We start from the raw sequence: 115,343 nt of genomic DNA, 5'->3' as shown, positions 1-115,343 counted from the left end.
GTTATCGCCACCGCTCTGCAGTTAGTTAATAACATGTTATCTCTTTTCGTTTTTCAGCGAAGCGCAATAGATTCACCATAATTATAACTTAATGATATTAAAACCCTTTACGTACAGAGCATTCTCAGTAACGCGCGTCACTCATTTGAAACAATTATATTTATTTGTTTCTGCAACTGTTTTCTTCAGTCCAAAATTAGACAATTAGTCGGGTCGTAAAAGCCAAAACCAGCACAATTAGCTAAAGTAATTATCCTGCTGATTACGCCCGTCGGGCCCGTTTTTATCATCAGGGGTTGACATCAACTGGCGTATCCAGTACCACTAAAAGCATATTGAATTTAACGGAGCACGATTCATGATTCGCACCATTCGTTTCACCGGTCTACTACTACTAAACGCATCCACTGTGCGCGGTAGACTGGCGGGCGAAATTCAGCGTTGAATCGTCACCAGTAAGACTAAAAACCCGCGCCACTGCGCGGGTTTTTTTATGCTCGTAGCAAGGCGCCCTAAGACTGACAAGGACCTAACCCATGAGCCAGCAAGTCATTATTTTCGATACTACTTTACGTGACGGTGAACAGGCATTACAGGCAAGCCTGAGTGTAAAAGAGAAACTGCAGATCGCGCTGGCTCTCGAACGTATGGGTGTCGACGTGATGGAGGTGGGTTTCCCGGTCTCGTCTCCGGGTGATTTCGAATCCGTCCAGACTATCGCCCGCACCATTAAAAACAGCCGCGTGTGCGGTCTGGCACGCTGTGTTGAAAAAGATATCGACGTCGCGGCTGAGTCGCTGAAAGTGGCCGAAGCGTTCCGTATCCACACCTTTATTGCCACCTCACCTATGCACATCGCCACCAAGCTGCGCAGTACGCTGGATGAGGTGATTGAGCGCGCGGTATATATGGTGAAACGCGCACGCAACTACACCGATGACGTTGAATTCTCCTGTGAAGATGCGGGCCGCACGCCAATTGAAGATCTGGCCCGTGTGGTGGAAGCCGCCATCAATGCCGGTGCCAAAACCATCAACATCCCTGATACCGTCGGCTACACCATGCCGTTTGAGTTCGCCAATATCATCACCGGCCTGTATGACCGCGTACCGAACATTGATAAAGCGATTATCTCCGTCCACACCCACGATGATTTGGGTCTGGCCGTGGGCAATGCCATCGCAGCCGTCCACGCCGGCGCGCGTCAGGTAGAAGGCGCGATGAACGGTATCGGTGAACGCGCGGGCAACTGCTCGCTGGAAGAAGTGATCATGGCGATCAAAGTGCGCAAAGACATCATGGACGTGCACACCCGCATCAATCACAACGAGATCTGGCGCACCAGCCAGACCGTCAGCCAGATTTGCAACATGCCGATTCCGGCCAACAAAGCGATCGTCGGCACGGGCGCCTTCGCGCACTCCTCCGGTATTCACCAGGATGGCGTGCTGAAGAACCGTGAAAACTACGAAATTATGACCCCGGAATCCATTGGCCTGAATCAGGTCCAGTTGAACCTGACCTCCCGTTCCGGCCGTGCGGCGGTGAAGCACCGCATGGAAGAGATGGGTTATAAGGACAGCGATTACAACATGGATCAGCTGTACGACGCTTTCCTGAAGCTGGCCGATAAAAAAGGTCAGGTGTTCGACTACGACCTGGAAGCGCTGGCCTTTATTAACAAGCAGCAGGAAGAGCCAGAGCACTTCCGTCTGGATTACTTCAACGTGCAGTCCGGCTCCAGCGACATCGCCACTGCCTCGGTCAAGCTGGCCTGCGGTGATGAAATTAAGGCCGAAGCGGCGAACGGAAACGGCCCTGTGGATGCCATTTATCAGGCGATCAACCGCGTCACCGAGTACGACGTTGAGCTGGTGAAATATGACCTGACGGCCAAGGGCCACGGCAAAGATGCGCTGGGCCAGGTCGACATTGTTGTGAACCACAATGGCCGTCGTTTCCATGGCGTGGGCCTGGCGACCGATATCGTTGAATCCTCCGCGAAAGCGATGGTGCATGTGCTGAACAACATCTGGCGCGCCGCCGAAGTCGAAAAAGAGTTGCAACGCAAAGCTCAGAATAAAGAGAACAACAAGGAAACCGTGTAATGTCGAAGAATTACCATATTGCTGTGTTACCGGGCGACGGTATTGGCCCGGAAGTGATGGCACAGGCGCTGAAAGTACTGGAAGCCGTTCGCGCGCGTTTTGCGATGAAAATCACTACCAGCCACTACGATGTGGGCGGTATTGCGATTGATAACCACGGTACGCCACTGCCGAAAGCGACCGTGGAAGGCTGTGAAAATGCCGATGCCGTGCTGTTTGGTTCCGTCGGTGGCCCGAAGTGGGAACACCTGCCGCCTGCAGAGCAGCCAGAGCGCGGCGCGCTGCTGCCGCTGCGTAAACATTTCAAGCTGTTCAGCAACCTGCGTCCGGCGAAGCTGTATCAGGGCCTGGAAGAGTTCTGCCCGCTGCGCGCGGATATCGCCGCCAACGGCTTCGACATTCTGTGCGTGCGTGAACTGACCGGCGGGATCTATTTCGGTCAGCCAAAAGGGCGTGAAGGCAGCGGCCAGCATGAGAAGGCGTTCGACACTGAAGTGTATCACCGCTTCGAAATTGAACGTATCGCCCATATCGCCTTTGAGTCAGCGCGCAAGCGCCGCCATAAAGTGACCTCCATTGATAAAGCGAACGTGCTGCAGTCTTCCATCTTGTGGCGCGAGATCGTCAGCGAAGTCGCGAAGCAGTACCCGGACGTTGAGCTGTCGCACATGTACATCGACAACGCGACCATGCAGCTGATTAAAGATCCGTCCCAGTTTGACGTGCTGCTGTGCTCCAACCTGTTCGGCGACATTTTGTCAGACGAGTGCGCGATGATCACCGGCTCTATGGGCATGCTGCCATCCGCCAGCCTGAATGAAGAAGGTTTTGGCCTGTACGAGCCGGCAGGCGGTTCCGCGCCGGATATTGCGGGCAAAAACATCGCTAACCCGATTGCGCAGATCCTCTCTCTGGCCCTGCTGCTGCGCTACAGCCTGGATGCAGGCGATGCAGCAACCGCAATTGAAAATGCCATTAACCGGGCGTTAGAAGAAGGCGTTCGTACCGGTGATTTATCACGCGGCGCGGCGGCAGTCAGTACCGATGAAATGGGCGACATTATTGCCCGCTATGTCGCTGAAGGGGTGTAATCATGGCCAAAACGTTATACGAAAAATTGTTTGATGCGCACGTTGTCTACGAGGCACCAAACGAAACCCCACTGCTGTACATTGACCGTCATCTGGTACACGAAGTGACCTCTCCTCAGGCATTTGACGGCCTGCGCGCGCACAAGCGCCCGGTACGTCAGCCGGGTAAAACCTTCGCGACGATGGATCACAACGTTTCCACACAGACCAAAGACATTAATGCCTCGGGTGAGATGGCGCGTATCCAGATGCAGGAGCTGATCAAGAACTGCAACGAATTTGGCGTTGAGCTGTACGATCTGAACCACCCCTATCAGGGCATCGTTCACGTGATGGGGCCAGAGCAGGGAATTACCCTGCCGGGCATGACCATCGTCTGCGGCGACTCCCATACCGCAACCCACGGCGCGTTTGGCGCCCTGGCGTTCGGCATTGGCACGTCTGAAGTTGAACACGTGCTGGCGACGCAGACCCTGAAGCAGGGCCGCGCCAAAACGATGAAGATTGAAGTGAAGGGCAAAGCGGCACCTGGCATTACCGCGAAAGACATCGTGCTGGCGATCATCGGTAAAACCGGCAGCGCAGGCGGTACCGGCCACGTCGTTGAATTCTGCGGCGACGCGATTCAGGCGCTGAGCATGGAGGGTCGCATGACCCTGTGCAATATGGCCATTGAGATGGGTGCCAAAGCCGGTCTGGTCGCGCCAGATGAAACGACCTTCAACTATGTGAAGGGCCGTCTGCACGCGCCGAAGGGCCAGGATTTTGACGACGCGGTAGCGTACTGGAAAACCCTGAAAACCGACGACGGGGCAACGTTTGATACCGTTGTCACGCTGCAGGCAGAAGAGATTGCCCCTCAGGTGACCTGGGGAACCAACCCGGGCCAGGTAATTTCCGTCAACGACGCCATTCCCGATCCGGCCTCCTTCGCCGATCCGGTCGAGCGCGCCAGTGCGGAAAAAGCGCTGGCCTATATGGGGCTGAAACCCGGCGTACCGTTGACCGACGTGACCATTGATAAGGTATTTATCGGCTCCTGCACCAACTCCCGTATCGAAGATTTGCGTGCGGCGGCAGAGATTGCCAAAGGCCGTAAAGTCGCACCGGGCGTGCAGGCGCTGGTGGTTCCAGGCTCCGGTCCGGTGAAAGCCCAGGCGGAAGCCGAAGGTCTGGATAAGATCTTTATCGAAGCAGGATTCGAGTGGCGCCTGCCTGGCTGCTCCATGTGCCTGGCCATGAACAACGATCGCCTGAATCCGGGTGAGCGCTGTGCCTCCACCAGCAACCGTAACTTTGAAGGCCGTCAGGGCCGCGGTGGGCGTACCCATCTGGTCAGCCCGGCAATGGCCGCCGCTGCGGCAGTCACCGGCCATTTCGCCGACATTCGCAGCCTGAAATAAGGAGACAATCATGGCAGAGAAATTTACCCAACATACGGGCCGTGTTGTCCCGCTGGACGCCGCTAACGTTGATACGGACGCGATCATTCCTAAGCAGTTTTTGCAGAAGGTGACCCGCACCGGCTTTGGCGCGCACCTGTTCAACGACTGGCGTTTCCTGGACGATAAAGGCGAGGTGCCTAATCCGGAATTCGTTCTGAACTTCCCGGAGTACAAAGGCGCATCCATCCTGCTGGCGCGGGAAAACTTTGGCTGCGGCTCGTCGCGTGAACACGCCCCCTGGGCGTTGACAGACTACGGCTTTAAGGTGGTCATTGCCCCCAGCTTCGCGGATATCTTTTACGGCAACAGCTTCAACAACCAGTTGCTGCCGGTGACGCTGAGCGACGAACAGGTCGATGAATTGTTCGCGCTGGTTAAGGCAAATCCGGGCATGTCGTTTGAAGTGGATCTGGAAGCGGAAGTGGTGAAAGCCGGGGATAAAACCTACAGCTTCAGCATTGATGCCTTCCGCCGCCACTGCATGCTGAACGGTCTGGACAGCATTGGTTTGACGCTCCAGCACGAAGACGCCATCTCCGCGTACGAGAAAAAACAGCCTGCGTTTATGGGCTAAAGGCAATGGCCCGCAAAAAGCGGGCCATTGATTTGTTTTGTGAAGCCGCCTTCCAGAATCAGACATCCTTAACCCGGCAAGTCAGCCCAAGCGTAACCACCGAAATCGCGGCAATCATCCAGTAAACTGAGCCATGCCCGTAACTTTGCGCCAGCGCCCCCTGAATCACCCCCGCCAGGATCACTCCGGTCGAAATGCTGTTGGTAAAAAGCGTGGTCGCCGACCCGGCGCGGCCCGGCATTAAATCCTGGAACCAGAGCATGCCGATCCCGGCAACGATGCCAATAAACACAGCATTAAACAGCTGCAGCGCAAGCAGCGCTTCACGCGAATGGAAAAGGATCAGTCCCGCGTAAAACAGCACCCCGGCCGCCACGGCGACGATCATCATCCGACGCTTCCCAAAGCGCTTAACGTAGTAACCCGCCAGAATCATCGCCGGAATTTCCAGCCCGGCAGCGGTGCCCATTAAGATCCCCGCGAGCTTGTCCGGTAAGCCCAGATCGCTGCTGATCCACAGCGGCATGTCGATGATGTACATGGTGTTGCAGGTCCACATCAGCGTGGAGGCAATAAACAGCATGCGGACGTTTTTGTCCTGCCAGCCGCTCACCTGGGTGAGCGGTTTATCCGTTGTCTGTTCGACGCGCGCCACGGACGGCAGCGCAAAGGCTATCAGCGCCAGGCTGATGACAAAAATCCCGGCGGCGATGGAGAACATCGCGGTAAAGCCGTAGTTCAACGCCAGCATGAAGGCCAGCGGCGGGCCAATGACCCACGCCAGCGAGAGCTGGGCACGCATCACCGAGCTGAACATCACCACTTCCCGCGCCGAGCTATCCGCATATTCCCGGGCCAGCGCGAACAGCTGCGGCATGGCGGTGTTCGCCAGCGACGCCAGCAGCACGCCGCAGGTAATGAGCGTCAGGTAATGACGATTGAAAGCAAAGAGCAGCGCGTTGCCCACGGCCATGGCGCAGCAAAAGAGGATCAGCCTGCGGCGATCGCCCTGGCTGTCCGATCGCTTCGCCAGCGCGAGGCTGACCAGGATCCCGGCTATCGCGTTGACGGTATAAAACAGCCCCACCCAGAACGGCTGTGCCCCCACCTCGCGGCTGAGAAACAGGCTCAGCGTCGGCGCCTGCAGCGCTCCCGCCACGCCCATCATAAAGGCCACCAGCATAAAAGCGGCATACACGCCGTTCAGGCGTCGCCCCATCGTCATCAACCACAGCATGCGCAAGTCCTTGTGAAAGCGAATCGAAATTGGGTGAAAGAATAAACGAAAAAAGCCAGCAAAAACATTTTGCTGGCGGGTGATTAGCACCAATACTCAGTCACACATGATCGAGGCGAGTCAGCGAGAAGAGGCCGGTTTCGTAACGTCCCACTGCATCAGTTCTTCTAACATTTTCAGCCGTTGCTCTGCACACGGGCGGGCCAGCCAGGACGATCCTTTTGTCGCTGAAAAGTACTGCTGATAAAACTGACGTGCGGTAGACCTCTTCATCATTTACCTCCTCGCTTCATCGGGAAGCATTATTGGCCTAATATAGGGATTAATAAATTGCTGGTTTTTTGTCAGGAGTTCCTCTTTTATGCCTTCCGGTCGTCTGCAGCAACAATTTATCCGCCTCTGGCAGTGCTGCGAGGGGCAATCGCAGGAAACCACGCTCAACGAGCTGGCTGACCTGCTTAGCTGTTCCCGCCGCCATATGCGCACGCTGCTCAATACCATGCAGCAGCAGGGGTGGTTAAGCTGGGAAGCGGAGGCGGGACGCGGAAAACGCTCGCGGCTGACCTTTCTCTACACCGGGCTGGCATTGCAGCAGCAGCGTGCAGAAGACCTGCTCGAGCAGGACCGTATCGATCAGCTGGTCCAGCTGGTGGGCGACAAGGCCGCCGTGCGCCAGATGCTGGTCTCCCATCTCGGACGCAGTTTTCGTCAGGGCCGACACATTCTGCGGGTGCTCTACTACCGTCCGATGAAAAATCTGTTGCCCGGCACGGCGTTACGGCGTTCTGAAACCCACATGGCCCGACAAATCTTCAGCGGCCTGACGCGGATAAATGAGGAAAACGGGGAACTGGAGGCGGATATCGCGCACCACTGGCAACAGCTTTCCCCGCGCCACTGGCGCTTCTTCTTACGCCCGGGCATCCACTTTCACCACGGTCGCGAACTGGAGATGCACGACGTCATCGCCTCTCTGGAACGCGCCCGCAGGCTGCCGCTCTACTCGCATATTTCGCGCATCCACTCCCCCACGGCCTGGACGCTGGATATTGAGCTGTCGCAGCAGGACAAGTGGCTTCCCTGGCTGCTGGGCTATGTGCCCTCAATGATTTTGCCCGCCGAGTGGGAATCATTGAACAATTTTGCCAGCCAGCCGATTGGCACCGGGCCCTACTCCGTCTCCCGCAATAACAGCAACCAGCTGAAAATCCGCGCGTTCGATGACTACTTTGGCTATCGGGCGCTGATCGACGAAGTGAACGTGTGGGTATTGCCGGATCTCAATGAAGACCTGAGCTGCGGGCTGACGCTTGAAGGCCCCACCACCGGAGAAAAGGCCGTGGAGAGCCGCCTGGAGGAGGGCTGCTACTATCTCCTCTTTGACCGCCGCACCCACCGTGGGGCAAACCCGGCTGTCCGCAAGTGGATCAGCCACGTGCTGTCTCCTTCCAATCTTATCTACCATGCGGAAGAGCAATACCAGACATACTGGTTCCCGGCGTACGGCCTGCTTCCGCGCTGGCACCATGCCCGACCAACGCGCTGCGACAAACCCGCAGGGCTGGAGTCCATCACCCTGACCTACTACCGCGATCATGTTGAGCATCGTTTTATCGCGAGGATCATGACCCGCCTGCTGGCAGCGGAGGGAGTCAGGCTGGACATCAGGGAAGTGGACTATGACGAATGGCATCAGGGGGAAATCGCCAGCGATATCTGGCTGAACAGCGCCAACTTCACCCTGCCGCTCGATTTTTCCCTCTTCTCGCATTTGTATGAAGTCCCGCTGATCCAGCACTGCATCGACCGGGACTGGCAGCAGGATGCCGCTCTGTGGCGTGCGGGCGAGATGAATCTTGCCGTATGGTGCCAGCAGCTGCTGGCCGAGCAGGCGATCGTCCCGCTGATCCACCACTGGCTGATGATCCAGGGCCAGCGCAGCATGCGCGGCCTGCGGATGAACACCCTGGGCTGGTTTGATTTTAAATCCGCCTGGTTTGCGCCCCCGGAGCCATAACGCTTTCGTAATATTCACCAAATCATTACAATAGCGCCGTTCTCAACGGGGTGCTGCATCACAGATGTGCGCTGAGATAATACCCGTCGAACCTGATCCGGATAACGCCGGCGAAGGGATTTGAGGCTGTCGCTCAAAATCCTTTGCCACTCAACCCTGAGGTGCAAAGTGTTAAAAAAAGTTCTCCCCCTGCTGGCGCTGTTCGCGCTGCCCGCTTTAGCCAAGCCCGTTCTGACGGTCTACACCTACGACTCCTTCTCCGCCGACTGGGGCCCTGGCCCGGTCGTCAAAAAAGCCTTTGAAGCCGACTGCAACTGCGAGCTGAAGTTCGTGGCGCTGGAAGATGGCGTTTCGCTGCTCAACCGCCTGCGCATGGAAGGCAAAAACAGCAAGGCCGACGTGGTGCTCGGGCTGGATAACAACCTGCTGGAAGCCGCCTCGCAAACCAAACTCTTTGCCAAAAGCGGCGTCGCGGCAGAGGCCGTTAACGTGCCGGGCGGCTGGAACAACGACACCTTTGTGCCGTTCGACTACGGCTACTTTGCTTTCGTCTACGATAAAAACAAGCTGAAAAACCCGCCGAAGAGCCTGAAAGAGCTGGTGGAAAGCGACCAGAAGTGGCGCGTGATTTATGAAGATCCGCGGACCAGCACGCCGGGCCTGGGCCTGCTGCTGTGGATGCAGAAAGTCTACGGCGATAAGGCGCCGGAAGCGTGGCAGAAGCTGGCCGCCAAAACCGTCACCGTGACCAAAGGCTGGAGCGAAGCCTATGGCCTGTTCCTGAAAGGTGAAAGCGATCTGGTGCTGAGCTACACCACCTCCCCGGCCTACCACATTATCGCCGAGAAGAAAGACAACTATGCTGCGGCTGATTTTGCGGAAGGGCACTATCTGCAGGTGGAAGTGGCCGCGCGTACCGCCGCCAGCAAACAGCCGGAACTGGCCGAGAAGTTCCTGAAATTTATGGTTTCACCGGCATTCCAGAACGCCATTCCAGCGGGCAACTGGATGTATCCGGTCACCAGCGTTACGCTACCCGCAGGTTTTGAGCAGCTGACCAAGCCGAAAACCTCGCTGGAGTTTACGCCGCAGCAGGTCGCCGCGCAGCGTGCCGCATGGGTAAGTGAATGGCAACGCGCCGTCAGCCGTTAATTCCCGGCTGGTTACTCCCCGGATTGCTCGCCGCCGTCGTGATGGTGGCGGTCAGTCTGGGAGCCTTTCTTGCGCTGTGGTTTAACGCACCGGAGAGCGACCTGCTCGCCCTCTGGCACGACAGCTACCTCTGGCACGTTATCCGGTTCTCCTTCTGGCAGGCGGCTCTTTCTGCCCTGCTGTCGGCGATCCCGGCTATTTTTCTTGCACGCGCGCTCTATCGGCGGCGTTTCCCCGGCAGGCAGGCCCTGCTGCGCCTGTGCGCCATGACGCTGATCCTGCCCGTGCTGGTAGCGGTATTTGGTATTCTGAGCGTTTACGGCCGCCAGGGCTGGCTGGCCTCGCTGTTCGGCCAGCTTGGTATTGAGTGGTCATTCTCGCCTTACGGACTGCAGGGCATTCTGCTGGCGCACGTATTTTTCAATATGCCGATGGCAACGCGCCTCTTTTTGCAGGCGCTGGAGAACATTCCCGGCGAGCAGCGGCAGATTGCCGCCCAGCTCGGCATGCGCGGCTGGTCGTTCTTTCGTTTTGTCGAATGGCCGTGGCTGCGCCGCCAGCTCCCGCCCGTGGCGGCGTTAATCTTTATGCTCTGCTTTGCCAGCTTTGCCACCGTGCTGTCACTCGGCGGCGGGCCGCAGGCCACCACCATTGAGCTGGCGATTTACCAGGCGCTGAGTTACGACTACGATCCCGGTCGCGCCGCACTGCTGGCGATAGTCCAGATGGCGTGCTGTCTGGTGCTGGTGCTGTTGAGCCAGCGGCTGAGTAAAGCCATTCCCGCAGGTAGTCATCAAATAACCGGCTGGCGCGATCCGCAGGACAGCCTGCACAGCCGCATCAGCGATGTTATCCTGATCGCGCTGGCGCTGCTGCTGTTGCTGCCGCCGCTGCTGGCCGTTATCGTTGACGGCCTGAACCTCAATCTTATATCCGTCCTGCAACAGCCCGTTCTCTGGCAGGCGACCTGGACCTCGGTACGCATAGCGCTGGCTGCCGGACTGCTGTGCGTTATGCTGACCATGATGCTGCTGTGGAGCAGCCGTGAGCTCTACGCCCGCCAGGCGCAAAAAGCCGGACAAATGCTGGAACTGACGGGCATGCTGATACTGGCGATGCCGGGCATCGTGCTGGCAACGGGCTTCTTTTTACTGTTCAACAGCACCCTCGGCCTGCCGGAAAGGGCCGATGGCATTGTGATTTTCACTAACGCCTTAATGGCCATCCCCTACGCGCTTAAGGTGCTGGAAAACCCGATGCGCGACGTCAACAGCCGCTACGGTTTGCTGTGTCAGTCGCTGGGCATGCAGGGCTGGCAGCGGCTGAAGGTTGTGGAACTGCGCGCGCTAAAACGCCCGCTGGCGCAGGCGCTGGCGTTTGCCTGCGTGCTCTCCATTGGAGACTTTGGGGTCGTGGCGCTGTTCGGCAATGACGATTTCCGCACGCTGCCGTACTGGCTTTATCAGCAAATCGGCTCTTATCGCAGTCAGGACGGCGCGGTCACCGCGCTGTTACTGCTGCTGCTCTGCTTTGCCTTATTTACCGTTATCGAAAAACTTCCGGGGCGCGATGTTAAAACTGACTGATGTAACCTGGCTCTATCAGCATCTGCCGATGCGCTTTACGCTCTCCGTTCAGCAGGGCGAGCGGATTGCGGTGCTTGGCCCAAGCGGTGCCGGGAAAAGCACCTTGCTCAATTTGATCGCCGGTTTTCTGCAACCTGCCAGCGGGTCGATAGCCATCGATAATCGTGATTTCACCAACGCCCCTCCGGCTAAACGCCCTGTGTCGATGCTGTTTCAGGAAAACAACCTGTTTACCCATCTGACGGTGCGGCAAAACATCGCGTTGGGAATGCATCCGGGGCTCAGGCTGAACGATGCCCAACGCGAAAAACTTGAAGTGATTGCCGCACAGATGGGGATCGCTGAATTCATCGACAGGCTCCCGGGCGAGCTCTCCGGCGGCCAGCGTCAGCGCGTGGCGCTGGCGCGTTGTCTGGTGCGCGAGCAGCCGCTGCTGCTGCTGGATGAGCCGTTCTCGGCGCTCGATCCCGCGCTGCGCCAGGAGATGCTCGCCCTGGTGCAGGAGGTCTGCCAGCGCCAGCAGCTTACGATGCTGATGGTTTCGCACAGTATCGAAGATGCCGCACGGATTGCGCCGCGATCGGTGGTGATCGCGGAGGGACGCATTTTGTGGGATGGAGCAACAGAAGCATTAATGAGCGGAAAAGAAAGCGCTTCTGGATTATTGGGTATAAAACCGTAGGCCGGGCAAACGCAGTGCCGCCCGGCGCTTAACGGCTCACAACTTTCAACAGGATCTCACCGTACACCGGCATCAGAGGGTGGCGAATCAGCGCCACAAGCGCCACCACGGCCACACCCAGCGTCAGCGGGGCCAGCCACAAAAGACGAGAGCGCGGAAGATAGCGCGTCAGGCGATCGACGCTCGCTTTCGCGCTGCGCCACAGGCGCCAGCAGAGCCAGACCGCCAGCCACAGCAGCACCGCCGTGCCCAGCAGCAGCCACTTAAACTCACCGCTTTGCATACCGTCAGGAATATCAATCGCCGCACCGGCCAGAATACCCGGCAGGAAGTAGAACGGCGGCCAGAAGACGCAGCCGATAATGTTCGGCACCACAAATTTCGCGACGGGCAGATCCAGCATCCCGGCCACCATCGGCACCAGCGGACGCGTTGGCCCAACAAAGCGGCCCACGAGGATGGTAAACATGCTGTGCTGGTGCAGCGCATGCTCGGTTTTATCGAGCAACGCTTTGTTCTTTTTCATGAACGACCAGCGGTGCAACGGCTTCTTAAAGCGCCAGCCCAGCCAGAAGGAGATCCAGTCCCCCAGCAGACAGCCGATAATCCCGGCCAGCCATGCCTGCCAGAAATTGACCTCACCGCTGCCGATCAGCGCCCCAAGCCCCGCCATCATCACGGTGCCGGGCAGGATTAACCCGACAAGCGCCAGCGATTCCAGAAACGCCACCAGCGCCACGGCGATGAGCGAGTACATAACGGACTGGGTAATAAAGTGTTCCAGCAATGCCTGCATAACTATTCCGGTCAGAAAACGAATCAGCGATTCTGCTTAGCGCCCCGCACCGCGTCAAGGCAACAATTGTCTGAATAGTTTACAGGTTGCTTCCCGCATTCACCTGTTTGTTTATCTTTTTTTACCGTTTATTCACATCCCGCGCGGAATTCACTGGGGCTGGCACCGGTGCATTTTTTAAATACGCGGGAGAAATAGAGCTGATCCTCAAAGCCCACGTTGCGCCCCACGGTGGCGATGGGCATCCGGGTGGTGCTGAGCAGCAGCTTCGCCTGGCTGATGCGCTGATCCTCGCGCCAGCTCAACACGCTGACGCCAAGCTGCTGGCGGAACAGGTGCGACAGCCGCGACGGCGACAGGCAGACGTGCTGGGCGACGCTGGCAATATCAAACTGGCTATCCGCCAGATGGTCGCTGATGTACTGGCAGGCGTCGCGCACGCGGTTATCCAGCGGCGGATTCAGCGACGCGTTAATCGCCTCCATCCGCCGCAGCAGCAGCTGTTCAAGGAGGTTTATCGCCAGCAGTTCGGCATAGCGTCCACCAGCCTGCCCCGCCTCGATTATCTGGGCAAAAAGCTCGCGAAACTGCGCCAGATGCACCTCATCCGGGCGATAAAACCCGGTGTGTGCAAAAATAGCCGGCCAGGAAAGCCATTCCTGCCAGTAGGCGCGCGGACGGAAGTAGACCCACTGGTGATACCACTCTTTGGCATCCGGATGACGGCCATAGTGGTGGATCTCCCCCGGCGGGAACAACAGGATATCCCCCGGGCGGCAGACGAACTGCTGGTCACCGTTCTTGATGATCCCTTCCCCCCGCACGGTCAGGTTGAGGATATACCCTTTCATCCCGAGCGGTCGGTCGACGTAAAAGTCGAGATATCCCTCAGCCTCGATAGGGGTCAGCCCCGCCACAAGGTGCGCGTTAAACGAGTATCCCGGCAGCAGGGGATCGTTCTGCGTTTCGGCCATAGATTCAGTTCTCCCAAGGGTCCTGAAGGAAACCAATTGTCCATATCACTAAATGCAGGTTAAAAATGGCCCGCGAAAAGATCCAAAAAGCATCACGCCGCTTTTACGTCCGCCATGTTTCAGCCTTTCTCCCTGATTTCTCCGCCAGAGCAGGCAGATAACCAGTAACAAAAGTGTCTATAAGTGCGGCAGAAATGTCCACATTGAATATTTGCACGGCGTCACACTTTCCGTTGTAACAGCAATTTAGTCCATAAGATTAGCGGATCCTGCCTGACGACTTTTGTCCCCAGTCTCTAATGTTCTTCCATACCTGTTTTTTCGATGGAGCAACACCATGGCAATTGCGATTGGCCTCGATTTTGGCAGCGATTCAGTTCGCGCGCTGGCAGTGGACTGTACGTCCGGCCAGGAGATAGCAACCAGCGTTGAGTGGTATCCGCGCTGGCAAGAGGGGCGCTACTGCGATGCGCCAAACAACCAGTTCCGTCACCACCCGCGGGACTACATCGAGTCGATGGAAGCGGCGATCAAAACCGTTCTGGCGGACCTGACCGACGCCCAGCGGGCCGATGTTGTGGGGATTGGCGTCGACAGCACCGGCTCTACGCCTGCCCCTGTGGATGCCGAAGGCCGCGTGCTGGCGCTGCGTCCTGAGTTTGCCGACAACCCGAACGCCATGTTCGTGCTGTGGAAAGACCATACCGCCGTGGAAGAGGCCGAAGCCATCACCCGCTTATGCCATCAGCCGGGCAAAACGGACTACTCACGTTATATCGGCGGGATTTACTCCAGCGAGTGGTTCTGGGCCAAGATCCTGCACGTCACCCGCGCGGACGCGTCTGTCGCACAGGCAGCGGCGTCATGGATTGAGCTGTGCGACTGGGTTCCCGCCCTGCTCTCCGGCACCACGCGCCCGCAGGATATCCGCCGCGGCCGCTGCAGCGCCGGGCATAAATCCCTGTGGCATGAAAGCTGGGGCGGCCTGCCTCCGGCCGCGTTCTTTGATGAGCTCGACCCAATCATCAACAAGAGCCTGTCATACCCGCTGTTTACCGACACCTTCACCGCCGATATTCCCGTCGGCACCCTCTGCGAAGAGTGGGCGACGCGTCTCGGCCTGCCGCAGAACGTAGCTATCTCCGGCGGCGCGTTTGACTGCCATATGGGCGCCGTGGGCGCGGGCGCACAGCCAAACACGCTGGTAAAAGTGATCGGCACCTCCACCTGCGACATCCTGACGGCAGATAAAGCCACCGTCGGCGACCGCGCGGTAAAAGGCATCTGCGGCCAGGTTGACGGCAGCGTGGTGCCAGACTTTATCGGCCTCGAAGCCGGTCAGTCCGCGTTTGGCGATATCTACGCCTGGTTTGGCCGCGTGCTCGGCTGGCCGCTGGATCGGCTGGCGGCGTCACATCCTGAACTGAAAACCCAGATCGCCGAGAGCAAAAAGCAGCTCCTGCCGCAGCTTACCGACGCCTGGGCTAAAAATCCGTCTCTCGACCACCTCCCGGTGGTGCTGGACTGGTTTAACGGCCGCCGCACGCCGTTTGCCAACCAGCGCCTGAAAGGGGTGATTACCGACCTCAACCTGGCGACCGACGCGCCTGCGCTGTTCGGCGGTCTGATTGCCGCCACCGCCTTCGGCGCCCGCGCGATTATGGAGTGCTTCACCGAGCAGGGCATCGACGTGAACAACGTGATGGCGCTGGGCGGCATCGCCCGTAAAAACCCGGTGATCATGCAGGCCTGCTGCGACGTGCTGAACCGTCCGCTCCAGATTGTGGCCTCCGATCAGTGCTGCGCGCTGGGGGCGGCAATTTTCGCCGCCGTAGCCGCTGGCGTCCATGCGGATATCCCCACCGCGCAGCAGCATATGGCGAGTGCCGTCGAAAACACCCTTCAGCCGCGTGCCCAGCAGGCACAACGCTTTGAACAGCTTTATCAGCGCTACCAGCAATGGGCAAAAAGCGCCGAACTTCACTATCTCCCTGTCGCCGCCCCGGCCAAAAGCACCGCGGACACTACGGCAACCCTGACCCATTAAGGACACGATGATGACCATTTTTAATAACTATGAAGTGTGGTTTGTGATTGGCAGCCAGCATCTTTACGGACCGGAAGCGCTGCAGCAGGTAACGAAACACGCGGAGCACGTCGTTAACGCGCTGAACGCGGAAGCCAAACTGCCGTGCAAACTGGTGCTGAAACCGCTGGGCACGACGCCGGACGAAATCACCCACATCTGCCGCGACGCCAACTACGACGATAAATGCGCCGGTCTGGTGGTGTGGCTGCACACCTTCTCACCGGCAAAAATGTGGATCAACGGCCTGTCTATCCTCAACAAACCGCTGCTGCAGTTCCATACCCAGTTCAACGCCTCCCTGCCGTGGGACAGCATCGACATGGACTTTATGAACCTGAACCAGACCGCACACGGCGGCCGCGAGTTCGGCTTCATCGGCGCGCGTATGCGTCAGCAGCACGCGGTGGTCACCGGCCACTGGCAGGATGGCAAGGCGCAACAGCGTATCGGCGCCTGGATGCGTCAGGCGGTCTCTAAGCAGGATACCCGCCACCTGAAAGTGGTGCGTTTCGGCGACAACATGCGTGAAGTGGCGGTCACCGATGGCGACAAAGTGGCCGCGCAGATCAAGTTCGGCTTCTCCGTGAATACCTGGGCGGTGGGCGATCTGGTGCAGGTGGTGAATGACATCAGCGATGGCGACGTGAGCGCGCTGGTGGACGAGTACGAAAGCAGCTACCGCCTGACGCCTGCGGCACAAATCAACGGCGACAAGCGCCAGAACGTACTGGACGCGGCGCGCATTGAGCTGGGCATGAAGCGCTTCCTGGAACAGGGCGGTTTCCACGCCTTTACCACCACCTTTGAAGATCTCCACGGTCTGAAACAGCTGCCGGGTCTGGCAGTACAACGCCTGATGCAGCAGGGCTACGGCTTTGCGGGCGAAGGCGACTGGAAAACTGCCGCTCTGCTTCGCATCATGAAGGTGATGTCGACCGGTCTGCAGGGCGGCACCTCCTTTATGGAGGACTACACCTACCACTTCGAAAACGGCAATGACCTGGTGCTCGGCTCGCACATGCTGGAAGTGTGTCCTTCCATCGCGGTAGAGGAAAAACCGATCCTTGACGTGCAGTACCTCGGCATCGGCGGTAAAGCCGATCCGGCGCGTCTGATCTTCAACACCCGCACGGGCCCGGCCATCAACGCCAGCCTGATCGATCTGGGCGATCGTTTCCGCCTGCTGGTGAACTGCGTCGATGCGGTTGAAACGCCACACTCCCTGCCGAAACTGCCGGTCGCCAACGCCCTGTGGAAAGCACAGCCGGATCTGCCGACCGCGTCAGAAGCCTGGATCCTGGCCGGCGGCGCGCACCATACCGTCTTCAGCCACGCGCTGGATCTGAACGACATGCGTCAGTTCGCCGAGCTGCATGATATCGAGCTGACCGTGATTGATAACGATACCCGCCTGCCCGCCTTCAAAGACGCGCTGCGCTGGAACGAAGTCTATTACGGTTCAAAACGCTAAGCCCTGAATGCCCGGTGGCACCGCGTTTACCGGGCCTACGGTTCTGTAGGCCGGATAAGCGAAGCGCCATCCGGCACTGGAGACAACAATGTTAGAAGAGCTCAAACGCCAGGTGCTCGAAGCCAACCTGGCGCTGCCGAAACATAATCTGGTCACCCTGACCTGGGGCAACGTCAGCGCCGTTGACCGCGATAAAGGCGTGTTTGTGATCAAGCCTTCCGGCGTCGATTACGCGGTGATGACGGCGGACGATATGGTGGTGATCAGCATCGAAACGGGTGAAGTGGTGGAAGGGAACAAAAAGCCCTCCTCCGATACGCCAACCCACCGGTTGCTGTACCGCTCATTCCCAACCATCGGCGGTATCGTGCATACCCATTCACGCCATGCCACCATCTGGGCGCAGGCGGGCCAGTCCATCCCGGCGACCGGCACCACCCACGCGGACTACTTTTACGGCACCATTCCCTGTACGCGTCTGATGACCGATGCGGAGATTAACGGTGAGTACGAATGGGAAACCGGGAACGTGATCGTCGAAACCTTTGAAAAACAGGGTATCGACGCGGCGCAAATGCCCGGCGTGCTGGTGCACTCCCACGGCCCGTTTGCCTGGGGTAAAAACGCGGAAGATGCGGTGCATAACGCCATCGTGCTGGAGGAAGTCGCCTACATGGGGATCTTCTGCCGCCAGCTGGCGCCGCAGCTGCCGGACATGCAGCAGACCCTGCTCGATAAGCATTATCTGCGCAAGCACGGCGCGAAGGCCTACTACGGGCAGTAAACTGTATATAAACCCAGCATTAAAATCTTAACCAGGCTATAATCAGGCCTGGTTTTGTTTTATGGGATAACGGCGTGGCGCAGGCGCAAGAAGGCTTTTTACTGACCCGACACTGGCGGGATACGCCTCAGGGCACCGAGGTTGAATTCTGGCTGGCAACGGACAACGGCCCGCTGCAGGTGACGCTGCCGCCGCAGGAGTCCGTGGCGTTTATTCCTGAAGCGCACGTCGAAAAAGTGAAGCAGCTGCTGCGCGGTGAAAACGGCTGGCGCATTACCCCGCTTGAACTGAAAGATTTCCACCGTCAGCCGGTTCACGGCCTCTACTGTCGCGCCCATCGTCAGCTGATGCGCTATGAAAAACTGCTCCGTGAAGCAGGCGTGACGCTCTACGAAGCGGATATCCGCCCACCGGAACGCTTTCTGATGGAGCGGTTTATTACCGCGCCCGTCTGGGTCGATGGTTCTCCGCAAAATGGCGGTCTCATCAACGCGCGGCTAAAGCCGAACCCGCATTACCGCCCGCCGCTGAAGTGGGTCTCCCTGGATATCGAAACCACCCGTCACGGCGAACTGTACTGTATAGGACTTGAAGGCTGCGGCGATCGGGTTGTCTATATGCTTGGGCCACCGAATGGTGATGACTCCGCGCTGGATTTCCGGCTTGAGTATGTTACCAGCCGGCCGCAGCTGCTGGAGAAGCTCAACCAGTGGTTTGCCGACTTCGATCCCGACGTTCTGATCGGCTGGAATGTGGTGCAGTTCGACCTGCGCGTGCTGCAAAAACACGCCGAGCGTTACCGCATCCCGCTGATGCTCGGGCGCGGCAACAGCGAGCTCGAGTGGCGCGAACACGGTTTTAAGAACGGCGTTTTCTTCGCACAGGCGAACGGCCGCCTGATTATCGACGGCATCGAGGCGCTCAAGTCCGCCTTCTGGAACTTCTCGTCATTCGCCCTCGAAGCGGTGGCGCAGGAGCTGCTTGGCGAAGGCAAATCCATCGACAACCCCTGGGACAGAATGGACGAGATCGACCGGCGCTTTAACGAAGACAAGCCCGCGCTCGCCACCTATAACCTGAAAGACTGTGAGCTGGTCACGCGGATTTTCCACAAAACCGAGATCATGCCCTTCCTGCTGGAGCGCGCGACGGTGAACGGACTCGCGGCGGACAGGCACGGCGGCTCCGTGGCGGCCTTTAGCCACCTCTATTTTCCCCGAATGCACCGGGCAGGATACGTTGCCCCCAACCTCGGGGACGTGCCGCCGCAGGCCAGCCCCGGCGGGTACGTCATGGATTCCCGACCAGGACTGTATGACTCCGTTCTGGTCCTGGACTACAAAAGCCTCTACCCGTCGATAATTCGCACCTTCCTGATCGATCCCGTCGGGCTGGTTGAGGGGCTGGCCCAGCCGGATGATGAACACAGCACCGAAGGCTTCCTCGGCGCACGCTTCTCGCGGGAAAAACACTGCCTGCCCGACATCGTAGGCAACATCTGGCACGGCCGCGACGAGGCCAAGCGCCACGGCAACAAGCCCCTCTCACAGGCGCTGAAAATCATCATGAACGCCTTCTACGGGGTGCTGGGCACCAGCGCCTGTCGCTTCTTCGACCCGCGGCTGGCGTCGTCGATCACCATGCGTGGGCACGAGATCATGCGTCAGACTAAAGCGCTGATTGAATCCCGGGGCTATGACGTCATCTACGGCGACACGGACTCCACCTTTGTATGGCTTAAGGGCGCGCATTCCGAAGACGATGCCACGCAAATCGGCAAAGCGCTGGTTGCCTTCGTGAACGACTGGTGGCAGGAACATCTGCAGAAAGCGCGGTTAACCAGCGCGCTGGAGCTGGAATTTGAAACCCATTTTGCCCGCTTCTTAATGCCCACCATCCGCGGTACCGATCAGGGCAGCAAGAAGCGCTATGCCGGGCTGATTCAGGAAGGCGACGCGCAGCGGATGGTCTTTAAAGGGCTCGAGACAGTGCGTACCGACTGGACGCCGCTGGCGCAGCAGTTCCAGCAAACGCTCTATCTGCGGGTATTCCGCAATGAGCCGTATCAGGACTACGTGCGCGAGACGATCGCCAGCCTGATGGCAGGCGAACTTGACGCGCAGCTGGTGTATCGCAAACGCCTGCGCCGCCCGCTCGCGGAGTACCAGCGTAACGTTCCTCCGCACGTTCGCGCCGCGCGCCTCGCGGACGAAGAAAACGTCCGCCGTGGCCGCGCGCCGCAGTATCAGAATCGGGGAACCATCAAATACGTCTGGACGATAAACGGTCCGGAACCGGTGGATTATCAGCACTCGCCTCTGGATTATGAACACTATCTGACGCGTCAGCTTCAGCCGGTTGCCGACGGAATTTTGCCCTTCATCGACGATGATTTTGCTACACTAGTGACAGGGCAACTTGGCCTATTTTGACGCGTGACGAAATGGCTGCCATCCAGTACCATAGCGCCCTTTCCATTCCCGGACCCATTTTTCGATGACCGTCTTTTTTGACGGTGGTCGAACTATTGCCTGCAATTAAAGATTAGAGCCGAACAACTATGCCTTTTACACTTGGTCAACGCTGGATCAGCGATACAGAAAGCGAACTTGGATTAGGAACCGTCGTTGCCGTTGATGCGCGCATGGTTACCCTCCTCTTCCCTGCCACCGGTGAAAACCGCCTGTACGCCCGCAATGACTCCCCTGTAACCCGCGTGATGTTTAATCCGGGTGACACCGTGACCAGCCACGACGGCTGGCAGCTCAAGATTGAAGACGTAAAAGAAGAGAATGGACTGCTCGCCTACATCGGCACTCGCCTGGACACCGACGAGGCCAATGTCATCCTGCGCGAAGTGCTGCTCGACAGCAAGCTGGTGTTCAGCAAGCCGCAGGACCGCCTGTTTGCCGGGCAAATCGACCGTATGGATCGCTTCTCCCTGCGCTATCGCGCGCGTAAGTTCCAGAGTGAACAGTACCGCATGCCCTGGAGCGGCCTGCGCGGCCAGCGCACCAGCCTGATCCCCCACCAGCTGAACATCGCCCATGACGTGGGCCGTCGCCATGCGCCGCGCGTGCTGCTGGCAGATGAAGTGGGCCTGGGTAAAACCATCGAGGCGGGCATGATCCTGCACCAACAGCTGCTTTCCGGCGCTGCCGAGCGCGTGCTGATTGTGGTGCCAGAAACCTTACAGCACCAGTGGCTGGTTGAGATGCTGCGCCGCTTTAACCTGCGCTTCTCTCTGTTCGATGACGAACGCTACGCCGAAGCCCAGCACGATGCGGACAACCCGTTTGAAACCGAACAGCTGGTGATTTGTTCTCTCGACTTCGTGCGCCGCAGCAAGCAGCGTCTTGAGCATCTGTGCGATGCCGAGTGGGACCTGATGGTCGTCGACGAAGCGCACCACCTGGTCTGGAGCGAAGACGCGCCGAGCCGCGAATATATGGCTATCGAGCAGCTTGCCGAGCGCGTGCCTGGCGTCCTGCTGTTGACCGCTACGCCGGAACAGCTGGGTCTGGAAAGCCACTTCGCCCGTCTGCGCCTGCTCGATCCAAACCGTTTCCACGACTTCGGGCAGTTTGTGGAAGAACAGAATAACTACCGTCCGGTTGCGGATGCCGTCGCGCTGCTGCTGGCGGGCAAGCGTCTTTCTGATGACGAACTCAACACCCTGAGCGATCTGATTGGCGAGCAGGATATCGAGCCGCTGCTGCAGGCCGCTAACAGCGACAGCGACAACGCGGAATCCGCGCGTAAAGAGCTGATCGACATGCTGATGGATCGCCACGGCACCAGTCGCGTCCTGTTCCGTAACACCCGTAACGGTGTGAAAGGGTTCCCGAAACGCGAACTGCATACCATTAAGCTGCCGCTGCCGACGCAGTATCAGACGGCAATTAAAGTTTCCGGCATCATGGGCGCGCGCAAAACGCAGGAAGAGCGCGCCCGCGACATGCTCTACCCGGAACAAATCTACCAGGAATTTGAAGGCGATACCGGCACCTGGTGGAACTTCGATCCGCGCGTAGAGTGGCTGATGGGCTACCTGACCGCGCACCGCTCCCAGAAGGTGCTGGTGATCTGCGCCAAGGCGGCCACCGCGCTGCAGCTGGAGCAGGTCCTGCGCGAGCGCGAAGGCATTCGCGCCGCCGTGTTCCACGAAGGCATGTCCATCGTTGAACGCGACCGCGCTGCGGCGTGGTTTGCCGAAGAGGACAGCGGCGCTCAGGTTATGCTGTGTTCTGAAATCGGTTCTGAAGGCCGTAACTTCCAGTTCGCCAGCAACCTGGTGATGTTCGATCTGCCGTTCAACCCGGATCTGCTGGAGCAGCGTATCGGTCGTCTGGATCGTATCGGTCAGGCGCACGATATTCAGATCCACGTGCCGTATCTGGAAAAAACGGCCCAGTCCGTGCTGGTGCGCTGGTTCCACGAAGGTCTGGATGCGTTTGAACATACCTGCCCGACGGGCCGCACCATTTACGATCAGGTGCACGGCGATCTGATCGGCTATCTGGCCGCGCCGGAAAACACCGACGGCTTTGACGATCTGATTAAGTCCTGTCGTGAGAAGCATGACGCGCTGAAAGCGCAGCTTGAACAAGGCCGCGACCGCCTGCTGGAGATCCACTCCAACGGCGGGGAAAAAGCGCAGGCGCTGGCTGAGAGCATTGAAGAGCAGGATGATGACACCAGTCTCATCAGCTTCTCCATGAACCTGTTCGACATCGTTGGCATTAACCAGGACGACCGCGGCGAGAACCTGATTGTCCTGACCCCGTCCGATCACATGCTGGTGCCGGATTTCCCGGGCCTGCCGGAAGATGGCTGCACCATCACCTTCGAGCGTGATGTGGCGCTGTCCCGCGAAGATGCTCAGTTCATCACCTGGGAACACCCGCTGATCCGTAACGGGCTGGATCTGATCCTCTCTGGCGATACCGGCAGCAGCACCATCTCGCTGTTGAAAAATAAGGCGCTGCCAGTAGGCACGCTGCTGCTGGAGCTGATCTACGTTGTGGAAGCGCAGGCGCCGAAACAGCTGCAGCTCAACCGCTTCCTGCCACCAACGCCGGTGCGTCTGCTGCTGGATAAAAACGGCACGAACCTCGCAGGACAGGTTGAATTTGAGAGCTTCAACCGCCAGCTGAGCGCGGTGAACCGCCATACCGGCAGCAAGCTGGTCAATGCGGTGCAGCAGGACGTGCATGCCATTCTCCAGCAGGGTGAAACCCAGATTGAAAAAGCGGCCAGAGCGCTGATTGACGCCGCGCGCAGTGAAGCCGACGAGAAACTGTCTGCAGAGCTGTCGCGTCTGGAGGCGTTGAAGGCCGTGAACCCGAACATCCGTGACGACGAGCTGGCGGCGATTGAAAGCAACCGTCAGCAGGTGCTGGAAAGCCTGAATCAGGCAAGCTGGCGTCTGGATGCCCTGCGTCTTATCGTTGTGACGCATCAGTAAACGGAGCGCAAGATGGTGATGGAGCCGTACAATCCGCCGCAGGATCCCTGGCTGGTCATTCTGTATCAGGATGAACACATTATGGTGGTCAACAAGCCCAGCGGGCTGTTGTCCGTGCCGGGTCGTCTGGATGAGCACAAAGACAGCGTGATGACGCGCATTCAGCGCGATTATCCTCAGGCGGAGTCGGTCCATCGCCTGGACATGGCGACCAGCGGCGTGATTGTGGTGGCGCTGAACAAAGCGGCAGAACGCGAGCTGAAGCGCCAGTTCCGCGAGCGCGAGCCGAAGAAGCAGTATGTCGCCCGCGTCTGGGGTCACCCGGCGCAGGCGGAAGGGCTGGTGGATTTACCGCTGATCTGCGACTGGCCGAATCGGCCAAAGCAGAAGGTGTGTTATGAAACCGGCAAGGCCGCGCAAACCGAGTATGAAGTGCTTGAGTACGCGCCGGATAATACCGCGCGCGTCCTGCTTAAGCCGATTACCGGACGTTCACACCAGCTGCGCGTGCATATGCTTGCGCTGGGTCATCCGATTCTGGGCGACCGCTTTTACGCGCCGCCTGAAGCGCTGGCCTTAGCGCCACGTCTGCAGCTGCACGCGCAGACGCTTACCATCACCCATCCGGCCTTCGCTAACGCGATGACGTTTAAAGCCCCGGTCGATTTTTAAATTCCTGATGTGAATATTTACTGTCAGCTCACTGTCGACGGTAAATATTCACACAGCATATATATCTCCCCTGCTCATCTGAAAACCCGCCCAAGTTCATTCACGATAATTATCTCTTCCTTAAATAACACTCAGTATTTTTAGAAAGACTAAGGTTTGGATTAAAAAATATTAAATTGAACACGATGCAATTTATTACTGATAATCCAGCTCATTTTAAGGAAATACTAACTCTACCCTATCCAAACGGAGTTATTTTTCTACTCAACAGCCACACTTAGTTTACTCATTGATTCACAAGGAAGTGTATGAACCGTTCGTATAACATCGTCTGGAATTGCGCCAGAAATATGTACATCGTTGCCTCGGAGTTTTCAAAAGGAGACAGCAAAGTCAAATCCTGCGTACGCGCCGGAAGCGCGATCGCAACGTTTATCTTGTCAGGTGTTGTGAGTACCGCACACGCCAGTGACACGACGTTTGTTGCAGTCCCGGGTAGTAATACCATCAGTGGTGAATATTCAACGACGAGCCCTAATACCTCGGCGGTATCCGCCTCTGGCTCTGATGTCATCATCACCGATAACGGCGCCTTAACGATATCCACAACCGGGGATGCAGGCATGGGGCTATCCGTGTCGAATGGAGCGAAAATCACGCTCGATGATTCGGGATCCACAATCCGCACTTCCGGGGAAGGCAGTCATGCGATAACCATTGTCGGTGATAACTCAGAAGCCATGTTGAACAACCTTACCGTTTCGACGGAAGGCGAGATCGCCTCTGCCGTATTGTTTAGCTCTAATGCAAAAGGCACCATTGACGGGGGGAGCTATACGGCGACGGGAGAGGGTTCTTATGGTGTTGAGATATTGAATGGCGCAGACCTGACGATAAAAAACGCGACCATTACGACTTCCGGGTATGGCATGGCTCGGGCTATTGTTAACCGATATGCCACCCTTTCATTAGACAATGTGAATATAAACACCACGGGAGATTTTGGTAATGCAGGTATATATAACGACGGTGAATTGACCGGCTCAAACGTCACGATTACCACTACCGGAAGTCAGAGCTTTGGTATTCAAAACTATACCAACACATTTAATTTAGCGGCATCCCACGTTGAAACTTACGGTGAGCAGTCAGTTGGCATAATGAATACCGGACGCGCAGAACTCACTGATACTCATATCGTCACTCATGGGAAAAATGCTGACGCAATATCCTCTGACGGGGCAAAGAGCACATTCGTACTGAATAACGGTTCAGCGATCGCGTCCGGAGAAAATTCGCGGGCAGTGGCGATGACTCACGGTGGAGCCCTTGAGGCGAACAACACAGATATCACCAGCGAACAATCTGCTGCCATTGCCTTAGAAAGCGCGAGCAGCGCGACCGTCACCCACAGCAACGTTTCCGGTAGCAATGTCGCCTTCTCGTTCAGCGGTGGAAAAAATGTCGCTACGATTGACGGAGGGAGCATTACGGCAACCGCGTCAGGAGGAAGTGCTTTTGCGGTGGATTCCGGATCTGCCGATATTAACGTGAAGAATGTGCAAACGATGAACGCAGACAATCTGCTCACCGTGGCCAATACCACTGATGCAGTCACCCTTCGCGCTGAAAACAGCAAGCTGTCCGGCGCCGTTAAGGCCAGCGGTGATAACGTCAGCATGACGCTGGATGCGAACAGCCAATGGCTGCTGACGGCCGATTCCAGCGTCGGTAATCTTACCAGCAGCGGACGCATCACACTCGGCGATGAAAACGGCAGTACTGGTACACTCAATGTCGGTAATCTCACCCTTCGGGCTAACAGCCAAACTGATGTCTATCTTGACGCAAACGCGACCGATGCGCCGATTGTCGCTCAGAATGCGACGCTTGATGGCACACTAAATATTACAGGTTACGGTAGTGCCAGCACGCTTTCCGCGGATAGCGCCTTCACGGTGATTGACGCTGAAAATGCAATCAGTGGCAATTTTACCAACCTCACCGTCGCGGGCATGGCATCTGGCTCCGTTGACTTCATCACCTTTAGCGGCACCATTGATCCCGCCGACGTGACCAATTACGTCCTGACACCGTCATTAACCTGGTATGCCAGCCAGAACCCAGCGGCAACAGCGGCTCACGGCACATTCACTCTGAACAATCCTGACGGCAGCTTTACGCTGAGCACGGCGCTTGTCGATCAAAATGCCGAAGCCACGACCGGATGGGACGGAAAATCGCTGACCAAAGAGGGGCAAGGTACGCTGATCCTTAATGCCGTAAACAGTTACAGCGGCACAACGGATGTCAACCAGGGCACGCTCTGGCTGGACGAGGCCGGCGTTATCGGCGTACAAAACAGCGAGCAGGCCGTGAATGTCGCGGCAGGCGCCACGTTTGGCGGTTCCAGCGGTGTGGTGAACGGCAATGTTAATAACAAGGGCACCGTTCAGTTCAACGACACGCTAACGATCAATGGCGATCTGAGCAACGCAGGCAGCATTGTCAGCGGCAATATTGAAGGAACCAATGGTGCGACGACCGGCAACACGCTGATCGTAAACGGCGATTACACCAGCAACCAGGGTTCTGTGACGCTAAATACGCAGTTAGGCGACGACACGTCTCCAACCGATATGCTTAACATTACGGGGAATACGTCCGGGAACACCACCCTGTACATTAACAACGTTGGTGGTCAGGGCGCACTGACCCAAAACGGTATTGAAGTGATTCAGGTCGGCGGTGCATCAAACGGTACCTTTGTTCAGGGTAATCAGGTCCAGATTAACGCCTACGAATACCGCCTGTATCAGGACTCAGGGGACTGGTATCTTCGTTCCCAGGCCACGAGTGATAATGGCGACGTAACGCCTCAGTATCGTGCCGATATCGGTTCATACCTCAGCAACCAGTGGCTGGCTCGCGATCTGCAAATGCAGACCCTGTCAGACCGAGAAGGCAGTCAGTTCAAATCGGAAAACGGCACGACATGGGCGCGTTTCAAAGCAGGTAAGAACCAGTCTACTGCAGCAGAGAGCAATATTGATATCGACAGCAACTACTCCCAGTTCCAGATTGGGGGCGATGTTGCCGCCTGGAACAACGGCGAACAAAGCCTGGTGGTCGGGGTTATGGGTAGCTATATCAACGCCAGCAGCGACAGCACTGGCAATAAAGGTGCTGACGGCAGCCGCTTTAGCGCTGACGGTAAAGTCGATGGCTATAACCTCGGAGTCTATGCAACGTGGTTTGCCGATGCCCGACAGCATCAGGGTTTTTATGTCGACAGTTGGTATCAGTATGGGATGTACCACAACAGCGTAGATAACGGTGACGTTGGCTCAACGGATTACGATTCAAACGCCAACGCCGTTTCGCTGGAAACAGGCTACCGCTACGATATCGCACTCGGCGACAACACGCTGAGCCTCACGCCGCAGGCACAGGTCGTCTGGCAGGATTACAGTGCGGATGACATCAAAGACAGCAGCGGCACGACGATTGATGGGCAAAACGGCGAAAGCTGGACCACCCGTTTAGGCCTGCGCATTGACAGCAAGATGAATAAGTCGAACGACGCGGTTATCCAGCCGTTTGCGGAGGCCAACTGGCTGCATACCTCTGAAGACACGGCAGTCAACTTTGGTGACACACAGATCAAACAGGACCTTCCTGCCGATCGTGCGGAGCTGAAAGCGGGTATTCAGGCAAATGTGAGCAAGCAATGGAGCGTTATTGCCCAGGTCTCCGGACAGAAAGGTGATAATGATTACAGCGATGTAAACGGTAGCCTGAACGTGCGCTACAGCTGGTAACGCTGTATAAAGGGCCTGGCAGCTCATGCTGTCAGGCCCTTCATCATTCTAAAAAGGGGCTTATTTGAAGCCTTTCTTCTCTTTAATCAGCTCGTACGCTTTCTGAATTTCCTGCGCTTTTTGCTTCGCCATCTCCATCATTTCAGGCGGTAAGCCTTTTGCAACGAGCTTGTCTGGATGGTGCTCGCTCATGAGCTTACGATAGGCACGTTTGATGGTGGTCTGATCGTCAGAGGGTTTTACGCCAAGCACGTTGCAGGCATCTTCCAGCGTCGGACCACGCTGCGCCTGCTGCCAGGCACCGCCAGAAGACTGCTGGTGATACCCGCCGCCAAACTGCGCGCCACCCTGCATCATGCGCAGGAACTGATCGAACTGCATACGGGAGATACCCAGCTCTTCCGCAATCACGTATAAAACATCGCGTTCGTTAGGGTGAAGCGAGCCGTCGGCGAAGGCCGCCTGAATCTGAATTTCCAGAAACATCCGAATTAAATCAAAACGGCCGAAGCAGATGCTGCGGAACTGGCGCATTTTTTCGCGAAGCGGGTAGTTATCGGATTTCCCGATGCGAAACGCATTTTGCGCCTCCAGGCGGGAGTCACCGTGCAGATTCATGCGATCCATAAAGACGCTGGCAATCTGAATATCGGCTTCCGTGACGCGCCCTTTGGATTTGGTTAAATGCCCCATCACCTCAAAAGTGGTGGAGAAAAAGAGTGACTGGCGCTCGCGCTGGTTGGCAAACCAGGCCATTTTACGGCTGCGCGCCTTATCAAACATATGGCCAATAATAAGCCCCAGCACTATTCCCCAGAACCCGGCACCCATGATGATGGCGAACGCAACGCCGATTATTTTACCCCAATACTGCATATACTCCCCGGATAGTCATATTCCTGGCCGACGCAACGTCATCATCACTGTGTTCAAGTCACGGTCAATTGAAGGACATCGCCTATAATTTGCTTTATCATACTCGTCATTCGATAGCGAGCCTAACACTCTGGCACGCAAACGGGCAGGATTAACGCTGGTACTGCGCAGATGAGTAAGATAGTCTCTGAGCGTTTGTAAGCCGTAGCCACTGATGACGGAACAATAAAATACAACGTATGAAAAAACGTATCCCCACCCTCCTGGCCACAATGATTGGCACCGCCCTGTACAGTCAACAGGGGCTGGCGGCCGATCTCGCCTCGCAGTGCATGCTTGGCGTCCCAAGTTATAATCGCCCACTGGTGAGTGGCGATACCAATAGCTTGCCGGTAACCATTACTGCCGACAGTTCAAAAGGGACTTACCCTGACAATGCCACCTTTACAGGCAATGTCGATATTAACCAGGGCAATAGCCGCCTGCAGGCAGATGAAGTGCAGTTGCACCAGAAGCAGCCGGAAGGTGCGGCCGAGCCGGTACGAACGGTGGATGCGCTGGGTAATGTGCACTATGACGACAATCAGGTCATCCTGAAAGGTCCGAAAGCCTGGTCAAACCTGAATACCAAAGACACTAACGTCTGGAAAGGTGATTACCAGATGGTGGGTCGCCAGGGGCGCGGTGACGCGGACCTGATGAAACAGCGCGGTGAAAACCGCTATACGATCCTGGAAAATGGCACGTTCACGTCGTGTCTGCCGGGTTCAAATACCTGGAGCGTGGTCGGGAGCGAAGTTATCCATGACCGCGAAGAGCAGGTCGCAGAGATCTGGAACGCCCGCTTCAAGGTGGGTCCGGTCCCCATATTCTACAGCCCTTATCTGCAGCTTCCGGTGGGTGACAAACGTCGCTCCGGTTTCCTGATCCCGAATGCCAAATACAGCACCACGAACTACTTTGAGTTCTACCTGCCGTATTACTGGAACATCGCGCCTAACATGGATGCGACGATCACGCCGCACTATATCCACAAGCGCGGTAACGTCATGTGGGAGAACGAGTTCCGCTATCTGACTCAGGCAGGTGCGGGTCTGATGGAGCTGGATTATCTGCCGTCGGATAACGTTTACAAGGACGACGCCAGAAACGTTTCTGGTGATAACCGTCACCGCTGGCTGTACTACTGGCAGCATTCCGGGGTGATGGATCAGGTGTGGCGCTTTAATGTTGATTACACCAAAGTCAGCGATTCGGCTTATTTTAATGACTTTTCGTCCAAATACGGCTCGAGTACTGATGGCTATGCCACGCAGAAATTCAGCGTAGGCTATGCGGTGCAGAATTTTGATGCAACCGTCTCGACCAAGAAATTCCAGGTGTTTTCTGACCAGTCCACGCCTACCTATGGTGCTGAGCCACAGCTGGACGTCAACTGGTACCAGAATGACGTAGGTCCATTCGACACCCGGATTTACGCTCAGGCAGTGCATTTCGTTAACACGGATTCGGACATGCCTGAAGCCACGCGTGTTCACCTTGAGCCGACGATCAATCTGCCGTGGTCTAACGACTGGGCAAGCCTGAATACCGAAGCCAAGCTGATGGCGACTCACTATCAGCAAAAAAATCTTGATAATTACAACTCAACTAACAGTGCGCATCTGGAAGAGTCGGTCAACCGAACGCTCCCTCAGTTTAAAATGGACGGCAAGCTGATTTTCGAGCGTGATATGGCCCTGCTGGCGGATGGTTATACCCAGACGCTTGAACCGCGGATGCAGTATTTGTACGTGCCATACCGCGACCAGAGCAATATTCAGAACTACGACTCCTCTTTACTGCAGTCTGACTATAGTGGTCTGTTCCGTGACCGTACTTACGGTGGTCTGGACCGTATCGCCTCAGCGAACCAGTTAACGACCGGCGTCACAACACGTGTTTATGATGATGCAGCCGTTGAACGTTTTAACGTTTCTGTGGGTCAAATCTACTACTTCACAGAGTCTCGCACGGGCGATGACAATATTCAGTGGGAGAAAGACAACAAAACGGGATCGATAGTTTGGGCGGGAGATACCTACTGGCGTATGACTGACCGTTGGGGCCTGCGTGGCGGCGTGCAATATGACACGCGTCTCGACAACGTTGCTAACAGTAGTGCCGCCATAGAGTATCGTCGTGATGAAGATCGCATGATTCAGGTAAGCTATCGCTACGCTAGCCCGGAATACATTCAGGCAACGCTACCGAAAAGCAATGACCAGAACAGCATCAACTACTGGAAATCACCGCAATATTCGGATGGTATTTCTCAGGTCGGTGCGGCAGCGAGTTGGCCTATCGCCGACCGTTGGTCAATCGTAGGCGCTTACTACTTTGACACTAACACCAATAAAGCTGCTGACCAGATGTTGGGGCTGCAATATAACTCCTGCTGCTACGCGCTGCGTGTCGGTTACGAACGTAAGCTTAACGGCTGGGAAAACAATCAGAGCAAATACGATAACGTGATTGGCTTTAACTTCGAGTTACGCGGCCTGAGTTCCAACTACGGTCTGGGTACGCAGAAAATGCTGCGCTCGAACATTCTGCCTTACCGCAGTTCCTTGTAATGTGCTTGATTTGCAACGTAATCCGCTTTGCGGTTAATTGAAATGGAAAAAGTATGAAGAACTGGAAAACGCTGCTGCTCGGTGTCGCTATGGTTGCGAATACCAGCTTCGCGGCCCCCCAGGTTGTTGATAAAGTCGCTGCTGTGGTTAACAACGGCGTCGTGCTTGAAAGTGACGTTGACGGTCTGATGAAATCGGTGAAGCTCAATTCGGGCGAAGCGGGTCAGCAGCTTCCGGATGACGCTACGCTGCGCCACCAGATCCTGGAACGCCTGATCATGGATCAGATCGTTCTTCAGATGGGGCAGAAAATGGGTGTGAAGGTTACTGACGAGCAGCTCGATCAGGCGATCGCTAACATCGCAAAGCAGAACAATATGTCTTTAGACCAGATGCGCAGCCGTCTGGCCTATGACGGCATCAGCTACGCTACCTACCGTAACCAGATCCGTAAAGAGATGCTGATTTCGGAAGTGCGTAACAACGAAGTGCGTCGCCGCGTTACTATCCTGCCTCAGGAAGTGGACGCGCTGGCAAAACAGGTGGGTAACCAGAACGATGCAAGCACAGAGCTGAACCTGAGCCACATTCTGATCCCACTGCCAGAGAACCCTACGTCCGATCAGGCTGCGGAAGCAGAAAGCCAGGCACGTTCAATTGTCGAACAGGCGCGTAACGGCGGTGACTTTGGCAAGCTGGCCATCACCTACTCCGCAGACCAACAGGCGCTGAAAGGCGGCCTGATGGGCTGGGGACGTATTCAGGAGCTGCCATCCCTCTTTGCTCAGGCACTGAGCACGGCTAAGAAAGGCGATATCGTCGGTCCAATCCGTTCAGGCGTGGGCTTCCACATTCTGAAAGTGAACGATCTGCGCGGCCAGAGCCAAAATATCTCCGTTACCGAAGTTCACGCTCGCCACATTCTGCTGAAGCCGTCACCAATCATGACTGACGATCAGGCGCGTGCGAAGCTGGAACAGATTGCGGCAGATATTAAGAGCGGTAAAACCTCGTTTGCGAAAGCAGCAAAAGAGTTCTCTCAGGATCCTGGCTCTGCTAACCAGGGTGGCGATCTGGGCTGGGCAGCGGCGGATATTTACGATCCTGCCTTCCGTGACGCGTTGATGAAGCTGAACAAAGGCCAGATCAGCGCGCCGGTCCACTCTTCGTTTGGCTGGCATCTGATCGAGTTGATGGACACTCGTAACGTTGATAAAACGGATGCAGCACAAAAAGACAGAGCCTACCGCATGCTGTTTAACCGTAAGTTCTCTGAAGAAGCAGCCACCTGGATGCAGGAACAACGCGCCAGTGCTTACGTGAAAGTGCTGAGCAACTAATGAAACAGCATCGTGTTGTTATCACGCCCGGCGAACCCGCCGGGATTGGGCCTGACCTCGTTGTCCAGCTTGCCCAGCGCAGCTGGCCAGTAGAACTGGTTGTCTGCGCCGATGCAACACTGTTACAAGACCGGGCAGCGCTGCTCGGTCTGCCTTTAACGCTCATCCCTTACGTTGAAGGTCAACAGCCTGCACCGCAGCAAGCCGGTACCCTCACCCTTCTTTCTGTTCCCCTTCGTACGCCGGTCATTCCCGGCCAGCTCAGCACGGAAAACGGCCACTATGTCGTTGAAACCCTTGCGCGCGCCTGCGACGGTTGCCTGAAGGGCGAATTTGCCGCCCTGATTACCGGCCCCGTCCACAAAGGCGTGATCAACGAAGCGGGCATACCGTTTACCGGGCATACGGAGTTCTTTGAAGAGCGCTCGCACAGTCCGAAAGTGGTGATGATGCTGGCGACGGAAGAAATGCGCGTTGCGCTGGTGACCACCCATCTGCCGATCAAAGCGATTCCTGATGCGATCACGCCTGAACTCCTGCGCGAGATCATCGGGATTTTGCATCACGATCTGCAGACAAAATTTGGGATCCCGCAGCCGCATGTGCTGGTCTGCGGCCTGAATCCGCACGCCGGCGAAGGCGGGCACATGGGTACCGAAGAGATCGACACCATCATTCCGGTACTCAACGAAATGCGGGCGAAGGGGATGAATCTCAGCGGTCCGCTGCCTGCTGATACCCTTTTCCAGCCGAAATACCTGGATAATGCCGACGCCGTGCTCGCGATGTACCACGATCAGGGCCTGCCCGTGCTAAAATACCAGGGCTTTGGCCGCGGCGTGAATATCACCCTCGGTTTACCCTTTATTCGAACGTCCGTTGACCACGGTACTGCGCTGGATCTGGCAGGCCAGGGGAAGGCGGATGTCGGCAGTTTTATTACGGCGCTTAATCTCGCCATCAAAATGATTGTTAATACTCAATGACTAATCGAGTCCATCAGGGCCACTTAGCCCGTAAACGTTTCGGGCAAAACTTCCTTAACGATCAGTTCGTGATCGAAAGCATTGTCTCGGCTATTAATCCACAAAAAGGCCAGGCGATGGTCGAAATCGGCCCGGGCCTTGCCGCACTGACCGAGCCGGTAGGCGAACGCCTCGACGAACTGACCGTCATCGAACTGGACCGCGATCTGGCCGCACGCCTGCAAACGCACCCGTTCCTCGGGCCGAAGCTGACCATCTATCAGCAGGACGCCATGACCATGAACTTCGGCGAACTGTCAGAAAAAATGGGTCAGCCGCTGCGCGTATTCGGCAACCTGCCGTATAACATCTCCACGCCGCTCATGTTCCACCTCTTTAGCTATACTGATGCCATTGCCGACATGCACTTCATGTTGCAAAAAGAGGTGGTTAACCGCCTGGTTGCAGGCCCGAACAGTAAAGCGTATGGTCGTTTAAGCGTGATGGCGCAATATTACTGCAACGTGATCCCGGTACTCGAAGTACCGCCGTCAGCGTTCACACCACCACCGAAAGTGGATTCAGCGGTTGTGCGCCTTGTGCCGCACAAAACGAAACCGTACCCGGTAAAAGATCTGCGTGTACTGAGCCGCATCACCACTGAAGCCTTTAACCAGCGTCGTAAAACGATCCGTAACAGCCTCAGCAATTCCTTCACCGTTGAGGTGTTAGCTGAGCTTGGGATCGACCCGGCAATGCGTGCGGAGAACATCTCCGTAGAGCAATACTGCAAGCTGGCTAATTACATCAGCGAAAATGCGCCGCCGAAGGAGAGTTAAGCCATGATTGATTCGCCCCGCGTATGTGTCCATGTACAAAGCGTTTATGTTGAATCACAGTCCTCACCGGATGAAGAACGTTTTGTCTTTGCTTACACCGTGACCATTCGCAATCTGGGGCGGACGCCCGTGCAGCTGCGCGGTCGCTACTGGCTTATCACCAACGGCAATGGCCGCGAAATCGAAGTCCAGGGGGAAGGTGTGGTCGGTGAACAGCCTCATATCGCCCCTGGCGAAGAGTACCAGTACACCAGCGGCGCGGTGATTGAAACGCCGATGGGTACCATGCAAGGCCATTATGAAATGGTCGACGTCGATGGCAATGATTTCCGCGTTGCCATTCCGGTGTTCCGTCTCGCCGTAACCACACTCATTCATTAATCTAATGTCTACATATCTGATTGGCGACGTTCACGGTTGCTACGATGAACTGATCGCATTATTAAAACAGGTCGACTTTACGCCAGGACAGGACACACTCTGGCTGACGGGCGATTTAGTCGCGCGTGGCCCCGGCTCCCTTGAAGTATTACGTTTCGTCAAATCGCTAGGCGACAGCGTGCGCATGGTGCTGGGCAATCACGATCTGCATCTGCTGGCGGTGTTCGCCGGGATCAGCCGCAACAAACCTAAAGATCGCCTCACCCCGCTGCTGGATGCGCCAGATGCCGACGATCTGATTAACTGGCTGCGCCGTCAGCCGCTGCTGCAGGTCGACGAAGAGAAAAAGCTGGTCATGGCGCATGCCGGGATCACGCCACAATGGGATCTTGAGACGGCGAAAACCTGTGCGCGCGACGTTGAGGCGGTGCTGGCGAGCGACTCCTATCCTTTCTTCCTCGATGCCATGTACGGCGATATGCCGAACCACTGGAGCGAGGATCTCAGCGGTCTGGCGCGTCTGCGCTTTATTACCAACGCCTTCACCCGCATGCGTTTCTGCTTCCCGAACGGACAGCTGGACATGTATTCCAAAGAGACGCCGGAGAGCGCGCCCGCTCCGCTAAAACCGTGGTTTGCCATTCCGGGGCCGGTGACAAGTGAGTACAACGTGGTATTTGGTCACTGGGCTGCACTGGAAGGAAAAGGAACACCGGAAGGGATCTACGGTCTGGATACCGGATGCTGCTGGGGCGGAGAGTTAACCTGCTTACGCTGGGAAGATAAAACTTACTTTGTTCAGCCGTCCAACCGACAGCTGGACTTAGGGGAAGACGAGGCGGTTGCCTCCTGATATGCACTTCCCTCTCCCGGCCGGGAGAGGGAAAAAATCACTTAACGACGTTCCAGAATCTCGAAGCAGTAGCTGTGGGAGTTCTGTGCATCCGCGTCGTGGAATTCACTGAATACCGATTCCCACTCGTCCGGATCGTAGTCAGGGAAATGGGTATCCCCTTCCACTTCCGCATCAATGTGGGTCAGATACAGCTTCTGCGCTTTTGGCAGGAACTGCTCGTACACGCGCCCGCCGCCAATCACCATGATCTCTTCGGCATTGCCGCATGCAGCAATCGCCTCGTCGACTGATTTTACCCATTCGACGCGATCGTCAGTGCCCGGCTGGCTGCTGATAATGATATTTTTACGACCCGGCAATGGACGACCAATCGACTCCCAGGTCAGGCGGCCCATCACTACCGGCTTGTTTAACGTAGTACGTTTAAACCATGCGAGATCGGCAGGCAGGTTCCACGGCATGGCATTTTCCATACCGATAACGCGGTCCACCGCCAGCGCTGCAATCAGACTGATCATTGAAAATTTCCCGGATGCAAAAAATTGCCGCCACTATACGGAAAGCTTAATCTTTCGTCGACTGGCGGCAGGGTAAAGATAAAGAAATTTTTTATTATTGCTGGCAACTCCACTTCACGCGGAAGGTTTACTCTCCGGCTCGTCAGCCGGATCCCCGGTATGCTTGCCCTCTTCCGTTCCCTGCCAGCCGTGACGCTGGATCAGCGACAGGTGATTACGGTCCTCGTTAATGATTTCCGTCAGCATCGCGCTGGTGCGTTTAAACACCGCCGCACGCTCAGTGGCCGTACTCCCGGCCATGGCCGCCATCTCTTCGACCATCTCGGTGTTAAAGCGGCGGAACAGGTCCGCACGCTCGCGCGCTTCGTACGCGCCGAGCCCCAGATTTTCCAGCGCCATGCGGCCAGACTTCAGCGCGCCCTCAAAGGTTTCACGCTCCGGTGCTTCTACCCCCGCCTGCCGCAGCCGGATATAGTGATCCACATCGCGGGCGCGGGAAATGATGGTCAGATTCGGGAAATGTTCTTTCGCCATTTCCACCATCTGCAGGCTGGTCTCCGGATCGTCAATGGCGTTAATCAATACCTCCGCTTTTGCCGCCCCGGCAGATTCCAGCAGATCGACGCGGGTCGCATCGCCGTAAAACACCTTCATATCAAATTTTCGCAGGGTATCGACATGGTCGGGGTCGTGATCGAGGATAACCATTTTCACCCCGCTGGACAGCAGCAGACGGCCAACGATCTGCCCGTAGCGGCCAAATCCGGCAATAATGACGCGCGGCTGCTCTTCGTCAATTTCATCGGCTTCGCGCTCCTGCTCGCTACCCGATTTTTCCAGACGCGTCAGCACCACCAGCAGAATAGGCGTCGCGGCCATCGACAGCGCGACCGCGAGCGTCAGCGCTTTCGCCCACTCTGGGTCGAGGACGTTTGCCATCTGTGCTGCGCCAAAGACCACAAACGCAAATTCACTCCCCTGCCCCAGCAGAACCGCAAACCAGCTGCGCTGCTTATTCGGCACCTTGAGCGGACGCGCAATCAGCCACAGCATCGCCATTTTAATGATCAGGAAGCCAACCAGCAGGATGACGATCCGCAGCGGGTGCGTCACCAGCGTGCCGAAGTCGACGGACATCCCCACGCCGATGAAAAACAGCCCAAGCAGCAAGCCTTTAAACGGCTCAATATCGCTTTCCAGCGCGTGACGGTATTCGGAACTCGCCAGCAGAACGCCTGCGAGGAACGCCCCCATCGCCATCGACAGCCCGGCTTCCTCCAGCAGCAAACCAAAGCCAAACACCAGGAAGAGCGCCACGGCGCTGAACACTTCGCGAAGGCCCGAGCGGGCAACGAACCGCAGCAGCGGACGGGTGACGTAGCGACCAAGCAGCACCACCAGCGCCAGCGCCCCCACCACTTTTAATGCCGACAGCGCAAACGCCCCCAGCGTCGTGGCGGAACCGCTGGCCGCCAGCAGTGGGATCATCGCCACCAGCGGGATAGCGGCAATGTCCTGGAACAGCAGCACCGAGAACGCGCTGCGTCCCATCTGGGAGACCGTCAGATTGCGCTCGTTCATGGCCTGCATGGCAATGGCGGTCGAGGAGAGCGCCAGCGTCATGCCGATAAGCTCTGCCACTTTCCAGTCCATGCCCAGCAGGATGCAGAACCCACCCAGCAGCAGGCCGCAGGCCACCATCTGCAGCGCCCCGCCGCCAAACACCGAGACGCGAAGCTTCCACAGGCGCTGCGGATCGAGTTCCAGACCAATCACAAAGAGCATCAGCACAACGCCGATTTCAGCGAAATGGAGGATTGCCTCTGCATCCGTCACCAGTCGAAAGCCCCACGGCCCAATGACGCAGCCCGCAATCAGATAGCCGAGAACAGAGCCCAGTCCCAGGCGAACCGCCACGGGCACAATCAGCGCCGCCGCGCCGAGGTATATCAGCGCCTGTATCAGCGTATGGCTATCCATGGTGCGCCTCCTGCCACTCAAGTAAGCGTTGTTTATAATGGCGCGCCTGCGCCTGCAGCGTTTCATCGTCGCAGACAAAAGTGCAGTGCATCGCAAAAGGCGGGAGCCAGTTCAGCCCGCAATAAAGTGCGGTCGCCTGCAGCGGCTGTGCCAGAACCTCAAACCCCGGGAAGGAACCAATATCAAAGTGGCTTTCCCCTCCACCCGTGGTGACCGCCCACATCAGGCTTTTCCCTTTTAGCGCATGGCCATTGTGGCCATACGCCCAGCCGTGGGAGAAGACTTTATCAATCCACAATTTCAGGAGTGGGGGCGTGCTGTACCACTGCATGGGATGCTGCCAGACGATCAGATCGGCACGGGAGAGCGCCTCCTGTTCGGCGGCAATATCGATGTTGAAATCGGGATAGAGTTGATAGAGGGAACGTATCTCGACGTTTTCAAGCGTCCTTACCTGCTCAAGCATCCGCTTATTCGCATGCGAGTGCTGCGGATAGGGGTGCGCGTAAATTATCAGAATCATGAATATGCCTGTCTTTTACTTTTGTTGTAGTAATGAGTGTAAACAGTTAACACCCCGACTGAAAGGGGCTATCTAACGCTTCAAAGTAAAATGCAAGCATTGACAACCGCCCCCGCTTTAGCTGCAACAGTGGCGCAAAACAAGAAGAACCATGCGCGCGATAAATTCACCCCACAAAATAGTTATGCCTATTCATATTATCAGCAGATATTTTTAGAGAGGCTTAAGTCATTATTTAACAAATCAACCTGTACATAAACCATTGAAAATATAATAATTTTATGCTTTTTATTTTGAGCTTACGCATTAAGACGGCCAATATACGTTTTCGCACGTTATCTGATGTTCCTTCTCTCTCAAATGGATGTGTACATGAGCAATAAATTCTTCAAATTAAATAATACAACCAAAACTCTGGGGAAGATATTTCCTGCCTTGTTGATATTCACCCCTACGGTTGCGTTTTCTGCAACGATTGAGCAATCAACTTCTGTTCCTCAAGATTTCTCAGTCGATGCTGAATATATTATTAATAAAGACGTGACAATCTCCTCCGCCGATAGTGAAGCTGCGGTATCTATCTCTGGGTTTACCATCACAAATGCCACTAATAATGGGAATATTTCTGGCACGGGAAATGGCCTGGATATTAATACTAGTGTACAGCGCATTGTAATTAATAACGGCATCGGTGCAAATATTTCCTCCACCACCGCGAATGCAGTTAACATTCAGTCAATACTCGGGGACTTTAATAACAGTGGAAACATTATCGGTGCGGAAAATGGCATCTTTGTCAGCGAAAACTCATCCGCAGTAAACATTATCAACACCAGCACTGGAATGATAAAAGGAAAAACAGGTTTAAGTACTCAGGTTGGTATTGGCATTAATAACAGTGGCAAAGTTATCGGTACAAACGGTGATGCTATTATGGCAACTAATGGCAACACCAAGGTGTTTAACAGTGCCACTGTACAGGGAACCCAGAACGGTATCAATGTAAAAGATACTGCAAAATTAGATATAAAGAATAGCGGAACGATTAGTGGTGAAAAAAATGCCATTATGTTTGCCAGCGATAAAAATAACGCGTTACTTCTCGACACTGGCTCCAATCTCATCGGTGACGTAATTTCCACAAATTCCAAAGGAAATACCCTGGAATTGCTCGGCATGGGTTCGGAAGACAGTAACTTTACTGGTCTGAATGAAGGCGATGGTTTTGCCAGTGTCACAATGAACGGCGAAAGCTGGGCACTGTCAGGCAAGCTTGACATAATTGGCTCAGGCGACTCCTTGCTGATAAACACGGGCGCATTAACCCTGTCTGGCGCGGTATCGAATACCGGTATTACACGGGTGGCCAAAGACGCCTTGCTGCAACTTGGTGATGGCGAAAAAACAGCGACGCTCAGCGGTGGACTCACCAACAACGGTACCGTCACTTTTAATCAGGGAAGCAATTTCACTTTCGCCACCAATATGACCGGTAGCGGTAACGTCGAAAAAGTTGATTCCAACACGCTGACCCTGACGGGCAAAAATAGCTATACAGGGGATACGGTTCTTCACGGCGGCACTACGCTGGTATCTTCAGGAGCAACACTCGGTGTCAAGGGCAGTAACGCCACCGTGACCATTGATAACGGCGCGACCTTTGCAACCGCAGGTGAAGTTAACAATAACATTGCCATTCTTAACGGCGGTACGCTGGCGGCATGGAATGCAGTCCAGGGTAACGCCACGCTCAGCGCTGCCGGCGTTGATACTATCAACGGCAACGTGACTAATGGCGGCACGCTGTTACTCAGCGCCGCCAATAACAGCGTTGGCAACAATTTCACCATTAACGGCGACTATACCGGCTCCGCGGGCAGCCAGATCGTGTTAAACAGTACGCTCGGTGAGGATAATGCACCAACCGACCATCTCACCATCACCGGGAGCAGCTTTGGCCAATCCGGGGTCAGCGTCAGCAACATGGGGGGGCTGGGCGCGCAAACCGTAAACGGTATGGAAATTGTCAGAGTTGGCGGCAGTTCAGAAGCTCAGCTCACCCTGGCAAAACCGGTTGTTGCGGGTGCGTATGAGTATAATCTTTATCAGCACGGCGACGGAAACTGGTATCTGGAATCGAAGGCAACGCCATCAGACATTCCGGCAGACGATACCGATACCGACAACGGCAATAATACCGACAACGGTGGTAATACCGACAACGGCAGTAACACCGACAATGGCGGTAATACCGACAACGGCAGTAACACCGACAACGGCAGTAACACTGACAACGGTGGTAACACCGACAACGGCAGCAATAGCGGTCCCGAAGTCATGGCTCCTGAGGTCGGCGCTTACTTAGGTAACTACCTTGCCGCGCAGAGCATGTTCCTGCACAAGCGTGACGATCGCGATCAGATCACCTTCCGTAACGAGGAAGATCTCAACACCTGGATGTACGTCAAAGGCCGCTACCATGAAAACAATGCGGGCGGTGACAAAGTCAGCTATGACACCACCATCACTGTCCTTCAGGTAGGCAGCGACTTCATGAGTAAGCCAATGGACAACGGCATCCTGCGTGCGGGTGGCATGTTCGGGGCAGGTCAGGCGAAGACCCACTCTGATGCAAAACACAACGTACGTGATGCGCAGGGCAAAGTGGATGGCTTTAACGTCGGCCTGTATGCAACCTGGCAGGAAGATCAGAAGCTGCGTCTGGGCAGCTACGTTGATACCTGGGCCGCCTATAGCTGGTACAACAATAAAGTGACCAGCAACCGTAATGATGAAGATTACGACAGTGAAGGCTTCGCGGCATCCGTCGAAGTGGGCCATGCATGGGTGATTGATTCAGAAAATGAGCGCACCTGGAAAATCGAACCTCAGGCGCAGGTTATCTACAGCTATCTGGATCAGGAAAACCATACCGATCGCGACGGCGTGCGGATTACCACGCTGGACAACGACGGTCTGTTTGGTCGTCTGGGCGTCAAATCAAGCTACTTCGAACAGAAAGACGTGAAAGCCTGGCAGCCGTACGTTGCCGTGAACTGGCTGAAAGGCGCAGGTCAGAACGATCTGGCGTTTAACGGCGAGACCGTCAGCAACGATACGCCGGAAGATCGTGGTCAGTTAGAGCTGGGCGTCACCGGCAACCTGAACGAAACCACGACGCTCTCCCTGCGCGCCAGCGGCGAGTGGGGTGAGAACAGCTATGCTGCTTATGGCGGTCATATCCTGCTGAACCACCGCTGGTAATCGTTCCTGAAAGACTAAAAGCCGTGGCAAACGCCACGGCTTTTTTTATTAGTTATCCAGCTCGCCCATTGATTTCACCTGATCGCGGTTGATCTGCTCGGTCTGACCCGTTTCCGCATTTTTATACGACACCAGACCGGTATCGTCATCGACCTGTGGTTTTCCGTCGGTGACAATGGTTTTGCCATCGGTGGTTTTCACTGCCTGGTTAGAGGAACAGCCCGCGACGGTAAACGTTGCAGTAGCGGCAAGAAGGGTGGCGATCAGTAATTTATTTTGCATGGTGTTTTCCCCTGCTCTCAGTTGAATTTCGTTATCGACCTAACAATTTTAGGCTAACTGACTGAAAGAGGATGAAAAACCAGAAGGTTCTGAAGATGGGGTGAATGCCCGGCAACCGAACGGCACCGGGCATTTTTACTTACTTGCTAATCTGCGCGTGCATTTCCTGAACCGAAATCACCTTCTCGGTAGCATCCGCATTCAGCGCCATGGCCGTTGCGAAACCGCCGTTCAGGGTGGTGTCGTAGTGCACTTTGTACTGCAGCGCGCTGCGGCGAATCAGCTTGGAGTCTTCAATCGCCTGGCGGCCTGCGGTGGTGTTGATGATGTAGGTGTATTCGCCATTCTTGATACGATCCTGAATGTGCGGACGACCTTCATGCACCTTGTTCACCAGACGCGGGTTGATACCCGCTTCGCCCAGCACAATTGCCGTACCGTGGGTCGCGTCCAGCTCAAAGCCCTGCTTCAGCAGCTTGGCCGCAAGGTCAACCACGCGCTCTTTATCGCCTTCGCGAACAGAGAGCAGCGCACGGCCCGATTTTCTCATGGTCGAGCTGCTGCCCAGCTGCGCCTTGGCAAACGCTTCTGCGAAGGTACGGCCCACGCCCATCACTTCCCCGGTTGAGCGCATTTCTGGCCCTAACAGCGGGTCAACGCCCGGGAATTTGTTGAACGGCAGCACCACTTCTTTCACCGAGTAGTACGGTGGAATGATCTCTTTGGTCACGCCCTGCTGTGCCAGCGTCTGGCCTGCCATCACGCGCGCCGCCACTTTCGCCAGCGGAATACCGGTGGCTTTAGAGACGAACGGTACGGTACGTGCCGCACGCGGGTTGACTTCAATCAGGTAGACTTCGTTGTCTTTCACCGCGAACTGGACGTTCATCAGGCCGCGAACCTGCAGCTCGAAGGCCAGCTTCTGCACCTGCTGGCGCATCACGTCCTGAATTTCCTGGCTCAGGGTGTACGCTGGCAGAGAACAGGCGGAGTCGCCGGAGTGTACGCCCGCCTGCTCGATATGCTCCATGATGCCGCCAATCAGCACCATTTCGCCGTCGCAGATGGCGTCAACGTCCACTTCTACCGCATCGTCGAGGAAGCGGTCAAGCAGCACTGGTGCATCGTTGGAGACGCTCACCGCCGTCTGGAAGTAGCGACGCAGGTCGGCTTCGTCGTAGACGATTTCCATCGCGCGGCCGCCCAGCACATAAGAAGGACGCACCACCAGCGGGTAGCCAATCTCTTTCGCCTTCTCTACGGCCTGTTCGATGGCCGTCACCGTGGCGTTCGCCGGCTGTTTCAGCTTCAGACGGTCAACCGCCTGCTGGAAACGCTCGCGGTCTTCCGCGCGGTCAATCGCATCCGGGCTGGTCCCGATAACCGGTACGCCTGCCGCTTCCAGCGCGCGCGCCAGCTTCAGCGGCGTCTGGCCACCGTACTGCACGATAACGCCTTTTGGCTTCTCGATGCGCACGATTTCCAGCACGTCTTCCAGGGTAACCGGCTCGAAGTAGAGGCGGTCAGAGGTGTCGTAGTCGGTGGAGACGGTTTCTGGGTTACAGTTGACCATGATGGTCTCGTAACCGTCTTCACGCAGCGCCAGCGAGGCGTGTACGCAGCAGTAGTCGAACTCGATGCCCTGGCCGATACGGTTTGGACCGCCGCCCAGCACCATAATCTTGTCGCGGTCAACTGACGGATTTGCTTCGCACTCGTCTTCATAGGTGGAGTACATGTACGCGGTGTCGGTAGAAAACTCTGCCGCACAGGTGTCGACGCGCTTGTAAACCGGGTGCAGGTCGTACTGGTCGCGCAGCTTGCGGATCTCCGCTTCGCGCACGCCCGCCAGCTTAGCCAGACGCGCGTCGGCGAATCCTTTACGCTTCAGCATGCGCAGGAAGTCTGCGTCCAGGCCGTTGATGCCCAGCTCTGCCACTTTCTCTTCCAGACGCACCAGCTCTTCAATCTGTACCAGGAACCAGCGGTCGATGTTGGTCAGGTTGAACACGCCGTCGACGGACAGGCCGGCACGGAAGGCATCGGCGATGTACCAGATACGTTCTGCGCCTGCGTCTTTCAGCTCGCGACGGATTTTGGTCAGCGCTTCCGGGTCGTCCAGGCTCACTTTTGGGTCAAAGCCGGTCGCGCCCACTTCGAGGCCGCGCAGCGCTTTCTGCAGGGATTCCTGCTGCGTGCGGCCAATCGCCATCACTTCACCGACGGATTTCATCTGGGTGGTCAGACGGTCGTTGGCGCCGGCAAATTTCTCGAAGTTGAAGCGTGGAATTTTGGTGACAACGTAGTCGATGGACGGCTCGAAGGACGCAGGGGTGCGGCCACCGGTGATGTCGTTCATCAGCTCATCGAGGGTATAACCCACCGCCAGTTTCGCCGCCACTTTCGCAATCGGGAAGCCGGTCGCTTTAGAGGCCAGCGCGGAGGAACGGGACACGCGCGGGTTCATTTCGATAACAATCAGACGGCCGGTTTTCGGGTTTACGGAGAACTGTACGTTAGAACCGCCGGTTTCCACGCCGATTTCACGCAGTACCGCCATCGAGGCGTTACGCATGATTTGATACTCTTTGTCGGTCAGCGTCTGGGCTGGCGCAACGGTGATGGAGTCGCCGGTGTGGATACCCATCGCATCGAAGTTTTCGATGGAGCAGACGATGATGCAGTTGTCGTTTTTATCACGCACCACTTCCATCTCGTACTCTTTCCAGCCAATCAGCGATTCATCAATCAGCAGCTCTTTGGTTGGGGAAAGATCCAGACCGCGTTCGCAAATTTCTTCGAACTCTTCGCGGTTGTAGGCAATACCGCCGCCGGTGCCGCCCATGGTGAACGATGGACGGATGATGCACGGATAGCCCACGTCAGCCGCAACGGCCAGCGCTTCTTCCATGTTGTGTGCGATACCGGAGCGCGCGGTGTCGAGGCCGATTTTCTTCATCGCCACGTCGAAGCGGCGACGGTCTTCGGCTTTATCAATCGCGTCGGCGGTCGCGCCAATCATGGTCACGCCGAACTCGGCCAGCACGCCCTGACGCTCCAGCTCCAGCGCGCAGTTCAGCGCCGTCTGGCCGCCCATGGTCGGCAGCACCGCGTCCGGGCGCTCTTTTTCGATGATTTTACGCACCACTTCCCAGTGAATCGGCTCAATGTAGGTTGCATCAGCCATTTCCGGGTCGGTCATGATGGTCGCCGGGTTAGAATTCACCAGGATAACGCGGTAACCCTCTTCACGCAGGGCTTTACACGCCTGCGCGCCGGAGTAGTCGAATTCGCAGGCCTGGCCGATAACGATCGGGCCAGCGCCAAGGATCAGGATGCTTTTTATGTCTGTACGTTTTGGCATTGTCTTCTCGGCTCCTGATTATTTAGCGGTCTTACGGTATTGCTCGATAAGTTCGATGAAGTGATCGAACAGCGGCGCGGCGTCGTGCGGGCCCGGGCTCGCTTCCGGGTGGCCCTGGAAGCTGAATGCTGGCTTATCGGTACGATGAATCCCCTGCAGGGTGCCATCGAACAGCGACTTATGGGTCACGCGCAGGTTAGCCGGCATTGAGGCTTCATCGACGGCAAAGCCGTGGTTCTGCGCGGTGATCATCACCGTGTTGTTATCGATGTCTTTCACCGGGTGGTTACCACCGTGGTGGCCGAACTTCATCTTGACGGTGTTCGCACCGCTCGCCAGCGCCAGCAGCTGATGGCCGAGGCAGATGCCGAATACCGGGATATCGGTTTCCAGGAAGGACTTAATGGCGGCGATGGCGTAATCGCACGGCGCCGGGTCGCCAGGACCGTTGGACAGGAAAATACCGTCCGGATTCATCTTCAACACGTCTTCGGCAGACGTTTGTGCAGGCACCACCGTCAGGCGGCAGCCGCGGTCAACCAGCATGCGCAGGATGTTGCGCTTGGCGCCAAAATCGTAGGCCACCACGTGGAACGGCAGCTCGCTCTCTTTTTTCGCTTCCGGCAGGTCGCCTTCCAGCGTCCAGCTACCCTGAGTCCAGCTGTAGGCTTCAGCGGTAGTCACTTCTTTCGCCAGGTCCATGCCGTTCAGGCCCGGGAAAGCTTTCGCTTTTTCCAGCGCCAGCGTCGCATCGAGGTTATCACCTGCGATGATGCAGCCGTTCTGTGCACCCTTCTCGCGCAGCAGACGCGTTAACTTACGGGTATCGATATCGGCAATCGCCACGATGTTATGGCGCTTCAGGTAAGAAGAGAGATCTTCAGTGTTGCGGAAGTTGCTGGCAATCAGCGGCAGGTCACGAATGACAAGGCCTTGCGCATGTACCTGAGAGGATTCTTCGTCAGCCGCATTGGTGCCGACATTGCCGATATGAGGATAAGTAAGAGTAACGATTTGGCGAGAATAGGAAGGATCAGTGAGGATTTCTTGATAACCGGTCATTGAAGTATTGAAAACGACTTCCCCAACCGCCGAACCCGTTGCCCCTATGGCCCGACCGATAAACTGGGTTCCGTCTTCCAGAACCAATAGCGCTGACTTAATCAAAACACCCTCCAGAGAATATTCACTCACTTTATTTGCATATTAATTCATAACCATGTCATGGATCAATGCAAATGTGTTGCCAGCGGATTTTTGGCAAACGGCGGCATTCTGGAGATTTGGTGGGTAAAAGTCAACTTAAAACCGACATTTTGTTTAGTCTTTTGCGTATCTGACGAGGTGAGTGAAGCTTAAGCGACAAAAAGATCAGGTAAATCACTGCGGAAAACGCTTGCGCGCCGGGTTTAATGAAAAATGAGTCGACGCAGCATCAAAAAGTGGACCAAATGGTCAAAATTTACATTTCAGTAACGAGAATCAAGAGGAACAGCTATACTTTCAAGGCTAAATGAACAAAATAATCACGAAACAGATAAAATAAAAGGGCAATAAATTATTGCCCTATGCAATCAAATAATTACGACTGCAATAACCACATCACGATGGGTAATAATGCTTACAAATTGTTGAGATCCAGCACATCTCTCATATCAAAAAGGCCATTTCTCTTCTCTTTCAGCCACAAAGCGGATCGAACGGCACCATTGGCAAACGTCATTCGGCTGGACGCTTTATGCGTAATTTCGACGCGCTCGCCAATATCGGCGAACATCGCGGTATGTTCGCCGACGATGTCACCCGCCCGGACGGTTGCGAAACCAATGGTGCCCGGCACGCGTTCCCCGGTGTGGCCTTCGCGGGCATAGACCGCACAGTCTTTTAAATCTTTATCAAGTGCATGAGCAATCGCTTCGCCCATCGCCAGCGCCGTGCCGGATGGCGCATCAACCTTATAGCGGTGGTGAGCTTCAACAATCTCAATATCGGTGTAGTTGCCCATCACCTTCGCGGCCTTCTCCAGCAGCTTCAGCATGACATTAACCCCCACGCTAAAGTTTGCGGCGAAGACAATCGCAATCTCTTTGGATGCATCCTGGATAGCCTGCTTGCCCGCATCGTCAAAACCGGTGGTGCCGATCACCATCCCCTTGCCGTGCTGGCGGCAAAATGCCAGATGCGTGAGCGTCCCTTCCGGGCGGGTAAAATCGATGAAGACATCGAAGTCCTCTTTAACCGCATCCAGGCTGCTTTGTACGGTGACGCCGGTCTTTCCCGCGCCCGCCAGCTCACCAGCATCGGTCCCCAGAAGTGATGAACCGTCACGCTCCAGCGCCGCGCCAAGTGCTACGCCATCCATCTGAAGTGCCGCCTGAATCAGCTGACGGCCCATACGTCCACCCGCGCCCGCAATGGCGACACGGATCTGTGCATCATGCATAGTTATTCTCTTACGTTAAAATGATGTAAACCGTTTTCAGATTAACCAGCCTTTCTGAGCACTGCCAACTGAAAACACCAATAATTAGAATTTAACGTGAAACCGACTTAAATATCAGTAAAAGACATGATTTTGTCGTCACGATAAAGTAACGGGTAAAAAAAAGGCCAGCACAGGAGGTGCTGGCCTTTCATCAGAAAAGGGACTATTCGACTTCGCGGGCGTCGATTCTCAGTTCTTTCGGTACTTCGAAAACAATGTTCTCTTCACGTCCTTCCAGCGGCACCGCTTCGCCGCCGCCCAGCTCCTGCAGGCGGGAAATGACGTTTTGTACCAGAATATCCGGCGCGGACGCCCCGGCCGTCACGCCAACGCAGGCCGCGTCTTTAACCCACGCTTCCTGAATATCCGTGGCATCGTCGATCAGGAACGCCGCCTTCCCCATTCGCTGTGCCAGTTCAGCCAGACGGTTAGAGTTGGAGGAGTTCTTAGAGCCGACCACCAGCACCACGTCCGCCTGTTCAGCCAGCGCGCGCACCGCTTCCTGACGATTGGTGGTGGCGTAGCAAATGTCATCCTTGCGCGGCCCGACGATTTTCGGGAAGCGCTGACGCAGGGCGTCAATCACGTCTGAGGTATCGTCGACGGAGAGCGTCGTCTGGGTCATAAACGACAGGCGCGCTTCGTTTTTCACGTTCAGCGTCAGGACATCTTCCGGCGACTCCACCAGGTACATTCCCCCTTCCGGGTTGCTGTACTGGCCCATGGTGCCTTCAACTTCCGGGTGGCCGGCATGGCCAATCAGGATCGACTCTTCACCACGGCGGCTGGCGCGCGCCACTTCCATATGCACTTTTGTCACTAATGGACAGGTGGCATCGAAGACGGTCAGATCGCGACTTTTCGCTTCGTTACGGACCGCCTGAGAGACGCCGTGCGCGGAGAAAATCAGGATCGCACCGTCAGGCACTTCGCTGATCTGCTCGATAAAGATGGCACCGCGATCGCGCAGGCTGTCGACCACGTAGCGGTTATGCACCACTTCGTGACGCACATAAATCGGCGCGCCGTAAATTTCCAGCGCGTTTTCAACAATGCTGATAGCGCGGTCTACACCGGCGCAAAAGCCGCGCGGGTTAGCCAACAGGATCTGCATCTCAGGCCTCCAGTGCCGGATCGATTTCCAGCACTTCAATATCAAAATGAACGGTACGCCCGGCAAGCGGATGGTTGAAGTCAACGGTAATCGAGTCGCCGTTGATTTCGCGGATCACGCCAGGCATTTCGCTGCCGTCCATAGCGGTAAAGAGCATAATTGCCCCGATCTCCGGTTCACCCGCGTCCATAAACTCACGACGGGAGAAATACTGGATCAGATCCGGGCTTGGCACGCCAAACGCGGCATCCGGCTCCAGCGAAAAGGCTTTTTTCTCACCCTCTTTCAGACCGAGAAGCTGCTGCTCAAGACCTTCAGACAGGGAGGTATCGCCAAGACGAAACAGGGCCGGTTTGCCGTTGTTGCGGGTGGATTCGGCCGTGGAGCCGTCATCCAGCTTCAGCGTAAAGTGAACGAGAACCGCGCTGTTGCTCTGTACGGATTTAGACATGCAAATTGCTCGCTTGTTTTGGGTCACCTGTTGCCCGGTGGCGCTACGCTTACCGGGCCTACGGGAAGCCACAAATTCGGTAGGCCGGGTAAGCGTAGCGCCACCCGGCATTGATGCTTACGCCTGCTCTTTCGCGGCCGGTTTCGGCAAGAAGCCTTCCAGCACGATTAACGCCGCACCGATGCAAATGGCGCTATCAGCGAGGTTAAAGGTCGCGAAGTGCCAGTCGCCGACGTAGAAGTCGATCATATCGACCACAAAGCCGTGCCACAGGCGATCAAACAGGTTGCCCAGCGCGCCGCCAATGATCAGCGCGTAGGCGATGTTATTCAGCTTTTGCGTTGCCTTCGAGCGGTACATCAGCACCGCCAGGATCACGCAGATACCGAGAGCGATACCCGCAAAGAACCAGCGCTGCCAGCCACCGCTGTCGGCAAGGAAACTGAACGCCGCACCGTAGTTGCGCGCGTAGTGCAGGTTAAGCGACGGGAACAGCGGCACCGTCTCCCCCAGAGCGAAATTCTGGAGGATCAGGAACTTGCTGCCCAGATCGATAATCAGCACCACCACAACCAGCCACAGCCAGCGCAGTCCTGTTGAACAGAGAGTTTTACTCATCAGGCAAACTTACGTTTTTCGCCGTCACCGGCGACGTTGCTTACACAGCGTCCGCAGATGTCTGCGTGTTCCGCCACCTGACCGACATCGGTGGTGTAATGCCAGCAACGCGGGCATTTCTCACCGTCGGCTTTGCTCAGCGCGACTTTCAGTCCTTTGAGCAGTTCGCTCTGCTGAGCATCAGCAGACGCGTCAGCATAATCCGCAACTTTCGCACCGGAGGTCAACAGGACAAATCGTAATTCATCGCCCAGCGCCGTCAGCTTCGCCGCCAGCTCTGGCTCCGCGTACAGGGTCACTGCCGCTTCCAGAGAGCCGCCGACTTTCTTGTCAGCACGCGCCTGCTCGATAACCTTGTTCACTTCGCCACGCACTTTCAGCAGCTCGTCCCAGAAGGCATCGTTCATCGCTTCGGTGCTGGAGAGATCGAACAGACCTTCGTACCATTCGCCGGTGAAGACATACTTCTCACGATCGCCCGGCAGGTAACCCCAGATTTCATCCGCGGTGAAGGACATGATCGGCGCCATCCAGCGTACCAGCGCTTCTGCGATATGGAACAGCGCGGTCTGGCAGCTACGACGCGCCACGCTGTCCGCTTTCGCGGTGTACTGGCGGTCTTTGATGATGTCGAGGTAGAACGAGCCCATCTCGATGGAGCAGAAGCGCATCAGGCGCTGCACCACTTCGTGGAAGTCATAAGACTCATAGGCCTTCAGGATATCTTCCTGCGCCGCTTTCGCGCAGCCTACCGCCCAGCGGTCCAGCACCACCATCTCTTCCGGTTTCACCATGTCTTTTGCCGGATCAAACCCGTTCAGGTTCGCCAGCAGGAAGCGCGCGGTGTTACGGATACGACGATAGCTGTCGGCAGCGCGTTTAAGGATCTCGTCAGACACCGCCATTTCGCCGGTGTAGTCGGTCGACGCCACCCACAGACGCAGAATGTCTGCGCCCAGCTTGTTCATCACATCCTGCGGAGAAACGGTATTACCGATAGATTTAGACATCTTACGGCCCTGACCATCCACGGTGAAGCCGTGAGTCAGTACCTGACGGTAAGGCGCTTTACCCTTCATGGCGGTGGAGATCATCAGAGATGACATGAACCAGCCGCGGTGTTGGTCAGACCCTTCCAGATACATATCGGCAGCGTGACCGGCAAATTCCGGACGCACGTCAACCACGGAGGAGTGGGTAGACCCGGAATCGAACCATACGTCCAGGGTATCCGGCACTTTCTCGTAGTTGTCAGCATCAGCGCCCAGGATGTCACGGGCGTCGAGATCCCACCACGCCTGAATGCCGTCAACTTCGACGCGCTTCGCCACTTCTTCCATCAGTTCGAGGGTGTTCGGGTGCAGCTCATGCGTCTCTTTATGCACGAACAGCGACATCGGCACGCCCCAGGTACGCTGACGGGAGATACACCAGTCAGGACGGTTAGCCACCATGGATTCGATACGCGCCTGACCCCAGTCCGGGATCCACTGCACGCCTTTGATCTCTTTCAGAGACTGCTCGCGCAGGCCCTTCTGATCCATGCTGACGAACCACTGCGGGGTCGCACGGAAGATGATTGGCGTCTTGTGACGCCAGCAGCACGGATAGCTGTGCTGCATTTTTTCAACGTGCAGCAGCGCACCGCTGGTGCGCAGCATGTCGACAATAATGTCGTTCGCTTTGAAGACGTTGATGCCGTCCAGCGCCGGGTAGGTGCCAGGCAGGTAGGAACCGTCCGGCCCCACCGGGTTAGCGATTTCCAGACCGTACTTCAGGCTGATGTTGTAGTCGTCAGGACCGTGGCCACCGGCGGTATGTACCGCACCGGTACCCGCGTCCAGCGTTACGTGGTCGCCCAGGATCGCCGGAACGTCGAAGTCCAGGAACGGGTGTTTGAAGCGCATCAGCTCCAGCGCGTCGCCTTTAACTGTGCCCAGCACGGTGTAATCGGCGATGTTCGCGCGCTTCAGCACGCTTTCAACCAGATCTTTCGCCAGGATAACCGCCTGGCCGTCAATCTGCACCAGCGCGTATTCGAACTCGCCGGACAGGGAGATCGCGCGGTTGGCTGGCAGGGTCCACGGGGTGGTGGTCCAGATCACCAGCGAGATCGGGCCGTTAACGGACGACACGCCAAATTTGGCTTTCACCGCATCCTGATCGACGGCATGGAAGGCTACGTCGATAGACGGAGAGGTTTTGTCGTAATACTCCACTTCCGCTTCTGCCAGCGCAGAACGGCAGTCCACGCACCAGTGCACCGGCTTCGCGCCTTTGTGCAGGTGGCCGTTACCGATGATTTTGCCCAGCGCACGGATGATGTTGGCTTCGGTTTTGAAGTCCATGGTCAGGTACGGATGCGACCAGTCGCCCAGTACGCCCAGACGGATGAAGTCAGCGCGCTGACCGTCAACCTGGGTGGCTGCGTATTCGCGGCACTTCGCACGGAACTCAGCGGCGGTGAATTTCTCACCAGGCTTGCCAAATTCCTGCTCAACTTTCAGCTCGATTGGCAGGCCGTGGCAGTCCCAGCCCGGAACGTAAGGCGAGTCATATCCCGCGAGTCCTTTGGACTTCACGATAATGTCTTTCAGAATCTTGTTTACAGAGTGACCAATATGAATGCTGCCATTCGCATAGGGAGGGCCATCATGCAGAATGAAGGTTTTTTTGCCTTTTTTGGCTGCACGAATGATGCCGTACAGGTCATCATCGGTCCAACGCGCCAGCATTCCCGGTTCACGCTTGGCGAGATCGCCGCGCATCGGGAACCCTGTTTCCGGCAAATTCAGGGTTGATTTATAGTCACTCATCAGATTCTCGGTTCCGTATTTATCACGTAGGCAGTTAAGCCGGGTTCAAAGCCCAAAAAACTCGCGGGCTGTTAATTCATCTCGCGCAATTTGCGCTTTGAGTTCATCCAGCGAACCAAATCGCTGCTCGTTGCGTATTTTTTTACGCAGTATCACATCTATATGGCGACCATACAGGTCCATTACAACGTCCAGCAGGTGCACTTCTAGCTGTTGACGCACACCGGCAACGGTCGGACGCGTGCCAATATTGGCGACGCCGTAGAACGGCTTATCGCCCAGTCCTGCCACTTCTACCGCATAGACCCCTTTAACCGGGGAAACCTGACGACGCAGCGGTATATTCGCCGTCGGGAAACCTATCGTGCGGCCCAGCGCATCGCCATGGACCACGCGACCAGAGATGGTGAACGGATGTCCCAGCAGGTTTTCTGCCGTATCCAGTTCATCGTTGGCCAGCGCCTGCCGCACTGCCGTGCTGCTGACGCGCACGCCGCCTTCACAGAAGGTCATCGCGCTGGTGACGTCAAAACCGTACTCCAGACCAGCCTTCTGTAATAGCAAGAAATCACCCTGACGACCAGCGCCAAAGCGGAAATCATCGCCCACGGCAAGAAACTGCACGCCAAGACGCTTCACCAGCAGGTCGCTGACGAAATTTTGTGCTGTCAGCGCGGCAAAGCGGCGATCGAAACGTACGCACAATACATAGTCCACGCCGGACTGAGCCAGATAGCGCAACTTCTCGCGCAGGCGTGTAAGACGGGCGGGAGATTTGTCGCCCGCGAACAGCTCCAGCGGCTGCGGTTCGAAAATCATCACTACAACGGGCAGGCCGCGAGCCTCCCCTTCTTTACGCAATCCCTGCAACAGCGCCTGATGACCACGATGCACGCCGTCGAAATTACCAATGGTCAGCACGCACCCGTGCGGGGCTCTGCTGAGATTATGTATGCCGCGTATCAGCTTCATGTCTGGCTCAAAACAGTGAAAATCGCCAAAGTATACCTTGTACAGCGGTTAAGGTTAACCGGCGATTGTTCGTGCAAAACAGAAAGCCGTAATGATTTCATCAGGCTGACCTTTCGCAGCGAAAAAATCTGCTCGCGAACTGCGATTTTTATGCCGAAAAGCTGTATTCACGGACAACAAGCTGGTAGAATCCTGCGCCATCACTACGTAACGTAGCGTCGCCACATTAACGGCGCTTATTTGCACAAATCCATTGACAAAAGAAGGTATAGAGGGCATATTCCTCGGCCTTTGAATTGTCCACATAGATCATATTTGGGAGTTGGACCTTGGCTAATATCAAATCAGCTAAGAAACGTGCTATTCAGTCTGAAAAGGCTCGTAAGCACAATGCAAGCCGTCGCTCTATGATGCGTACTTTCATCAAGAAAGTATACGCAGCTATCGAAGCTGGCGACAAAGCTGCTGCGCAGAACGCATTTAACGAAATGCAACCAATCGTGGATCGTCAGGCTGCTAAAGGTCTGATCCACAAAAACAAAGCAGCGCGTCATAAAGCAAACCTGACCGCGCAGATCAACAAACTGGCTTAATCGCCGCTTGTTGTGGCTTGTTTTAAAAGAACCCGCTTAACGCGGGTTTTTTTATATCTTCAGATTGCCGGTGGCGTAAACAGCGCCGAGTAGTCACGGTTACAGATTCGCTGTACCGCCGGATGCTGAATCATCCTTTCAGCAAAGATGGCGTGATACTCCTCCATCACGTTATCCACTCTGCCTATTTCCGTAATCTTGTCGTCCGAATAGAGATCGTGCGCGTAGAGCGTCGGCGCAACGAAGATGGCGTTGTGGGCTTCACCAAAGGCTTTCATCAGCGCCGCATCGTCAAATTCGCCGAGGATTTCCACGTTTAACCCCTGCGAGTTAAACCAGTTCAGGAGCTTGCGCCCCAGCATGGAACGTCTTCCCGGCACCAGCAGTCGACGCTCTTCCAGGCAGGCCGGGAAGGGTTTCTCCGGCGGCGGATTAATGCACCAGAAGCTCACGCCGCATTCCCCAATTTTCACCGAGAACAGCCCTTCCTGCTGCGTCGAGTCGATCGGACAATCCGAGATAATCATGTCCAGCTTGTGCTGGCTCAGCTGTTCCAGCAGCATCTCGTGGGTGGATTCAAAGCAGCGAAGATGAATTTGTTCATCTTCGACCACCGCCGCATCCAGCACGCCGCTCACCAGCCGTTTGGACAGCGCATCCGCCACGCCAACATCAAAGAGCAGGTTCGACTCTTTGCGGTAGTTGACGATATCCAGCATCTCCTGGCTAAGGGTAAACATTTTGTCCGCGTAGCGGAAAACCAACTCACCCAGCTCGCTGGGTTCAATCCCGCGCCCCTTACGCTTGAACAGCTTGCCCTGCAAACGTTCTTCCAGCGCCTTGATTTGCCCGGTGATGGTTTGCGGCGTCAGGTAGAGCGCCTCTGCAGCCCCGACCACCGAGCCCTGTCTATAGACGTGCCAGAAGTAGTAAAGATGGTTGTAATTCAAATGAGACATCGCGTCTTCGCTCCTTGAGTGTGTTTCGGGAGAAGGATCGCCTCCTCCCGGTGTTCCGTTATGCCTGGACGGCCTGTCCGGACAATTTCACCTTCAACAAGGTATAACCAATTACGGCGGCCAGTAATGACCCGATGAGAATGCCGAGTTTCGCCCAGACGATCAGCTCAGGCGCATGCGCGCCAAACGCCAGCGTCGAGATAAAGATCGACATCGTAAACCCTATTCCACACAGCACGCCGACGGCCATAATCTGCTTAAACGTGGTGCCGTGCGGCAATGACGCCAGCTTCAGTTTCGTCGCCAGCCAGCAAAAGAGGCTAATACCCAGCGGCTTACCGATAAACAGACCGGCAATAATGCCCAGCGGCAGCACGGACGTCAGCCCGTCCAGCGTCACGCCGCCCAGCGAAACCCCGGCATTGGCAAACGCAAACAGGGGCAGGATCATAAAGGCGACCCACGGGTGCAGCACATGCTCCAGCTGTTTGGCCGGCGACTTGCCGTCCTGCGGCTTAAGCGGCACGAAGAAGCCGACGATCACCCCAGCCAGCGTGGCGTGCACGCCGGATTTCAGCACCGCCGTCCACAGCACCATCCCCACGAGGATGTAGATACCAATGCGGCGCACGTTAAAGATGTTCAGCAGCGCCAGCACCGCAATCGCTCCGGCAGCCACGCTCAGAGACAGGATCGACAGATCGCTGGTATAGAACAGCGCGATAATCACAATGGCGCCAAGATCATCGATGATCGCCAGCGCCATCAGGAAGATTTTCAGCGCAACCGGCACGCGGCTTCCCAGCAAGGCCAGCACCCCGAGCGCAAAAGCGATATCCGTCGCGGCCGGGATCGCCCAGCCGTGACGTGCAACCGAATCCTGCCAGGTGAACGCCAGGAAGAGCAGCGCCGGCACCACCATCCCACCGAGCGCGGCAATGACCGGGAACGCCGCGCGCTGGCGGCTGGCAAGCGAGCCCAGAACCAGCTCACGCTTAACTTCAAGCCCCACCAGCAGGAAGAACACCGCCATCAGCGCATCGTTGATCCACAGCAGCATGTTCTTGTTAATTTCCAGCGCCCCGACCTTCAGCTCAACGGGCGTTTCCAGAAATGCATGATAGAGATCCCGCGTGATGCCAAGATTAGCCAGCACCATCGCGGCCGCTGCGGCAATAATCAGGAGCACGCCACCGGACGCCTCACTGCTAAAGAAACGGTGTAGTAATTTCATTTAAGTTCTCTCTTTTACAACAATACCTCGATAAAACCATAATACCAAGCCAAATAGCTCGGCAAAAACAGATTAATATTGAGTATAGATTCACTTTTACCGAGCAATAACCGTAAATAAAAAAAGCCCGGAATCGCTTCCGGGCTTTTTGAAGATAAAAACCAGCTAACGGATTAGCGGGTCAAATCATCGAAGAATTTTTTGACGCCATCGAAGAAGCTTTTGGAACGCGGGCTGTTTTTCTCACCCGTCGGACCACCAAAGCTTTCCTGCAACTCTTTCAGCAGCTGTTTCTGCTTATCGTTCAGGCCAACCGGCGTTTCCACGACGACGCGGCACAGCAGGTCGCCCTGCGCACCACCGCGAACGGATTTAACGCCTTTCCCGCGCATGCGGAACAGCTTACCGGTCTGGGTCTCGCCCGGGATCTTCAGATTGACGCGACCATCCAGCGTCGGCACTTCGATTTCGCCGCCGAGAGCCGCCATCGCGAAGTTGATCGGCACTTCACAGTACAGGTTGTTCCCTTCGCGCTCGAAGATAGCGTGCTGTTTCACCTGCACCTGAACGTACAGATCGCCTGCCGGTGCGCCGTGTTCGCCAGCTTCACCCTCACCCGCCAGACGGATGCGGTCGCCCGTATCCACGCCAGCCGGGATTTTAACGGACAGGGTCTTGGTTTTCTCAACGCGACCGTGGCCGTGGCATTTGGTGCACGGATCTTTAATCAGCGTACCGCGACCGTGACAGTGCGGACAGGCCTGCTGTACCGCGAAGAAGCCCTGACGCATCTGGACCTGGCCGGAGCCGTGACAGGTTGGACAGGTCTGAGGCTGGGTACCCGCTTTCGCGCCGCTGCCGTGGCAGACGTCACACTCTTCCAGCGTCGGAATACGGATCTCTTTGGTAACACCGCGAACGGCCTCTTCCAGCGTCAGATCCATGTTGTAGCGCAGGTCCGCGCCGCGCGCCGCGCGCTGACGACCACGCCCACCGCCGAAGATGTCGCCGAAGACATCGCCAAAGATATCGCTGAAGTCGGCACCGCCGCCAAAGCCGCCGCCACCGAATCCACCGCCGCCCATGCCGCCCTGTTCAAAGGCTGCGTGACCGTACTGGTCATAGGCCGCACGTTTTTGTGCATCGGTCAGGACTTCGTAGGCTTCTTTGATCTCTTTAAATTTGGCTTCAGCCTCTTTGTCACCCTGATTACGGTCCGGGTGGAATTTCATGGCCAGGCGCTTATACGCCTTTTTGATTTCACGCTCTTCCGCAGTTTTCGGAACGCCTAAAATCTCGTAATAGTCTTGCTTTGCCATTGGTTTTTTTAAGCCCCTTAACATGCGAGCACGGGCGTGGAGAGTTCTCCTACGCCCGTGCCGATTAATTACCCTGCATCAGGGCGATTATTTTTTATCTTTAACTTCTTCGAACTCAGCGTCGACAACGTCGTCGTCTTTCGCATTGTTCGCCGAAGCGTCAGCGCCCGCCTGCTGTTGAGCGTGCTGCTGCTGAGCGATTTCCATCAGCTTCTGAGAAGCCTGTGCCAGTTCCTGCATCTTCGCTTCGATGTCCGCTTTATCTTCACCTTTCAGTGAGGATTCCAGCGCACTTAGTGCAGCTTCGATAGCAGTCTTGTCTTCCGCTGGCAGTTTATCGCCTGCTTCTTCAACCTGCTTACGGGTGCTGTGCAGCAGATGGTCACCCTGGTTGCGGGTCTGAACCAGCTCTTCGAACTTACGGTCGGATTCCGCGTTAGCTTCGGCATCGCGAACCATTTTTTCGATTTCCGCCTCGTTCAGACCAGAAGATGCCTTGATGGTGATCTTCTGCTCTTTACCGCTGTTTTTGTCTTTCGCAGACACGTGCAGGATACCGTCAGCATCGATGTCGAAGGTGACTTCGATCTGTGGCATGCCGCGCGGTGCCGGGTTAATACCGTCCAGGTTGAACTGACCCAGAGATTTGTTATCTGCCGCACGCTTACGCTCACCCTGCAGCACATGGATGGTTACCGCAGACTGGTTGTCTTCAGCGGTAGAGAACACCTGGCTGTGCTTGGTTGGGATGGTGGTGTTTTTGTTGATGAGCGCAGTCATCACACCGCCCATGGTTTCGATACCCAGAGACAGCGGGGTAACGTCCAGCAGCAGTACGTCTTTCACTTCACCGGTCAGTACGCCACCCTGAACCGCAGCACCGATAGCCACTGCTTCGTCCGGGTTAACGTCTTTACGTGGCTCTTTACCAAAGAACTCAGCCACTTTCTTCTGCACCATTGGCATACGGGTCTGGCCACCAACGAGGATAACGTCGTTGATATCAGACACGGACAGGCCAGCGTCCTGCAGAGCAACTTTCAGCGGCTCGATAGAACGGTTCACCAGGTCTTCTACCAGGCTTTCCAGTTTCGCACGGGTCACTTTGATGTTCATGTGTTTAGGACCGGTCGCGTCTGCAGTGATGTACGGCAGGTTCACGTCGGTCTGCTGAGCGGAAGACAGTTCGATCTTCGCTTTCTCAGCGGCTTCTTTCAGGCGCTGCATAGCCAGCGGATCGTTACGCAGGTCAATGCCCTGATCTTTCTTGAACTCGTCAACGAGGTAGTTGATCAGACGGGTATCGAAGTCTTCACCACCCAGGTGGGTATCACCGTTGGTTGCCAGAACTTCGAAGGTTTTTTCGCCGTCAACTTCGTCGATTTCGATAATAGAGATATCGAAGGTACCACCACCCAGGTCGTAAACCGCGATAGTACGGTTGCCGACTTCTTTATCCAGACCGTAAGCCAGAGCAGCCGCGGTTGGTTCGTTGATGATACGTTTTACTTCCAGACCTGCGATACGGCCAGCATCTTTGGTTGCCTGACGCTGAGCATCGTTGAAGTAGGCAGGAACGGTGATAACAGCTTCAGTTACCGGCTCACCCAGGTAATCTTCTGCGGTTTTCTTCATTTTTTTCAGCACTTCAGCAGAAATCTGCGGTGGTGCTGTTTTGGTGCCTTTCACATCAAGCCATGCATCGCCGTTATCTGCCGCGATGATTTTGTAAGGCATGATGGAAACGTCACGCTGAACTTCTTCGTCCTGGAAGCGGCGACCGATCAGGCGTTTAATCGCAAACAGAGTGTTTTGCGGGTTTGTCACTGCCTGACGTTTAGCCGGCTGACCAACCAGAGTTTCACCGTCCTGGGTATAAGCAATGATAGAAGGCGTGGTGCGATCGCCCTCGGCGTTCTCCAGCACGCGTGCAGTAGTGCCATCCATAATCGCTACACAAGAGTTGGTAGTACCCAGGTCGATACCAATAATTTTACCCATCTAAACGTCTCCACTAAAAATTCAGTCAACATGTGGTTGTGTACCTGTAATAAGGGCAGAACGTGCTTTTTCAACTGCCCAGATTTGATTTTTTTCAGGTCCACACACTGCGGTTGACTACAAGATGGGGTCGCGACGGCATCCATCAAGGGGCAAGCATAAAAAAAATTTTAATTTCACCCTGATGAGATCATAGACGCCATCGATTGCGCCCATTATGATGCCGCGCCCCGTCAGGGAGAACTGACGCGGGTTTAACCATTTCACCATATTAATGATGATTTTTTTGAGGACTTATGGGCAACACTAAGTTGGCTAATCCGGCTCCGCTGGGCCTGATGGGTTTTGGCATGACCACTATTCTGCTGAACCTGCACAATATCGGGATGTTCCCGATGGATGGCATCATCCTGGCGATGGGCATTTTTTATGGCGGTATCGCGCAAATCTTTGCGGGCCTGCTGGAATATAAGAAAGGCAATACCTTCGGCTTAACCGCCTTCACCTCTTACGGTTCTTTCTGGCTGACCCTGGTCGCCATTCTGCTGCTGCCTAAAATGGGCATGGCAGACGCGGCAAACGCCCACTTCCTGGGCGTCTACCTGGGCCTGTGGGGCGTCTTCACCCTGTTCATGTTCTTCGGTACCCTGAAAGGCAACCGCATGCTGCAGTTCGTCTTCCTGAGCCTGACCGTGCTGTTTGCCCTGCTGGCAATCGGTCACCTGGTGGATAACGAAGGCATCGTTCACGTTGCCGGCTGGATTGGTCTGGTTTGCGGCGCAAGCGCTATCTACCTGGCAATGGGTGAAGTGCTGAACGAGCAGTTTGACCGCACCGTTCTACCGATTGGTGAAAAACACTGATCCCTCTGTCGTGCCCGCCTCGCGGGCACGACATCCCCCCGCCTGACGAAGCCAAAATCCCAATACCAGCCCCATCACCGACAGCGCCAGCACGTACCAGGCCGGAGCCATGGGAGAGACGCTCATCAGGACCGTCACCGCAATCGGCGTCAGCCCACCGAAAATGGCATACGACACGTTGTAGGAAAATGAGATCCCGGTGAAGCGAACCTCCGGCGGGAACGCGCGCACCATGACGTAAGGCACCGCGCCGACAACGCCCACGCACAACCCTACCACGCCGTACAGCAGGAACAACTGTTCAGGATGGCTGCCAGCCAGATGGTAAAACGCCCAGCTTGAAGCGGCCAGTAACAGGCTGCCGACAATAAAGGTAACGCTGGCCCCGAAACGATCTGCCGCCAGCCCGGCGGCCAGACAGCCAAAGCAGAGCATGATTGTCGCAATACTGTTTGCCTGTAGCGTCACGGCTGGGGCGAAACCGTATTGCTTTTGCAGCCACACCGGAGACATCAATATCACCACCACAATCCCGGCCGAGAGTAGCCAGGTGAGCAGCATCGACACCACCACCGCCTTTTTATGACGTACCACAACCGCCTTCACCGGCAGCTCCTGCGCCAGCGCTTTACGCTGCTGCATCTCCAGGAAAATCGGTGTCTCCTGCAGCCAGCGGCGCAGGTACATCGCCACCAGGCCAAACGCCCCACCCAGCAGGAACGGAATACGCCAGCCCCAGTCGTGTACGGCCTGCTGCGTCATGCTGGTATTCACAATGGTGGCGACCACCGAGCCGAGCAGGATCCCGATGGTCAGCCCCGCGGTTAAGGTTCCGCAGGCGATACCAATGCGGCGCGCCGGAACATGCTCTGCGACAAACACCCACGCGCCCGGCACTTCACCGCCAATCGCCGCGCCCTGAAGCACGCGCATCAGCAACAGCAGCAACGGCGCGAGAATGCCCATCGAGGCATAGGTGGGCAGCAGACCAATGGCCAGCGTGGGTACCGCCATCAGCAGGATGCTGAGGGTAAACATCTTTTTACGCCCGACCAGATCGCCAAAGTGGGCCATGATAATGCCGCCCAGCGGACGCGCCAGATACCCGGCAGCAAAAATGCCGAAGGTTTGCACCTGACGCAGCCACTCCGGTATATCTGCCGGGAAGAAGAGCTCCCCCACTACGGCAGCGAAGAAGACGAAGATAATGAAATCGTAAAACTCCAGCGCACCGCCTAAGGCCGCGAGCGTGAGGGTTTTATAGTCCTGTCGATTCAGAGGTCGGGTGTTATGTGACATAGCGAACCATTATGCGTGTATTGTGGATTTATTTTTACAGCAATCGTAAAGAAAAAATTACTATACCGTAAAACCGTTACCACGCTATCGCCGCTTCAGCTTATGTCACATATTGATTAATTTCAGGAGATTGTTTCGCGACGCGCGTTTTTAGGACGAAAAGCTGCTACCACTTTCTCATCAGTTTCGACATACGGGCCGTCAAGCAGCTGTATACAATACGGTACACTTGCAAAGATGCCGTGAACGATGACGCTGCCGTCTTCCGCTTTTAGCCCTTCCAGCGTCTCTTTGATCGACTTCGGCTGCCCCGGGAGGTTCAGAATCAACGCCTGCTTGCGGATCACCCCTACCTGGCGGGAAAGAATGGCCGTCGGGACAAAGTGTAGACTGATCTGGCGCATCTGTTCGCCGAAGCCCGGCATTTCACGATCGGCAATCGCCAACGTCGCGTCCGGCGTCACATCACGGCGCGCGGGCCCGGTTCCGCCGGTGGTTAACACCAGGTGACAGCTCATCTCATCCACCAGCTCACACAGGGTCTGCTCGATAATCGGCTGTTCGTCGGGAATAAGGCGAGTCTGGATCTCAAACGGGGTAGTCAGTGCACTGGCCAGCCACGCTTCCAGAGCGGGGATGCCTTTATCCTGGTAAACACCGCTGGAGGCGCGGTCAGAAATCGACACTAAGCCGATGCGTAAGGTATTCATATCCATTCCATTCAAAGAGTACTGATTAAAGGGAATGATACACGCAGAGAGGAAATTCAGACAGGGTACGAAAGCAGTCGCGTGACCGGGAGCCCGGTCACGCGGAATGATTACAGCAGGTCGCCGATCATTTTTTCCAGTTTTTCCTGGTCAACAGCAAACTTACGGATACCGTCCGCCAGCTTGTCTACCGCCATTGGATCCTGGTTGTGCTGCCACAGGAACTCGGATTCAGTGATGCGCTCTGGGCGTGCTTTCACTTCACCGGTGTAGGACAGTTTACGCTCCAGGGTGCCTTCGCTTTCTGCCAGCTCTTTCAGCAGCGCTGGCGCGATGGTCAGGCGGTCACAGCCAGCCAGCTCGATGATTTCACCGACGTTACGGAAGCTTGCGCCCATAACCACAGTCTCATAGCCATGCTGTTTGTAGTATTCGTAGATTTCAGTCACAGAAATCACGCCTGGATCTTCAGCCGGTGCGTACTCTTTCTTATCGGTGTTGGCTTTGTACCAGTCCAGAATACGGCCCACGAACGGAGAAATCAGGTATACGCCAGCTTCTGCACATGCACGCGCCTGCGCGAAGGAGAACAGCAGGGTCAGGTTACAGTTGATACCCTCTTTTTCCAGCTGCTCTGCCGCGCGGATACCCTGCCAGGTAGAAGCCAGTTTGATCAGGATACGATCGTTGCTGATGCCCGCATCGTTGTACAGTTTGATCAGACGTTTTGCTTTCGCGATAGACGCTTCGGTGTCGTAGGAGAGACGCGCGTCCACTTCGGTAGAGATACGGCCCGGAACCAGTTTCAGGATCTCGAGACCGATGTTCACGGCCAGTTTATCAGTAGCGTCCACAACCTGCTGCGCGCGGTCGTTGCTCTGCGCTTTCGCCCAGGTCACAGCCTCGTCAATCAGTTTGCGATACTCAGGGATCTGTGCGGCGTTAAGGATCAGAGAAGGGTTAGTTGTGGCATCCTGCGGCTGGTACAGCTTCATTGCCGCGATATCTCCGGTGTCAGCTACGACAGTGGTGAACTGACGAAGGGAGGTCAATTTATCCGTCATGATAGTGTTTCTCTTTTAACGTGCCCTGGATAATTCACGCTACCGACAGCATGCCTGCAGCGGAAAAATGACAGGTTTACTTGTTAGGGGGATGTAACCGGTCTGCCCTGATGATAACACGACGGAGGGGTAGCGCAACCGCAGACAGTGCGCTTAGGCAGAGTATGATAAACTCAGAATATTAACAGGCTGCTAAGCAACAGCATGCCCAATCAGTGGTAGCGCTTACATATTCACGTTGGCATCAACAAGAGGGACGTTAATGCCTGATTTCTTTTTCTTTATTAACGAAGTCCTCTGGGGTTCGATAATGATTTACCTGCTTCTGGGAGCAGGTATTTGGTTTACGCTACGCAGTGGGTTTATCCAGTTTCGCTATATTCGCAAGTTTGGCAGAAGTCTGAAAAACAGCGTCACGCCCCAGCCGGGCGGATTAACGTCGTTTCAGGCGCTCTGTACCAGCCTTGCGGCACGCCTGGGCAGCGGGAATCTGGCGGGGGTAGCACTGGCCATCAGCGCCGGTGGGCCAGGCGCGGTCTTCTGGATGTGGATGACGGCACTTCTCGGTATGGCCACCTCCTTTGCCGAAAGTTCGCTTGCGCAACTCTATAAAGAGAAAGATAAGCGCGGCCAGTTTCGCGGTGGTCCAGCCTGGTACATGGCGCGTGGCCTGGGGATGCGCTGGATGGGCGTCCTGTTCTCGCTTTTTTTACTGCTCGCGTACGGTCTTATTTTTAATACCGTCCAGGCGAACTCGGTCGCCCATGCCATGCGCTATGCCTTCTCCTGCCCCGAGTGGCTCGCGGGTCTCGCTTTAGCTTCGATCGTTCTGCTTACCATTTCATTCGGTCTCAAGGGTATCGCTCGCCTGATGCAGTGGCTGGTGCCCATTATGGCGCTGCTCTGGGTTGCCGCGAGCCTGTTCGTCGCCGTATTGCATCTCGACCAGGTGCCGGGCGTGCTTGCCACCATCGTCAAAAGCGCCTTCGGCTGGCGCGAAGTGGCATCCGGCGCGCTGGGCTACACCTTCAGCCAGGCGCTGATGGCGGGTTTTCAGCGGGGCATGTTCTCCAATGAAGCCGGTATGGGGTCAACCCCCAACGCGGCAGCCGCCGCCTCTTCCTGGCCGCCACACCCGGCCGCACAAGGTATTGTGCAAATGATTGGCGTCTTTACCGATACCATTATTATCTGTTCCGCCAGCGCCATGATTTTGCTGCTGGCAGGCCCCGTACCCCACGCGTCGGGAACCGTCGGGATACAGCTTCTCCAGCAGGCGCTGGTGAACCTGACCGGAGGCTGGGGAGCCGGATTTGTCTCGCTCATCCTGATCTTGTTTGCCTTCAGCTCGATTGTGGTGAATTACCTCTACGCCGAAAATAACCTTATTTTCCTGAAACTCGACTCCCGCGCCGCGATCGGAACCCTGCGTCTTGGGGTTATCCTGATGGTGGTAGCAGGCTCCCTGCTCAGTATGCCGCTGGTCTGGCAGCTGGCCGATATCATTATGGCGCTGATGGCAATCACTAACCTCACGGCGATCCTGCTGCTCTCGCCCGTGGTTACCCTGATTGCCAGAGACTATCTGCGCCAGCGCAAACTCGGCGTTCCGCCGGTCTTTGATCCCGCCCGCTATCCCGATATCAAGGCGCAGCTTGCCCCCGGCACGTGGGATGATTTGCCACGGCAATAACAGCTATCGATCAATTCAGGGCGATTTTTTGCTAAAGTCGCTCTAAATTTCCTGCAAGGACTGGATATGCTGATTCTGATTTCACCTGCAAAAACGCTCGACTACCAGAGCCCGCTCGCCACCGAGCGCTATACCCAGCCTGAACTGCTGGACTACTCGCAACAGCTGATCCGCGAAGCGCGTAAGCTCTCAGCACCGCAAATCGCCTCGCTGATGAGCATCAGCGACAAGCTGGCCGATTTGAACGCGACCCGCTTTCACGAGTGGCACCCGGATTTCACCCCGGCTAACGCTCGTCAGGCGATTCTGGCATTTAAAGGCGACGTGTACACCGGCCTGCAGGCGGAAGATTTTAGCGAAGCCGATTTTGATTTTGCCCAGCAGCATCTGCGCATGCTGTCGGGCCTGTACGGCGTACTGCGCCCGCTGGATCTGATGCAGCCGTACCGTCTGGAGATGGGGATTCGTCTGGAGAATGCCAAAGGCAAAGACCTGTACCATTTCTGGGGCGATATCATCACCGATAAGCTGAATGCGGCGCTGCGCGCGCAGGGCGATAACGTAGTGATTAACCTGGCGTCCGATGAATACTACAAGTCGGTGAAGCCGAAAAAGCTGGATGCCGACATCATCAAGCCGGTGTTCCTCGACGAGAAAAACGGCAAGTTCAAAGTGATCAGCTTCTACGCCAAGAAAGCGCGCGGTCTGATGAGCCGCTACATCATTCAGAACCGCCTGACGAAGCCGGAGCAGCTAACCGCCTTCAACAGCGAAGGCTATTTCTTTGACGAAGAAGCGTCGGGGAAAGGCGAACTGGTGTTTAAGCGCCACGAGCAGTAAAAACAAACCCCGCCGGCTGGCGGGGTTTTGCATTAGTGGTGTTTCCAGTCCGGACCTGGACGATGATCGTCATGATGATGGTCATGCTCGCGATGCTCATCGTGAGGACGCCAGCGGTTATCGCGCCAGTCATAATGCGCCTTCCACCAGTCATGGTCGCGCCAGCGGCCACCGTCCCAGTAGTGCCCGTTATTATCCCGGTCGCCAATCTGCAGTTTGACCGCAGGTACGAGGGTAATTTCAGATGCCTGAACCGCCATGGGAGCGACCAGCATCAGTGAAAGCGCAATCAGCGCAGGTTTCAGTTTTGACATCGGTGACTCCTTATTATCGTTGCCCAACGTGGGCCGTTGTAAGGAGAGTACGCGAGGGGAACGGGGGATGTTATTCTCTGCAATCCTAAACGCTAAGTGACCGCATTTATTGAGAATTTCTGCTTTTTCCCTGCTATTTTTCTCCTTAATTTCTTCACAAAAAAAGCCGGGTGGCGCTTCGCTTACCCGGCCTACGGTTTGTTCGTCTTTGTTGGCCCGGTAAGGCGAAGCCGCCACCGGGCAATACAATCACGCACGCGTCATCATCAGTTGTAGGTCGGGTAAGGCGTAGCCGCACCCGACAAAAATCACGCGCGGGTCATCATCAGCTTACGCAGCGCCGCAAAGTCCGCCGGCAGCTCATGGGACAGCAGCGGCAGGTCGGCACGCTCGGCCAGTTCTTTCGGCAGCGGCAGCGTTTCGCCCAGGATCGCCTCCACGCTCTCTTTGAACTTCGCCGGATGTGCGGTTCCCAGGAACAGGCCGTATTCACCCGGATTAAGCTGATCGCGCAGCGCGCGGTAAGCAATCGCCGCGTGCGGTTCAGAGGTATACCCCACCGCCTTCAGCTCGCGCATGGTGGATTTGGTGGTTTCATCCGTCACCGCAGCATAGCCCAGGTCGCCCAGACGCCAGATCTTACGGCGGAACAGCTCTTCCACGCGCGGCCAGTTGTTCGGCTGAGACACATCCATCGCATTGGAGAGGGTCGCCTGCGTGGCGTTCGGCGCCCACTTCCCGTCTTTCAGGAAGCGCGGCACGGTGTCATTGGCGTTGGTGGCGGCGATAAAGCGTTTCACCGGCAGCCCCAGGGATTTCGCCAGCAGGCCTGCCGTCAGGTCACCGAAGTTACCGCTCGGCACGGAGATCACCAGCTGGTTACGCGCGTCCTGCGGCAGCTGCGCCACCGCTTCGAAGTAGTAGCAGATCTGCGCCAGCAGACGGCTGATGTTGATGGAGTTGGCGGAGTTCAGACCCAGCGCCACCTTCAGCTCTTCGTCGTCGAAGGCCTGCTTGACCAGCGCCTGGCAGGCATCGAAATCACCGTCAATTGCCACGGTTTCAATGTTGCCGCCGAGGGTGCAGAACAGTTTCTCCTGCAGCGGGCTGATTTTGCCTTTCGGATAGAGGATCACCACGCGGACGTTTTTCAGGCCGTAAAACGCGTGGGCTACCGCCGCGCCGGTATCCCCGGAGGTCGCGGTCAGGATGGTCACCGGCTTGTCGCCACTGATGTGGGTCAGCATCTGCGCCATAAAGCGGCCGCCGAAGTCTTTGAACGCCAGCGTCGGACCGTGGAACAGCTCCAGGCAGCCAACATCAGGCTCAACCTGCTGAACCGGCGCCGGGAAGGCGAATGCCGCGCGTACGCGCTCTTCCAGCAGCTCCTGCGGAATTTCATCGCCGATAAACGCGGACAGAATTTTGGTGCTGCGGGTGACAAAATCCTGCTTCAGCAGGTCATCAATCTCGGTCAGCTGGAATTCCGGCAGGTCATGCGGGAAAAACAGCCCCTGATTTTTGCCCAGTCCCTGAGTCACCGCCTGCGCGAAGCTGACCTGCTCGTTATGATCTTTAAGGTTGTAGAGTTTCATTAATTATCCCAGTACTCGTGCGCCAGCCGTGTCCAGACGGCAAATATGAACAAAGCCTTCCTGATTTTGCAGGTAGTGTTTAGAGAGCCAGTCCGCCACGCGCTGCGCAGTGTCAGGCTTGTCGCACAGGGCGAACAGCGTCGGGCCGGAGCCGGAGATGCCGCACGCCTGCGCGCCGATATCCATGGACGCCTGTCGCGCCTCGTTAAAGCCGGGCAGCAGCTTCGTGCGGTACGGCTCGGCAATGACGTCCTTCATCAGTTTGGCCGCCAGCTGCGGCTGACGGGTGTAGCAGGCGTGGATAAAGCCCGCCAGATGACGCCCGTGGGCGATACAGTCCTGACGGCGATACTGCGCGGGCAGGATCGCACGCGCTTCCGCGGTTGATACCTTGATACCCGGATAGGCCAGCACCCACAGCCACTCATCAAACCCTGGCACCTGCTGGCTGATGATGCCATTTTCTTCGATCATCAGCTGCATGCCGCCGAGGAAGCATGGCGCGACGTTGTCATAATGAATGCTGCCGGAGATACGCCCTTCCAGCTCGCCCATTAAGGCAAGCAGGCGGTTGTTGTTCAGCGGCTTGCCGCAGTGCTCGTTCATCGCCACCAGCGCGGCGACCACCGAGCAGGCGCTGGAACCCAGCCCGGAGCCAATCGGCATACTTTTTTCCAGCGTCATGGCGACCGGCACGTTTTTACCGATCTCCTGACAGAAACGCTCCCAGCACTGATAGACGATATTCTCGCGTGGCTCAGACGGCAGTTTGCTGGCGAAGCGGCCCACGTTATTCAGGCTGAAGCTGTCTGCCGCTTCCACCGTCACCGTATCGCCCAGCAGCGAACCGTCTACCGGCGTCACCGCCGCACCCAGCACGTCAAATCCGACGCTCATATTCGCGCTGGAAGCCGGGGCATAAACTTTGACCATGTTAAACTCCTAACTTCCATGACAGGGTACGCAGCAGATCGGCAAAGACACCCGCCGCCGTAACGTCGTTCCCTGCGCCATAGCCGCGAAGCACCAGCGGCAGTGGCTGATAATAGTGGCTGTAAAACGCGAGGGCGTTTTCGCCGTTTTTGACTTTGTACAGCGGGTCGTTGCCATCCACTTCGGCAATCTTCACCCGGCACACGCCATCTTCTTCAATGTTGCCAACATAGCGCAATACCTTACCTTCATCACGGGCTTTCGCCACGCGGGCGGCAAACGCGTCGTCAAGCTGCGGCAGCCTGGCCATAAAGGCGCTGACGTCACCGCTGCTGTCAAATTCTGCCGGCAGGACCGGCTCAATCACAATGTCGGAAAGCTCAAGCTCACGGCCCGTTTCGCGCGCGAGGATCAGCAGCTTGCGCGCCACGTCCATGCCGGAAAGATCGTCACGCGGATCCGGCTCGGTATAGCCCAGCTCGCGCGCGGCGCGGGTGGCCTCCGAAAGGCTCATCCCCTCATCCAGCTTGCCGAAGATAAACGACAGCGAGCCGGAGAGAATGCCGGAGAAACGCTGCAGCTCATCGCCCGCGTTAAGCAGGTTCTGCAGGTTCTCGATAACCGGCAGGCCTGCCCCCACGTTGGTGTCGTAGAGGAACTTGCGGCGCGACTTGCTCGCCGCCAGACGCAGCTGGTGATAGTAATCCATCGACGAGGTGTTGGCCTTTTTGTTCGGCGTCACCACGTGGAAACCTTCGCGCAGGAAGTCCGCGTACTGGTCGGCCACCGCCTGGTTCGAGGTACAGTCGACGATGACCGGGTTAAGCAGATGATACTCTTTTACCAGACGGATCAGGCGCCCCAGGTTGAACGGCTCTTTTGCCTCATTCATCTCGGCCTGCCAGTTTTCCAGGTTCAGGCCGTGGACGTTGGTCAGCAGCGCTCTGGAATTCGCGATCCCGCAGACGCGCAGATCGATGTGTTTCTTCTTAAGCCATTCCTGCTGACGCTTCACCTGCTCCAGCAGCGCGCCGCCGACGCCGCCCACGCCAATCAGGAACAGCTCGATAACCTGATCGGTGTTGAACAGCATCTGGTGAACCACACGAACGCCGGTGGTGGCATCGTCGTTATCCACAACAACAGAAATTGAACGCTCTGACGAGCCCTGGGCAATCGCCACGATATTGATATTGGCGCGCGCCAGCGCGGCAAAGAACTTAGCGGAAATACCGCGCAGGGTGCGCATACCGTCGCCCACCACGGAGATGATCGCCAGACGCTCCTGAATCGCGAGCGGCTCCAGCAATTCTTCTTTCAGCTCCAGATAGAACTCTTCCTCCAGCGCGCGGCGGGCGCGAAGGCAGTCAGCCTGCGGCACGCAGAAGCTGATGCTGTACTCGGAGGATGACTGGGTGATCAGCACCACCGAAATACCGTTGCGGGACATGGCCGCAAACACGCGTGCCGCCATGCCGACCATCCCTTTCATCCCCGGACCCGAGACGCTGAACATCGCCATGTTGTTCAGGTTGGAGATGCCTTTCACCGGCAGTCCGTCCTCATCGGTACTCGCGCCAATCAGCGTACCCGGCGCCTGCGGGTTACCGGTGTTTTTAATCAGGCAAGGGATCTGGAACTGGGCAATCGGGGAGATGGTACGCGGGTGAAGCACTTTGGCGCCGAAGTAGGAAAGCTCCATCGCTTCCTGGTACGACATCGACTTCAGCAGCCTGGCGTCCGGTACCTGGCGCGGATCGCAGGTATACACGCCGTCAACATCAGTCCAGATCTCACAACAGTCCGCGCGTAAACAGGCGGCCAGCACGGCGGCGGAGTAGTCGGAACCGTTACGGCCCAGCACCACCAGCTCGCCCTTCTCGTTACCGGCGGTGAAGCCTGCCATCAGGATCATGTGGTCAGCGGGAATTTTGCTGGCGGCGATACGGCGGGTTGATTCGGCAATATCAACGGTGGATTCGAGGTAGTGGCCCACCGCCAGCAGTTTTTCAACGGGATCGATCACGGTCACGCTATGGCCGCGCGCTTCCAGCACGCCGGCCATGATGTCGATAGAGAGTTTTTCACCGCGACAAATCAGCGCTGCATTGATGCTGTCCGGGCACTGACCGAGAAGGCTGATGCCGTGCAGGACATGTTTAATTTGCGCGAATTCTTGTTCAACAAAAGACTTCAGCTGCGCATGCGGGAAGCCAGGCAGCGCTTCTGCCAGGCCTTGCAGTAAGTCAGCGAAGATACGCTCTGCGTCGCTGATGTTCGGAAGTGCATCCTGGCCACCGATGGTTTTTTCAATCATCGCCACCAGATGGTTCGTGATTTTTGCCGGGGCAGAGAGCACGGTCGCAACCTGCCCCTGCCTGGCGTTGCTTTCCAGGATATCGGCAACACGCAGAAAACGTTCTGCATTTGCCACTGATGTACCGCCGAACTTCAACACTCGCATGGTTCTACCTCGTTTCCTTTAGCCGAAAAAAAAGCCCGCACTGTTCAGGTGCGGGCTTTTTTCTGTTTTTCCTGTACGCGTCAGCCCGCATCGTTACCTGTGGTAATGATGATGGTTGTGGTAATGGTGGTGATGCTGATGCGTTTCATGGATGTTGTGTACTCTGTCATTATTATCTGTCTGTGCTGTATTCTTTTAGGGTTAAAGGATCGGGCCCCTTAAGTCAATGGATTTTTAATTTGATCACATTTCGGAAGACTCTCACGTCCCGCTGCGTACCGCTTTATTTTCATCCAATTCCCCCAAACGCAACCCGTTCAGGCAGACTTATTCGCCATAATAAAAACTTATGGCAGTATTTTACTCGGTCAATTTTTTTTCAATATCGTGCAGCAAACGGTGCAACATGGCGGTGTCCCGTTGCTCAAGACGACCAAGACGCTGCTGCAGCCAGTCGGCCATTTTCTGATCGTCCGCGACGCCAAGGCTCGATAACAGCCCCTGCACGCGAGTTCGCAGCGCGGCCAGCTGATTTTCATTTGCCGCTTCTGGCTGAGGTTGAGGGATTTGCATTAGGGAGGCTAATTGATAGCAATAGACCATGACCGCCTGGCCCAAATTCAGGGAAGGATAATCGGCCACCATCGGCGCACCGGTAAGAACGTCCGCCAATTCCAGCTCTTCGTTGGTTAATCCGGAATCTTCACGTCCAAATACCAGCGCGGCTTTCTCCAGCCACTGGCTTTTCTCTTCGAGCATGGGTACCAGTTCAGCAGGCGTGGCGTAATAGTGGAACTTCGCCCGGCTGCGCGCGGTGGTTGCAACGGTAAACGAAATGTCATGCAGCGCGTCGGCAAGCGTAGCGTAAGTGGTTAGATTATCGAGAATATCTCCCGAACCGTGCGCCACCCACCGGGCGGCTGGCTCCAGATGGGCCGTGCTGTCCACAATACGTAAATCGGTAAAACCCATGGTCTTCATCGCACGCGCCGCTGCGCCTATATTTTCTGCTCTGGCTGGTGCAACCAGTACAATCGACAGATGCATTTATGCTCTCTTTTTAATCAGTTAGCCGGTAAAAATGTGATGCACTTCAACATATTACGCAGCGCGAATTTACAAAATTGCAACACAAATCACCGAAATAGCGTTTCATAACAAATTAAAAACGCTAAACTATTCTGTGTCTGAACAATCAGTTAGAATGTTAACAGAACACTATTATCCCTATGTTTTATAATGATAATAGTAACATGAATACTCTATTCTGATTGGATTCGCTTCGTTTATAAATCAATGTCCGCAACTAGTTGGTTTATTGAAAAATTGTGACAAAGGCTAGCATTCGGCTACGATGATTTCATCAAACTGTTAACGTGCTACAATTGAACTTGATATATGTCAACGAAGCGTAGTTTTATTGGGTGTCTGGTGTCACTTAGCCTGTTATGTTGCTGTTAAAATGGTTAGGATGACAGCCGTTTTTGACACTGTCGGGTCCAAAGGGAAAGTACCCAAGACCAAGCTAATGATGTTGTTGACGTTGATGGAAAGTGCATCAAGAACGCAATTACGTACTTTAGTCACGTTAAGCCGATCATGTTAATTTGCGACATGCATCAGGCAGGTCAGGGACTTTTGTACTTCCTGTTTCGATTTAGTTGGCAATTTAGGTAGCAAACATGCAGACCCCGCACATTCTTATCGTTGAAGACGAGTTGGTAACACGCAACACGTTAAAGAGCATTTTCGAAGCAGAAGGCTACGATGTCTTTGAAGCGACCGATGGCGCAGAGATGCATCAGATCCTTTCTGAAAATGATATCAACCTGGTGATCATGGATATTAACCTGCCGGGCAAAAACGGTCTTCTTCTGGCGCGCGAACTGCGCGAGCAGGCGAACGTCGCGTTAATGTTCCTGACGGGCCGTGACAACGAAGTTGATAAAATTCTTGGCCTGGAAATCGGTGCGGATGATTACATCACCAAGCCGTTCAACCCTCGCGAGTTAACCATTCGTGCACGCAACCTGCTGTCCCGCACCATGAACCTGGGCACGGTCAGCGAAGAGCGTCGTAGCGTCGATAGCTACAAATTCAACGGCTGGGAACTTGATATCAATAGCCGTTCGCTGATTAGCCCGAACGGCGAGCAGTATAAACTGCCGCGCAGTGAATTCCGCGCGATGCTGCACTTCTGCGAAAACCCGGGCAAGATCCAGTCCCGTGCAGAGCTGCTGAAGAAAATGACCGGCCGTGAGCTGAAGCCGCACGACCGTACCGTAGACGTCACCATCCGTCGTATTCGTAAGCACTTCGAATCTACACCAGATACGCCGGAAATCATCGCCACGATCCACGGCGAAGGGTACCGTTTCTGCGGTGACCTGCAGGAGTAATCCCGCAGTTAACGCAATAAAAAACGGCGCATTTGCGCCGTTTTTTTTTATTTCCAGATCCGCATCGTATCGTCATCCGGCGATGCAGGTGGCTCAGGCCGCTTCGGCTGTGAAAGTGAATACCAGTCGAGATGTCGGGTCAGGTACATCACGGCGAACAGTGCCAGCGCCAGCACCGCTGACCCCAACAGCAGCGCGCTATCCTCCGAGCGCAGCAAGAACCACATCACCACGTCCAGCCCCAGCAGGGCCAGCACGAACAGCCCGCTACGCTTCCAGCTTTTCAGCACAGCCCGCAGGTACATCCCGTTCATCGCCGCGCCAACCAGACTTGCAACAACCCAGGCTGGCGTAAAGCCGACGTGTTCTGACAGCGCCAACAGCACCAGATAGAACAGCACCAGCGACAGCCCCACCAGCAGATACTGCATCGGGTGTAGGCGCAGCCCGGTCAGAGTTTCGAAAACAAAGAAGGCCATAAACGTCAGCGCAATCAGTAAAATAGCGTACTTTATCGCCCGGTCAGTCAGTTGATACTGATCGGCGGGCGTGGCCACCGTGACGCTGAAAGCGGGGATCGACTCCCACGCCGGAGATTCACTGCCGTTGAACCAGCTCTCAAGGTTGTTCGCAAACCAGCTGCTCTGCCAGTTCGCCTGGAAACCGGAATCACCAATTTTGTGCTTCACCGGCAGATAGTTACCCATAAAGCCTGGATGTGGCCAGTTGCTGTTCAGCGCCATTTCACTGTTACGTCCCACAGGCACCACGGCAAAACTTCCCGTGCCTGCCAGATTCAGCGACATCTCCATGACAAACGTTTTTGGCTCCAGCGCTTTGTCCGTCAGCGGGATATGAATCCCGGAAAGCCCCCCATACACGCCTGAACCCGGCTCTACGCCCAGCGTCTCACCGTTGATACTGGAGACGTTCACCGTGCCAATACCGCGAGCGTCGCCCACGCCAACAACGATAAACGGCTGCCCCAGGGTCATCGCCTCCCCTTTCAGCTGCGTGATTTTTTCGGTGTTGAACCGCGCTTTTATGTTGAGTTTAGTGTTCCAGATCTGCCCGTCATAAATACCGATATTTCGGGACTCAACGTGCTGGTTACCCTCAACCAGCAGAGACTCAGGCAGGATAAAGCGCATATAGCTTTTCTTGTATTCGACGTTCTTCTCATCCTCTAACTTGTAGAAGATCTCCGTCACCGGGATAGCAATCAGCGGGCCGACCAGTTTTTGCGGTCCACTGGTACTCTGGCGAAGCGTATTTTCGACATCGTTACGGTAGCTTTCACGCTCTGAAATGAGGTTACTCACCATAAACAGCGGAACTAACAGCAGCAGAATGCACCCCAGCAGGGTGCTGACTTTCCAGAACAGGGGGGATTTCATCATTACGTCTCCTTTGTGATGAGGAGAGCGTAACCAGGCTGTGTGGGGTCAGTTTGAAGTTATGTGAAGGGACGGTGAAGTCTCAGCGTGGCCATCACGCCACCTTCATCACGATTACGCAATGTAACCTCTCCCTGATGCAGACGCGCCACCTCCTGGACAAACGCCAACCCGAGCCCGCTGCTCTTCAACCCGTTCTCGCGCGGCAGGGAATAAAAACGCTCAAAAATTCGCTCCAGCGCATAATCCGGGATCCCGTTTCCGCTGTCGGTGACGAGAAGCTGTATCTGCCCGTGCACCTCCCGGGCCGCCAGTTCAATAGCACCGCCCTGCGGGGTAAAATCGATAGCGTTATCCAGCAAATTGCCGAGCGCCTGTTCGAGCAGATCGGGATCGCCTTCAACATGAAGCGAAGCGGGCTGGAGGGTCAGCGCAATCTCTTTTGCCGCCAACACCGCCGAGCGCGCATCGGCAAGCCGCGTAAACAGCAGATCGACGCGGACGGTCTGAGGCGTAATCTCGACCCGATTTTCAAGCCGCGCCTGAGTGAGCAGCTTTTCAACCAGCGACTGCATGCGCGCATTTTGCACCAGAATATTATCGATAAACCGCGCGGCAACCTGCGGCGGTGGCTGCTCGGAGAGAATTTCTGCCGCGCCGCGTATAGCGGCGATGGGGCTTTTCAGCTCATGGGTCAGCGCATGGACATAGCGTTCAATGTAGTTTTTCCCTTCAAGGCGAATGCGCATATTCTCCAGCGCCTGGGCCAGCTTGTGCAGTTCGCTGCTGCCAGGATTAGGCAGCGGGAGAGGTGTATCCGTGGTCACCGAGTCGGCATAGCGCGATAACGTACCGATAGATCGATTGATCCACCATGCCACAACGAGGCCAATCAGCAGGGCAATGCCGAGCAGCGCCCCGCCTGCCCACAGTATCCGTCGCTCGCTGCGGTGAATCACCGGCGCCATCGCGCTGTTCGGTTTCCCCACGGACAGCACGCCGATAATCTTGCCCTGATCCACAACCGGCGCGGCAACATACATCACCGTGCTCTCCGGATCGTCGGGATGGCTCTGGGTACTGCGCGCGCCGTATTCGCCGCGAAGCGTCAGCCAGACATCGTTCCAGCGCGAGTAATCTTGCCCCACGGCCAGACCGGCGGAATCAAACACGACGCGGCCCTGCGCATCGGTCATGTAGACGTGATACTCGTTACGCACTTTATGGATCCCGCCGATATTGGCGCGGAAAGGGCGCTGATGAAGCTGGGAAAAGGCCTGTGCCAGCTTGCCCTGCTGCGCATGACCCGAAAGCAAATCATCACGTCCGATTTCGGCCAACAGGGTCGCGGTATCGATTAACGTGCCCTCGGTTGCCCTGCGCACGCCGGGCTTCACTTCCTGAACAAAGATCGACAGCACAAACCACGCGGCAATGGCCACGATGAGGAAATATCCCAGCAACAACCGCATCCCAATGCGCATCAGTAAAGGCCCAGACTGTAGCCCATACCGCGATGGGTGCTGATGGGGGACAGTTCCTCGTTCACCGCCCGCAGCTTGGCGCGCAGGGTTTTGATGTGGGTGTCCACGGTACGATCGAAGCTGTCGCCGTCTTCACCCCATACCTTGTCCATGAGCTGCTGACGCGAAAAGACCCGCCCGGGTGCCTGTAACAAGGTTTTGAGCAGCAAGAATTCGTAGCGGGTCAGGGGCAGTGCTTCCCCGCACCAGCTGATTCGCGCGGCAGGTTCGTTCAGTTCAAACTGCCCGATACGCAACGTTTCTGACGGTACAGCGGATTTTTGCATGCGCCTCAAAATCGTCCGCACCCGGGCGCAGACTTCACGAGGGGAGAAAGGTTTCGCAACGTAGTCATCAGCGCCCATTTCCAGGCCAAGCAGCTTATCGACTTCATCACTGCGCGCCGTCAGAAACAGCACAGGCAGCGAGGGATGCTGCGCCAGCAGCCGACGGCAAAGCTCAAACCCGCTGATGTCGGGCAGTCCGACATCCAGAATGGCGAGCGCCGGAACCTGCCGCCGCGCCTCCTCCAACACGGGTAAGCCGCGTTCAAACGCCTTTACCGCGAATCCTTCCTGCTGAAGCATGTAGATCAGCGTATCGGCGATACTGGTTTCGTCTTCAACCAGCCAGACCACAGGTTGTTGCATGATTCATCCCTGAATTACTGCCACGGCATAATCGGCACCGCGCTGATCGCGTTTTTCGGTGAACCTTCTACCACTTTATCGGAATAGGCCAGGTAAGCCAGCGTATTGCGTTTGGCATCATAGAAACGCACAACCTGCAGCTTTTTGAACACCAGAGAGGTTCGTTTCTGGAATACCACGTCGCCCTGCGCTTTGCCGTTTTTAATTTTATCGCTCAATTCAACCGGGCCCACCTGCTGACAAGAGATCGCCGCATCGGAGGTGTCTTCCGCCAGCCCCAGACCGCCCTTGATACCGCCCGTTTTCGCACGGCTGACATAGCAGGTGACGTTTTTCACGTCCGGATCGTCAAACGCCTCGACCACGATTTTGTGGTCCGGGCCAAACATTTTGAACACGGTGTCGACAGAACCTATCTGTTCCGCCTGTGCCACGCGCCCGGCCATCAACATCAGCGCGGTGAAGAGCAAAGTCTTGTATTTCATATTGTTACCATTCTTTAAAATTACACTGAGCGATTATTCAACACTTTAGACAAAAATGTAGCAAGATCACAGGATTAGAATATATTTACCCATAATGCCCTACAAAAAGCATGAAAGCGCAAAAAAAACACTGAATGCTAAAACATCAAAAAATGCTATTATCCGCTAACCTGTTATCAGGCACCTGCTGTTTTAAGGATGAGGATAGTATATGGATCAGGCTGGAATTATTCGCGACCTGCTCACCTGGCTGGAAGGTCATCTCGACCAGCCTTTGTCACTGGATAATGTGGCGGCTAAAGCAGGCTATTCCAAGTGGCATCTGCAAAGGATGTTCAAGGATGTCACCGGTCATGCTATCGGGGCCTATATTCGCGCACGTCGTTTATCGAAATCTGCTGTGGCTCTGCGCCTGACCGCGCGCCCGATTCTGGATATTGCCCTGCAATATCGTTTCGATTCGCAGCAGACCTTCACCCGCGCCTTTAAAAAACAGTTCTCGTTGACGCCAGCGCTGTATCGTCGCTCGCCTGACTGGAGCTCGTTTGGCATGCGTCCGCCGCTGCGTCTGGGCGAGTTCGCGATGCCGAAGTATGAAATTATTACCCTGCCGGAAACCCATCTGATCGGCACGACGCAGAGCTACTCCTGTTCGCTGGAGCAGATTTCCGAGTTCCGTCATCAGATGCGCGTCCAGTTCTGGCGCGACTTCCTGAGCCACGCACCGGCGATCCCGCCTATTCTGTATGGTCTCAACGAAACGCACCCAAGCCAGGAAAAGGACGACGAGCAGGAGGTGTTCTACACCACCGCGCTGACGCCAGAGATGGCCAATGGCTACATTCAGGGTTCAAAACCTGTCGTGCTGGAAGGCGGTGAATACGTGATGTTCGCCTATGAAGGGCTGGGAACGGGCGTTCAGGAGTTCATCCTGACCGTTTACGGAACCTGCATGCCGATGCTGAATCTGAATCGCCGTAAAGGTCAGGACATTGAGCGCTACTACCCGGCGCAGGATGCCAAACCGGAAGAAGGCCCAATCAATCTGCGTATGGAATTCTTGATTCCGATACGTCGTTAACGCTGCAGTTCGTCAAGCGCAGGGGCATCGAGATGCGAAATGTCCCCTGCCATCTCCACCACCCAACCTGACGCCAGCCACGCGCTTTCCTGATAATCAATTCGGGAAATAGAGCAGTTGCGCAGACGCAAACGGCGCTCAGCGTAAGCCGGTAGTCCCAGAATGGTGCTCACCAGGCATCCCAACGCAATCCCATGACTCACCAGCAGCGGACGGCTTCCTGCCGGGAGCTTCAGGCATTCCGCCAGGGCGGCATGCATACGTACGCTGAGCTCCTGCATGGATTCGCCCTCAGGAATACGGCCATCTTCGGTACCGTTTACCAGCGTGCGGCGCCAGCCCTCTTCCGTTTCCGTCAGCGTATCGATATGGCGTTTTTCCAGCACGCCCATATCCAGCTCGCGCAGGCGCGGCTCAAGCATGACGTCACAGCCGCAGGCGTCTGCGATGATGCGCGCCGTCTGCTGTGTGCGACCTAAGTCGCTGGTGATGACGTGAGTAATGCCCAGCGTTCTGGCGCGTTCCGCCACCTGCCACGCTTGCTGCACACCCTTCTCAGTGAGAGGACTGTCTGACTGGCCTTGAATACGTCGCTCGGCGTTCCACTGCGTTTCACCGTGGCGAACAAGGTATACCTGTAACATGCTTTTTTTCCGTTATACTGCGATGAGTTTTTTTTGAATCGAGCTTAATTATGCACCATGTTGTCTCTGCTACCACTAATCCTGCCAAAATTCAGGCAATTCTAAGGGCATTTGACGAGATCTTCGGCGCAGGATCCTGCCATATTGAGGCCATCGGCGTCGAGAGTGGCGTTCCTGAACAGCCGTTTGGCAGCGAGGAAACGCGCGCTGGCGCACGAAATCGCGTGGCAAATGCCAGAGCTGCGGCCCCGGATGCGGACTTTTGGGTGGCGATTGAAGCCGGTATCGACGAAGGCGCAACCTTTAGCTGGGTGGTGATCGAAAGCCGCGAGCAGCGCGGCGAGGCGCGTTCGGCCACCCTGCCCCTGCCGGAGATCATTCTGGAAAAAGTGCGTGCGGGTGAAGCGCTTGGGCCGGTGATGTCGCAGTACACCGGCATTGATGAGATTGGCCGTAAAGAAGGAGCGATTGGCGTCTTTACCGCCGGTGCGCTGACGCGTTCAGGCGTTTATCACCAGGCGGTGATCCTGGCGTTAAGCCCGTTTCATAACGCGATCTATCGTTAGGCGTTTTTCAACAACACCGCTTCCAGCCACTGGCGCAGCTCAACGGGCGCCGACTTCAGGCTGTTCGATCCGCGGGTAATCGTCGCAATGCCCGCGCCGAGCTCATTTTTCAGCTCGCGCTGGCTCATCTCACCGCGCAGCAGCTCTTCAATGATGCGCACGCGCGTGCCCAGCGCCTCACGCTCGTCTGGCGTGAGCATTAGCTGCATCAGGGGTAAATGCAAATCCTGCTCGTAAGACTGGCGAAGCAGCTCCACAAAACGAAGCCACTCCTGATGACGTTGTTCGGCCATTGCCGAGGAATACGGGGAATGCTGGGTCATGTTATGCTGCCTCTTGTACTCTTTAGCGAGTACAGCATAACACAACCCACGCCGATCAGTAACGTCTCTGCCACTCGGCATCGCTCATCAGGGTATCTTTCTGCCCCATGAAGTAGCGATAGTAGGCGTCATAAGCCAGCACGTTCTTCACGTAGCCGCGCGTTTCCGAGAACGGGATGCTCTCGACAAACGCCACAGCGTCGATGCGTCCGGCGCTGTTGCCGAGCCAGGTGCGCACGCGACCCGGTCCCGCGTTGTATGCCGCCGACGCGAAGATACGGTTATTGCCGAACTGCTGGTACACATACTGCAGGTAGCTGGTACCGATGTTGATGTTGGTATCCGGATCGAGAAGCTGTGACGGGCTACTGTATCCAGGGATGTTAAACATCTTCACCGTGTGCGTCGCCGTGCCCGGCATGATCTGCATCAGGCCGCTGGCGCCCACCGGGGAACGGACTTTCGGGTTCCAGGCGCTTTCCTGACGGGCAATCGCCATCGCGTAACTTTGCGGGATATCTTTGCCGCTGGTGTAGCGATCGAACAGATCCTTGTAAGCCAGCGGGAAACGCTCTTCGAGATGATCCCATAGCTTACCGGCGATCGTCGCCTGCACGCTCAGATCCCACCAGTGGTTATCAAACGCATAGCGGGCAAGCTGAGCTTTTTCATCGGTGGTGCGGCTGGTCACCAGATTCGCCCACTCGCTGCGCGCGGTGTTGTCCATATTCCAGTACATCAGCTCGCGAACGCGCGCCATTTCTGGCCCCTGGGTCAGCGCCGGATTCGCGTTAGCGGGCGCTTTATCGATGCGGAAGGTGTACTCCTCGCCCAGGCGCTGCGCGGCCGCCATCGGGTAGAACCCGCGCTGCTGCATCAGCGTATGAAGAATTTCTTTGGCCTCATCATCACGACCGCGCTCCAGCAGCAGATCGGCCTGCCAGTAACGCCATTCATCTTTCTCTTTGGCCTCCATAGGCAACCGGGCGAGCCAGGTATTGAGCCCACGACGGTCGCCCGTACCCAGCGCCATTCGCACGCGGCGTTCCACCAGCGACGTGGAGTTCGAACGCATAATCGCATCGTCTCGCCAGCGCGCCTGCTCGTCGGTCACATCGGTGCCCATCAGTCGCCACGCCACGATATCGCGCAGCTCCTGCGTTTGCTCCTCATTAAGCTGCTGCGCCTGCACCAGCTGCGGGATCATCAGCCGCGCGTTTTCCACATCGTCACGCGCCACGCTGGCAAAAGCCACCGCCGCCATCTGGCGGGTAAAATCGGTCGCGCCCGTACTGCGGGCAAAGGTCAGGACGCTGTTGGGATCGTTTGCCAGCGAGATAACTGCCGTGGAGATAGTCTGGTAATCGGACGGCATCTGCCCCGCCAGCGCAGTCACCAGACGCGTATTACCGGCTTTCATCGCCAGGCGGATACGCTCGAGGTAGGACAGCGGATCCTGCTTGCCGGAAGCACGCCACGCGCCAAACAGGGAATCACAGGCGTTCGGCTGGTTTTTCCCGGTCAGCCAGAGCTCTTTCGCCCCGGCCCAGGCCTCTTCCTGCTGGCCGGTCGCCCATTTTGCGTAGTAGTAGTTACACTGCGCTTCGGTGGTATTCGGCTTTTCAGGGCTAAACGCCAGCAGCCCGCGCCAGTCTTCACGTCGCGCCAGTTCGTTCACAAAACGAGACTGAAGATTCCGGGCTGGCGGCAGGGTCGGGTTCGCCTGAATGAAGTTATTCACGGTAACGGTGGGTTGATTCATGAGATCGTCCGTAATTTGACGATACTCCAGATACGGATACAGCGGATAATCCTTGAGCGTCGGCATCAGCGCCTGCACGGTATCCATCTGCTTGTTGTCCCATGCCTGCTTAATCTGGGCATACCGGCTACGTTGTTCATCCAGTGAATCGGCATGCACCGCCTGGCTTACCGCCATTACGCATACGCTGGCAGCCAGCAGACGCCAGACCACCCGTTTGGCTTTTTCCACAAGCTCTTCCTCATTGTTTTTTCGTCAATTGCAGCGTCTTGCCACGTCAAAGTCTCATTAACTTATGCTAACCAGGCATCCTGCAACGCGCCACGTCATGGACACTTTTTTACCTTTCTTGCGCGTTTTAACACTCCCGACGTTCCTGGCTGGGATTAAGGCGGGAAAAAGGCTACACTTCGAGGCTGAAATTCCTTCTCATTACGATAAAAGAGGCGAAGTCCAACGTGGCTCAATTCGTTTATACCATGCATCGTGTCGGCAAAGTTGTCCCGCCGAAACGTCATATTCTTAAAAATATCTCGCTGAGCTTCTTCCCGGGCGCAAAAATCGGTGTTCTGGGTCTCAACGGTGCCGGTAAGTCCACCCTGCTGCGCATCATGGCCGGCATTGATACAGACATCGAAGGTGAAGCCCGTCCGCAGCCTGGCATCAAGATTGGCTACCTGCCGCAGGAACCTCAGCTGAACCCGGAACACACCGTTCGCGAATCCGTTGAAGAAGCGGTGTCCGAAGTGGTTAACGCCCTGAAAGGTCTGGATGAAGTGTATGCCAAATACGCCGAGCCGGATGCGGACTTCGACAAGCTGGCCGCACAGCAGGGCAAGTATGAAGAGATCATCCAGGCGCACGACGGTCACAACCTGAACGTGCAGCTGGAGCGCGCGGCGGATGCCCTGCGTCTGCCGGACTGGGATGCAAAAATCGCGAACCTCTCCGGGGGTGAACGCCGCCGCGTGGCGCTGTGCCGCCTGCTGCTGGAAAAACCAGACATGCTGCTGCTCGACGAACCGACTAACCACCTGGATGCGGAATCCGTGGCGTGGCTGGAGCGCTTCCTGCACGACTTCGAAGGCACCGTTGTGGCGATTACCCACGACCGTTACTTCCTCGACAACGTCGCCGGCTGGATCCTGGAGCTGGACCGCGGTGAAGGTATTCCGTGGGAAGGCAACTACTCCTCCTGGCTGGAGCAGAAAGATCAGCGTCTGGCTCAGGAAGCGTCTCAGGAAGCGGCGCGCCGTAAGTCTATCGAGAAAGAGCTGGAGTGGGTGCGTCAGGGCACGAAAGGCCGTCAGTCTAAGGGCAAAGCCCGTCTGGCACGCTTTGAAGAGCTGAACAACACCGAATACCAGAAACGTAACGAAACCAACGAACTGTTTATTCCACCTGGAGCGCGTCTGGGGGATAAAGTGGTTGAAGTGACCAACCTGCGTAAGTCCTACGGCGACCGCGTGCTGATCGACGATCTGACCTTCTCCGTACCGAAAGGCGCTATCGTGGGCATCATCGGTCCGAACGGCGCGGGAAAATCGACCCTGTTCCGCATGATGTCCGGTCAGGAACAGCCAGACAGCGGCTCTATCACCCTGGGTGAGACCGTGAAGCTGGCCTCCGTTGACCAGTTCCGCGACGCGATGGATAACAGCAAAACCGTGTGGGAAGAAGTCTCCGGCGGTCTGGATATCATGCGTATCGGCAACACCGAGATGCCAAGCCGCGCCTACGTTGGCCGCTTTAACTTCAAAGGCACCGACCAGGGCAAACGCGTGGGCGAACTGTCCGGCGGTGAGCGCGGTCGTCTGCACCTGGCGAAGCTGCTGCAGGTGGGCGGTAACGTTCTGCTGCTCGATGAACCAACCAACGACCTGGATATCGAAACCCTGCGCGCGCTGGAAAACGCCCTGCTGGAGTTCCCGGGCTGTGCAATGGTTATCTCGCACGACCGCTGGTTCCTCGACCGTATCGCGACCCACATTCTGGACTACCAGGATGAAGGTAAGGTGGAGTTCTTCGAAGGTAACTTCACCGAATACGAAGAGTACAAGAAACGCACGCTGGGCGCCGACGCGCTGGAGCCGAAGCGTATTAAGTACAAGCGTATTTCTAAGTAAGTGCCCAAAAGCCGGGTGGCGCTCACGCTTACCCGGCCTACGGTTCTGCGCTGTTTGTAGGCCGGGTAAGGCGAAGCCGCCACCCGGCTTTTTTATTTACCCACGTAATACCGCTTCACCTCATCAAACTGCATTGCAAAGTCGATATAGCTCATCAGCGCGGGTGAGTTGAGCTTACGGCTCGGATAGGCCAGCCACAGGTCGTTTCCTTCAACGTTCCACTCCGGCAGTACCTGCACCAGCGCCCCTTTCTCGACCTTATCTTCCAGCAAAAAAGCCGGAAGGAGCGTAATCCCCGCACCGGCAATCGCACATTCGCGGGCGTATACCAGGTTATCGGTCATGTGCGCGTTATCCGGCAGGTAGCGGTAATCCTCGCTCTCGCTTCGCAGAAGCCACTCTGACCACGCCCGATGCGTAATGCTGCGGTGCTCCACCAGCTGACGGGGATGCGTTAGCGGCCCACGGCGCGCCAGATAGTCCGGCGAGGCCAGCATGTAGCGCGGGCAGTGCCCGATCATGCGGCCAATCAGGGAGGAGTCCTGCGGCTTGCCGGTACGCAGCGCCACGTCAAAGCCGGCCTCGACCAGATCCACCACGTCATCAGAGATCGACACGTCCAGCGAAACCTCGGGATAGCGAAGCTGGAACTCGGCATTCATATGCGCCAGCAGCGTCGCGCCAATCCCCGCCGGGCAGGTGATGCGCAGCCGCCCGCTGGGGTTTTCGCGCAGGCGCTGGATGGCGTACTCCGCCCGCTCGCTGGCCGCCAGCATTTCACGGCAGTGCACCAGATAGTGCTCGCCCGCAAACGTCAGGTTCAGCCTGCGCGTGGTGCGGTTAAGCAGGCGAATGCCCACCTGCTGCTCCAGCTGGCTAATCCGCTGGCTTACGCTGGATTTTGGCAGCTCCGCCTTCTGGGCTGCCGCGGTAAAGCTGCCCATCTCGGCCACCAGCGCGAATAGCGCCATATCCTGCAGCTGTTTAAACATGATTGTTCATCCTGTACGAACGCTGAGTTCTTAATTGTCCATCTTATCACGCAGATGGCCACTTAATAGACTAGCCTCAACAAAACGCATGCCATTGAGGAGCACACCATGTCAGTTAAAGCCATCGCCGTTAACCCTGAAAATCCCTCTACTTTCATTGAAATCACTCCACCGATGCCGCAGCCCGGCGAGCACGATCTGCTGGTAGAGGTGAAAGCCGTCTCCGTTAACCCGGTCGATACCAAAGTCCACGCGGGCATTGCTAAGAACGGGCTGAACGAGCCGCGTATTCTCGGATGGGATGCCAGCGGGATCGTCAAAGACGTTGGGGCTGGCGTGACCGGATTCAAACCGGGAGATGAAGTGTGGTACGCAGGCGACATCACCCGTCCGGGCAGCAACGCTACGCATCAGCTGATCGATGCGCGCATTGTCGGGCACAAACCGTCAAGCCTCGGCTGGGCGGCTGCCGCCGCGCTGCCGTTGACCGCGCTCACCGCGTGGGAAGGCCTGTTTGAACGGCTGAATATTCAGGATGCCGGTACGGACAAAACCCTGCTGATCGTCGGCGGGGCGGGCGGGGTGGGATCGCTGGCGATCCCGTTTGCGAAGCACAACAGCAAGGTAAAGGTGATCGCAACCGCGTCCCGAGAAGATTCCGCCCGGTGGTGCCGCGATCGCGGTGCAGATGTGGTGGTGAACTACCGCGATCTGAAAGGCGAACTGGCGAAGCACGGGCTGACCTTTGTGGATTACATTTTCATCCTCAACGACACCGACGGGCACTGGGATGCGGTCAGCGACCTGATTGCACCGCAGGGGCATATCTGTTCTATCGTGGAGAATGAACACCCGCTGAACCAGGACAAGCTGAAGTCCAAATCCGCCGCCCTGCACTGGGAATTTATGTACACCCGCAGCATGTACCAGACCGCTGATATGGCGCGTCAGGGTGAGATCCTCAATGAGGTCGCGAAGCTGGTGGATAACGGCGTGGTGGAAAGCTCACTGAGTGAAACGCTGCACGGGCTGAGCGTGGAAAGCATTACCGAGGCGCACCGCAAGGTGCTGGACGGGCATATGCGTGGGAAAGTGGTGGTTGAGTTCTGAGTGGACTGATTCCCTCACTCCGGCCCTCTCCAAAGGGAGAGGGCGGTTAACGCTTACCCCTGCTCCCCCATCATCTCCTTCACCAGTTCGACGCAGCGCAGGAAACGGGAGTCGTAGTCTGACTCTTCAACGTGCACAAACTCAACGTTGTTTTCGTTGAGCATCTCCACCAGCATGGACTGGAATTCCCGCCTGTCCACCGAGCTGCCGAGGCTGCGCATGCCGTCGGCCACCCACGGGGTGTTGTTTTCCAGCAGGATCACCAGGTCAAAGCGGTATTCGTCAATCAGCGCCTGCACGAACGGGTGCTCGCGCCCTTCGTATTTTTTGCAGAACGCCTGGGTGGTGACAAAATCGGTATCGATGAACGCCACCTTGTTGGCGTATTTCACCGCGAAATCAATGTACTGAGCGTGACCGAGCGCGATTTTGTCGTAGTCGGAATACTGCAGCGCCATCTCGTCGCCGCCCAGGTGCGAGAAGACATAGTCACGGCCGTACTCCCACGCGCTGGTGGTGTTGAAGATGTTAGCGAGCTTGTTGACCAGCGTTGATTTACCGCTCGACTCGCCGCCCAGAATAGCTACCGTGCGCACGAAGAACGGCTTCACTTCGGTCGGAATGTAATCCCAGTAGCGGAACGGGTTTTCGCGGATCTGCGCTCCGCTGATGTTCATGAAGGTGCGTTTCGGATCGATCAGCACCGTCTCGATGCCCAGATGCTCGCGGAACTGCGGCGCGTCGGACTCTTCAGAGGTGTAGATCCAGTTAGGCGCAATGCCCTTCTCTTCCATAAACGCTTTGATGCCGTTGCTCCACACGTCCCAGCCGTGCGGGTACGGCTCCATACCCTCTTCGTTAAAGGCATGAATGCGAATGTTTTTCTGGTACTTGAAGGTCTGAAGCAGCCAGCGCAGACGGTCCGGCACGGTCGGCTGCTGCGACATGGCGCTGTCTTCAAACAGTTGACGATCGCGGGTTTCGTCGTACCCCATGATGATGTGCAGCTCGTCCACCTGGCTACAGGCGCGCTGGATCAGATAGATATGCCCGGTATGCAGCGGGTAAAACTTGCCGAACACCACGCCAATGTTCTTTTGCATACGCGGGAATTCCAGCCCCAGAAAGCGGTGCAGCGCTTCAAGCTTCTGCGCGCTGGGGCTTTTGATTTTGGCGTTCAGCAGTTGGCTCAGGTAGCCTTTGGTCATGCCGCTGGCGTCTGCCACCTGCTGCAGCGTGCAGCCTTTCTGGCGGATAGCGGTCTTGATGTAGTCAAATGATGACATAAATTACGGTGCCTCCTGCAAAATCGAATACGTAATTATAAGTCGTCAAAGACATTTAACGCATCTGCGAGTTTCTTCACGCCAAAGACCTGCATCCCTTCCGGGATTTTTTTCGGCACGTTGGCGGCGGGAACGATAGCCCGACGGAAACCGTGTTTTGCCGCCTCGGAGATTCGCTCCTGCCCGCTCGGCACCGGACGGATTTCCCCGGCAAGGCCCACTTCGCCAAAGACGACCAGATCCTGCGGCAGCGGTCTGTCGCGCAGGCTGGAGACCATCGCCAGCAGCAGAGCCAGGTCAGCGCTGGTCTCGGTGACTTTGACGCCGCCGACCACGTTCACGAAGACGTCCTGATCGGCCATCTGCAGCCCGCCGTGACGGTGCAGCACCGCCAGCAGGATTGCCAGGCGGTTCTGTTCCAGACCGACCGCCACGCGCCGCGGGTTGCCCATCATCGAGTGATCCACCAGTGCCTGAATTTCGACGAGCAGCGGGCGCGTCCCTTCCCACAGCACCATCACCGAGCTGCCGGAGGTGATTTCATCTCCCCGGCTCAGGAAGATGGCCGACGGGTTGCTGACTTCGCGCAGCCCCTGTTCGGTCATGGCAAAGACGCCTAGCTCATTCACCGCCCCAAAGCGGTTTTTATGGCTGCGCAGGGTACGGAAGCGAGAGTCCGCGTCGCCGTCGAGCATCACCGAGCAGTCGATACAGTGTTCGAGCACCTTCGGTCCCGCCAGCGAGCCGTCTTTGGTCACGTGACCCACCATCACAATCGCCACGCCGCGCGTTTTGGCAAAGCGCGTCAGGTAGGCCGCCGTTTCACGCACCTGCGCGACGCTGCCCGGCGAGGACTGGATGTCCGCCATGTGCATCACCTGGATGGAGTCGATCACCATCAGCTTCGGCTGCTCTTCTTCGGCGATCATGCAGATCTGCTCGATGCTGGTTTCCGACAGCATATTCAGATTGCCGGTCGGCAGGCCGAGACGGTGCGCGCGCATTGCCACCTGCTGGAGTGATTCTTCGCCCGTGACGTACAGGGTTTTCATCTGTTCGGCGAGCTTGCAAAGCGTTTGCAGCAGCAGAGTCGATTTACCCGCGCCCGGGTTACCGCCGATCAAAATGGCGCTGCCCGGCACCACGCCGCCGCCGAGCACGCGGTCAAATTCCTTGAAGCCGGTGGAGAAGCGCGGCAGCGCCTCCAGGCTGATGTCTGAAAGTTTTTGTACCTTCGACACGCCTGCATTGCCCGCATAGCCACTCAGGCGTTCATTGCGCGCCACGCTCGGCGAAGCCGCCACACCACGCACTTCGGTGATGGTGTTCCAGGCATGGCAGGCGCTACATTGCCCCTGCCAGCGCGGATAATCCGCACCACATTCATTACAGACAAATGCGCGTTTTGGAGCTTTCGCCACGGTTTACCTCGTTATTTCTCTGCGGCCTGCGTGCCGGGTGGCGCTTACGCTTACCCGGCCAACAAAGCAGACCGTTATTTCTGATTAAGGCTGCCGGAGAGAATGCAGAACACCCCCATCAGGTCAGCGTGACGGATAGTCACTTCCGTCTTTTCATTCACTTTTGGCTTGGCATGGTAGGCAATGCCCAGACCGGCCGCTTTGATCATCGGCAGGTCGTTCGCGCCGTCACCGATGGCGACGGTCTGGACAACCGGAATTTCATATTTTTCCGCGAGGCGCGTCAGCGTATTGGCTTTGTACTGGGCATCCACAATATCGCCGATCACCTGACCGGTCAGCTTGCCGTCCATGATCTCCAGCTCGTTGGCCACCACAGTGGTCAGATGCAGTTTTTCCCGCAGATAATCCGCGAAGAAGGTGAAGCCACCGGAGGCGATCGCCACCTTCCAGCCGAGGGACTGCAGCTTCAGCACCAGTTGCGTCAGCCCTGGCATCAGGGGCAGTTCATCGCGCACCTGACGCAGAATGTTGGCATCGGCCCCTTTCAGGGTCGCCACGCGCTGTCGTAGGCTGGCGGTGAAATCCAGCTCGCCGCGCATCGCACGCTCGGTGACTTCAGCCACCAGCTCGCCGCTGCCCGCCAGCTTCGCAATTTCGTCGATACACTCGATCTGAATGGCGGTAGAGTCCATGTCCATGACCAGCAGGCCAGGCGTTTTCAGGTGCGGAATTTTACCCAGCGGTGCGACATCCAGCCCGGCGTCATGCGCCAGGCGCGTGGCGCGCTGGGTCAGAGAGCCCGCCAGGCGAATGACCTGGTAGTCTTCCACGCACCAGGCGGCGACGATGACCATCGCGGCCCCCAGTTTGGTTTGATACTGGGTCAGGCGTTGCTTATCCAGACCGCGTCCGTACAGCAGCCAGCCGCTACGACCGGCGTGGTAATCCAGAGGCATCACCTCATCGCCACTTAAAGAGAGCGGCAATCCTGGCCATAAAGAGACATCCGTTGGCAGGTCACACCAGGTAATGTTCGGCATTAAAGCTCCTGTAATTTCGTTCGCGCCGGAAGGTTGCAGAGGGAAAATAACGCATGAGGCTACCCTGTAACCATCACTTCTGGCAACATTAAGCCGTAAATTTTCAGCAGGTGGAATATGGCTCGCGCAAAACTGAAATTCCGGCTCCATCGCGCCGTGATTGTCCTTTCCTGTCTCGCACTCTTAGTGGTGCTGATGCAAGGGGCATCGTGGTTTAGCCAGAACCATCAACGGCAACGCAACCCGCAGTTTGAAGAGCTGGCCCGCACGCTGGCACGCCAGGTCACGCTCAACGTCGCGCCGTCCATGCGTAACGAAACGCCTGACGAGAAGCGGATAGGCCAGGTTTTACGCCTGCTCACGGAGAACAGCCGCATTCTTGATGCCGGTGTCTATGATGAGCAAGGCAACCTCATTGCCCGTGCGGGTGAGCACGTCGACGTGCGAGACAGGCTGGCGCTGGACGGCAAAAAAGCCGGCGGCTACTTCAACCAGCAGCTTGTTGAACCTATTCAGGGGAAGAATGGCCCGCTGGGTTATCTGCGCCTCACCCTTGATACCCACACCCTGCCCACTGAAGCCAAACAGGTCGATAATACCACCAACATTCTGCGCCTGATGCTGCTGCTCTCACTCGCCATCGGCGTTGTGCTGGCGCGTACCCTGCTTCGCGGCAAGCGCACGCGCTGGCAGCAATCCCCGTTCCTGCTGACCGCCAGCCGGTCAGTCCCCGAAGACGAAGAGAGCGAGAAGAAAGAATAGTGATAAAGTAGGCGGATGATTCGGAAAAGGAACTCTGCCATGTCGACGTTACGCCTGCTTATCTCTGACTCTTACGATCCCTGGTTTAACCTGGCAGTGGAGGAGTGCATCTTCCGCCAGATGCCTGCCACCCAGCGCGTACTGTTTCTCTGGCGCAATGCCGATACGGTGGTTATTGGTCGTGCGCAAAACCCGTGGAAAGAGTGCAACACCCGCCGTATGGAAGAGGACAACGTCCGTCTGGCGCGCCGCAGCAGCGGCGGCGGCGCGGTATTCCACGATCTGGGCAATACCTGCTTTACCTTTATGGCGGGCAAACCGGAATACGACAAAACCATCTCAACGTCCATCGTCCTCAACGCGCTCAATTCGCTCGGCGTGACGGCTGAAGCCTCCGGACGTAACGATCTGGTGGTCAAAACACCCGATGGCGACCGCAAGGTATCCGGCTCTGCCTATCGCGAAACGATGGATCGCGGATTCCACCACGGCACCCTGCTGCTGAACGCCGATCTCAGCCGTCTGGCTAACTACCTTAATCCAGATAAGAAAAAGCTACAGGCTAAGGGCATCACCTCCGTGCGCGGGCGCGTGGCGAATCTGGTGGAACTGCTGCCGGGCGTTACACACGAGCAAATCTGTGAGGCCGTGCGCGAGGCGTTCTTTGCGCATTACGGCGAGCGCGTGGAAGCAGAAGTGATTTCACCGGACAAAACCCCGGACCTGCCAAACTTCGCGGAAACCTTCGCCCGCCAGAGCAGCTGGGAGTGGAACTTCGGTCAGGCACCTGCATTTTCCCATCTGCTGGATGAGCGTTTTACCTGGGGCGGCGTGGAGCTGCATTTTGACGTCGAGAAAGGTCATATCACCCGCACGCAGGTGTTTACGGACAGTCTGAATCCGGGGCCACTGGAAGCCCTTGCGGCACGCTTGCAGGGCTGTTTGTACCGGGCGGATATGCTGCAGCAGGAATGTGACGCGTTAATTGGGGATTTCCCGGAGCAGGAAAATGAGCTGCGGGAGCTGTCAGCGTGGATTGCGCAGGCCGTGCGCTAGCTGGTGCCCTCACCCCAGCCCTCTCCCACAGGGAGAGGGAGGGAAGAGACAGAATTACTCTTTATCGCCCAGCAGAACGGATTCCAGCGCGATTTTGATCATGTCGTTGAAGGTGGTCTGACGCTCGGCAGCGGTAGTCTGCTCGTGGGTACGGATATGGTCAGATACGGTGCAGATGGTCAGCGCTTTCGCACCGAATTCAGCCGCTACGCCGTAGATACCGGCCGCTTCCATTTCCACGCCCAGGATGCCGTATTTTTCCATCACGTCGAACATGTCGCCTTCTGGCGAGTAGAACAGATCGGCAGAGAACAGGTTGCCCACGCGCGCGTCAACGCCCAGCGCTTTTGCCGCGTCAACCGCGTTACGCACCATGTCAAAGTCAGCGATGGCCGCAAAGTCATGATCTTTAAAGCGGATGCGGTTGACTTTAGAGTCGGTACACGCGCCCATGCCGATCACCACGTCACGCAGCTTAACGTCCATACGCACCGCACCGCAGGAGCCTACGCGGATGATTTTCTTCACACCGAAATCGGTGATCAGCTCTTTGGTGTAGATGGAGCAGGATGGGATACCCATGCCGTGGCCCATAACGGAGATTTTGCGGCCTTTATAAGTACCCGTGAAGCCCAGCATGCCGCGAACGTTGTTCACTTCACGCACGTCTTCCAGGAAGGTTTCTGCAATGTGCTTCGCGCGCAGCGGGTCGCCCGGCATCAATACGACGTCAGCGAAATCACCCATTTCTGCATTAATGTGAGGAGTTGCCATCTTCAGTTCCTTTTAACTTGTTGTTTTTGCCGGGTGGCGGCTACGCCTTACCCGGCCTACAAAACCGTAGGCCCGGTAAGCGAAGCGCCACCGGGCAATGACATCAGAACATGGCCTTGCCATATTCCATGTCAGACGTACCAAAGTATTTCGCCAGGGTCTGGCCAATGTCCGCGAAGGTTTCACGGTGACCCAGCGAACCCGGCTTCACTTTCGGGCCGTACACCAGCACCGGAATGTGCTCACGGGTGTGATCGGTACCGGTCCAGGTTGGATCGCAGCCGTGGTCCGCGGTCAGGATCAGAATGTCATCTTCACCCACCAGCTCCATCAGCTCCGGCAGGCGGCGGTCGAACAGCTCAAGACCCGCAGCATAACCCGCTACGTCGCGACGGTGACCCCAGGAGGAGTCGAAGTCGACGAAGTTGGTGAAGACAATGGTCTTGTCGCCCGCTTCTTTCATCTCTTTGATGGTGGCATCGAACAGCGCATCGAGTCCGGTCGCTTTGACCTTTTTGGTGATGCCGCAGTTAGCGTAGATATCCGCGATTTTACCTACAGAAACCACGTGACCGCCTTTCTCATCAACCAGCTTCTGCAGCACGGTTGGCGCCGGCGGCTCAACGGCCAGATCGTGACGGTTACCGGTACGCTGGAAGTTACCCGCTTTGTCACCAATAAACGGACGCGCGATCACGCGGCCAATGTTGTAGCCGCCTTCGGTCAGCTCTTCACGGGCGATTTCGCACAGCTCGTAGAGTTTATCCAGGCCAAAGGTCTCTTCGTGGCAGGCAATCTGGAACACGGAGTCAGCAGAAGTGTAGAAAATCGGCTTGCCGGTTTTCATATGCTCTTCGCCGAGCTGATCCAGAATTACGGTACCGGAGGAGTGGCAGTTGCCGAGGTAACCCGGCAGGTTGGCACGCTTCACCAGCTTATCGAGCAGCTCCTGCGGGAAGCTGTTCTCGTGATCGGAGAAGTAACCCCAGTCGAACAGCACCGGCACACCGGCGATTTCCCAGTGGCCAGACGGGGTGTCTTTACCGGAGGAGAGCTCGTGCGCCCAGGCATAGGCGCCCACGACTTCCGCATTGCCGTCCATACCGGCTGCGATTTTACCGGTAGAACCTTCATGTGCTTTCACCAGCCCAAGGCGGGTCAGGTTGGGTAGAGTCAGAGGGCCTTTACGACCGTTATCCGCTTCGCCTTTCGCACAGGCTTCCGCGATGTGACCCATGGTATCGGAACCCACGTCACCAAAACGTTCTGCATCTTCGGTTGCGCCGATGCCGAATGAGTCCAGCACCATAATAAATGCACGTTTCATAATTGTTCTCCGTACGTAGTGCTTCAAAAATTATCGATCAGATCAGTATACCGCTATTCGGTGATACGGCGATAGACAGTCGGTGTGGTTTCCGGCGCTTTATTGTCAAGCGTAATAGCCGCCTTCACCGCTTTCGCCGCTTCCTGCCAGCTGGCTTCATCTTTGGCGTGGATCACCGCCAGCGGACGTTGCCCGTCAACGCTGTCGCCCAGACGGGCCATATCGGTGAAGCCGACGCTGTAATCAATGGTATCTGACGCCTGACGACGGCCGCCGCCCATAGACACGACCGCCATACCCAGCGCGCGGGTATCCATTGCCGAGACAAACCCTTCGCTGTCGGCATACACCGCTTTGCTGAGCGTCGCGGTCGGCAGGTACTTCGCATAGTTTTCGACGAAGTCGGTCGGGCCTTTCTGCGCCGCAACCATGCGGCCAAAGATCTCCGCCGCTTTGCCGTTGTCCAGTACCGCCTGTAGCTTCGCGCGGGCGTCGGCGTCGTCTTTGGCAAGCTTGCCGGAGATTAACATCTCCACGCACAGCGCCATGGTGACGTCGAACAGACGCGGGTTGCGGTATTCGCCCGTCAGGAACTGGACGGCTTCACGCACTTCGACGGCGTTACCGGCGCTGGAAGCCAGCACCTGGTTCATGTCGGTGAGCAGTGCGGTAGTGCGCACGCCCGCGCCGTTGGAGACGCCAACGATCGCTTCGGCCAGCGCCTCAGAGAGTTCATAGGTTGGCATAAACGCGCCGCTGCCTACCTTCACGTCCATCACCAGCGCGTCCAGCCCTTCTGCCAGCTTCTTCGCCAGGATAGAGGCGGTGATCAGCGGGATGGAGTCAACGGTCGCGGTGATGTCGCGGGTCGCGTAGAAACGCTTGTCTGCCGGAGCAAGAGAGCTGGTCTGGCCGATAATCGCCACACCAACGTCTTTAATAATGTCGCGGAAGCGGTTGTCATCCGGGAAGATATCGAAGCCCGGAATGGCTTCCAGTTTGTCGAGCGTACCGCCGGTGTGGCCCAGGCCGCGCCCGGAGATCATCGGGATATAACCGCCACAGGCTGCCACCATGGGGCCAAGCATCAGGGAGGTCACGTCGCCCACGCCGCCGGTGGAGTGTTTATCCACAATCGGGCCGTTAAGGTTGAGGCTTTTCCAGTCCAGAACGGTTCCTGAATCTCGCATCGCCATGGTCAGCGACACGCGCTCAGGCATCGACATATCGTGGAAGAAAATGGTCATCGCCAGAGCCGCAATCTGCCCTTCAGAGACGGTGTTATCACGAATGCCGTTGATGAAGAAGCGGATCTCTTCGTCGCTTAATGCATGACCATCACGTTTTTTACGAATAATTTCTTGTGCGAGAAACACGGTAACCCCCATGAGGAATCGGGTGAATGGTGGCGGGTACGGTTTACCCGACCACGATCCGGGTAGGCCGGGTAAGCGTGGCGCCACCCGGCAATTCAAACTTAGTAGCTGCTTGCGCTCTTACCGTCGCCGTGACCCAGCGCCTTCAGCAGGCTGGCCAGCAGGCTGGACGCACCGAAGCGGTAGTGACGGGAATCGGCCCAGTCGGCGCCGAACAGCTCGTCGGCAATCGCCAGGAACTGCTGCGCGTCTTCCGCGGTACGCACGCCGCCCGCAGGTTTGAAGCCCACGGTTTTGGACACGCCCATGTCGCGGATCACTTCCATCATGATGCGCGCGCTTTCCGGGGTCGCATTTACCGGTACTTTACCGGTAGAGGTTTTAATAAAATCCGCACCGGCTTTGATGGAGATTTCAGAGGCTTTGCGAATCAGCGCCTCTTCTTTCAGCTCGCCGGTTTCGATGATCACTTTCAGCAGCACGTTTGCCGCCGCACACGCGTCTTTACAGGCCTTCACCAGGTCAAAACCGACCTGCTCGTTGCCGGCGATCAGCGCGCGGTACGGGAACACCACGTCCACTTCGTCTGCGCCGTAGGCAATCGCCGCGCGGGTTTCTGCCAGCGCAATCTCGATATCATCGTTGCCATGCGGGAAGTTAGTGACGGTTGCAATGCGCACGTCCGGGGTGCCCTGCTCGTTCAGCGTCTTACGGGCAATCGGGATAAAGCGCGGGTAGATACAGACGGCTGCGGTGTTGCCCACCGGCGTTTTCGCCTGATGGCACAGAGCGATGACTTTCTCATTGGTGTCGTCATCGTTCAGGGTAGTCAGGTCCATCAGTTTCAACGCGCGCAGGCTGCTTGCAGTTAAATCGGTCATAACATTCTCCAACGGCAGTGCCGTATAAATTTTACCTTGCGGGTCTGTGAGTATTCTAACATCCACCCGCATCCACACTTCGACATTCATCACAGTTAATGAAAACTGCGTGCAAATTTGCATTACTGTAATGCGATCTTCTTCAAACTTTAGCGCGCATATTGCGGACTAAAGCAGCGATACCCCCTGTCGGATCAAAAGTGCCGACAGGCAGGCTTTCTACAATCCGTTCATCATCCGCAGAACACTCAAGGAAGCGAACATGTCCCACTCCAGCCCCGACGCCCTGCAACAACGTTGCCAGCAGATTGTGACAAGCCCGGTGTTATCCCCGGAACAAAAACGTCATTTTCTGGCGCTGGAAGCGGAAAACAACCTGCCGTATCCGGCACTTCCTGAAGCTGCGCGCGCCGCGCTGGACGAGGGGTTCATCTGCGACATGTTCGAAGGCCATGCGCCTTACAAACCCCGTTACGTTCTGCCGGATTACGCAAAATTTCTGGCTAATGGTTCAGAATGGCTGGAGCTGGAAGGGGCAAAAGATCTCGACGACGCCCTCTCACTGTTAACCATCCTCTACCACCATGTTCCGTCCGTCACATCGATGCCGGTCTATCTCGGTCAGCTTGATGCGTTGCTGCAACCTTATGTTAGAATTCTAACACAAGAAGAAATCAATAGCCGAATAAAACGTTTCTGGCGCTATCTCGACCGTACGCTGCCCGATGCCTTTATGCATGCCAATATCGGGCCGGAAGATACCCCCGTCACGCGCGCCATTCTGCGTGCAGATGCAGAGCTGAAGCAGGTCGCGCCGAACCTGACCTTTATTTATGATCCAGCGATCACCCCGGACGATTTGCTGCTTGAGGTGGCGAAAAACATATGTGAATGCAGTAAACCGCATATTTCTAATGGCCCGGTGAATGATAAAATTTTCACAAAAGGCCATTACGGCGTAGTGAGCTGTTACAACTCCCTGCCTCTGGCAGGCGGTGGCAGCACCCTGGTGCGCCTCAACCTCAAGGCCATCGCCGAACACAGTACGTCAATGGAAGACTTCTTCAGCCGCGCCCTCCCGCATTACTGCCAGCAGCAAATGGCCATCATCGATGCCCGCTGCGATTTCCTGTATCAACAATCCGGCTTCTTTGAGAATAGCTTCCTGGTGAAAGAGGGGCTGATTGATGCCGATCGGTTTGTGCCGATGTTTGGCATGTACGGCCTGGCAGAAGCGGTAAACGTGCTCTGTGAGAAAGCCGGGATGACTGGGCGTTACGGCAAAGACGAGCAGGCCAACGCGCTGGGCTATCGCATCAGCGAACAGCTTGCGGCGTTTGTCGAAAACACGCCGGTGAAACACGGCTGGAAGCAGCGCGCGATGCTGCATGCGCAGTCGGGGATCAGCTCTGACTCGGGCACCACGCCGGGCGCGCGCCTGCCCTACGGCGACGAGCCGGATCCCATCAGCCACCTGCTGGCGGTGGCGCCGCACCACAAGCACTACGCTTCCGGGATCAGCGATATTTTGACGCTGGATGAAACGGTAAAACGTAACCCGCAGGCGGTGGTCCAGCTCTGTCTCGGCGCGTTCAGGGCGGGGATGCGCGAGTTTACCGCCAACGTCGCGGGTAACGATCTGGTGCGCGTCACCGGTTATATGGTGCGGTTGTCGGATCTGGAGAAGTACCGGGAAGCCGGATCGCGCACCAATACCACCTGGCTGGGTGAAGAAGCCGCGCGCAATACCCGTATTCTGGAACGTCAGCCGCGCGTGATAAGCCATGAACAGCAGATGCGCTTTAGTTAGTCAGGTCATCCCTTTTTCCTGCGTGGACGGGCCGGGCAGCCGTCTGGCCCTGTTCCTGCAGGGCTGCAACCTGCGCTGTAAAACCTGCCACAACCCCTGGACGATCGGCCGCTGCAACGACTGCGGGGACTGCGTGCCCCACTGCCCGCACGACGCGCTGACCATACAGGCGGGACGCGTCTGGTGGCAGGAGAGTGACTGCCAGCAGTGCGACACCTGCCTGCACCTGTGCCAGCAGCAGGCAACGCCTATGGCGCACCGCCTGAGCGTGGAGGAGATCCTTTCACAGATCCGCAAATCCGCACCGTTTATCGAGGGGATCACCGTGAGCGGCGGTGAGGCCACAACGCAATTACCGTTTTTAGTGACGCTGTTCACCGCGATCAAAGCCGATCCCGACCTGAATCATCTGACCTGCCTGGTCGACAGCAACGGTTTGTTAAGCGAAACCGGCTGGCAAAAGCTGCTGCCGGTACTGGATGGCGCGATGCTGGACCTGAAAGCATGGGGGAACGAACACCACCGCTTCCTGACCGGGCGCGAAAACCCGCAAATCAAGCAGAGTATCCGCTGGCTGGCAGATCGTAATCGTTTAACGGAGCTCCGCCTGCTGGTGATTCCGGAACAGTGTGATTATCTGGAACATCTGAAGCCGCTGACGGCGTTTATCCACGGGCTGGGAAACGTGCCGGTGCGCCTCAACGCGTTTCATGCGCATGGCGTGTACGGCGAGGCGGCGTCATGGCGCAGCGCCACGCCGGAAGACGTTGAACCGCTGGCGCGAGCGCTGGAAAAACAGAAGATAACGGTGATCCGTCCGGCGCTTTATCTATAGCGTGATGCCAAATACCGAACGCGTATTTTCCAGCAGCGCACTGGCTATGGCCTCTTCAGTCTCTTTTCGCAGTTCGCACAGGGTGGCAAACACGCGCGCCGCCTGTTCCGGACGATTCGGCTGGCCCTGAAAACCGTTCAGCGGCATGTCCGGCGCGTCGGTTTCCAGCAGAAGCGCCGACAGCGGCAGCTGTGCCATCACGTCCCGGGTTTTGCTGGCGCGCGGATAGGTGATGGTGCCCCCAACGCCGATTTTGTAGCCCAGCTCGATAAAACGCTGCGCCTGCTGCAGGCTGCCTGAGAAACCATGCACGACGCCCTTACGCGGCAAATCGATACGCTTCAGGTGCATTGCCAGCTTATCGTGTGTGCGTCTTGAATGAAGGATCACCGGCAGATCGTGACGCTTCGCCAGCCTGAGCTGCGCGTCGAGGATCGTCTGCTGGCGCTCAAAATGCGGATGCTCGCGATAAAGATCGAGGCCGATCTCACCGATGGCGACAAGCTTGTCGCCTGCGGTCTGCACTATCTCATCAAGTCGCTCAATGTCCTCATCCCGATGCCGCTCAATCACGATCGGATGCAGGCCAAGCGCCGCATAGAGCGCAGGGTGACGCGTGGAAAGATCCAGCACGCGGGAAAAGTAATCCGCTTCCACTGAAGGCACAATAATGGCCTGAACGCCTGCCTCGGCCGCTTTCGCAATGCTTTGCTCTTCATCTCCCGTAAACGGCGGGAAATCAAAGTGGCAATGGGTGTCGACAAAGCGGTACATCACGCCAGATCCTCGTTATCCAGTAAAGCGTCATTCGCCTGCGGAATGTCAACCAGGGGCACCGTCAGGGCGTCGTTGGCGACAATCGCAGGCGGCGTAATAATGCGTTTATGGCGATGAAGCGGCGGCTGCTCCGCCAGCATTTTCCCCACCGTCGCCAGGAAGTAGCGCCCACACAGCCGCCCCGTTTTGTAATCCATGCGCAGCGCAGGAACGCGGCTGCCCAGCGCCATGCTCAGCAGCGGCTTAGGCGGATAAATTTCAAAAATACGCAGCTTGCCCGGCGGTTTCTCAATGAAGCGCTGCATCGCGCCGTAGGTGGTTTCATGCTGCTTCGCGATGTTCACCAGCGGCTGCAGGCTGCTGTCGCCCAGCCAGCGCTCCATCCGCTTAAACCACTGCGGGGTGTAATACATTTGCGACGGTACGGTACGAATCACCACAATGGTTTTCGCCCCGCGACGGGCGGCTTCCTGCACCGGCACCGCGTCACTGATCCCCCCGTCCAGATAGCTAATACCGTCCAGCAGGGCGCCGGTACGATAAAAGCCGGGGATCGCGCTGGAGGCGCGGATGATGTCCAGCCAGTTCTCTTTCTGAGGCGAAAAATAGCCCGGGGAATAGTCATCGCCCCGGCTGGCGCACATCCAGAATTCTTTACCGCTATCAAACAGACGGGCGGCAGTATCCATGGCCAGAGGCATCTGGCTGGAGGTTGACTCCAGCAGCCAGTCGAGATCGATCAGGTTGCCGCCGCGCACAAACCGCACCGGGTTAAAAAATTCTTTCGCCGTGGTGTAGCGCATGATGACCTTTCGCGCGTAGCCGGGCTGGTTACAGACATAGGCAGAGAGGTTCTGCGCCCCGGCAGAGGTGCCGAAGTAAAGGTCAAAGGGGTTGAACTGCGCGCGCATAAATTCGTCCAGCACGCCAGCGGTGAAAATGCCGCGCTGTCCGCCACCCTCGCAGACCAGCGCGAGTTGACCCGCGCGAAACGGTTTTAACGTCAGCGGCGCAATATTGCCGAGCGTAACGGGAATTCGTTGCCCCACCTCTGCTTTCCTGTTTTGATTATTTTATAACACCACAGTAACGCACCCGACCTGTTACGCAAATAAGAAAAAGCCAGTCACAGTGACTGGCTTTATTTTGTTGAAGGAATATTGCGTTTGCTATGGACGTCGACGCCCTGTAAACAGGCTGACCAGGAACAGAATAATACCCACAACGAAGACAATTTTAGCTGCCCATGCCGCTGTACCTGCCAGTCCACCAAAGCCCAATGCGGCGGCAATTAACGCGATAACCAGAAATATAATGCCCCAACGAAACATAAGCTTCTCCTTTACCATAGTTAATGTCGGCCGCTAAACGTGAGCGCTCAGGTCACTCACCGGCGTTTTTCCAGAGTCGTTCTTATTTCGCCCGCAGGGTTTAGCCAGACGGGCGAATGGTCGAGATTTACTTCGTTTTCAGATCGTTTTTAACGCTTTTCACACCATCAATCGCTTTCGCGATGGACTCGGCACGTTCACTTTGCGCCTGCGAATCTACCGTACCGGAAAGCTGAACCACGCCATCGGTGGTTTCCACTTTCACCTTACGGGACGGCACGATGTCATCTGCTAAAAGTTTAGCTTTGATTTCGCTGGTGGTGGCTGCATCACCGGCATAACCTTTCACCGACGCGTTTTTGCCGTCACGCACGTGCAGCTTATCGCTGACGGAGGCGACGCCTTCGACGCCTTTCGCCACTTTCACCGCCTGTTCAGCCTGAGCCTGGCTTTCAACAAAGCCGCTCAGCGTGACCACTTTCTTGTCGGTCTTAACGGAAATATCGGTGCTCTTGATGGCTTCATCATCCACCAGTGCGGCCTTCACTTTTGCTGTGATAGAGCTGTCATCCATGAAATTGCCGACTTTATTCATAGAGCTATCGATTTTTTGCCCTGCGCTATCGGCCGTGGATTGTGCTTTATCCATGGTGCTGCTTTCCGCCAGGGCGGAGCCGCTCACCAGAACGCTACCCAGTGTTACAGCCAGCAGAGTTTTAGAAATCTTCAGTCTTGTCATATTCATCGATCTATTCCTGTGTTGACCCGTTATTCGGGCTACGTACTTCCTTATTAGTGATATATATTGCGAATAAACACGCGAGCAAAATGGATAACCTAAAGTCATGCATTGAACAGTTAATTTATCCACGCCCGGTGTTAAACACTGAGTTAAATATAGATCACTCTCACAGAGCCGCTTTCAGAATTGGGTAAAAAATGGGCGAATAGCGTGAAATTGCGTTGAATTAAGAACATTCCGCAAGGGATTAATAAGACAGGAAATAAAGAAGAGCACGGCGAATGCCGTGCTCTGAGAGGGGATTAGTGCTCGCGGGTTTTACGGAACTGAACGTCCGGATAACGTTCCTGCGTCAGGTTCAGGTTGACCATCGTTGGCGCGATATAGGTCAGGTTATCGCCGCCATCCAGCGCCAGCTGAACTTCATTCTTACGCTTGAATTCTTCGAATTTCTTCACGTCAGAACACTCAACCCAGCGCGCGGTCGCGACGTTCACCGATTCGTAAATCGCTTCTACGTTGTATTCGCTCTTCAGGCGCGCAACGACCACGTCAAACTGCAGCACGCCGACCGCACCCACGATCAGATCGTTGTTCGCAATCGGGCGGAACACCTGCACGGCGCCCTCTTCGGAGAGCTGAACCAGGCCTTTCAGCAGCTGTTTCTGCTTAAGCGGATCGCGCAGACGAATGCGGCGGAACAGCTCCGGCGCGAAGTTCGGAATACCGGTGAACTTCATCATTTCGCCCTGGGTGAAGGTATCACCGATCTGGATGGTGCCGTGGTTGTGCAGCCCGATGATGTCGCCCGGATAGGCCTCTTCAACGTGCGAACGGTCACCCGCCATAAAGGTCAGCGCGTCGGAGATGACAACGTCTTTCCCGATACGCACCTGGCGCAGCTTCATGCCCTTTTCATATTTACCGGACACCACGCGCATAAAGGCCACGCGGTCACGGTGTTTCGGGTCCATGTTGGCCTGAATCTTAAACACGAAGCCGGTGAACTTCTCTTCTTTCGCTTCCACTTCACGGGTGTCGGTTTTGCGCGGCATCGGCTGCGGCGCCCACTCCACCAGACCGTCGAGCATGTGGTCAACGCCGAAGTTACCCAGTGCGGTACCGAAGAAGACCGGGGTAATTTCGCCGCTCAGGAACAGCTCTTTGTCGAATTCGTGAGACGCGCCCTTGACCAGCTCCAGCTCGTCGCGCAGCTGCGCGGCCAGCTCTTCGCCGACCGCCGCGTCCAGATCCGGGTTGTCCAGACCTTTCACGATGCGCACTTCCTGAATGGTGTGGCCTTTACCGGTCTGATACAGGTAGGTTTCGTCTTTATAGAGGTGGTAAACGCCTTTGAACAGCTTACCGCAGCCAATTGGCCAGGTGATTGGCGCACAGGCGATCTTCAGCTCGTTTTCCACTTCATCCATCAGCTCCATCGGATCGCGGATGTCACGGTCGAGTTTGTTCATAAAGGTGAGGATCGGCGTATCGCGCAGACGGGTCACTTCCATCAGCTTACGGGTACGATCTTCTACACCTTTCGCGGCGTCGATCACCATCAGACAGCAGTCCACCGCCGTCAGGGTACGGTAGGTATCTTCGGAGAAGTCTTCGTGACCCGGGGTGTCCAGCAGGTTCACCAGGCAGTCATGATACGGGAACTGCATCACGGAGGTGGTAATCGAAATACCACGCTGTTTTTCCATCTCCATCCAGTCGGATTTTGCATGCTGGCTGGAGCCACGGCCTTTAACGGTACCCGCAGTCTGGATCGCCTGTCCGAACAGCAACACCTTCTCGGTGATGGTCGTTTTACCGGCATCCGGGTGCGAGATAATGGCAAAAGTGCGGCGCTTGGCCACCTCTTGCAGATAAGGAGACAACGTCATAATTAAATCTTCTTTTATAAGCGCGGCAGCACGCCACGCATCATGGAATACAAAATTGCGGCTATTTTACCCATCAACGGGGGGCAGGCAATCATTGTTTACACAGGAGTTGCTCCAGTTCGTTCAACGACGTCACGGTCCAGGTCGGCTCGATGCCTTCAGGCTTCACGCGGCCATGCGCATTGAGCCAGACGGTCGACAGACCAGCCTTCATGCCGCCCAGAATATCTGACTCTGCGGTATCCCCCACCATCAGGACACGATCGCGGTCGGGATTGCCGGCCTGCGCCAGCGCGTAGTCGAAAATTCGCGGATCCGGCTTCGGCACGCCAACCTCTTCCGAGATCACCAGCGCGTCAAAATGATCGCGCAGGCCGGTGCGCTCAAGGCGGATCTGCTGCAGGGCGGTAAAACCGTTGGTGATGATCCCCAGTTTCACCTTACCTTTCAACGCATTCAGCAGGGAAACCGCGCCCGGCAGGGGCGCACAAATATCGGCCATGGCGTTGAGAAAAGCCTCGTTCAGCGTTCCCGGACTGACCTTTAAGCGTTCCGCCCAGACGTCAAAGCGCTGGTGCTGAAGCTGTAACGCGGTGATGGCACCGTTCTGGTAATCCACCCACAGCGGTTTGTTGACCGCCTGATAGTCCTGAAAATCTTCAGCGGTGAAGGTTACGCTATAGTCGAGAAACATCCGCTGCAGGCCGCCGAACGAGTCGAACGTAAACAGCGTTTCGTCGGCATCAAAGAAAATCCAGTCCCATTTCATCGTTACAACCTTATTTTTTATTATCCAATCGGCAGAGCCATTATGATGGCGTCTTCACGTCCCTCTGCGGTGGGGTAGTAGTTACGGCGGATTGTCGCCTCGTTAAAGCCTAAGCTTTCATAGAGCGCGATGGCGGCGACATTCGACGCGCGCACCTCCAGCCACAGGGTGAAAACGTCACGGGTTTCGAGCTCACGGATGAGGTGCTCAAGCAGTTCTCTTCCAAGCCCGCGGCGCTGAAACGCGGGATCAACCGCGATATTAAACAGCGTCGCTTCATCAAGAACAACCTGCGTGATCGCGAAAGCGGCCATGGTGCCGTCAACGTCCAGGCGGTAGTTCAGATACCGTTCGCCCTGATTGCTGGCGAAGGTTTTTTCGCTCCACGGAAACGCGTGGGCGCGTGTTTCAATCGCGAACGCGGTGGACAGGTCAGGCGTCGTGAGGGAAGAAATCGTGTTCATATTCGCAGATTTGTTGCCATAGCGCGCTGCGCGCTTTTGGGTTGGCTTTCAGTTCGTCCAGCGCTGGCGTGCAGATCTGGCTCCCCTGAAGAGAGATCTCATTTGCCTCTCCGATACGCCAGCTGTTACAGCGGCTATCAGGAGGCAGCATCGCGACACGCTCTGGCGTCAGCGGTAAAACCTGGTCGGCCGTCAGCTTCAGGCTGCGAAGAACATCACCGATCAGGGGGTCATTCAGGGCAGGCAGTTCTTCCGCCACCATCACCAGGCGAACGTGCGCCGGGATGGAGATAGCGATTTCGCCCTGCAACGCCGTCGGGCGACGCAAAGCCCACTGGGTAATGCCCAGCTGCTGCAACTGCCAGTCTCGTCGGGATGTCATAGGGAAAACTCCTGTCTCTCAGGCGCGCAAATATAGCAAATGTGTCGAAAGTGCGCCATCTACCTACTATAATCCCCGCCTGAGTTTATTGAGGAACAATTCATGTCTGCATTTACCCCGGCAAGTGAAGTCTTGCTGCGTCACAGTGATGATTTCGAAGAAAGCCGTATTCTGTTTGCCGGAGATATGCAGGATGACCTGCCCGCGCGTTTCGACTGTGCTGAAAGCCGTGCCCACACCCAATACTACCACCACTGGCAGGTGCTGAGCCGCCAGATGGGCGAGCGCGCGCGCTTTAGCCTGGTGGCAGAGCAGAGCGATATCGCCGACTGCGATACGCTGATCTACTACTGGCCGAAGAATAAACCGGAAGCCCAGTTCCAGCTGATGAACCTGCTCTCCCTGCTGCCGGTCGGCTGCGATATTTTCGTGGTCGGTGAAAACCGCAGCGGCGTGCGTAGCGCGGAACAGCTGCTGGAAGGCTACGCGCCGCTGAATAAAGTCGACAGCGCTCGCCGCTGTGGTCTGTACCATGGCCGTCTGGAAAAACAGACAACGTTTGATGCGCAGGCATACTGGGACGAGTACCAGCTTGACGGCCTGACCATCAAAACCCTGCCGGGCGTGTTCAGCCGCGATGCGCTGGATACGGGCAGCAAGCTGCTGCTTTCCACCCTGACGCCGCACACCAAAGGCAAAGTGCTGGACGTAGGCTGCGGCGCGGGCGTGCTCTCTACCGTGCTCGCCAGCCATTCGCCAAAAGTGCGCTTAACCCTGTGTGACGTGAGCGCCCCGGCGGTTGAAGCCAGCCGCGCAACGCTTGCCGCAAACGGCATTGAAGGCGAAGTCATTGCCAGCAACGTCTTCTCCGACATCACCGGTCGCTTCGACATGATCATCTCTAACCCGCCGTTCCACGACGGTATGGAGACCAGCCTGGAAGCGGCACAAGCGCTGATCCGTGGCGCAGTTCGTCACCTCAACAGCGGCGGTGAGCTGCGTATCGTCGCGAACGCCTTCCTGGCGTACCCGAAAGTGCTGGATGAAACTTTTGGCTTCCACGAAGTTATCGCCCAGACCGGCCGCTTTAAGGTCTACCGCACCGTGATGACGCGTCAGGCCAAAAAGTAATCGCCTCCCTTGTAGGCCGGATAAGCGAAAGCGCCATCCGGCTATACACGGCGCGTCCATCGGCCATTTTTGCATCAATCAAGGCATCACGCGCACTTTTCTGTTGACGTAAAGCTGAAAACATCTAGAATGCGCCTCCGTGGTTACGATACTTTTACAGTATCGATGGTATGCGAAGGTGGCGGAATTGGTAGACGCGCTAGCTTCAGGTGTTAGTGTCCTTACGGATGTGGGGGTTCGAGTCCCCCCCCTCGCACCATAAATCACGATGATATTGCTCGCACTGGGCGAAGGTGGCGGAATTGGTAGACGCGCTAGCTTCAGGTGTTAGTGTCCTTACGGATGTGGGGGTTCGAGTCCCCCCCCTCGCACCAACGAGGCGATATCAACATAGCAATAAAGAGTAAGATGACTGTGCGAAGGTGGCGGAATTGGTAGACGCGCTAGCTTCAGGTGTTAGTGTCCTTAGGATGTGGGGGTTCGAGTCCCCCCCCTCGCACCAATTATCTTACAACCCCTCTGAATTTCTTCTTTTTCCCTGTTATTTCAAACTCATCAGTATCACCAGAATTCCACTGACCAGCGCGACACAGGATGGCAGTAAAACAAAGTGACGTAGTTGCTTATGCCAGATCATGCCTGACGTGGCTAACAGTCCTGACGCGATGATGACTTTCCAGGTATCGAGAGAGAGATCGGCAAACGTCAAACCGCCAAGAATGGCTCCCGGTAGCAGTACCCCCCAACCACTGCCCAGCGCTCTGTTCAACATGCTTTTTCCCTCTCTCAACGATAATGATAACCAATATCATATAACAAAAATTATCATTTGCCAGCTGAATGAATCAAAATCCATCGACCTTTACCTTTCCCGTAATGACAGGAATTGTCTAAGGTGATAAATTGCGCACCTGTTAACAACGTCTAAAGATTTTCTGATAATTACTCTTTGAGTTTTTTGCATATTTTATTGCGAAATAACACCTATTTATCTGTTTTAATTAAATTTTAATAAAAACACGCGACTATGACATCACAATCCTGGCGGTCTTTGGTTCACAGAAAATATCAATTATCGTTACGTTTATTTTTATTTCTGAACGCAACCTCGGCAGTGTTCTCGGTAACAAATCCGCTCAATTCTGTACGCCTGTTTTCTGCCCCTCTGATTGCTATTTTCGCCATCAGTACTGGCCTGTTCGTCTGGCACTGGAGAAAGCGCGCGCGGAAGATAAATATTCCTGTCGTTTCAGCGATCTTCGGTATTTTATGGGCCTGGCAAATTGTCTCCAAATTCGCCTTAATTACTCAGGACCATGCGACGTATTTGCTAATTGCTCTTTTAACGGTACTTTTTATCGGCACGCTGGCGTTCGCCAGTAATATCAAAGCGTTTACGCTGCATTCATTGCCCACCTTTATTGTCTGCCTGTGGTTAAGCGATCACGATATATGGCTGCGAATGACCTATTCTTTCGCACTTCCTGTGGTGGCAATTGCTATTCATAACATTTTGCAAAGACGCAACGACCGTTTCGCTCAGGAGTTGCTCTCTCGCCTTCTGGAAGAACGAGAAACCCTTACCGACCTCAGCATGATGGACCCGCTTACCGGGCTCTATAATCGTCGCGGTCTGCAAAGCCGTCTGGAGAATCTGCCCACGGTAGAAAATGGCGAACACTTTGTCCTGCTGATGGATATCGACCACTTCAAAGCCTATAACGACCATTACGGCCATATGATGGGCGACCAGGCGCTGAAGCGCGTCTCTGCGGCAATCCGCGACGCCGTGCGTTCTCGCGATATTGTGGCGCGTTTTGGTGGGGAAGAGTTTATGGTGCTGCTGACCAACATTTCACTCGAACACGCTCGCCAGACGGCCGAGCGGATCCGTCAGAAAGTGTATGATTTGAAAATCCCGCATCTGTTTAACGAAAGCGTCGCGACAAACGTCACTATCAGCATTGGCATCGCCATTTTCGAGGATGAAGACGTGGAAGGCGCGCTGGAAAAAGCGGACAAAGCCCTCTATGAAGCAAAGCATATGGGACGCAATAACATTCTTTTAAGCGAAGAGATTCAGACGGCATAAACCTACCGACGAGGTCACCAGGACAAAAGTCTTGCCATTGGTATGAGCAATAGTTAGGATTGGCAATCATTATCATTTAGATTTCTATCTATACTATGGCCACGCATACCGCACACATCGTCGAACCTCTCCTCTGGCGAGCGCCGCTCACCAGCGGGAATGCTTCGCTTGCAGATGCGATACGGGAAAAGATTGCGGAAACGCGTGCCCACCTGCTGGACTTTATCCGGCTTGATGAAGCGCCCCCGTCCCACGCGATGACGCTCTCAGAGTGGCGCCAACCGTCTAAGCTGCAATCACTGCTGGCCACCTATTCCGACCATATTTATCGCAATCAGCCTACCCTTACGCGGGAAAATAAACCCCTGCTCTCCCTCTGGGCGCAGTGGTATATCGGGCTGATGGTGCCTCCGCTCATGCTGGCGCTGTTAACACAGAAGAGCATGCTTGAACTCTCGCCGGATAATTTCCACGTCGAGTTTCACGAAACCGGACGTGCAGCCTGTTTCTGGATTGATCTCCACGAAGACCACAGCGCTGAACGCCTCACTGCTCAGGAACGTATGGGGCGGCTCATCACGCAGGCCCTGATCCCGGTGGTGGAAGCGCTGGAAGCGACGGGAGAGATTAACGGGAAGCTTATCTGGAGCAATACGGGCTATTTAATCCACTGGTATTTAACGGAAATGAAGCCGCTTCTCGGTGATGAGAACGTTGAGGCCCTGCGTCAGTCCTGTTTCTTTGCCAGGCAGCTTTCCGATGGCCGTGACAACCCGCTATTCCGTACCGTCGTGCTCCGTGATGGGCTTCTGGTTCGCCGCACCTGCTGCCAGCGCTATCGCCTGCCGGACGTTAAGCAGTGTGGGGATTGCACGCTGAAGTAGAGCAGTGATTTGCCCGGTGGCGCTTCGCTTACCGGGCCTACAACAACAAAAAACGGCAACCTGAGTTGCCGTTTTGCTTTTACCTAGGCCACCTGCTGATTGTCCTCTTCCGCGATACGCTGCGCTTCTTCCGCTTCCTGCTCCAGCAGCTGCTTCTCATACACTTTGAAGAACGGGAAGTAGATGATCGCCGATACGCAGGCCAAAACCACAACCAGAATCGCCGCGCGGAAATCCCAGCCCAGGGCCCACGCTGCGCCTATCGGCGCCGGTGCCGTCCAGGGAACCACGGAGATGACGCGGCCGATCAAATCAAAGGTCATCGCCGCCCACGCCAGCACGGCGTTAACCATCGGTGCCAGCAGGAACGGGATAAAGAACACCGGGTTCATCACGATTGGCGTACCGAAAATGACCGGCTCGTTGATGTTAAAGAAGCTGGGTACTACGCTCAAACGCCCGATAGAGCGTAAATGCGCTGAACGGCTACGCAGATAGCAAATCACCAATCCCATCGTGGCGCCCGACCCGCCAATCACGATAAAGAACGTCCAGAACGCCTCCATGAAGATATGCGGCAGAGGCTGACCGGCGGCCAGCGCGGTCTGGTTAGCGCCCAGGTTCGTCAGCCAGAACATCTGCAGCATCCCGGAGACGATGGCGGCGCCGTGGATCCCGGCGAACCAGAGCAGATGACCAATCAACACGGCCAGCAGGATCGCAGGCAGAGAATCTGCCGCGGAAACCAGAGGTTTAAAGACCGACATAATGGCCTGCGGGATCAGCATGCCAAACTGAGACTGAATCACCAGGCTCAGAGGATAAAGGGTCACCACCACCACCAGCACCGGGATCAGCAGATCAAAAGAGTTTTTGATCATCGGCGGGACCTGGTCCGGCAGACGAATGCCGATGTTATGCGCTTTGAGGAAACGCATCATCTCAACGCAATAAATCGCTACCAGAATCGCGGTAAAAATGCCCGTTCCCCCCAGGCTGTCGACAGGGAGCGTGCCTTTGGTTTTCGGTGCCGCGACCAGCAGAAACGCCATCAGCGACAGCATGGCGCACATAAAGGGGTCCAGTTGGTGAGATTTGACGTAGTGTTTGCCAAGGTTATAGGCAATGGCGGCACAGATATAAATGGACATGATGCCCATCGTCATATCAAACGGCGTCAGGATTTGGCCTTCAAACTGCTTCGCCATTTCCAGCCAGGCGCGGGCGAAACCCCAGGTGGTATCAGGCGAAAAAGGTGGGTAAGCAAAGACTAACAAAAACGAACCCACAATCATAAACGGCATCGCGGAGATGAACCCGTCACGAATCGCCATAACGTGACGCTGGGAAGAGATCCGCCCGGCTATCGGGCTGACGTAATTTTCGACGAAACGGAATATCAGATTAAACGCAGCATGGTTGGCAGACATGGCAGATCTCCTGTCAGACGTTTGTTACGGGCACATACGCGCCGCACGTTGTTCCATACATCAGCTTCACAACCTTGCTGGCTTGCCAACCAGCGGTACTGCTCAGACGAAATGGTTTCATATTTGGCTCTTATTATTGGATACAGGGGACGTTACGTACTCAGTATTAATCTACGCTCCGCGCTCTGCAACCGGTTACTGTAACCGGTTTCTGTGATTGTGAAGAGGATCCAGAAATCAGCCGTTTGGGGTATTTGTTACTTAAGAGATATTTACAGAGCATAAATTCTTATGACAGATTACGCAGGATATTTGTCAGGAGGAAACAATGAGTTTGCAGTCTGTACAGCAGTTTTTTGCCGACAACGCGCCGGATATAGACGTTATTGAGCTTAGTCAAAGTACTGCTACCGTTGCGTTGGCTGCTGCCGCCCATCGTGTCGAGCCGGGACAAATCGCCAAGACCCTGTCACTCAAGGTTAAAAATGAGGTGATCCTGGTGGTGGCGAAAGGCGACGCGCGTCTGGATAACAAAAAGCTCAAAGACACGTTCGGTGCGAAAGCGCGCATGCTCAGCAGTGATGAAGTGGTGACCATTACCGGTCATCCCGTTGGCGGTGTATGCCCGTTCGGACTGGAAAACCCGCTCGCGGTATATTGCGATATCTCTTTGAAGCAGTACGACGAAGTGCTGCCCGCCGCAGGCGCAATTCACAGCGCTGTGCGCATTTCACCTGACAGAATGGCAGAACTGACTTCCGCAAAATGGGTGGATGTCTGTATCTGATTGACGCGCCAGAGTATATCTGGCGCGCAAAAGACGGGTTATAAAAATTTGGGCGTGAGGAGAGCCAAACATTGCGGCTCTCTTGCAGGAAGATGCGTAATAATATCCGCCGCATCGAGCAACCCTACGTCTGAATTCACACCCAGTTTCACCATCGCATTAAACTTATGTGCCCGAATGGTCTTAATATTCCGTTCAAGCTGTGCCGCGATTTCAGGGATGGAATACCCGCAGGACATATAACGCAATATTGCCCGTTCTGTGGGGCTTAGCATCCTGTTCTGACTCCGGTACCAGTGATTCAGCATATTGTCATTGATGCGCAGCGTTTCGCTCAGCAACTCCACGAGTTCCTTCTGCAGATGCTCAAGCGTCACCGATTTACTGACTACTCCGTGCAGGCGCGATGGCGAAAGATGGCTAATTAGCCGTGCTTCCATCTCGTCAGAAACCAAAATGATGCGCTGGATATGACCGTGCGTAAACGCCAGATCCCGCAGGTGCGCCAGACAGTTACGGCGCTCCTCTCGCGCATCGGAAAGGGAGTAGATTAGTGAGAAAAAATTAACGTGATGAAGTGCATTCTTAAAACTGTCAAATTCACTAAACAGGTGAAGCTGATAATGGCTCAGGCCGGGCATCGCAAAAAGATGCTGTAGCCCGACGGCACTCATCGCGCAATTTTCGATGATGGCGATATGTCTTGTTGAATCGGTTTTTTCCATTCCTCGAACTCTCCATAGGCTGATAGCAAACTCAGCTCTCTCATTCCCTGTGTACTGTTGATCCAGGCATACATATCCGCATTACTTCGTAATGACAGCCGTCGCATCGCACTGTTTTTCTGCGCACTGATGGTTTTATTGCTCTTCTTGAGCAATGTGGCGATTTGGTTAATCCCCCATCCTTTCCCTAACAGACGCAGAACCTTACGTTCGGAGTGCGTGAGCGCGATAACGTGTTCATTTTCATTCTCCGTACTCTGTGGTTCCGGAGTTAATAACGTCTGGCTAATCCGCTCTGCCCGCTCGCTACCGGCCCGAATAGCGTTAACCACGCCTTCAATAGGCTCCATGTCAGAAAGCAACGTGCTTTCCGGGCGCATAAGTAACTCAACCGCAATAGGGTAAAGCGGCCGCGAGACTAAAAAGATCCAGTGAATATCCCGGTATTGATTCAATAAACCGTAATACTCTTCAAGCGCACCCCGAGGGTTCCTGTATTCGCCTGAAATATCGGCAATAATGACGTCCGCGCGACGCAACTGGAGCAGCGTTAATTCCTGCAATGAGCGGCAATAGCTCAATTCAAATTCGGGGAAATGTCGTGCCATCAGGCCCCCTAACCCGTTTTGCATCACGGGCATCCGGCTAATGACAACGCCATGCTTACCATGCAATGACAACATAGACCCTCCGTGTCCATTTTTCATTTGATGAGTAACGTTAAAACGCATCAACGTATGAGTATTTTCGTCCCTGAGTGTAAGACTGGTTAATACAAGCAGAAGATGAGATGTATGCTTAGTTTAAGAAATGCCTAAACAGCAGTAATATCTCACAAAGCGAAACAAAAATTAATTGTGGAGACATTAAAATAACGACAATATAAAATTAGAATAACTAAATATAAATATTTTATATTTTGGTATTTATAATTCATGGTATTGATAAATTAATCCCTTCCCCCTTCCACGACACGGACTGCAACTGTTTGCACAAACCTTGATCTGGCCCACAGCAAGAGGGACTGCACTCTGTGCTAAAAGTACCCACTATGGGTTAACAGATAGCTATCCATCTTTTTTCAGGACAATACATGCAGGCAGAGCGGTCAACGCAGCGTGCTATCACGCGGCTATGTATTCAGTGCGGTCTTTTTCTGCTCCAGCACGGCGCGGAAAGCGCGCTGGTTGAGGAGCTTTCCACCCGGCTGGGGCTGGCGCTAGGGATGGACAGCGTCGAAAGCGCAATCTCATCCAACGCCATTGTGCTGACCACAATCAAGGACGGTCAGTGCCTGACCTCCACGCGCAAAAACCATGACCGCGGCATCAACATGCACGTCGTGACCGAAGTGCAGCACATTGTCATCCTTGCAGAACATAAGCTTCTCGATCTCAGTGACATTGAAAAACGGTTCAACCAGATCAAGCCATTACGTTATCCGCGCTGGCTCGTCGTGGTGATGGTAGGGCTCTCGTGCGCCTGCTTTTGTAAGCTCAACAAAGGCGGCTGGGACGGTGCAATCATCACCTTTTTCGCCAGCAGTATCGCCATGTATGTTCGCCAGCTGCTGACGCATCGGCAGCTGCATCCGCAAATTAACTTCTGCATTACCGCGTTTGTCGCCACTACGGTTTCCGGTCTGCTGCTGCGCCTGCCGCAGTTTGCCAACACGCCGACCGTTGCCATGGCCGCCAGCGTGCTTCTGCTGGTCCCGGGCTTTCCGTTGATCAACGCTGTCGCCGACATGTTTAAAGGGCACATCAATACCGGCCTGGCTCGCTGGGCTATCGCCAGCCTGCTGACGCTGGCGACCTGCATCGGCGTGGTCATGGCCATGACACTTTGGGGGTTACGCGGATGGGCGTGATCGATTTTCTGCTGGCGCTGGCGCAGGACATGCTTCTGGCCGCCATTCCTGCCGTCGGCTTCGCGATGGTATTTAACGTACCGCAACGCGCGCTGCCGTGGTGTGCGCTGCTGGGCGCGATTGGCCATGGCTCGCGAATGGTGATGATGACGACGGGTTTTAACATCGAATGGTCAACATTTATGGCATCCATGCTGGTCGGCAGTATCGGCATCCAGTGGTCGCGCTGGTATCTGGCGCATCCCAAAGTATTCACCGTTGCGGCCGTGATCCCCATGTTTCCGGGGATATCGGCCTATACCGCGATGATTTCCGCGGTGAAAATCAGCCAT

General features: G+C 56.1%; 100 protein-coding genes, 3 tRNA genes, 1 pseudogene, 1 riboswitch and 1 other annotated feature (1 of these 106 running past the window's edge). Of the genes and pseudogenes, 45 read left to right on the top strand and 59 right to left on the bottom strand.

The features are described from left to right. The first annotated feature begins 358 nt into the window (after window positions 1-358). The 5 genes from leuL to leuD all read left to right on the top strand — a co-directional run bounded on the left by leuL (window position 359) and on the right by leuD (window position 5,218). Window positions 359-445 carry a leu operon leader peptide gene (gene leuL, locus AA74_RS1000000123790; protein ID WP_071530973.1) on the top strand — a complete coding sequence of 29 codons (87 nt, stop codon included), beginning with the start codon at window positions 359-361 and terminating at the stop codon, window positions 443-445. Between the two features lie 91 nt (window positions 446-536). After that, window positions 537-2,108, top strand: a complete 1,572-nt coding sequence (gene leuA / locus AA74_RS0107775; protein ID WP_025912168.1) for a 2-isopropylmalate synthase — start codon at window positions 537-539, stop codon at window positions 2,106-2,108. Then, the gene (leuB, locus tag AA74_RS0107770; RefSeq protein WP_021240531.1) at window positions 2,108-3,199 is read left to right on the top strand and encodes a 3-isopropylmalate dehydrogenase; all 1,092 of its coding nucleotides are present in this window, start codon (window positions 2,108-2,110) and stop codon (window positions 3,197-3,199) included. The genes leuA and leuB overlap by 1 nt, the downstream gene beginning before the upstream one ends. Window positions 3,200-3,201: 2 nt before the next feature. Then, window positions 3,202-4,602, top strand: coding sequence for a 3-isopropylmalate dehydratase large subunit (gene leuC, locus AA74_RS0107765; protein WP_008501999.1), 1,401 nt, complete (start codon window positions 3,202-3,204; stop codon window positions 4,600-4,602). A 10-nt stretch (window positions 4,603-4,612) separates the two neighbouring features. Then, window positions 4,613-5,218: a 3-isopropylmalate dehydratase small subunit gene (gene leuD, locus AA74_RS0107760; protein WP_023616037.1), complete on the top strand. Its 606-nt coding sequence runs from the start codon at window positions 4,613-4,615 to the stop codon at window positions 5,216-5,218. A gap of 58 nt (window positions 5,219-5,276) precedes the next feature. On the opposite strand, the gene AA74_RS0107755 is transcribed toward leuD, so the two are convergent. Both AA74_RS0107755 and sgrT read right to left on the bottom strand, forming a co-directional pair. Continuing rightward, window positions 5,277-6,455 carry a sugar efflux transporter gene (locus tag AA74_RS0107755; protein WP_025912167.1) on the bottom strand — a complete coding sequence of 393 codons (1,179 nt, stop codon included), beginning with the start codon at window positions 6,453-6,455 and terminating at the stop codon, window positions 5,277-5,279. Window positions 6,456-6,575: 120 nt separating this feature from the next. Beyond that, a complete protein-coding gene (sgrT, locus tag AA74_RS01000000122060; protein WP_008502002.1) occupies window positions 6,576-6,728 on the bottom strand; it encodes a glucose uptake inhibitor SgrT in 153 nt (50 codons plus the stop codon). 88 nt (window positions 6,729-6,816) lie between these two features. Here sgrT and sgrR point away from each other — a divergent pair, with 88 nt between their 5' ends. From sgrR to thiQ, 4 genes are all read left to right on the top strand, one after another. Further along, window positions 6,817-8,472 carry an HTH-type transcriptional regulator SgrR gene (gene sgrR, locus AA74_RS0107750; protein ID WP_025912166.1) on the top strand — a complete coding sequence of 552 codons (1,656 nt, stop codon included), beginning with the start codon at window positions 6,817-6,819 and terminating at the stop codon, window positions 8,470-8,472. 36 nt (window positions 8,473-8,508) lie between these two features. Next, window positions 8,509-8,609: riboswitch (TPP riboswitch) on the top strand. A gap of 31 nt (window positions 8,610-8,640) precedes the next feature. Next, window positions 8,641-9,624, top strand: coding sequence for a thiamine ABC transporter substrate binding subunit (gene thiB, locus AA74_RS0107745; protein WP_025912165.1), 984 nt, complete (start codon window positions 8,641-8,643; stop codon window positions 9,622-9,624). Continuing rightward, window positions 9,600-11,210 (top strand): thiamine/thiamine pyrophosphate ABC transporter permease ThiP, encoded by a 1,611-nt coding sequence (gene thiP, locus AA74_RS0107740; protein WP_025912164.1) that lies wholly within the window; start codon window positions 9,600-9,602, stop codon window positions 11,208-11,210. The genes thiB and thiP overlap by 25 nt, the downstream gene beginning before the upstream one ends. Then, window positions 11,194-11,892 carry a thiamine ABC transporter ATP-binding protein ThiQ gene (gene thiQ / locus AA74_RS0107735; protein ID WP_025912163.1) on the top strand — a complete coding sequence of 233 codons (699 nt, stop codon included), beginning with the start codon at window positions 11,194-11,196 and terminating at the stop codon, window positions 11,890-11,892. The genes thiP and thiQ overlap by 17 nt, the downstream gene beginning before the upstream one ends. Before the next feature lie 28 nt (window positions 11,893-11,920). Here thiQ and AA74_RS0107730 read toward each other — a convergent pair whose 3' ends face one another. Together AA74_RS0107730 and araC are read right to left on the bottom strand one after the other, a co-directional pair. Beyond that, window positions 11,921-12,688: a DedA family protein gene (locus AA74_RS0107730; RefSeq protein ID WP_008502007.1), complete on the bottom strand. Its 768-nt coding sequence runs from the start codon at window positions 12,686-12,688 to the stop codon at window positions 11,921-11,923. A gap of 128 nt (window positions 12,689-12,816) precedes the next feature. Beyond that, on the bottom strand, window positions 12,817-13,662 hold the full coding sequence (gene araC, locus AA74_RS0107725) for an arabinose operon transcriptional regulator AraC (protein ID WP_023293301.1): 846 nt from the start codon (window positions 13,660-13,662) through the stop codon (window positions 12,817-12,819). Between the two features lie 337 nt (window positions 13,663-13,999). Here araC and araB point away from each other — a divergent pair, with 337 nt between their 5' ends. From araB to AA74_RS0107685, 7 genes are all read left to right on the top strand, one after another. Further along, entirely contained in the window at window positions 14,000-15,709 is a 1,710-nt protein-coding gene (araB, locus tag AA74_RS0107720) for a ribulokinase (RefSeq protein ID WP_025912162.1), read from the top strand. A gap of 10 nt (window positions 15,710-15,719) precedes the next feature. Further along, window positions 15,720-17,222, top strand: a complete 1,503-nt coding sequence (gene araA, locus AA74_RS0107715; RefSeq protein WP_021240541.1) for an L-arabinose isomerase — start codon at window positions 15,720-15,722, stop codon at window positions 17,220-17,222. An 88-nt stretch (window positions 17,223-17,310) separates the two neighbouring features. Beyond that, a complete protein-coding gene (araD, locus tag AA74_RS0107710; protein WP_025912161.1) occupies window positions 17,311-18,006 on the top strand; it encodes an L-ribulose-5-phosphate 4-epimerase in 696 nt (231 codons plus the stop codon). 74 nt (window positions 18,007-18,080) lie between these two features. Further along, window positions 18,081-20,438 (top strand): DNA polymerase II, encoded by a 2,358-nt coding sequence (gene polB, locus AA74_RS0107705; protein ID WP_025912160.1) that lies wholly within the window; start codon window positions 18,081-18,083, stop codon window positions 20,436-20,438. A 128-nt stretch (window positions 20,439-20,566) separates the two neighbouring features. Beyond that, window positions 20,567-23,473, top strand: coding sequence for an RNA polymerase-associated protein RapA (gene rapA / locus AA74_RS0107700; RefSeq protein WP_025912159.1), 2,907 nt, complete (start codon window positions 20,567-20,569; stop codon window positions 23,471-23,473). A 12-nt stretch (window positions 23,474-23,485) separates the two neighbouring features. Beyond that, the gene (rluA, locus tag AA74_RS0107695; protein WP_025912158.1) at window positions 23,486-24,145 is read left to right on the top strand and encodes a bifunctional tRNA pseudouridine(32) synthase/23S rRNA pseudouridine(746) synthase RluA; all 660 of its coding nucleotides are present in this window, start codon (window positions 23,486-23,488) and stop codon (window positions 24,143-24,145) included. Window positions 24,146-24,453: 308 nt separating this feature from the next. Continuing rightward, window positions 24,454-27,966: an autotransporter outer membrane beta-barrel domain-containing protein gene (locus AA74_RS0107685; protein WP_071998360.1), complete on the top strand. Its 3,513-nt coding sequence runs from the start codon at window positions 24,454-24,456 to the stop codon at window positions 27,964-27,966. A gap of 60 nt (window positions 27,967-28,026) precedes the next feature. Here the strand turns inward: AA74_RS0107685 and djlA are convergent, their stop codons facing one another. After that, window positions 28,027-28,842, bottom strand: a complete 816-nt coding sequence (gene djlA / locus AA74_RS0107680) for a co-chaperone DjlA (protein WP_008502016.1) — start codon at window positions 28,840-28,842, stop codon at window positions 28,027-28,029. Window positions 28,843-29,081: 239 nt separating this feature from the next. On the opposite strand from djlA, the gene lptD reads away from it, so the two are divergent. From lptD to apaH, 6 genes are read left to right on the top strand one after another with little or no spacing between them, the layout of a single operon-like run. Continuing rightward, window positions 29,082-31,457, top strand: a complete 2,376-nt coding sequence (gene lptD / locus AA74_RS0107675; protein WP_025912155.1) for an LPS assembly protein LptD — start codon at window positions 29,082-29,084, stop codon at window positions 31,455-31,457. A gap of 53 nt (window positions 31,458-31,510) precedes the next feature. After that, window positions 31,511-32,797, top strand: a complete 1,287-nt coding sequence (gene surA / locus AA74_RS0107670) for a peptidylprolyl isomerase SurA (protein WP_025912154.1) — start codon at window positions 31,511-31,513, stop codon at window positions 32,795-32,797. Further along, window positions 32,797-33,783 (top strand): 4-hydroxythreonine-4-phosphate dehydrogenase PdxA, encoded by a 987-nt coding sequence (gene pdxA, locus AA74_RS0107665; RefSeq protein WP_008502019.1) that lies wholly within the window; start codon window positions 32,797-32,799, stop codon window positions 33,781-33,783. The genes surA and pdxA overlap by 1 nt, the downstream gene beginning before the upstream one ends. Next, on the top strand, window positions 33,780-34,601 hold the full coding sequence (rsmA, locus tag AA74_RS0107660; RefSeq protein ID WP_008502020.1) for a 16S rRNA (adenine(1518)-N(6)/adenine(1519)-N(6))-dimethyltransferase RsmA: 822 nt from the start codon (window positions 33,780-33,782) through the stop codon (window positions 34,599-34,601). Before pdxA ends, rsmA begins: the two co-directional genes overlap by 4 nt. A 3-nt stretch (window positions 34,602-34,604) precedes the next feature. Further along, a complete protein-coding gene (gene apaG, locus AA74_RS0107655) occupies window positions 34,605-34,982 on the top strand; it encodes a Co2+/Mg2+ efflux protein ApaG (protein WP_008502021.1) in 378 nt (125 codons plus the stop codon). A gap of 4 nt (window positions 34,983-34,986) precedes the next feature. Continuing rightward, window positions 34,987-35,835, top strand: a complete 849-nt coding sequence (gene apaH, locus AA74_RS0107650; RefSeq protein ID WP_021240549.1) for a bis(5'-nucleosyl)-tetraphosphatase (symmetrical) ApaH — start codon at window positions 34,987-34,989, stop codon at window positions 35,833-35,835. 41 nt (window positions 35,836-35,876) lie between these two features. On the opposite strand, the gene folA is transcribed toward apaH, so the two are convergent. From folA to kefF, 3 genes are all read right to left on the bottom strand, one after another. Next, window positions 35,877-36,356 (bottom strand): type 3 dihydrofolate reductase, encoded by a 480-nt coding sequence (folA, locus tag AA74_RS0107645; RefSeq protein WP_025912153.1) that lies wholly within the window; start codon window positions 36,354-36,356, stop codon window positions 35,877-35,879. 114 nt (window positions 36,357-36,470) lie between these two features. Beyond that, complete coding sequence (kefC, locus tag AA74_RS0107640; protein WP_025912152.1) at window positions 36,471-38,336, bottom strand: glutathione-regulated potassium-efflux system protein KefC; 1,866 nt, start codon at window positions 38,334-38,336, stop codon at window positions 36,471-36,473. Continuing rightward, complete coding sequence (gene kefF / locus AA74_RS0107635) at window positions 38,329-38,859, bottom strand: glutathione-regulated potassium-efflux system oxidoreductase KefF (RefSeq protein ID WP_008502025.1); 531 nt, start codon at window positions 38,857-38,859, stop codon at window positions 38,329-38,331. The genes kefC and kefF overlap by 8 nt, the downstream gene beginning before the upstream one ends. A 372-nt stretch (window positions 38,860-39,231) precedes the next feature. Between kefF and AA74_RS0107630 the strand changes: the two genes are divergently transcribed. After that, the gene (locus AA74_RS0107630) at window positions 39,232-42,123 is read left to right on the top strand and encodes an autotransporter outer membrane beta-barrel domain-containing protein (RefSeq protein ID WP_025912151.1); all 2,892 of its coding nucleotides are present in this window, start codon (window positions 39,232-39,234) and stop codon (window positions 42,121-42,123) included. Window positions 42,124-42,171: 48 nt separating this feature from the next. Here the strand turns inward: AA74_RS0107630 and AA74_RS0107625 are convergent, their stop codons facing one another. The 10 genes and pseudogenes from AA74_RS0107625 to AA74_RS1000000123660 all read right to left on the bottom strand — a co-directional run. Next, entirely contained in the window at window positions 42,172-42,405 is a 234-nt protein-coding gene (locus tag AA74_RS0107625) for a YgdI/YgdR family lipoprotein (RefSeq protein WP_021240552.1), read from the bottom strand. Between the two features lie 139 nt (window positions 42,406-42,544). Continuing rightward, window positions 42,545-45,769, bottom strand: a complete 3,225-nt coding sequence (carB, locus tag AA74_RS0107620) for a carbamoyl-phosphate synthase large subunit (protein ID WP_023293310.1) — start codon at window positions 45,767-45,769, stop codon at window positions 42,545-42,547. 18 nt (window positions 45,770-45,787) lie between these two features. Further along, window positions 45,788-46,936, bottom strand: a complete 1,149-nt coding sequence (gene carA, locus AA74_RS0107615; RefSeq protein ID WP_010427050.1) for a glutamine-hydrolyzing carbamoyl-phosphate synthase small subunit — start codon at window positions 46,934-46,936, stop codon at window positions 45,788-45,790. Window positions 46,937-47,390: 454 nt separating this feature from the next. After that, window positions 47,391-48,212: a 4-hydroxy-tetrahydrodipicolinate reductase gene (gene dapB / locus AA74_RS0107610; protein ID WP_025912150.1), complete on the bottom strand. Its 822-nt coding sequence runs from the start codon at window positions 48,210-48,212 to the stop codon at window positions 47,391-47,393. Window positions 48,213-48,417: 205 nt separating this feature from the next. Next, entirely contained in the window at window positions 48,418-49,368 is a 951-nt protein-coding gene (gene ispH, locus AA74_RS0107605) for a 4-hydroxy-3-methylbut-2-enyl diphosphate reductase (protein WP_023293312.1), read from the bottom strand. Window position 49,369: 1 nt separating this feature from the next. Further along, window positions 49,370-49,819 (bottom strand): FKBP-type peptidyl-prolyl cis-trans isomerase, encoded by a 450-nt coding sequence (gene fkpB, locus AA74_RS0107600; RefSeq protein WP_023345412.1) that lies wholly within the window; start codon window positions 49,817-49,819, stop codon window positions 49,370-49,372. A gap of 117 nt (window positions 49,820-49,936) precedes the next feature. Next, window positions 49,937-50,437: a signal peptidase II gene (gene lspA / locus AA74_RS0107595; RefSeq protein ID WP_008502034.1), complete on the bottom strand. Its 501-nt coding sequence runs from the start codon at window positions 50,435-50,437 to the stop codon at window positions 49,937-49,939. After that, window positions 50,437-53,253 carry an isoleucine--tRNA ligase gene (ileS, locus tag AA74_RS0107590; RefSeq protein ID WP_025912149.1) on the bottom strand — a complete coding sequence of 939 codons (2,817 nt, stop codon included), beginning with the start codon at window positions 53,251-53,253 and terminating at the stop codon, window positions 50,437-50,439. Before ileS ends, lspA begins: the two co-directional genes overlap by 1 nt. 45 nt (window positions 53,254-53,298) lie before the next feature. Next, window positions 53,299-54,225, bottom strand: coding sequence for a bifunctional riboflavin kinase/FAD synthetase (gene ribF, locus AA74_RS0107585; RefSeq protein WP_025912148.1), 927 nt, complete (start codon window positions 54,223-54,225; stop codon window positions 53,299-53,301). 7 nt (window positions 54,226-54,232) lie between these two features. Further along, a pseudogene (locus AA74_RS1000000123660) lies at window positions 54,233-54,439 on the bottom strand (DUF2575 domain-containing protein); the annotation flags it as partial. Between the two features lie 115 nt (window positions 54,440-54,554). Between AA74_RS1000000123660 and rpsT the strand changes: the two are divergent. Beyond that, window positions 54,555-54,818: a 30S ribosomal protein S20 gene (rpsT, locus tag AA74_RS0107580; RefSeq protein ID WP_008502037.1), complete on the top strand. Its 264-nt coding sequence runs from the start codon at window positions 54,555-54,557 to the stop codon at window positions 54,816-54,818. Between the two features lie 59 nt (window positions 54,819-54,877). Here the strand turns inward: rpsT and nhaR are convergent, their stop codons facing one another. The 4 genes from nhaR to dnaK all read right to left on the bottom strand — a co-directional run bounded on the left by nhaR (window position 54,878) and on the right by dnaK (window position 60,331). After that, on the bottom strand, window positions 54,878-55,777 hold the full coding sequence (gene nhaR / locus AA74_RS0107575) for a transcriptional activator NhaR (RefSeq protein ID WP_008502038.1): 900 nt from the start codon (window positions 55,775-55,777) through the stop codon (window positions 54,878-54,880). A gap of 58 nt (window positions 55,778-55,835) precedes the next feature. Next, complete coding sequence (gene nhaA, locus AA74_RS0107570) at window positions 55,836-57,011, bottom strand: Na+/H+ antiporter NhaA (protein WP_025912147.1); 1,176 nt, start codon at window positions 57,009-57,011, stop codon at window positions 55,836-55,838. A 173-nt stretch (window positions 57,012-57,184) separates the two neighbouring features. Beyond that, window positions 57,185-58,330: a molecular chaperone DnaJ gene (gene dnaJ, locus AA74_RS0107565; protein WP_008502040.1), complete on the bottom strand. Its 1,146-nt coding sequence runs from the start codon at window positions 58,328-58,330 to the stop codon at window positions 57,185-57,187. 87 nt (window positions 58,331-58,417) lie between these two features. Then, window positions 58,418-60,331, bottom strand: coding sequence for a molecular chaperone DnaK (dnaK, locus tag AA74_RS0107560; RefSeq protein ID WP_008502041.1), 1,914 nt, complete (start codon window positions 60,329-60,331; stop codon window positions 58,418-58,420). 296 nt (window positions 60,332-60,627) lie between these two features. Here dnaK and satP point away from each other — a divergent pair, with 296 nt between their 5' ends. Beyond that, entirely contained in the window at window positions 60,628-61,194 is a 567-nt protein-coding gene (satP, locus tag AA74_RS0107555; protein WP_008502042.1) for an acetate uptake transporter, read from the top strand. Here the strand turns inward: satP and AA74_RS0107550 are convergent. The 3 genes from AA74_RS0107550 to tal all read right to left on the bottom strand — a co-directional run bounded on the left by AA74_RS0107550 (window position 61,171) and on the right by tal (window position 64,267). Then, window positions 61,171-62,493: an MFS transporter gene (locus AA74_RS0107550; RefSeq protein ID WP_025912146.1), complete on the bottom strand. Its 1,323-nt coding sequence runs from the start codon at window positions 62,491-62,493 to the stop codon at window positions 61,171-61,173. The genes satP and AA74_RS0107550 overlap by 24 nt on opposite strands. 122 nt (window positions 62,494-62,615) lie before the next feature. Continuing rightward, window positions 62,616-63,203, bottom strand: a complete 588-nt coding sequence (gene mog / locus AA74_RS0107545; protein ID WP_008502044.1) for a molybdopterin adenylyltransferase — start codon at window positions 63,201-63,203, stop codon at window positions 62,616-62,618. Between the two features lie 110 nt (window positions 63,204-63,313). Beyond that, window positions 63,314-64,267 (bottom strand): transaldolase, encoded by a 954-nt coding sequence (gene tal, locus AA74_RS0107540; protein WP_008502045.1) that lies wholly within the window; start codon window positions 64,265-64,267, stop codon window positions 63,314-63,316. 262 nt (window positions 64,268-64,529) lie between these two features. Between tal and AA74_RS0107535 the strand changes: the two genes are divergently transcribed. Both AA74_RS0107535 and yaaA read left to right on the top strand, forming a co-directional pair. Beyond that, window positions 64,530-65,960, top strand: coding sequence for a sodium:alanine symporter family protein (locus AA74_RS0107535; RefSeq protein WP_025912145.1), 1,431 nt, complete (start codon window positions 64,530-64,532; stop codon window positions 65,958-65,960). Between the two features lie 66 nt (window positions 65,961-66,026). Next, window positions 66,027-66,800: a peroxide stress protein YaaA gene (gene yaaA, locus AA74_RS0107530; protein WP_021240562.1), complete on the top strand. Its 774-nt coding sequence runs from the start codon at window positions 66,027-66,029 to the stop codon at window positions 66,798-66,800. Between the two features lie 32 nt (window positions 66,801-66,832). Here yaaA and AA74_RS0107525 read toward each other — a convergent pair whose 3' ends face one another. The 7 genes from AA74_RS0107525 to yjjY form a co-directional block, all read right to left on the bottom strand. Then, a complete protein-coding gene (locus AA74_RS0107525) occupies window positions 66,833-67,114 on the bottom strand; it encodes a DUF2502 domain-containing protein (protein ID WP_025912144.1) in 282 nt (93 codons plus the stop codon). Between the two features lie 308 nt (window positions 67,115-67,422). After that, window positions 67,423-68,709, bottom strand: coding sequence for a threonine synthase (gene thrC, locus AA74_RS0107520; RefSeq protein ID WP_023345407.1), 1,287 nt, complete (start codon window positions 68,707-68,709; stop codon window positions 67,423-67,425). A 3-nt stretch (window positions 68,710-68,712) separates the two neighbouring features. After that, entirely contained in the window at window positions 68,713-69,642 is a 930-nt protein-coding gene (gene thrB / locus AA74_RS0107515) for a homoserine kinase (protein ID WP_021240567.1), read from the bottom strand. A 1-nt stretch (window position 69,643) separates the two neighbouring features. After that, on the bottom strand, window positions 69,644-72,106 hold the full coding sequence (thrA, locus tag AA74_RS0107510; protein ID WP_025912143.1) for a bifunctional aspartate kinase/homoserine dehydrogenase I: 2,463 nt from the start codon (window positions 72,104-72,106) through the stop codon (window positions 69,644-69,646). 24 nt (window positions 72,107-72,130) lie between these two features. Continuing rightward, window positions 72,131-72,248, bottom strand: a sequence feature (Thr leader region). Beyond that, entirely contained in the window at window positions 72,187-72,255 is a 69-nt protein-coding gene (gene thrL / locus AA74_RS1000000122715) for a thr operon leader peptide (protein WP_015572623.1), read from the bottom strand. It overlaps the preceding feature by 62 nt. A gap of 211 nt (window positions 72,256-72,466) precedes the next feature. Next, window positions 72,467-73,153 (bottom strand): tRNA/rRNA methyltransferase, encoded by a 687-nt coding sequence (locus AA74_RS0107505; protein WP_025912142.1) that lies wholly within the window; start codon window positions 73,151-73,153, stop codon window positions 72,467-72,469. 399 nt (window positions 73,154-73,552) lie between these two features. After that, window positions 73,553-73,693 carry a protein YjjY gene (gene yjjY, locus AA74_RS1000000123375; protein ID WP_085928893.1) on the bottom strand — a complete coding sequence of 47 codons (141 nt, stop codon included), beginning with the start codon at window positions 73,691-73,693 and terminating at the stop codon, window positions 73,553-73,555. Window positions 73,694-73,788: 95 nt separating this feature from the next. Between yjjY and arcA the strand changes: the two genes are divergently transcribed. Continuing rightward, window positions 73,789-74,505 (top strand): two-component system response regulator ArcA, encoded by a 717-nt coding sequence (arcA, locus tag AA74_RS0107500; protein ID WP_003856501.1) that lies wholly within the window; start codon window positions 73,789-73,791, stop codon window positions 74,503-74,505. Between the two features lie 47 nt (window positions 74,506-74,552). Here the strand turns inward: arcA and creD are convergent, their stop codons facing one another. The 4 genes from creD to creA are packed head-to-tail and all read right to left on the bottom strand — an operon-like array spanning window position 74,553 to window position 78,560. Next, complete coding sequence (creD, locus tag AA74_RS0107495; RefSeq protein WP_021240570.1) at window positions 74,553-75,905, bottom strand: cell envelope integrity protein CreD; 1,353 nt, start codon at window positions 75,903-75,905, stop codon at window positions 74,553-74,555. A 56-nt stretch (window positions 75,906-75,961) separates the two neighbouring features. Beyond that, on the bottom strand, window positions 75,962-77,386 hold the full coding sequence (creC, locus tag AA74_RS0107490) for a two-component system sensor histidine kinase CreC (protein ID WP_025912141.1): 1,425 nt from the start codon (window positions 77,384-77,386) through the stop codon (window positions 75,962-75,964). Next, entirely contained in the window at window positions 77,386-78,075 is a 690-nt protein-coding gene (gene creB, locus AA74_RS0107485) for a two-component system response regulator CreB (protein WP_021240572.1), read from the bottom strand. The genes creC and creB overlap by 1 nt, the downstream gene beginning before the upstream one ends. A 14-nt stretch (window positions 78,076-78,089) precedes the next feature. Continuing rightward, a complete protein-coding gene (gene creA, locus AA74_RS0107480) occupies window positions 78,090-78,560 on the bottom strand; it encodes a protein CreA (protein ID WP_021240573.1) in 471 nt (156 codons plus the stop codon). A 211-nt stretch (window positions 78,561-78,771) separates the two neighbouring features. Here creA and robA point away from each other — a divergent pair, with 211 nt between their 5' ends. Continuing rightward, window positions 78,772-79,641: an MDR efflux pump AcrAB transcriptional activator RobA gene (gene robA, locus AA74_RS0107475; RefSeq protein ID WP_008502056.1), complete on the top strand. Its 870-nt coding sequence runs from the start codon at window positions 78,772-78,774 to the stop codon at window positions 79,639-79,641. Here robA and gpmB read toward each other — a convergent pair. After that, window positions 79,638-80,285 (bottom strand): 2,3-diphosphoglycerate-dependent phosphoglycerate mutase GpmB, encoded by a 648-nt coding sequence (gpmB, locus tag AA74_RS0107470; protein WP_008502057.1) that lies wholly within the window; start codon window positions 80,283-80,285, stop codon window positions 79,638-79,640. The two genes, robA and gpmB, sit on opposite strands and share 4 nt — an antisense overlap. Window positions 80,286-80,335: 50 nt before the next feature. Between gpmB and yjjX the strand changes: the two genes are divergently transcribed. After that, window positions 80,336-80,851: an inosine/xanthosine triphosphatase gene (gene yjjX, locus AA74_RS0107465; protein WP_008502058.1), complete on the top strand. Its 516-nt coding sequence runs from the start codon at window positions 80,336-80,338 to the stop codon at window positions 80,849-80,851. Here the strand turns inward: yjjX and trpR are convergent. Together trpR and sltY are read right to left on the bottom strand one after the other, a co-directional pair. Continuing rightward, window positions 80,848-81,174 (bottom strand): trp operon repressor, encoded by a 327-nt coding sequence (trpR, locus tag AA74_RS0107460; RefSeq protein ID WP_021240574.1) that lies wholly within the window; start codon window positions 81,172-81,174, stop codon window positions 80,848-80,850. The two genes, yjjX and trpR, sit on opposite strands and share 4 nt — an antisense overlap. A gap of 55 nt (window positions 81,175-81,229) precedes the next feature. After that, entirely contained in the window at window positions 81,230-83,167 is a 1,938-nt protein-coding gene (gene sltY / locus AA74_RS0107455) for a murein transglycosylase (protein WP_025912140.1), read from the bottom strand. Between the two features lie 227 nt (window positions 83,168-83,394). Between sltY and ettA the strand changes: the two genes are divergently transcribed. Further along, on the top strand, window positions 83,395-85,062 hold the full coding sequence (ettA, locus tag AA74_RS0107450) for an energy-dependent translational throttle protein EttA (protein WP_021240576.1): 1,668 nt from the start codon (window positions 83,395-83,397) through the stop codon (window positions 85,060-85,062). Between the two features lie 92 nt (window positions 85,063-85,154). Here the strand turns inward: ettA and AA74_RS0107445 are convergent, their stop codons facing one another. Beyond that, on the bottom strand, window positions 85,155-86,054 hold the full coding sequence (locus AA74_RS0107445) for a LysR family transcriptional regulator (RefSeq protein ID WP_021240577.1): 900 nt from the start codon (window positions 86,052-86,054) through the stop codon (window positions 85,155-85,157). 108 nt (window positions 86,055-86,162) lie between these two features. Here AA74_RS0107445 and AA74_RS0107440 point away from each other — a divergent pair, with 108 nt between their 5' ends. Beyond that, window positions 86,163-87,164, top strand: a complete 1,002-nt coding sequence (locus tag AA74_RS0107440) for a zinc-binding alcohol dehydrogenase family protein (protein WP_025912139.1) — start codon at window positions 86,163-86,165, stop codon at window positions 87,162-87,164. A 53-nt stretch (window positions 87,165-87,217) separates the two neighbouring features. Here AA74_RS0107440 and nadR read toward each other — a convergent pair whose 3' ends face one another. The 3 genes from nadR to serB all read right to left on the bottom strand — a co-directional run bounded on the left by nadR (window position 87,218) and on the right by serB (window position 90,914). After that, window positions 87,218-88,450 (bottom strand): multifunctional transcriptional regulator/nicotinamide-nucleotide adenylyltransferase/ribosylnicotinamide kinase NadR, encoded by a 1,233-nt coding sequence (nadR, locus tag AA74_RS0107435; protein ID WP_006810194.1) that lies wholly within the window; start codon window positions 88,448-88,450, stop codon window positions 87,218-87,220. Between the two features lie 35 nt (window positions 88,451-88,485). Beyond that, entirely contained in the window at window positions 88,486-89,871 is a 1,386-nt protein-coding gene (gene radA / locus AA74_RS0107430; protein WP_003856523.1) for a DNA repair protein RadA, read from the bottom strand. 74 nt (window positions 89,872-89,945) lie between these two features. Then, a complete protein-coding gene (gene serB / locus AA74_RS0107425; RefSeq protein WP_021240580.1) occupies window positions 89,946-90,914 on the bottom strand; it encodes a phosphoserine phosphatase in 969 nt (322 codons plus the stop codon). A gap of 117 nt (window positions 90,915-91,031) precedes the next feature. Between serB and AA74_RS0107420 the strand changes: the two genes are divergently transcribed. After that, entirely contained in the window at window positions 91,032-91,676 is a 645-nt protein-coding gene (locus AA74_RS0107420) for a YtjB family periplasmic protein (RefSeq protein ID WP_008502067.1), read from the top strand. 39 nt (window positions 91,677-91,715) lie between these two features. Beyond that, entirely contained in the window at window positions 91,716-92,732 is a 1,017-nt protein-coding gene (gene lplA, locus AA74_RS0107415; protein WP_023293326.1) for a lipoate--protein ligase LplA, read from the top strand. 54 nt (window positions 92,733-92,786) lie between these two features. Here the strand turns inward: lplA and deoD are convergent, their stop codons facing one another. From deoD to deoC, 4 genes are all read right to left on the bottom strand, one after another. After that, the gene (gene deoD, locus AA74_RS0107410; protein ID WP_003856538.1) at window positions 92,787-93,506 is read right to left on the bottom strand and encodes a purine-nucleoside phosphorylase; all 720 of its coding nucleotides are present in this window, start codon (window positions 93,504-93,506) and stop codon (window positions 92,787-92,789) included. 103 nt (window positions 93,507-93,609) lie between these two features. Continuing rightward, a complete protein-coding gene (gene deoB / locus AA74_RS0107405; protein ID WP_025912138.1) occupies window positions 93,610-94,833 on the bottom strand; it encodes a phosphopentomutase in 1,224 nt (407 codons plus the stop codon). A gap of 53 nt (window positions 94,834-94,886) precedes the next feature. After that, window positions 94,887-96,209 carry a thymidine phosphorylase gene (gene deoA / locus AA74_RS0107400; protein WP_021240582.1) on the bottom strand — a complete coding sequence of 441 codons (1,323 nt, stop codon included), beginning with the start codon at window positions 96,207-96,209 and terminating at the stop codon, window positions 94,887-94,889. Window positions 96,210-96,310: 101 nt separating this feature from the next. Next, window positions 96,311-97,090, bottom strand: coding sequence for a deoxyribose-phosphate aldolase (gene deoC, locus AA74_RS0107395; protein WP_023293328.1), 780 nt, complete (start codon window positions 97,088-97,090; stop codon window positions 96,311-96,313). Window positions 97,091-97,352: 262 nt separating this feature from the next. Here deoC and AA74_RS0107390 point away from each other — a divergent pair, with 262 nt between their 5' ends. Then, complete coding sequence (locus AA74_RS0107390; protein ID WP_025912136.1) at window positions 97,353-98,900, top strand: YjjI family glycine radical enzyme; 1,548 nt, start codon at window positions 97,353-97,355, stop codon at window positions 98,898-98,900. Next, complete coding sequence (locus tag AA74_RS0107385) at window positions 98,875-99,735, top strand: YjjW family glycine radical enzyme activase (RefSeq protein WP_025912135.1); 861 nt, start codon at window positions 98,875-98,877, stop codon at window positions 99,733-99,735. Before AA74_RS0107390 ends, AA74_RS0107385 begins: the two co-directional genes overlap by 26 nt. On the opposite strand, the gene AA74_RS0107380 is transcribed toward AA74_RS0107385, so the two are convergent. The 8 genes from AA74_RS0107380 to AA74_RS0107345 form a co-directional block, all read right to left on the bottom strand. Beyond that, a complete protein-coding gene (locus tag AA74_RS0107380) occupies window positions 99,730-100,512 on the bottom strand; it encodes a TatD family hydrolase (RefSeq protein ID WP_025912134.1) in 783 nt (260 codons plus the stop codon). The two genes, AA74_RS0107385 and AA74_RS0107380, sit on opposite strands and share 6 nt — an antisense overlap. Then, on the bottom strand, window positions 100,509-101,561 hold the full coding sequence (locus tag AA74_RS0107375; protein WP_008502074.1) for a patatin family protein: 1,053 nt from the start codon (window positions 101,559-101,561) through the stop codon (window positions 100,509-100,511). Before AA74_RS0107375 ends, AA74_RS0107380 begins: the two co-directional genes overlap by 4 nt. 120 nt (window positions 101,562-101,681) lie before the next feature. Then, window positions 101,682-101,843, bottom strand: a complete 162-nt coding sequence (locus AA74_RS01000000122050; protein ID WP_003856556.1) for a DUF1328 domain-containing protein — start codon at window positions 101,841-101,843, stop codon at window positions 101,682-101,684. A 127-nt stretch (window positions 101,844-101,970) separates the two neighbouring features. Continuing rightward, complete coding sequence (osmY, locus tag AA74_RS0107365) at window positions 101,971-102,588, bottom strand: molecular chaperone OsmY (RefSeq protein WP_008502075.1); 618 nt, start codon at window positions 102,586-102,588, stop codon at window positions 101,971-101,973. Window positions 102,589-102,887: 299 nt separating this feature from the next. Then, the gene (prfC, locus tag AA74_RS0107360) at window positions 102,888-104,477 is read right to left on the bottom strand and encodes a peptide chain release factor 3 (RefSeq protein ID WP_008502076.1); all 1,590 of its coding nucleotides are present in this window, start codon (window positions 104,475-104,477) and stop codon (window positions 102,888-102,890) included. 91 nt (window positions 104,478-104,568) lie between these two features. Continuing rightward, complete coding sequence (gene yjjG, locus AA74_RS0107355; protein WP_008502077.1) at window positions 104,569-105,246, bottom strand: pyrimidine 5'-nucleotidase; 678 nt, start codon at window positions 105,244-105,246, stop codon at window positions 104,569-104,571. Window positions 105,247-105,266: 20 nt separating this feature from the next. Then, window positions 105,267-105,710, bottom strand: coding sequence for a ribosomal protein S18-alanine N-acetyltransferase (rimI, locus tag AA74_RS0107350; RefSeq protein ID WP_008502078.1), 444 nt, complete (start codon window positions 105,708-105,710; stop codon window positions 105,267-105,269). Next, complete coding sequence (locus tag AA74_RS0107345) at window positions 105,679-106,092, bottom strand: DNA polymerase III subunit psi (protein ID WP_021240586.1); 414 nt, start codon at window positions 106,090-106,092, stop codon at window positions 105,679-105,681. Before AA74_RS0107345 ends, rimI begins: the two co-directional genes overlap by 32 nt. 102 nt (window positions 106,093-106,194) lie before the next feature. On the opposite strand from AA74_RS0107345, the gene rsmC reads away from it, so the two are divergent. The 4 genes from rsmC (at window position 106,195) to AA74_RS0107325 (ending at window position 107,725) form a co-directional block, all read left to right on the top strand. Continuing rightward, window positions 106,195-107,223, top strand: a complete 1,029-nt coding sequence (rsmC, locus tag AA74_RS0107340; RefSeq protein ID WP_008502080.1) for a 16S rRNA (guanine(1207)-N(2))-methyltransferase RsmC — start codon at window positions 106,195-106,197, stop codon at window positions 107,221-107,223. Window positions 107,224-107,395: 172 nt separating this feature from the next. Next, window positions 107,396-107,482: transfer RNA gene (locus tag AA74_RS0107335), tRNA-Leu, on the top strand. A gap of 28 nt (window positions 107,483-107,510) precedes the next feature. Beyond that, window positions 107,511-107,597 (top strand) — tRNA-Leu (locus AA74_RS0107330). A gap of 42 nt (window positions 107,598-107,639) precedes the next feature. After that, window positions 107,640-107,725: transfer RNA gene (locus tag AA74_RS0107325), tRNA-Leu, on the top strand. Between the two features lie 39 nt (window positions 107,726-107,764). On the opposite strand, the gene AA74_RS0107320 is transcribed toward AA74_RS0107325, so the two are convergent. After that, the gene (locus AA74_RS0107320; protein WP_025912133.1) at window positions 107,765-107,995 is read right to left on the bottom strand and encodes a DUF1435 domain-containing protein; all 231 of its coding nucleotides are present in this window, start codon (window positions 107,993-107,995) and stop codon (window positions 107,765-107,767) included. A 255-nt stretch (window positions 107,996-108,250) separates the two neighbouring features. Between AA74_RS0107320 and AA74_RS0107315 the strand changes: the two genes are divergently transcribed. Both AA74_RS0107315 and fhuF read left to right on the top strand, forming a co-directional pair. Beyond that, window positions 108,251-109,315 (top strand): GGDEF domain-containing protein, encoded by a 1,065-nt coding sequence (locus AA74_RS0107315; protein ID WP_023293335.1) that lies wholly within the window; start codon window positions 108,251-108,253, stop codon window positions 109,313-109,315. 95 nt (window positions 109,316-109,410) lie between these two features. After that, a complete protein-coding gene (gene fhuF / locus AA74_RS0107310; protein ID WP_025912132.1) occupies window positions 109,411-110,199 on the top strand; it encodes a siderophore-iron reductase FhuF in 789 nt (262 codons plus the stop codon). 83 nt (window positions 110,200-110,282) lie between these two features. Here the strand turns inward: fhuF and AA74_RS0107305 are convergent, their stop codons facing one another. After that, on the bottom strand, window positions 110,283-111,629 hold the full coding sequence (locus tag AA74_RS0107305; RefSeq protein ID WP_025912131.1) for a PTS sugar transporter subunit IIC: 1,347 nt from the start codon (window positions 111,627-111,629) through the stop codon (window positions 110,283-110,285). A 328-nt stretch (window positions 111,630-111,957) separates the two neighbouring features. Here AA74_RS0107305 and AA74_RS0107300 point away from each other — a divergent pair, with 328 nt between their 5' ends. Continuing rightward, complete coding sequence (locus AA74_RS0107300) at window positions 111,958-112,416, top strand: YbaK/EbsC family protein (RefSeq protein WP_025912130.1); 459 nt, start codon at window positions 111,958-111,960, stop codon at window positions 112,414-112,416. 38 nt (window positions 112,417-112,454) lie between these two features. Here AA74_RS0107300 and bglJ read toward each other — a convergent pair whose 3' ends face one another. Beyond that, the gene (gene bglJ, locus AA74_RS0107295) at window positions 112,455-113,090 is read right to left on the bottom strand and encodes a DNA-binding transcriptional activator BglJ (RefSeq protein ID WP_025912129.1); all 636 of its coding nucleotides are present in this window, start codon (window positions 113,088-113,090) and stop codon (window positions 112,455-112,457) included. Next, the gene (locus AA74_RS0107290) at window positions 113,087-113,824 is read right to left on the bottom strand and encodes a LuxR C-terminal-related transcriptional regulator (RefSeq protein ID WP_008502087.1); all 738 of its coding nucleotides are present in this window, start codon (window positions 113,822-113,824) and stop codon (window positions 113,087-113,089) included. Before AA74_RS0107290 ends, bglJ begins: the two co-directional genes overlap by 4 nt. Window positions 113,825-114,234: 410 nt before the next feature. On the opposite strand from AA74_RS0107290, the gene AA74_RS0107285 reads away from it, so the two are divergent. Both AA74_RS0107285 and AA74_RS0107280 read left to right on the top strand, forming a co-directional pair. Beyond that, window positions 114,235-115,011, top strand: a complete 777-nt coding sequence (locus tag AA74_RS0107285; RefSeq protein WP_021240591.1) for a threonine/serine exporter ThrE family protein — start codon at window positions 114,235-114,237, stop codon at window positions 115,009-115,011. Beyond that, window positions 115,002-115,343, top strand: partial view of a threonine/serine exporter gene (locus AA74_RS0107280; RefSeq protein ID WP_008502089.1) — the 5' portion only. Its footprint extends 132 nt past the window's final position; the window shows 342 of its 474 coding nt (coding positions 1-342); its start codon is at window positions 115,002-115,004; the stop codon falls past the right edge of the window. The genes AA74_RS0107285 and AA74_RS0107280 overlap by 10 nt, the downstream gene beginning before the upstream one ends.

The organism is Enterobacter sp. 5-4 (assembly GCF_000612205.1).
GTDB lineage: Bacteria > Pseudomonadota > Gammaproteobacteria > Enterobacterales > Enterobacteriaceae > Enterobacter > Enterobacter roggenkampii.
Note: the sequence above shows the minus strand (reverse complement) of the source record. Positions and strands in the feature narration are given on the sequence as shown.

Bases quoted from the DNA above. Each gene is read 5' to 3' on its own strand.
- deoD (WP_003856538.1), bottom strand. From the start codon at position 93,506: ATGGCAACTCCTCACATTAATGCAGAAATGGGTGATTTCGCTGACGTC.
- creD (WP_021240570.1), bottom strand. From the start codon at position 75,905: ATGATGAAATCCCCCCTGTTCTGGAAAGTCAGCACCCTGCTGGGGTGC.
- araA (WP_021240541.1), top strand. From the start codon at position 15,720: ATGACCATTTTTAATAACTATGAAGTGTGGTTTGTGATTGGCAGCCAG.
- AA74_RS0107440 (WP_025912139.1), top strand. From the start codon at position 86,163: ATGTCAGTTAAAGCCATCGCCGTTAACCCTGAAAATCCCTCTACTTTC.
- yjjX (WP_008502058.1), top strand. From the start codon at position 80,336: ATGCACCATGTTGTCTCTGCTACCACTAATCCTGCCAAAATTCAGGCA.
- AA74_RS0107505 (WP_025912142.1), bottom strand. From the start codon at position 73,153: ATGCATCTGTCGATTGTACTGGTTGCACCAGCCAGAGCAGAAAATATA.
- creB (WP_021240572.1), bottom strand. From the start codon at position 78,075: ATGCAACAACCTGTGGTCTGGCTGGTTGAAGACGAAACCAGTATCGCC.
- kefF (WP_008502025.1), bottom strand. From the start codon at position 38,859: ATGATTCTGATAATTTACGCGCACCCCTATCCGCAGCACTCGCATGCG.
- araD (WP_025912161.1), top strand. From the start codon at position 17,311: ATGTTAGAAGAGCTCAAACGCCAGGTGCTCGAAGCCAACCTGGCGCTG.
- rsmA (WP_008502020.1), top strand. From the start codon at position 33,780: ATGACTAATCGAGTCCATCAGGGCCACTTAGCCCGTAAACGTTTCGGG.
- thrB (WP_021240567.1), bottom strand. From the start codon at position 69,642: ATGGTCAAAGTTTATGCCCCGGCTTCCAGCGCGAATATGAGCGTCGGA.
- lptD (WP_025912155.1), top strand. From the start codon at position 29,082: ATGAAAAAACGTATCCCCACCCTCCTGGCCACAATGATTGGCACCGCC.
- nhaA (WP_025912147.1), bottom strand. From the start codon at position 57,011: ATGAAATTACTACACCGTTTCTTTAGCAGTGAGGCGTCCGGTGGCGTG.
- sgrR (WP_025912166.1), top strand. From the start codon at position 6,817: ATGCCTTCCGGTCGTCTGCAGCAACAATTTATCCGCCTCTGGCAGTGC.
- pdxA (WP_008502019.1), top strand. From the start codon at position 32,797: ATGAAACAGCATCGTGTTGTTATCACGCCCGGCGAACCCGCCGGGATT.
- prfC (WP_008502076.1), bottom strand. From the start codon at position 104,477: ATGACGTTGTCTCCTTATCTGCAAGAGGTGGCCAAGCGCCGCACTTTT.
- AA74_RS0107730 (WP_008502007.1), bottom strand. From the start codon at position 12,688: ATGCAGGCATTGCTGGAACACTTTATTACCCAGTCCGTTATGTACTCG.
- AA74_RS0107290 (WP_008502087.1), bottom strand. From the start codon at position 113,824: ATGTTGTCATTGCATGGTAAGCATGGCGTTGTCATTAGCCGGATGCCC.
- surA (WP_025912154.1), top strand. From the start codon at position 31,511: ATGAAGAACTGGAAAACGCTGCTGCTCGGTGTCGCTATGGTTGCGAAT.
- fhuF (WP_025912132.1), top strand. From the start codon at position 109,411: ATGGCCACGCATACCGCACACATCGTCGAACCTCTCCTCTGGCGAGCG.
- leuL (WP_071530973.1), top strand. From the start codon at position 359: ATGATTCGCACCATTCGTTTCACCGGTCTACTACTACTAAACGCATCC.
- yaaA (WP_021240562.1), top strand. From the start codon at position 66,027: ATGCTGATTCTGATTTCACCTGCAAAAACGCTCGACTACCAGAGCCCG.
- apaH (WP_021240549.1), top strand. From the start codon at position 34,987: ATGTCTACATATCTGATTGGCGACGTTCACGGTTGCTACGATGAACTG.
- AA74_RS0107300 (WP_025912130.1), top strand. From the start codon at position 111,958: ATGAGTTTGCAGTCTGTACAGCAGTTTTTTGCCGACAACGCGCCGGAT.
- creC (WP_025912141.1), bottom strand. From the start codon at position 77,386: ATGCGCATTGGGATGCGGTTGTTGCTGGGATATTTCCTCATCGTGGCC.
- kefC (WP_025912152.1), bottom strand. From the start codon at position 38,336: ATGGATAGCCATACGCTGATACAGGCGCTGATATACCTCGGCGCGGCG.
- lplA (WP_023293326.1), top strand. From the start codon at position 91,716: ATGTCGACGTTACGCCTGCTTATCTCTGACTCTTACGATCCCTGGTTT.
- araB (WP_025912162.1), top strand. From the start codon at position 14,000: ATGGCAATTGCGATTGGCCTCGATTTTGGCAGCGATTCAGTTCGCGCG.
- thrA (WP_025912143.1), bottom strand. From the start codon at position 72,106: ATGCGAGTGTTGAAGTTCGGCGGTACATCAGTGGCAAATGCAGAACGT.
- thiQ (WP_025912163.1), top strand. From the start codon at position 11,194: ATGTTAAAACTGACTGATGTAACCTGGCTCTATCAGCATCTGCCGATG.
- fkpB (WP_023345412.1), bottom strand. From the start codon at position 49,819: ATGTCTAAATCCGTACAGAGCAACAGCGCGGTTCTCGTTCACTTTACG.
- ispH (WP_023293312.1), bottom strand. From the start codon at position 49,368: ATGCAGATCCTGTTGGCTAACCCGCGCGGCTTTTGCGCCGGTGTAGAC.
- AA74_RS0107630 (WP_025912151.1), top strand. From the start codon at position 39,232: ATGAGCAATAAATTCTTCAAATTAAATAATACAACCAAAACTCTGGGG.
- ileS (WP_025912149.1), bottom strand. From the start codon at position 53,253: ATGAGTGACTATAAATCAACCCTGAATTTGCCGGAAACAGGGTTCCCG.
- AA74_RS0107535 (WP_025912145.1), top strand. From the start codon at position 64,530: ATGCCTGATTTCTTTTTCTTTATTAACGAAGTCCTCTGGGGTTCGATA.
- folA (WP_025912153.1), bottom strand. From the start codon at position 36,356: ATGATCAGTCTGATTGCAGCGCTGGCGGTGGACCGCGTTATCGGTATG.
- thiP (WP_025912164.1), top strand. From the start codon at position 9,600: ATGGCAACGCGCCGTCAGCCGTTAATTCCCGGCTGGTTACTCCCCGGA.
- tal (WP_008502045.1), bottom strand. From the start codon at position 64,267: ATGACGGATAAATTGACCTCCCTTCGTCAGTTCACCACTGTCGTAGCT.
- AA74_RS0107305 (WP_025912131.1), bottom strand. From the start codon at position 111,629: ATGTCTGCCAACCATGCTGCGTTTAATCTGATATTCCGTTTCGTCGAA.
- apaG (WP_008502021.1), top strand. From the start codon at position 34,605: ATGATTGATTCGCCCCGCGTATGTGTCCATGTACAAAGCGTTTATGTT.
- thrC (WP_023345407.1), bottom strand. From the start codon at position 68,709: ATGAAACTCTACAACCTTAAAGATCATAACGAGCAGGTCAGCTTCGCG.
- dnaJ (WP_008502040.1), bottom strand. From the start codon at position 58,330: ATGGCAAAGCAAGACTATTACGAGATTTTAGGCGTTCCGAAAACTGCG.
- AA74_RS01000000122050 (WP_003856556.1), bottom strand. From the start codon at position 101,843: ATGTTTCGTTGGGGCATTATATTTCTGGTTATCGCGTTAATTGCCGCC.
- bglJ (WP_025912129.1), bottom strand. From the start codon at position 113,090: ATGAGTGCCGTCGGGCTACAGCATCTTTTTGCGATGCCCGGCCTGAGC.
- yjjG (WP_008502077.1), bottom strand. From the start codon at position 105,246: ATGAAATGGGACTGGATTTTCTTTGATGCCGACGAAACGCTGTTTACG.
- serB (WP_021240580.1), bottom strand. From the start codon at position 90,914: ATGCCGAACATTACCTGGTGTGACCTGCCAACGGATGTCTCTTTATGG.
- dapB (WP_025912150.1), bottom strand. From the start codon at position 48,212: ATGCATGATGCACAGATCCGTGTCGCCATTGCGGGCGCGGGTGGACGT.
- robA (WP_008502056.1), top strand. From the start codon at position 78,772: ATGGATCAGGCTGGAATTATTCGCGACCTGCTCACCTGGCTGGAAGGT.
- AA74_RS0107390 (WP_025912136.1), top strand. From the start codon at position 97,353: ATGTCCCACTCCAGCCCCGACGCCCTGCAACAACGTTGCCAGCAGATT.
- nhaR (WP_008502038.1), bottom strand. From the start codon at position 55,777: ATGTCTCATTTGAATTACAACCATCTTTACTACTTCTGGCACGTCTAT.
- AA74_RS0107320 (WP_025912133.1), bottom strand. From the start codon at position 107,995: ATGTTGAACAGAGCGCTGGGCAGTGGTTGGGGGGTACTGCTACCGGGA.
- lspA (WP_008502034.1), bottom strand. From the start codon at position 50,437: ATGAGTAAAACTCTCTGTTCAACAGGACTGCGCTGGCTGTGGCTGGTT.
- mog (WP_008502044.1), bottom strand. From the start codon at position 63,203: ATGAATACCTTACGCATCGGCTTAGTGTCGATTTCTGACCGCGCCTCC.
- AA74_RS0107625 (WP_021240552.1), bottom strand. From the start codon at position 42,405: ATGCAAAATAAATTACTGATCGCCACCCTTCTTGCCGCTACTGCAACG.
- leuA (WP_025912168.1), top strand. From the start codon at position 537: ATGAGCCAGCAAGTCATTATTTTCGATACTACTTTACGTGACGGTGAA.
- sgrT (WP_008502002.1), bottom strand. From the start codon at position 6,728: ATGAAGAGGTCTACCGCACGTCAGTTTTATCAGCAGTACTTTTCAGCG.
- AA74_RS0107525 (WP_025912144.1), bottom strand. From the start codon at position 67,114: ATGTCAAAACTGAAACCTGCGCTGATTGCGCTTTCACTGATGCTGGTC.
- deoC (WP_023293328.1), bottom strand. From the start codon at position 97,090: ATGACCGATTTAACTGCAAGCAGCCTGCGCGCGTTGAAACTGATGGAC.
- rimI (WP_008502078.1), bottom strand. From the start codon at position 105,710: ATGAACACGATTTCTTCCCTCACGACGCCTGACCTGTCCACCGCGTTC.
- gpmB (WP_008502057.1), bottom strand. From the start codon at position 80,285: ATGTTACAGGTATACCTTGTTCGCCACGGTGAAACGCAGTGGAACGCC.
- satP (WP_008502042.1), top strand. From the start codon at position 60,628: ATGGGCAACACTAAGTTGGCTAATCCGGCTCCGCTGGGCCTGATGGGT.
- AA74_RS0107445 (WP_021240577.1), bottom strand. From the start codon at position 86,054: ATGTTTAAACAGCTGCAGGATATGGCGCTATTCGCGCTGGTGGCCGAG.
- nadR (WP_006810194.1), bottom strand. From the start codon at position 88,450: ATGTCATCATTTGACTACATCAAGACCGCTATCCGCCAGAAAGGCTGC.
- osmY (WP_008502075.1), bottom strand. From the start codon at position 102,588: ATGAATATGACAAGACTGAAGATTTCTAAAACTCTGCTGGCTGTAACA.
- deoB (WP_025912138.1), bottom strand. From the start codon at position 94,833: ATGAAACGTGCATTTATTATGGTGCTGGACTCATTCGGCATCGGCGCA.
- leuC (WP_008501999.1), top strand. From the start codon at position 3,202: ATGGCCAAAACGTTATACGAAAAATTGTTTGATGCGCACGTTGTCTAC.
- AA74_RS0107685 (WP_071998360.1), top strand. From the start codon at position 24,454: ATGAACCGTTCGTATAACATCGTCTGGAATTGCGCCAGAAATATGTAC.
- AA74_RS0107755 (WP_025912167.1), bottom strand. From the start codon at position 6,455: ATGCTGTGGTTGATGACGATGGGGCGACGCCTGAACGGCGTGTATGCC.
- AA74_RS0107345 (WP_021240586.1), bottom strand. From the start codon at position 106,092: ATGACATCCCGACGAGACTGGCAGTTGCAGCAGCTGGGCATTACCCAG.
- djlA (WP_008502016.1), bottom strand. From the start codon at position 28,842: ATGCAGTATTGGGGTAAAATAATCGGCGTTGCGTTCGCCATCATCATG.
- araC (WP_023293301.1), bottom strand. From the start codon at position 13,662: ATGGCCGAAACGCAGAACGATCCCCTGCTGCCGGGATACTCGTTTAAC.
- rluA (WP_025912158.1), top strand. From the start codon at position 23,486: ATGGTGATGGAGCCGTACAATCCGCCGCAGGATCCCTGGCTGGTCATT.
- creA (WP_021240573.1), bottom strand. From the start codon at position 78,560: ATGAAATACAAGACTTTGCTCTTCACCGCGCTGATGTTGATGGCCGGG.
- ribF (WP_025912148.1), bottom strand. From the start codon at position 54,225: ATGAAGCTGATACGCGGCATACATAATCTCAGCAGAGCCCCGCACGGG.
- leuD (WP_023616037.1), top strand. From the start codon at position 4,613: ATGGCAGAGAAATTTACCCAACATACGGGCCGTGTTGTCCCGCTGGAC.
- rapA (WP_025912159.1), top strand. From the start codon at position 20,567: ATGCCTTTTACACTTGGTCAACGCTGGATCAGCGATACAGAAAGCGAA.
- dnaK (WP_008502041.1), bottom strand. From the start codon at position 60,331: ATGGGTAAAATTATTGGTATCGACCTGGGTACTACCAACTCTTGTGTA.
- carB (WP_023293310.1), bottom strand. From the start codon at position 45,769: ATGCCAAAACGTACAGACATAAAAAGCATCCTGATCCTTGGCGCTGGC.
- AA74_RS0107285 (WP_021240591.1), top strand. From the start codon at position 114,235: ATGCAGGCAGAGCGGTCAACGCAGCGTGCTATCACGCGGCTATGTATT.
- AA74_RS0107385 (WP_025912135.1), top strand. From the start codon at position 98,875: ATGAACAGCAGATGCGCTTTAGTTAGTCAGGTCATCCCTTTTTCCTGC.
- AA74_RS0107315 (WP_023293335.1), top strand. From the start codon at position 108,251: ATGACATCACAATCCTGGCGGTCTTTGGTTCACAGAAAATATCAATTA.
- AA74_RS0107420 (WP_008502067.1), top strand. From the start codon at position 91,032: ATGGCTCGCGCAAAACTGAAATTCCGGCTCCATCGCGCCGTGATTGTC.
- rsmC (WP_008502080.1), top strand. From the start codon at position 106,195: ATGTCTGCATTTACCCCGGCAAGTGAAGTCTTGCTGCGTCACAGTGAT.
- AA74_RS0107550 (WP_025912146.1), bottom strand. From the start codon at position 62,493: ATGTCACATAACACCCGACCTCTGAATCGACAGGACTATAAAACCCTC.
- trpR (WP_021240574.1), bottom strand. From the start codon at position 81,174: ATGACCCAGCATTCCCCGTATTCCTCGGCAATGGCCGAACAACGTCAT.
- arcA (WP_003856501.1), top strand. From the start codon at position 73,789: ATGCAGACCCCGCACATTCTTATCGTTGAAGACGAGTTGGTAACACGC.
- leuB (WP_021240531.1), top strand. From the start codon at position 2,108: ATGTCGAAGAATTACCATATTGCTGTGTTACCGGGCGACGGTATTGGC.